Below are 114,681 nucleotides of genomic sequence, written 5' to 3'. Positions count from 1 at the left end.
CGGATGTAGATGAGTTCAGGGGCCATAGCCTTCACCTCCACGTCACTTGAGGATGACGCGCGCAGGATCAATGCGCGCGACCACAAGGTTGCGCCGGGGGATATTTCCATCGGTGTGATCATCGGTCGCACCTCCGAATTTTTCGACTTCTTCGTTTACGCCATCGCTTCGGTGATCGTGTTCCCCAGCCTGGTCTTCCCTTATGTCGATGCGCTGACCGGGACGCTCTATTCCTTCGCTATCTTTGCGGTCGCTTTCATCACACGGCCGATCGGATCGCTGATCTTCATGGCGATCGACCGTCGCTATGGTCGCGGCACGAAGCTTACCGCCGCCTTGTTCCTGCTTGGCAGCTCCACCGTGGCGATCGCCTTCCTACCAGGATATGAGACGATTGGCCATTATGCCGCGGTCGTCCTTGTCATTTTACGGGCGGCGCAGGGCCTTGCGCTTGGCGGCACATGGGATGGCCTCGCCTCGCTCCTTTCGCTCAACGCGCCGCAGCATCAGCGCGGATGGTACGCCATGGTGCCGCAGCTAGGCGCGCCCCTGGCGCTGCTGGTGGCGAGCGGCCTGTTCGCCTTCTTCCTGCTCACCCTGTCGAAAGCCGATTTCCTCAGCTGGGGCTGGCGCTACCCCTTCTTCGTCGCGTTCGCGATCAACGTGGTGGCCCTTTTTGCGCGCCTGCGCATCGTCGTGACCCATGAGTTTGAACGCTTGTTCGAGCAGCGCGATCTGGTTCCCTCGCCGGTTCTCCCGACCGTCAAGCGCGAAGGCCGCAACATTGTCATCGGCGCCTTTGCGCCGCTCGCCAGTTTCGCCCTGTTCCATATGGTGACAGTGTTTCCGCTGTCCTGGATCGCGCTCTATACCGATCAGCCGATCGAGCGCTTCCTGGTGATCGAGATGATCGGGGCTGCGGTGGGGCTGTTGGCGATCGTCGTTTCGGGTTTCGTTGCCGACCAGATCGGGCGGCGCTCGCTGCTGGGCTGGTCGGCCGGCGGGATCGCGGTCTTCGCGCTCATGGCGCCGCTTTTGCTCAACGGGGGTGATCTGGGCGAAGTCGCCTTCATGATCCTGGGTTTCATGCTGCTGGGCCTGGCATTTGGCCAGTCTTCCGGCGTGGTCGCGTCCAACTTCGCGACGGAGGCGCGCTATACCAGCTCCGCGCTGACGTCCGACCTGGCGTGGCTGGTCGGTGCGGGCTTTGCTCCACTCGTGGCCTTGCTGCTCTCGGTCAAGTTCGGCCTGGCCGCTTCTGGCGTGTACCTGCTTTCGGGCGCGATCGCGACCATGGTGGCGCTGTATATCAACAAGGAACTGGCAGGCCGCGACCGCTAAAGCGTAAAGCCAAAGCGTCAGGGGCCGTGCGCGCCGCTCGGATCAGCGGGTCCGAGCGGCGCGATCCGTTTCAGCCTTGCACTGCCTTGCGCATCCGCGCGAGCGCCTTGCGATCGAACCAGCCCGTCAAACCGGGCCGCGGCCTCCAGCGTGGCAGCCATTGGCCATAGAGGCTTGCAAGTCTGCAGGGCAGGCCGCCGGGGCCTTCACGCGCCATGATGTCAGACACGATCCGGTTCTGATAGAAGCGCACCGAATAGTTGATCAGCCGCTTATATTGCATGATCCAGGTCGATGGTCGCCAGAGGCTGACCTGTTCCGCTACAAACCCTGCCTCTTCGCAGGCAATGACCCGGTCATGCTCCCATTGGCTGTCTGCCTCAAGGTCGGTGTGCGCCCAGGCCGCGACCATTCCATCGTCGCCAATGAGGTCATCGGGCAGGCGAATATCCTTGGCCCGAATAGCCGCGACGAAGCGACCCGACAGGGCATAAAGATCCCCGAACAGGCCGCCTTCGGCGCGCAGGCCTGCGCGATACATTTCCACTTTGCGGCCGTTCATCGGCATGCCGGCGGCTGCATTGGCAGACGGATGACTTGCAAGAGCAGCGACGAGCGCGTCGATCGAACCGGGGGCGATTTCCGCGTCGCCGTCCATGAAGACGATCACTGTCTCTTTGCCGTTCAGCAGGTCGTGGACAAAATGATTCCAGGTTCGCGATTTTCCACCCTGCGCAATGTCGTGGACGATGACATTGTTTCGGCCGCCAGCGGTTGCCTTGGCGCGATCGACTGTCCCGTCCGTCGTGCCATTGATAAGGACATGAAAAATCGTGTCCGGTCGGTCCAGCGGCAGCGATGCGAGACAGGCGGTGATCCGCCGCTCCTCCTGATGCGCGAAGATGCCGACCGCGATGGTCATGACTTTAGCGGAAGTCCCAGCTCTGTTCGCCATGATGCGCAGCGTCCAGCCCCTCATTCTCGACCGGTTCGGCAACGCGCATCGGGATGATCACCGATATGGCCAGAGCGACGATTGTGCTCCCCGCCATGGCCCAGAACGCGACGACGATGATGCCGATGAGCTGGCCGACGATCGCGTCGGTAAGGCTGATGCCCGCTTCGAAACCCACGCCCCCCAGTAGCGGCAGGACGCCAAGCGGCAGCAAAAGCGCCCCGGCCAGGCCGCCAACGCCGTGGATGACGAAAATCTGCGCCGCATCGTCGATCCAGCGTTGCGTAACGGCCAAGCCCAGGCGGGATAAGAGAGCGGCGATCCCGCCGATGAGCATTGCGCCGCCGCTTCCCACCAATGCGGCCGAGGCGGCGATGGCGGCGATGCCGGCAAGCGCGCCCGCCATCGCGCCCGTGGCGCTGCTGCGCGCGCCAACCAGGCGATCAGTCGCGATCCAGAGCAGCGCGCCGCCGCAGGCGGCGAAATGATGGTTGAGGAGCGCGGTGGCCGCATCATCGGTTGCGCCCAGTGCCCAGCCGCCGACCAGTCCAGACAGACCGATCCACAGCAACCCACCGCCCGCCAGTGCCAGCACCGGGCTGTGGCCAGCGGCGGGAGGCTGCCGCCGAGCGCCGACGATCAGTGCAAGGGCCAGCGCGGACCAGCCCGCCGAAGCGTGGACGACGAGGCTGCCGGCAAAGTCCATGACGCCCAGTTGCGCGAGCCAGCCGCCCGCCCAAATCGCATGAGTGATGGGCACATAGACCATCAGCAACCATAAAGGGGCAAAGCCCATGAACCAGGCCAGACGTGTGCGTTCCGCAACGGCGCCAACCAGCAGCGATACGGCAATCAATGCGGCGGCCATCTGGAAGAGGACGAACGCCGATTCCGGGATGGTCAGCCCGTCGCGCAGCGCCGCAAGATTAGCGAGCATCAGATTGGTCGTCCCGCCGATCCATCCGCCGCCGGGTGCATAGATCAGGCTGTAGCCCGCGATCGCCCAGGCCAGCGAAACGATCGCCACTACCGCAGTTCCCTGCGCCATCACCGACAGGGCGTTGCGGACATTCACAAGCCCGGCATGACGCAGCATCACGCCAGGCAGCGCCGCGGCCAGCAGAAGGATGGAACAGGTCAGTGTCCATGCCGTGTCGCCGCTGTCTGCCGCTGCGACCTGAGCAAAGGCCGGCTGGGGCAGGGCGACTAGCAGCAGCAAGGGCAGGGCAGGCAGGAGACGCATCGCAGGTTCCGGTGAAGGAGGATTGCGTTCTCCTACCCTTGGCGGAGTAAAGACTTCAATAAGCTAACCGGGCGCGTCAGGCCCAGGGCGGAATATCATCGCGATGACAGGCGATCAGGTCGGGCAGATAAAGGCTGGACACCGGCTCCGTCGCGAAGGAGTCGAAATAATGGTCCAGCATGTCTGGAGTGGACCGGGACAGCGAAGCGGACAGCTTCAGGCGGTTTATATGTTCGACTGGAATGAAGACATATTCTTTTGGGGGGCGGTCGACGGACTGGCCGTGCAGCGCTGGGCCAAGGCTCCATTCGATAATGGCGGCGCTGATCCGTTCGGGGGTCATGTCGTGATAGAGGCTGCCAAACCGTCCCGGCCGCGATGGGCCGTAAAGCCTGCCCGTCGCGGCGGCATAGCTGCGCGCGGGCGATATGCGATCGAGTGCGCTCGCCCAGTCGGCACTGAGCACATGCGCGCTATCGATGACGAGCATCGGCCTGTCCATTTCATTGTCGCGAAGCAGGGCGCCGATCCTGTCGACTATTGTTGCATCACCCAGTTGTCCCGTTTGCGGATCGATCCACGCGCCAAATGTACGGCCGTCCTCCATCCAGACGCCCGCGACCATGCCGGTGGCCGACGCGCGCAGCCGTGCGTTGGCGACCGCCCAGGCCGACAGATCCGCCGATGACCGGGCGTTTACGAGCATGTCCAGCGGCCTTGGTTCCTGCGTGCTGCCCGCAATCCGGCTGGCCGGACTGGCGATGCGAAGCCGGCGGCGGTTGCGGGCGAAATCTTCCGTCGCGGTAATCTGGTTGTCGGCCGCCCCTGCGCGATAGGTGCCGAGCAGTGCTGGCACCATCAACGGCGGGCTCTCACACGTATACCGCAGGATCAGGTCCCAATCGACCAGCCGGCGCAGGGATTTGTCAAAGCCGCCATGCAGTGCCACCAGATGGCGGCGATGCACGAAGATATTCAGGTCGATATAATTGCGTTCTTCCAGGCGGCTGCGGTTGAAGGGGCAAAGGCGGATGGCCCGGCGTTCTTCCTGTCCGGCGCCATCCGCGCTGGTCACGGCCTGGAATATGGATTGCCCGGCATAGGCGCAGGCATGGCCGCGATGGTCAGCCAGGGCGTTGACCATGACGGCCAGATAGTCGGGGTCCCAGCGATTGTCGGAATCCAGATAGGCAATGACCTCACCCGATGCCCGGTCCAGCCCTCGGTTGCGGGCGGCGGATACGCCTTCGGTACGGGCGTTTGAAATCAGCAGGATGCGCGGATCGGGATATCGTTCGAGAGCGGCGGGAAGGTCGTCGGTGCTGCCGTCATCGATGATGATGAGTTCGAAATGCGCGTGGCTCTGGGCCAATACCGATGCGATCGCGTCGCCGATGATGGCCGCGCGGTTCAGCGCCGGCATGATGATCGAAACGAATGTGTCGGCCTGTGCCTCCTGCGCCCGCGCCACCAGCAAACGTTTTTGCAATTCCAACTGGCTGAGCAGCGTCAGCGCATGGTCTGCATGACCCGCGCCCATTCGGTCTTCACAAAAGCCCCACCGCAGATGGTCGCCAAGCGAGGAATAGGGCGAAAAACCGCGGGGATCATTGGCGACCGCCAGACTTTTCTTTGTCAGGCTGGTCGCGGTTCCCGCCAGGCGCAGTTCGATCGACAGGCTTTCGCGTAGCAGAAAGCGATTGGGAAGGTGAAGGCTGAAGCCGTGGCGACCATCCCCCAGACCCGCGCGGCGAAGGTCAGGACGGTCAATTTCGGCCATGACATCGCGCGCGACCAGTTCGTTGTCGACGAATATGTCGAGCGCAAGGGCAATGTCGGGATGAGCAAGGTCGAGCGCCCAGCCCTTGAGTTGGCCATCGCCGACGCTTTCCAGCATCGCCTTCAATCGTGGCTTCACGCCCGTCGTGGCAGGCGGCGACATATGCCAAATATCGCCCTTGAGACTTGTCGAAACGGGCACGCGCCGGCCGTTGGCGGCGTAGCGAAGATCGAAGCGCTCGGGTTCTCCATCACGGGATCGCGGAATCGCAAAGTCGAAGCCCGCCGCGCTTCCATAGCCTGCCGCGACCAGATCGGCCCTGTCCAGATGTGGCAGGATGCGCTTGAGCGGCCGACCATTTTGAAACAGCCAAAGCGCGGCAGGACGCCAGGGGGTCCCGTCTTTGCCACGCTCTACGGCCCAGCCGGTCAGGTGCGCAGCATTTTTTCGGTCGATACGACCTTCGCACGCCGCCTCGGTCGTCAGCGCGACCGCGTCGATCCGTGCCGGCACGTCGACCATTTCCGTGACCCCGGCCATGCCGTCCTCGACGCCTGCCCGAACGCAGCGATCGCAAAGCGGGAGCAGGTCGGCATGGGATTTGGCGAGGCCTTTGCGCAGTGGCGCGATATGCCGCCGCTCGACATGATCGGCGACCAGTCGGGGACTTGCGCGCGCGGCCGGTGAGGCAAGGGCCAGGGCCCGCTGAACCTGCGCACGGACATCATGATAGAGGGTTTCGATGCCGGGGAAGAGTGACGCATTGTCGGCAACGGCCGGCCGCGCCTGACTTGATGGCTCTATGACGAGGGGAATGCCCTGGCGCGTGGCGCGCAGGGTCCAGTCCATGATCGCCTGCGGCGTGACCGCTTTTTCCGGGAGGAAGCCGACGCGATCGAGCAGGGTAAGTGGTATCAGCAGCGGGGCGGGGGATGCCTGCGCCTTATAGGCTCTGCGATCAAGCAGGGGATCTTCGCCAACCAATATTGGCTCCAAATGCACATGGCCATCAGACTGGGTGCAGCAACGATAGCCGCCGGCGGCGACGTGGCCATTGTCGCCGAGTGTCAGGGGCGCCACCATCGTGTCCGGGCGGGGATGCGCCAGGAGATGGTCCAGCGCATCGCCATCCAGATGCAGCGTGGGATCGAGCAGCAACGCCTGTTCGCATCCGTCCGCGCGCATGAGTGCCAGCATCCTATTGGCCGCGGCGGCAAACCCGATAGGCGCGTCGATCGACAGCAGGGTATCGACTCGCGCATGCAGCCCAAAATCGGGACGATGCCGGGGATTGCAGTCGAACAGATAGACGTGCGGACGCCCGGCTTGCAGCTTCGCCAATGCTGTCAGCTGCGCGGCAAGATTATCTTGGCCATCATTGCTGACCAGGCCGATCGCCAGCAAAGACCTTTCCGGTTGGGGCCGTCGCAACACCGACAGGGTTCGTAGCTCGCCGTCTATCTCGACAGGCCGAGTATCGGGCGTGAGCCGCTCTGCAATGGCATTGTGAAAGTCGGCACTGACCCGGTCCCACGACATTGCCTTCGACCAGGTGCGACCGGCGCGACGTATCGCCCCTTTTTGGCGATCGTTCAGGCGCAACGCGCGATCGAGGGCGCTTTCCAGTGCGTCGGGGGCTTCAGGATCATATCGGACGCCCAGCCCGATTGTGTCGACAGCGTCCAGCGCCGGGAGACGGGGCGCAACCACAGGCTTGCCATAGAGCGCCGCGAGCATCAGCGCACCGGAGGTCAGCGTTTGCCGATAGGGCAGGGCGATGACATCGGCGGCGCCGAAGAGCAGCGGCAATTTGGCGTCGGGCGCAAAGCCGTCCATCACATGGATTTGGGGATGCGCTTCTTCCAGAAGGCGGGCGTGGGCGGGGGTAAAGTCGCCCATGACCTTGCCCGCGATCAGCAGGTGGACATGGTCGCGGTCTGGTCGGGCGGCAAGCCCGTGAAAGGCCCGGACCAGCCCGTCAACGCCCTTGTAGGAACGGATCTGACCGAAGCAAAGGATCAGCGTTTCGACCTTTTCCAGTCCCAATAGCTGACGGCTTTGATGAGTATCGAAGGCGCGGCCATAACAGCCTTCATAGCTGCCGTGGGGCGCAATGATGCATTTGCTTTCCTCGACCGCATAGTGGCGGCGCAATTCGGCAATGGCGGCGTCACTATGCACATGAATGACGTTCGCGGCGGCCGCCAGACGCGCGTGGAAATGCAGCGCCAGATCCTCGAAAATGGGTTCGTGCGGCAGGCTGTTGTGCACCGTCCATAGGAACGCGCCGCCACGCGCCTGAAAGAGGCGGATGGCGTGCAGGAACTCACTCGCGCGGATTTGATAGTCGAACCGATCGGTGCAGTCGGCGAAAAGCGGGTCGGGCCAGTGCAGGTGAAACAATACGGGCTGGCTGCCAGAGGAGCGCTCGATCAAGTCGATGGCGTGCTGGATCGGACCATATTCAACGCGCAGGTCAGCTCCGAAGGAGTGGTACAACCCATCCTGGTAAGGATTGGTGGCGCGGTAGTCGGGATAGGCGACCAGCGTCGTCCCTGCGATCAGCCGTTTGGACGACGTGCCAGCGCGACGCACGTGGGCGGTGGGGTCGGCTTCGGCCGTCGTCTGATCGTCAAACTGGTCCGCAGCGGGATGGTACATGAGGATTCGCCTTTGCAGCCCGCAGGCGCAGGTCAGGGGATGCCCGCGCCACCACGGCGGCGCGGGCACTCGGGGTCAGGCGACGCGGCGCGCCTGTTTGGCTTGGGCGGCGATAAGCGATGCCCGGTCGGCGAGGCGCTTCTGCATCGCGCTTATGGTCCTGGCGTCGCGCACCGCATGGAATCCCGGGCGGCTGCCATCCCGCCGGGGCTGTGGCTGCGCGGTCATACGGGTGACGGACGCATTGTGGAAAAAGTCCCGATTGCCGCCATCGGTATAGCTTTCCGAATAGATGCCATGCGCGCGGATCACATCGAACTGGTCCAATTCAATGTGATGATAGGATATGCGCTTGAGGCTCTTGTCCGGGCGGATGGTGGCGCCATTGACCAGATCCTTTGCCCGAACCAGCAGACCATCGACATAAAGATGATGCCATGGCGAAACACGGATATCCCTGCTGGGCACGGCGTCGCTGATGGCATTGGCTTCGATCAGGATGGGCCACATATCGTCAAGATGCGCCTGCGGGATGCGATCGACCCAATCATGGCGGTGGCCTACCCAGCGCACTGTGCGCAGGCCGCCGCGGCAAAGGACGCGATCGCCGGCCTTGATGTCCTCCACCGCGATCTCCCCCTGATCGGTGTCAATCTTCGTTCCGCGCAGGAAGCAGACCGGAGCCACGAACTGGCCGGTGCTGTCCACGAAGCTCGCCGGATCGGCGAGGATTGCCGCCGCCAGTTCAGGATCGACGCCGGTCATATTGAAGGTGACAGTCTGTTCGCCGATCAATGCGCCGTTCGTCAGCACGAGCGTCGCGCTGCCCGAAACGGAATCATAGTCGAAACTGTCAAATTCATACCCATCGACGCCAACACTGTCCCCCCAGTCGAAGCCGTTCACGTCGAAGGAAGAGACGCTGTCGATCAGCCCCTTGTCATAGGTGAAGGACCCGGCGCCATTGCCGGAGAAATTAATGGTCTGAGCGCCAAGGTTGAGCCCCAGAACCGACGGCCCCTGGACCGATATGTTTGATGTGTCGCCGACATTATAAGTGACGCCAGACAGGGTATTGGCGCCCAGCGCGCCATAATCGATCGTGAGATTGCCGTCATTCACCGCCGAAAAGGTCGGCGAAGAGGCCGCCTGGACCCCCGCCAGCCCGGAAACGGTCGCACTGACCCCGTCCACGGTCAGAGTATGCGTGCCAAGCGCCACAATATTGACAGTATTGGTGTCGTCCGCATTGTCACTGTTGATCGTCTGATCGCTGTTCAGAGGGTCGAGATTAAGGATCGCCATCATATATCTCCCACTGGGGCCGGTGTGCCTGTCGATGTTTTCGACGACGCATCTGGTCCGTGAAGAGTATTAGGAAATTGCAGTCCGGGAATATTGATGATGGTCCGAAATGGACTTTCCGCGCGGCCGTCCAGCGACCTCCAAGGCGCTCCGCGCGGCCGACGGAGTTCAGTTGAAATGGGGCCCGTGTTTGCTTTATGTCGGTGTCGTCATGACGGGAACGGAACTGATAGCGCATAGGACGCCCCTGTCCGACTTGATCGCGGCAAGCCCGATCGCGGCGTTGATTTGCGATCCGTCCACCGCCGATACGCCCGTGATCGAGTGCAATTCCGCCTTTCTGGCGTTGACGGGCTATAGGCGTGAAGAGGTGATAGGCCGCAATTGCCGCTTCATGCGTGGCGCGGGCACCGAACCGGAACTTACGGGTCAAATTCGCGCGGCGATCAGCGACCGGCGACCGATCCTGGTCGAGATTTTGAATTACAAGAAAGGCGGCGCGCCTTTTCGCAATGCGGTTCTGATTGCCCCCATTTTCGATGATTCCGGGACGCTCAAATATTTCCTGGGCTCTCTGATGGAAGTGACTGATCCGGCGCTGGGGCCGACCCGTCAGATGATGGCGCGCGACCGCGTCGCGGCGTTGACGCGGCGCCAGCACCAAGTGCTTGTGCAGATGGCGGCCGGTCAATTGAACAAGCAGATCGCCTTTACGCTGGGCCTGTCGGAACGGAAGGTGAAGATGCACAAGGCGGCTTTGCAGAAGGGGCTGGGTGTTTCGACATCCGCCGACGCCATCCGGATCGCGGTGGAAGCGGGCTATTGACGTTCGGGTCTGCGACCTTTGCATGGCATATTGCAAAGCGATTGCGCCTTACCGGCCGCTTTTCGTCCGGCGATGCCCGGCCTCCATCACGGTTTCCATCGCCACGAAGGTGGATGTGCTGGCGACATGGGGCAGGGCGCTGATCTTTTCGCCCAGCACGATGCGATAGCGGCGGATATCGGCCGTCCGCACCTTGAGCAGATAATCGAAATTGCTGGCCAGCATGTGGCATTCCTCCACCTCCGCGATACGGCGGACAGCGGCGTTGAATTCGCAAAGGGCCGCTTCGCGCGTATCCGATAATTTGACTTCGGTGAAGGCGATGTGGTCGAGGCCAAGCTTTGCGGGGTCGATGATCGCGCGAAAGCCGCGTATGACGCCGGCTTGCTGGAGCCGCTTCAGCCTGACCTGACACGGTGTTTTCGACAGACCAACCGCATCGGCCAGGTCCGTAACCGTCATGCGGCCGTCTTCCACCAGCGCGGCGATGATTCGACGATCAAATTCATCCAGATCGACTGTTTGGGGCAGGTTGGCCATCCATATTGCCTAGAACGGCCAATTGAATAAGTCCATTCCCCTAAAAGTCGGCATTTCATAAGTCGGAATGATGTTCATTCCAGGAATATGATGGTGTCATGACCGATAAGCCCTTCGCCCAGTTCGCCCCCGCCATCCGCCAGCCTACGCCGTTGCGACAGGCGATCACCGCTGCCTATCGGCGCGACGAGGCGGAGGCGCTGGAGCCATTGATCGCGGCCGCGACGGTGCCCGATGCCATGCGCGATGCGATTGCCGATACGACCTGCAAGCTCGTCACCGCATTGCGCGCCAATCGCAAGGGGAGCGGTGTCGAGGGCCTGGTGCAGGAATATGCGCTGTCCAGCCAAGAGGGCGTGGCGCTGATGTGCCTTGCCGAGGCATTGCTGCGTATTCCCGATACGGCGACGCGCGACGCGTTGATCCGCGACAAGATCGCAGACGGTGATTGGGGCGCGCATCTGGGTGGTGAAAAATCGCTGTTCGTCAATGCCGCGACATGGGGGCTGGTGGTCACTGGCAAGTTGGTCGGCAGTGTTGACGATCGGGGACTGGGCGCAGCGCTGACGCGGCTGGTCGCGCGTGCGGGCGAACCCGTGATCCGGCGCGGGGTTGATCTGGCCATGCGGATGATGGGCGAACAATTCGTAACGGGCGAGACGATCCAGCAGGCGCTGAAGCGCGCGAAGGAGATGGAGGCCAAGGGCTTCGCCTACAGCTATGATATGCTGGGCGAAGCCGCGACCACGGCCGCCGACGCCAGGCGCTATTTTGCCGATTATGAACGGGCGATCCACGCCATTGGCAAGGCTTCGGCCGGACGCGGCATTTATTCCGGGCCGGGCATTTCGATCAAATTGTCGGCGCTGCATCCGCGCTATGTCCGTGCCCAGGCGGACCGGGTGATGGGCGAATTGCTGCCGGCGGTGAAGCAATTGGCGCTGCTGTCCAAGCGGTATGACATCGGTTTCAATATCGATGCGGAAGAAGCCGACCGGCTGGAATTGTCGCTCGACCTGCTCGAAAGCCTGGCGGGCGATCCCGATCTTGCCGGCTGGAATGGCCTTGGCTTTGTGGTGCAGGGCTATGGCAAGCGCTGCCCCTTCGTGATCGACTGGATCATCGACCTGGCGCGGCGTAGCGACCGGCGCATCATGGTGCGGTTGGTCAAGGGCGCCTATTGGGATGCGGAAATCAAGCGGGCGCAGGTTGACGGCCTGCCCGACTTCCCCGTCTATACGCGCAAGGTTCATACCGACGTCGCCTATATCGCCTGTGCCCGCAAGCTGGTGGCGGCGCGCGACGTGGTGTTTCCGCAATTTGCGACGCATAATGCCCAGACGCTAAGCAGCATCTATCATCTGGCCGGACCGGACTTTTCGGTTGGCGATTATGAGTTTCAATGCCTGCACGGCATGGGAGAGCCGCTTTATGAGCAGGTGGTCGGGGCAGAGAAGCTGAACCGCCCCTGCCGCATTTACGCCCCGGTCGGCACGCATGAGACATTGCTGGCCTATCTGGTGCGGCGCTTGCTGGAAAATGGCGCAAACAGCAGTTTCGTCAACCGCATCGCCGATCCGGCCGTGTCAATCGACGATCTGATTGCCGACCCGGCGGAGGTGGTGAAGGCGATGCCCCATCCGGGCGCGCGGCACGACCAGATCGCGCTGCCGGCGGATCTGTATCCAGACCGGCGCAATTCCGACGGACTGGACCTGAGCGACGAGGCCGAATTGGCGCGGCTTGGCGATGCGTTGCGGGAAAGCGCGCAAATCGCATGGACGGCAGCGCCAGAAAAGGCATCGGGGCCAGCGCGGACCGTATTCAATCCGGCCGATCATCGGGACGTGGTCGGCCGGGTCACGGATGCGACTGAAGCAGATGCGCGTGCCGCGGTGATCCGCGCTGCGGAGTCGCGCTGGCCCAATAGCGCGGTGTCTGATCGCGCCGCCATGCTGGAAGCGGCGGCCGACGCGATGCAGGCGCGCATGCCGATCCTGCTCGGCCTCATCGTGCGGGAAGCGGGCAAGTCGCTGCCCAATGCCATTGCCGAAGTGCGGGAGGCGATCGATTTTCTGCGCTATTACGCTCGGCAGGCGCACGCGACCTTTGGCACACAGCAGCAGTCGCTGGGACCGGTCGTGTGCATCAGCCCGTGGAATTTCCCGTTGGCAATATTCACGGGTCAGGTTGCCGCCGCACTGATGGCGGGCAATCCGGTGCTGGCCAAGCCTGCCGAGGAAACGCCCCTGATTGCGGCGGAGTCGGTGCGATTGCTGCATGACGCGGGCGTGCCTGCCGATGCGCTGCAACTGCTGCCCGGCGACGGCCGGATCGGCGCGGCGCTGGTCGCGGCCCCGGAAACCGCGGCGGTGATGTTCACCGGGTCGACCGAGGTCGCCCGCCTGATCCAGCGCCAGCTTGCGCCGCGTCTGTCGCGCGCCGGTCGGCCGATCCCCTTGATCGCTGAAACGGGCGGCCAGAATGCCATGATCGTCGACAGTTCGGCGCTGGCCGAACAGGTGGTGGCGGACGTCATAGCCTCTGCCTTCGACAGTGCAGGGCAACGGTGTTCGGCGCTGCGCATCTTGTGCTTGCAGGAGGATGTCGCGGACCGGACGCTGACCATGTTGAAGGGCGCGCTGGCCGAATTGCGCATCGGGCGCACCGATGCGCTGAACGTGGATATCGGGCCGGTCATCACAGCGGAGGCGCGCGACGGCATTATCGCTCATATCGACGCGATGCGCGCGAAGGGGCGGGAGGTCGAACAAAGCGTCCTGCCGCCTGAAACCGCGCATGGCACGTTCGTCGCGCCAACGATCATCGAGATCGACGGCATCGCCGATCTGGAGCGCGAAGTCTTCGGTCCGGTTCTGCACGTGCTGCGCTTCAAGCGGGCAGGGCTGGATGCGCTGGTCGATCAGATCAATGCGACCGGCTATGGCCTGACCTTCGGTCTGCACACACGGCTGGACGAAACGATCGCCCGCGTCACAAGCCGGGCAAAGGTCGGCAATATCTATGTGAACCGCAACGTCATCGGCGCCATCGTCGGGGTTCAGCCCTTTGGCGGGCGGGGCTTGTCGGGCACCGGGCCAAAGGCCGGTGGCCCGCTCTATCTGGGCCGGCTGACCACCACGCCGCCTGTCTTTGCCGAGCGGGTAACGCGTCTACGATCGCCGCTGCATGGCTTTGCCGACTGGCTGGACCGACAGGGTGAGGGGGAAGCAGCGGCTCAGGCGCGGCGGACTGGCGATGCTTCGGCCCTGGGCGTCGAATTGTCGCTGCCAGGCCCAGTGGGTGAGCGCAATCTTTACGCGCTGCATCCGCGCGGCCGCGTGTTGATGCGCCCGGCTACGCGGCAGGGTCTGTTCCGGCAGATGGCGGCGATTTTGGCGACCGGCAATCACGGCGTGGTACAGGGGATGACGTTGCCCGCCGACCTCCCGCAGGACGTGGCCGCATGCTTTTCGACGAACGAAAGCGGTCCCTTCGCGGCGGCGCTGGTCGAAGGCGACAGCGCCAAGATTGCGGCTACCGCGCAATGCGTCGCCGACATGCCCGGACCCATTGTCCCGGTCCATGTCGATGAACATGGTCAAGGCTATTGCCTGGACTGGCTGCTGGAAGAAGTGTCGACGTCGATCAACACCACCGCGGCGGGGGGGAATGCCAGCCTGATGATGATCGGATGACCGGGAAAATTTGATCGGGATCAGGAATAATCATCCAGGCCAGATGCCGGATTAACCAAAAAATAAAGGGAAATTGCGAAAAGGCGACCCAAATCGGAGACCCGCCATTTTGCGCGTTTTGAAATCTTTGTTGGAACGACGCGTCGGAAAGCGGTCGCAGGATGCTGACGTCCATGCCAGCTTGATTGAATCGCTGTACGCGTCGCCCGCTTCCCTGACCATCGGTGCGATAACGGGCGTCGCTGTCGGTTTGGTGGTCGCCAGTATGACGGATCGTGGGGCCATTCACACGGTCGTGGCCATGCTTTGCCTGGTCGCCACCCTGCGGGTCGTGTCCGCCATATTCTTTCATAGGCAGTTGGTGCGGGGCACGGCCGTCGCTTCGCGCGGCTGGGAACTGGCTTATGAACTTGGGGCCTGGGTCTACGCAGGCCTGCTGGGGCTCATGGCGTTCGTGTCGCTCATCAATTCGGGGAACAGCATCATCCATATGCTGACCGTATCGATGGCCACGGGCTATGCAGGCGGCATTTCGGGCCGGAACGCGGGGCGGGTGCAAATCGCCATCGGGCAGGTCTGCCTCGCTTTGCTGCCGACCGCGACGGGGCTGTGGCTGGAAGGATCGACAGGCTATCGCGTCCTGTCCGTCGCGATGGTGATGATGGTGCTGGGCCTGGCCGAAATCAGCGCCACGACGCACAGGATCGTGGTTCAGGCGCTGATCGGGAAGCGCGACAAGTCGCTGCTAGCCGAAAAATTCGAACGGCTGGCGCGTTTCGACAGCCTGACCGGCCTTGAAAACCGCATGGCGATGCAGATGCGTTTGCGGGACATTTTCCAGACGAATGAAAAGCGCAACGACGCGGTCGCGATCCTGTGGATGGATCTGGACAGGTTCAAGGAGATCAATGACTCGCTGGGTCATATGGTCGGCGATCAACTGCTGCGCGCGGTGGCCGAACGCCTGACCGAAGTGGTCCAGGGGCGTGGCAAGATCGCGCGGTTCGGCGGGGACGAGTTCGTCCTGATCTGCTCCGACACAGATCGGGTGACTGCCGCCGGCATCGCCCAGGAAATCGTGTCTTATTTCGCCCATGGTTTCGAAATCGGTGAAAACCACCTCCAGGTGACGGCTTCGGTCGGCTATGCCGTTGGGCCACAGGACGGCCGCGACATGGACGAGCTGATGCAACATGCCGACCTGGCGCTGTATGAGGCGAAGGGGCAGGGAAGGAACCGGTCGGCCAGTTTCAACTGGTCGCTCAAGGAGCGCTTCAACCGGTTGCACGAGATTGAAACCGGCCTGCGCCGGGCGCTTTCGGGCGGAGAGCTCAACCTTATGTTCCAACCGATCGTCGACCTGAATAGCGGACATATAGAGGCTTGCGAAGCCCTGCTTCGCTGGGAACATCCGGTGCTGGGGCCGATCCCGCCTTCCGAATTCATACCGATCGCCGAGAATATGGGCCTGATCGAAGCGATGACTGGCTGGGTGCTGCGCCGGGCATGCGAAGTGGCTGCCCAATGGCCCGAGCATGTGCGGGTGGCGATCAACATATCGCCGGCATCGCTCAAATCGCCCGAACTGCCCGGCAATGTCATCGCCGCGTTGCTGGAGACCGGCGTTTCGGCCCGCCGGCTGGAACTGGAAGTGACCGAGTCCATTTTCCTGGACGACAGCGGGCAGACCAATGCGATCCTGCGTGAATTGCAACGGATCGGGCTGCGGCTGGCACTGGATGATTTCGGCACCGGCTATTCGTCGCTGGCGTATCTGCGATCTTACCGGTTCGATACGCTCAAGGTCGACCAGAGCTTCATGGCCGGCGTCAGCGCCAATGCAGAAGATCGCGCCATCGTCAAGGCGATCGGCAGTCTGGCGCGGGACCTGTCCATGGATACAGTGGCGGAAGGCATCGAGACGGTCGACCAGTTAGGCCACGCCCGCGAAGCGGGCTTCACCAACGTCCAGGGGTATCTGTTCAGCCGGCCGGTTCCGGCCGACCAGATTGCGGATATGATTGCCGCAGGCCCGCTGCAAGGGACGGGACGGCCCGACCCCGCGATCAAGTCACGTCGTCGCAGGGCCTGACGGGTCAAATCAGCGCAGCTTCGTTTGCGCGGCCGCCAGGCGTCGCATCATGCGCAAATCGCGATCCGACAGGGACAGAGCGGTTTCGGTCCACATTTCCACGATGTCGGTCAATTCGGTCAGCGTCAGAGGATGGACGCGCCGCGCGGCCTTGTTGATGCCGACATAACCGGGATGATGCGCCCGATGATCGCGGATCCACTGGATTGTTGCTGCTTCACCTTCTCCGGTTTCCACAACCTGATTGACGATGCCCATGTCGAACATTTCATCAGCGGTGTAGATGCGACCTTCCGACAGCATCTGACGCGCCAGAACAGGGCCGACCCGGCGCTGCAAAATGGACCAGGCGCCCATGCCGGGGAAGAGGCCGAACAATACCTCCGGCAGGCCGAAGCGTGCCTGCCGCTCGGCGATGATGACGTCGAAACACAGCAGCGCCTCAAGCCCGCCGCCCAGTGCGTCGCCCTGGGCCAAGCCGATATTGATGATGTTCATATCGTTGCAATGCCAGATACGATCGACGATCTCACAACAGGCGACGCCATATTTCAGCAGCGTTTCGCGATCGCGCCGCTGGATGCATTCGGCAAACATTTCCAGATCGCCGCCCAGATTGAACACGCCGGGAAAGCGTGACCCCAGCACCATGAATTTGAGCGGGCCATTGTCGCCGAAGACGCGACGGCTTTCCCTTTGCCAGGCCATGGTGTCACGCATCAGGCCGAGATTCGAATTGGGCCTTTCGAGCGGCGTCATGAAGGCCCACAAGGTGGCCAGGTCTTCATCCCAGCGAACGTCGATCTGCCCCAGGTCGAATAAGGTCGATTGGCTGAATGCCTGCGAAAGTCCCCATTCCGTACCGGCATTTGCCGCATCGGTGAGGCTGTGGTCCTCCATCGGATCGTCGTTCACGGCTTCTGTCTCGTTGTGTGTCACAACAAAGCGTCCCGAATCAATCATTTGCGGCCCCACTTTTATGATGATGATAGGATCAGGTTCGCCGCAATGATGCCGTCAGCAGCATCATGATTGATAGAGGTTTAACCATTTTTGTTGGCAGGTGTTGCCTCCTTGCCGCCCAAAATCCTCGTGTCCTAAAAGACATGTTGCAAAAATGTCGCGTCAGTCGGTGGCTCTCCCCTTCGCCGTCTGCAAGGAGGGCTTTGTTAATCTTTGACATTTACCATTTGCGCATGGCGAGACAGTCCGACCCTTCCCAATGTGTGACATTGGCTCTCCAAGATTCGCAGGGCCGTTCCTGGCCCTTGCGATTATCGCGCGACTGTCTGCGCTTCGTCGGTGCCTATCGGCGGGTCGAAGGGTTCAACATCGACGCGATGCTGCTCTTTGACGGGGTCCGCAAGGCCGGGTGATCCGCGCTATCCTTGTGCGCCGATCCATTCGATCCTAGAGCGCGCGCATGACGAAGCCCCGATTTTCCTTTTCCATTTCCGCCACTGATGCCAAGGCCCGCACCGGTACGATCCAGATGCGGCGCGGCGACATTCGCACGCCCGCCTTCATGCCGGTCGGCACTGCCGCCACGGTGAAGGCGATGCGACCGGCCGAGGTCCGCGCGGCCGGCGCCGACATCCTATTGGGAAACACCTATCATCTCATGCTGCGGCCGGGCGCTGAACGCATGGCGCGACTGGGCGGCCTGCATGGTTTCATGGGGTGGGACCGGCCGATCCTGACGGACAGCGGCGGCTATCAGGTAATGAGCCTGTCGGCGCTTACCAAGATGAGCGAGGACGGTGTCGCTTTTTCCAGCCATATCGACGGGTCGAAGCACATGTTGACGCCCGAACGCTCGATGGACATTCAGCGCCTGCTCGACAGCGACATCGTTATGGCCTTTGACGAATGCACGAAAAATGGATGCACCCATGACGAGGCGGCGCAGTCGATGGAGCGTTCGATGCGCTGGGCCAAGCGGTCGCGCGATCAATTTGATGCTGGCGGCGACCATGCGGAGCGCGCGGCGCTGTTCGGCATCCAGCAAGGGTCGCTGAATGAGGCGCTGAGACGGGTTTCGGCCGACAAGCTGGTCGACATCGGCTTCGATGGTTACGCTGTCGGCGGTCTGGCGGTCGGGGAGGGGCAGGAAGCGATGTTTGCCACCCTGGATTTCGCGCCGGATATGCTTCCTGTCGATAAACCGCGCTATCTCATGGGGGTCGGCAAGCCGGACGACATTGTCGGGGCGGTCGAGCGGGGCATCGATATGTTCGATTGCGTCCTGCCCACGCGATCGGGACGCAATGGGCAGGCTTTCACCTGGGGCGGGCCGCTCAATATCCGAAACGCGAAATTCAACGAGGATATGGGGCCGCTCGATCCGCGCTGCGGCTGCCCCGTCTGTGCGACCTGGAGCCGCGCCTATCTGCATCATCTGGTCAAGACCGGCGAAATGCTGGGCGCCATGCTGATGACGCAGCACAATATCCATTTTTATCAGGAATTGATGCAAGGGATCCGCGAAGCCATCGCGGCTGGCCGTTTCGCGGCCTTTGCTGCCCAGTTCAGGCGCGATTATCAGCGGGTGTAACTGTCAGGGAACGATGGTGATCGCGATGGTGAACCGGCCGGCGTCCCCGTCATGATCAAGCGGCTGGCGAAGTTGGCGTGACAGGCCGGTCAGGACCCGGCCATAGCGTTCGTTCATATAGGCCTTCATGTCCGGCGTATCGTGAAGACCCGAGGACAGGACGGTCACCAGCGCCCGATCATCGCCTTGGGCCTTGACCGATATGCGCATCCGGCCCGCCGGATCGAGCCGCATCGCCAATTCTACCAGTTCGGTCACCAGAAAGGCGATCGGCACGGCGACATCCTGGCTGATATGCAGATCGTCGCTGTCAATCTGAATGCCGAAGCGGCGTGCTGCAACGGGTGCCGTGCTTCTCAGACTGGCTGACAATTCGCTGATCAGCGCGCGCACGCCGACGCCGCGATTTTCCTCCAGTTCCGCAAAATGATTGCGATGCACGACAGACAGCGCGTCGACGCGCCGCTGGATCGAGGCATAGGCCTCCACGGCTTCTGGCTCATGGGCGGAGCGGGCATGCAGGTTGATGAGGCTGGCGATGATCTGTAGGTTGTTCTTGACGCGATGATGGACTTCGCGGGTCAGTTTGCGCTGTGTGTCCAGTCCTTCGGCCAGTTCGGCCTCATGCGTGGCGACATCTTCGCTGATTTCGCGGAAGGTTTCGCCCAGTGCAATGATTTCCCGCGCCGGCGTGCGCACCCTTTGCATCGGCTCCAACACTTCGCCGGGATGGTAGGCGGCTACGGCGCGACGCAAGAGCACGAGGGGCCGGATGAGCAGGCGGTTGACCACGAACCACCCGATCGCGGCAGCGGCGAACCACATGACCAGCGGGAGGAAGAGAGACAGGGTGCGCGCCAATGTTTCTGGCGGATCGCGCACCGTCATCGTCAGCACGATATTGGGCGGTTCCAGCGGGGCTGAAAGGCTGGTGATGCCATCCCCTGCGGCAAGGGGCGGCTGCGATTGTGTGAGGTCAAGCCGGCGATGCCCTTCGTAGAGCGTCAGCCGCCGATTCTGAAGCGCGGTCGCCGGGTCAGCCGCCCGTTCAAGATGCGCCCTGGAATAATAGATGAACCCGACGAGCGCCCCGTTGTTGCTGCGGACGCGCACCAGGAGATAGGGGGCTTTATCGAGCAATTGCGCCGCGGGACCAGTGAAGCGTTCGGCCGGGTCGAGGATTGGCACTTGCGCGGGGTCCGACGCGCACAGGCGTCGGCCAGCGCGATCATAGACGGCATATCGTCCGCCTTCCCGGTCATTGGACGCCAAAAACAGTTGCAGGCGCGCGCAGATGCCGGTGTCGGATGGGGTCGTTGACAGATTGTTGACGGTCAGTTGCAGCGCCGTGCGGTCGGATTCCAGATCGGCTGTGAGTTTCCGCGCACTCTGGCTCACGGCCACGCGGAGCAATGCCTCTTTTTCCAGATCGGCGGTTTGAATGGCCTGGAGCGACGCGACAAGGGCGATCAGGCCGAGCGGCAGGAGCGCCAGGGTCAAGATCAGGAACATCTTGACGCCGGTCGAGCCGAAAAATGATGCGGTCAGCGATTGGGCTGCCGGAGGATGGCTGCCCCCGCTCATGACGAACTCAGTCCAGCTTGCTTAGAAGATCCAGCATTTCCGCGGGAATGTCCTCGTCAACGGCCCGCTGATAGACGGTGCGAAGCGCCTGCGAGACCTGGCCTTCCTCCTTGCGGCTGCTGCCGCCGCGCTTTTGCGCAAGAGAGGATTCCTGGTCACGTCCCGTTTTCGTCGGCTGCTTTTCCGTTGTCGAAGAAACCAAAATCTGCCCCTCTGAAGCAATCTGTGTCACGCCAGCCTGCCCGTATTTGCGGGAATTGCGCGGATCGTCAATTCATCGTTCCGCGTCGTCCGGTTGAAAATCACGATATCGTCAAAAAATCCATATGGCAGCGAAACAAATTGCAAACTCGATGGTTCCGGCCTTCGAGGCGTTTTTTTGACGCTGCCGGTTCGGGCGGGACGAAGTGGGGCGGGCTTGCCAATGCGGCATGGACATTCCATTCTTCTTGTTCCCGCCATGATGGGCCGGGATACACGATGCCTTTGATCGGGCAGGGAGAAGACTATACATGTCGCTTGGACAGAAACTGCACCCTCATCTTCCGTTTCTGCGGCGCTACGCCCGCGCTTTGACGGGCAGCCAGACGCATGGCGACGCCTATGTGCGCGCTACCCTCGAAGCGATCGTCGCCGCTCCTGAAGAATTCCCCGCCGACGTGGATCCCCGACTTGGGCTTTACCGCACCTTTCATGCCATCTGGTCGTCCTCCCATCTGGAAGACGAACCGACCGGCGGCGGCGATGATCGTGAGGCGATCGCGCAGGCGCGTCTGGCACGGCTGACCCCCTTGCCGCGGCAGGCGCTGCTGCTGACGGCGCTTGAAGGGTTTACCGTCGATGATGTCGCCTATCTGATCGCGATGGACCCCGCCGACGTCGAGGCGCTGGTGGAAGAGGCGCTGGCGGAGATTGAGGCCCAAACGCGCGCGAAGGTGCTGATCATCGAGGATGAGCCGATCATCGCCATGGATATCGAGACGATCGTGCGTGACCTTGGTCATGATGTCACGGCCATAGCGGTAACGCGCGAGGATGCCGTGCGCGAAGCCATGGCGGAACGGCCGGGCCTGGTGCTTGCCGACATTCAATTGGCAGACGATTCGAGCGGCATCGACGCTGTGAAGGATATTCTGTCGGAAATCTCGGTCCCGGTCATCTTCATCACCGCATTCCCCGAGCGGCTGCTGACTGGTGAACGGCCCGAGCCGACTTTCCTTATCACCAAGCCTTTCCAGCGCTCTACGGTCAAAGCTGCGATTTCGCAGGCGCTGTTCTTCGATCAGGCCACAGCCCCGGCCTGATGGGGTAGGCCGCTTATCTGTTTGCCCTTCAACGGAACTCCCCGCCGTACCTCGCGTTAGTGAAGCGTAACGATCGGGAGAGAGACATGGTGGATCAGGAAAAGCATGTCGCCACAGACGAAGCGCGCGGGGGTTCTACCGAGCATACCGTGCGTTACGTGCTGGGTGCATCGCTCGCCCTCGCCGTGATCGTCATGATCATTCTGCTGTTGCTGTGATTATCAGCAATCAGGATTTGTCTTAAGGGACATAAGAGTTAGGATATGGGCGCAGTATGGCTTTGACGATGTCGGCTCAGACGACAGGAGTGGCGGCCAGCAAGGGGGTCGTTCTCGTGAATGAAGAAATCGTTGCGTCGGAAGAGCGCGCTCCATTGTCGGATAGTGATTTCAAGCGCGAGCTGGCGGCCGTTATTCCGCATCTGCGCGCCTTTGGCAGGTCTCTTTCGGGCAATCGCGACGTTGCCGATGACCTTGTCCAGGAAACCCTACTCAAGGCATGGGCGGCCCGCGCCCGGTTCCAGGCAGGGACGAACATGCGCGCCTGGACCTTCATCATTCTGCGGAACCATTATCTTTCGCAAATGCGCCGGTCCCGCTTTCGCGGGGATTGGGACGATCTGACGGCCGACCGGATTTTGGCGGCGCCCGCAGGGCAGGATAAGCATGTCGAACTGAGCGATATGCAGCGCGCTCTGTTGCAATTGCCCCAGCCGCAGCGCGAAGCGCTGATCTTGGTGGGTGCGGGCGGCTTTGCCTATGAAGAGGCGGCCGAGATTTGCGGCGTTGCAGTCGGAACGATCAAGAGCCGTGTCGCGCGCGGGCGCGCCGCTCTGGAACAGATATTGGAAAATGGCGATCTGCCTTCCCGGCGCAGTCAGGAAACGACCGAAACGGCTGTGCTCGATGAGATCATGGACGACGTCGATCGGCTGAGCCGCGGTGGCGAACTCCGCAATTCTGGCAGTTGATCGGGAACACGGCTCGAATATTTTACCCCGTCGTCCCGGTCTCTTGAGGAGGAGAGCTGTGATGGACGATCCGGAACCGCCCAAACCCCCACGACAACCGCACCCCAATAGTGGCGTGGTGTTGGGTCTGGTTGCCCTGGCCCTGGTGCTGGCTGTAGGCTTTTTTTATCTGACCAACGATGATCGGCGGGATCGCCGCGCGGACGCTGTTACACAGGCAGCGGCCTCGGCGGACGAAGCGGTACAGGCGATGGGCGATGCCGCGCAAAATGCCGCCGATGACCTGAACCGTACGCGCTGAAAGAACAAAACTGCGCTAAAAGCGATCCGATTCAGTCTTTTTTCGTGATTTTGGTCCAAGCCTCTTCCAAGCGTCGGATTTTCTTACAGAGGGTGTAAGGAGCATCCGACGGGCCAAGCCGCTAGTGGCGATGGCTGGGTGAGGCACAACGATGATCAGGCTGTTCAAACATTATGTACCGCATGCGGTACTTCTGCTGGGGCTGCTGGATTTCCTGCTGCTGATCGCTGCGGCCGAAGCTGGCTGGGTATTGCGTGCGCATCAGATTGGCATGGATGTAGAGCCTATGGCCTCGCGCCTGGCACCACTCCTGAGCTTCGCCTTTTCCATTCAGACCGCGATGATCGCTGTAGGGGTCTATGGCCCTGAATCGCTCCAGTCGATCCGATTTGCATTGGCCCGGCTGCTCGTGGCTGTATCGCTGGGCGTCATTTTCCTGTCCGTTCTCTATTTTCTGCTGCCATCCATCACCCTGTGGCGGTCCAATTCGCTTTACGCGATGGGGCTGGCGGTTGCGGTGCTGCTGCTGATCCGTCTGCTGCTGGGGTCGATGCTGGGCGGTGAAGCATTCAAGCGACGGCTGGTGGTGCTGGGGGCAGGCAATCGCGCCAATCGCATCCGTGAGCTGGAACGCCGCCGCGGATCGGGATTTTTGGTGGTCGGCTATATCGCCATGAATGATGGCGAGCAGGTAATTGCCGAAGCCATTAACCGCGACGCCGTCTATAATCTGGCCGATTTCGTCGTGCGCCTGAATGCCAGCGAGGTCGTGCTTGCCCTGGAAGAACGGCGGAACGCCATTCCGATGACGGACCTGCTGCGCATCAAGACGACGGGCGTCCATGTCAACGACCTGTCGAGCTTCCTGGAGCGGGAAACCGGCCGCGTCGACCTTGCCAGCGTCAATCCCAGTTGGCTGATCTTTTCGGATGGATTTTCGGCCGGGCGCCGACTGTCCAGCATCGCCAAGCGCATTTTCGACATCGTGGCCAGCTTGATCCTGTTGATCCTGACCGGACCGATCATCCTGCTGGGCGCGCTGTTGGTGAAGCTGGATAGCAAGGGGCCGGCCTTTTATCGTCAGCAACGCGTCGGCCTCTATGGCCAGGAATTCTGGATCGTGAAGCTGCGCACCATGCGGCAGGACGCCGAAGTGGCGGGGCAGGCGGTCTGGGCGGAAAAGGACGATCCTCGCATTACCCGCCTTGGTTACTGGCTGCGAAAATTGCGCATCGATGAACTGCCGCAGACCTGGACTGTGCTGAAGGGAGAGATGAGCTTCGTTGGTCCGCGCCCGGAACGCCGCCAGTTCGTCGAGGATCTGGAGCAGCATCTGCGCTATTATGCCGAACGGCATATGGTGAAGCCGGGCATTACTGGCTGGGCGCAGATCAACTATCCTTATGGCGCATCGATCGAAGACTCCCGGCACAAGCTGGAATATGATCTTTATTATGCCAAGAATTACACGCCCTTCCTGGACCTTTTGATCCTGTTACAGACGGTGCGCGTCGTGCTTTGGCCCGACGGCGCGCGCTGACGTTCGGTCATGTCGGTCCTGCTGCAAATCATCGGGGACTGGGGCCATGCCTTGGCGGCCATGTTGTTTGCCGCGCTCGGCATCTTCCTCCTCAGGCGCCGCGATAGTGCGGCGGAAATCAGAAGCCTGGCCGCCGCCCTGCTGCTGACGTCGGGCTGGGCGCTCTATATTTCGTTCGGTAGCGTTGCAAAGCCCCTCTCTGGCCTGGGCGAGAATATCCGCAACGCCGGCTGGTTGCTCGTAATGTTCGTCCTCTTGCGGCGGGCCTGGGCGGGCCGGCAGGGCCCAAAGGGCGGTGTCGTTGCCGTCTATGTCGCAGTTGCCGGCTTGATCCTGCTCCAGACCTTTACCGATTTGTCCTGGCGTCAATTTGCGCTTTCCGGCGACGTTCAGGACGCGTTGATCGCCACCACCCTGGTGCTGCGCATGATGACGGCGATCGGCAGTCTGCTGTTGCTGCACCAGTTATACAGCGTTTGCCCGGTCGAGGATCGCGGAGGCATGGGCCTGTTGCTCGGCGCTTTGGCGGCGATGTGGGGCTATGATTTCGCCCTGTACCTGATTGGCTATGTCGCGCCGCAGCGCGCGGACGCGCTGTTTGCACTACGCGGATTGCTCATGGCGGTGGTGGCGTCCGTCATCGCGATCGGCCTGCGCAAGGATCTGAGCGGACGGGTGCAGGTGTCGCGCACCCTGACGATGCAGTCCGTGTCGGTTTTCGCCATCGGTCTCTATGTCGTGCTGATCATGGCCGTCGCCGTTCTAATCGAGATGATCGCCGGCCCCTATGCGCGCCTTGTCGAAATCGGCGCGGTATTCTTCGCGGCGGTTTCGGCGCTAGTGCTTTTACCCTCGCCGCGGCTCCAGGCCTTTTGGCACATTCAGGTCGCCAAGCATTTTTTCCAGCATCGCTATGATTATCGCATGGAATGGATGCGCTTTGGCGAGACTATCGGCCGACCGGGCGAAGCCTCCGCGCCGCTTGGCCAGCGCGTCGCTAAAGCGGTTGCCGACATCACCCAGTCGCCTGCTGCGATTTTGCTGCTGCGCGATGAAGGAGGCGGTCTGAACTTCGAAACGCAGTGGAACTGGCCGGATGATGGCGCGGATATCGCCGCCATTCCCACGGACATGGTTCTGCGGCTGGAGCAGGGGCACATCATCGATCTTGGCAGCGTGGACAAGCGGGCGGCGCCCTCACAATGGTTGGCGCAGGATCGCCATGTCTGGGCCGTGGCGCCTCTTATTCATTATGGCCGCCTGATCGGGGCCATTGCGCTGGCCCGTCCTCCGGTTGACAGGAGGGTCGATTGGGAAGATTTCGACATGCTGCGCGCGGCCGGCAGGCAAGCCGCCAGCCATATCAGCGAAGCGCAGGGACAGCAGGCGCTGGCCGACGCCCAGCGCTTCGATGAATTCAACCGCCGCTTCGCCTTCATCCTGCATGACGTCAAAAATCTGGTCAGCCAGTTGTCGCTGTTGACGCATAATGCGGAGCGCCATGCAGATAATCCTGATTTTCGGGCCGACATGATTTTGACCCTGAAGGAATCGGTGGGTCGGATGAACGACATGCTGGCTCGGCTATCGCAGCATAATAAGGCGGCAGCTCAGGAACCGCGGGCCATCGGGTTGCAACCCCTGCTTGCCCGTGTGGCCCAGACGCGCGCGCGCCAGCATGCGGTCCGGGTCGAGGGGGATGCTCCTGCCGTCATGGCCGACCCTGCGCGTGTCGAACAGATCATCATGCATCTGGTCCAGAACGCCATCGACGCCAGCCCGCCGGATCGGCCGGTTGTCATCCGCCTCGGGCGCGAGGACGGGATGGCGATGGTGGAAGTCATCGACCAGGGACGCGGGATGAGCCCCGAATTCGTCCGGCGCGACTTGTTCAAGCCCTTTGCGTCCAACAAGGCCGGCGGGTTCGGTCTGGGCGCGTTTGAGGCGCGTGCATTGGCGCAATCCATGGGTGGGCGGGTGATGGTGGAGAGCAAGCCGGGCCTTGGCAGCCGGTTCACCCTCTTCCTGCCGCTGGCGTCGGCAAGCGTCTTGCCGGCGCAGGGCGAGCAGGCGGCCTGATGAGCGACACCCGGCCCAAATTGCTGATCGTGGAGGATGATCCCGGCCTGCAACGGCAGCTGCGTTGGGCCTATGACGCCTATCGCGTGTTCATTGCCGGCGATCGGGAAGAAGCGATCGACATGCTGCGCGCCGAAGCGCCCGATGTCGTGACGCTGGACCTGGGATTGCCGCCTGACCCTGACGGCACCAGCGAAGGATTTGCGACGCTGGCCGACATGCTGCGCATCAAGCCGGATACCAAGATCATCGTCGCATCCGGCCATGGCGAACGGGAAAGCGCGCTGGAAGCGATCGCGGGCAGTGCCTATGATTTCTATCAGAAGCCGGTCGACATCCATGAACTGGGGCTGATCGTGCGCCGGGCCTTTCACGTCCAGGCGCTGGAACGCGACAATGCGCGTTTGGTGGAGGCAGCGCCCCGGGACAAGCAGGTGCTGGGCCGGGTCATCACGGCGGCACCGGAAATGACCAAGGTCGCGCGGACGATAGAGCGGGTCGCCCCGACCGATGTCTTTGTCCTCCTGGCTGGGGGGAGTGGAACCGGCAAGGGGATGCTGGCGGAGGCGCTGCATGATGCCAGCCAGCGACGGGACGGCCCGTTCGTCACCGTCAATTGCGCGGCGCTGTCCTCCGCGATGCTGGAGGCGGAATTGTTTGGTCGTGATCCGGGGGACGCGTCTGATGCGGGCGGCAGGATCAATGCGGCGCGAGGCGGCACGTTGTTCCTCGACGAGGTCGCCGACATGGACCTTTCGCTCCAGGCGCAATTGCTGCTGTTCCTGAAGCAGAGGGGCAACGCCGATGGAAAAGCCGTGAATGGAGCCGATACACGGATCCTGTGCGCCAGCCATCGCGACCTTGGCGCCATGACGGCCGCCGGGACGTTCCGGGAAGACCTCTACTATCGTCTCGCAGAGGTCGTGGTGCGCATACCTGCGCTCAAGGACCGGCCGGGCGATCCCGCTCTTTTGGCGCGCCATTTTCTCAATCGCTTGGCCGACGACCTCAATCCGCAGGTCAAGGGGCTGGCGCCCGATGCGCTGGCTGCGCTGGACGCTTGGTCCTGGCCGGGCAATGTGCGCGAACTGGAAAACAGAGTGAAGCGCGCGATGATCTTGGCCGAAGGCAAATTGATCACGGCTGCTGATCTCGATCTGGACCCGGAGGCCGGAGGGGGCGCGGATATCATCAATCTGAAGCTGGCGCGCGAAATGGCGGACCGGCGCGCGATCCGCCATGCGATGGCGCGCACGGACGGCAATATATCGGGTGCGGCGCGAATGTTGGGGATCAGCCGGCCGACACTTTATGACTTGCTCAAACATTATCACATGCAGGGCTGACCGATGCGCCGTTCTCGTCTTTTCCTGATCGTCGGGCTGATCGCCGCCGCCATGGCCCTGGCTGGACTGTGGCAATGGCGCGCGCATGAAAAGGACGGCAGCGCCGCCCTGGCGCGCGGCCTGTCTGCGCTCGATCGGGATGATGTGCGCACAGCGCGGGTCGAACTGATGAACGCCATCAAGGGAAATCCGCGCTCCGCCATTGCTCGCGCGGCGCAAGCGTGGGCGCTGGCCGAACTGGGCGACGGGGCCGGCGCGCAGGCGGAGGTCGAGCGCGCCCGGTCGCTTGGTCAGGCGCCGGCCGCCACGCGCGCCGTGATGGCGCAGGCGCTGTTTCTCCAGGGCGATTTTGCAGGCGCTCTTGTCGAAGCGCGCGCGGCCGATCTGCCCGAAGACCAGGCCCTTGCCGCCGCGCATGTCGTCGCCCGCGCCACGCTGGCGCTGGGAGATGTGCGCGCAGCCGGGAGGGCCCTGGAGCAAGCGCTGGCGATGGACGCTCGCGATTCCGAAACCTGGGTGGAGGTGGGGCGCCTGCGCATGGCGACCGGCGATCAGGCCGGGGCTATTGCCGCGGCCGACAAGGCGGTGGCCCTGAATGCCAAAAGCGCGCCTGCGCTGGGCCTGCGTGCTGAACTTACCCGGACGCAATATGGCTTGGTCGCCGCGCTTCCCTGGTTTGATCGCGCGATGTCGGTCGACCCCGATTCCGTACCGGTGCTTGAGCAATATGCCGCCACGCTCGCCGATGCGGGCCAGGCGTCGCGCATGCTGGCGATGACGCGCCGCCTCCTGGCGCTCGATCCGGGCAATGCCCGCGCCTGGATGATGCAGGCGGTCATGGCCGCGCGCGCCGGTCAGGACGACCTGGCGCGCAAATTGCTGGAACGCACGGGCGGGCGGCTGGACGGGGAAGCCGCGACCCAGTTGTTGCGCGGGGTCTTGCATCTTCAGGACGGCAATCCTTTGCTGGCGGTGCAGACATTGGCGCCTCTGGTCGACGCCCAACCCTGGAACCGGCCCGCGCGCACATTGCTGGCGCGGGCCTATGCGGACAATGGCGACCAGATGTCGGCCGCCGCGACGCTGGCGCCGATGGTCGAGCAGCAAGATGCCGACCCCTATGTCCTGACCCTTGCCGCCCGTGTTCAGGAAGCGCTCGGCGACCGCGCGATGGCCGACGATATGCTGGCGCGGGCGGCCTGGCCTGTGCGGCCTGCGGCTTCGGTCTTCGCGACGGCTTTGTCGAACGGCGCTCCGCCTGCCGACCCCGGCACCGCGCGCGACAATATCCCTTATATACGCGCGCTCCTGACCATGGGACGCAAGGAGGAAGCGCTGGACCGGGCGCGATTGTTGAACCGGGCCAACCCCGGCGCGCCGGCGGCCTGGCTGATTTTGGGCGACCTGTTGCAGGCGAACGGACAGGGACAAGCGGCGGTGCGCGCTTATGAGGCCGGGGCCAATATCCGCTTCGATCGCGATGCGGCCCTTCGTCTGGTCAGTGCCCTGCAAGCGACCGGCAATGGACCGCGCGCGGAACAGGTGGCCCAGCTTTTCCTGCGCCAGCACCCGATGGATCGCGATATGCTTCGAGTGGCGGCTGGCTATGCCGTTGGACGGCAGGACTGGCGCGGCGCGGAGCGGCTGCTTCAGGCGCTACGCGCGCAGATTGGCGACAATGACGCGCTGCTGATGACGGATCTGGCGCGCGTCTCGTTGGAACAGCGAAAGGAAAGCGCCGCCTTGGCTTATGCCCGACATGGCTATGCGCTGATGCCGGGAAATCCAGCGACGGCGGACATGCTGGGCTGGGTGTTGCTGCGCACCGATGCCAAGGGGCCAGCGGCCGTCGATCTGCTGGAAAAGGCGGTGGCGCTCGCGCCCTCTGTACCGGCGCTGCAAATGCATCTGGGGCAGGCCTATGCAGCGGCGGGGCGCAAGGGGGACGCGAGACTGGCGCTCAACCGCGCTGCATCCGTCCGTGATTTCGGCAATCGGCAGGAGGCGCTGGAGGCGCTCAAAGCCCTGTAATATCGATCAGACCTGCGCCAGATCCATATCTTCGATGCGAAGGCCCAGGCGGCGCATCTGGGCAGCGACCGGCGGCCATATCGTCTCCAGAAACCGTTCCCGCTCCGCTTCGCGCAGGCGGCGCGTGGCCCCGGCGGCGACGAACATGCCGACACCACGCTTCACCACGACCAGCCCATCATCCTGAAAACTTTGATAGGCCTTGGCGACAGTGAGCGGATTTGCACCCTGCGCCGCGGCAAAGGCACGAACCGATGGCAGCAAATCTCCGTCGGAAAATTCTCCATCCAATATGGACGCAGCGATGATCTCGCGAAGGCGGAGATAGACGGGCTTTGAGTCTTCGGCCATACTGCTTCACTGCCATAATACAGCTAATGGGGTCAAGTCAGAGACGATTTCCGGATCGTAAAGATTTGTAATTATCGGTCCCAGACCGATACGATAGCGTTATATTCTGGCCGAGGTCGCTCCTCCAGCGGTTTGGCGGGCGTGCCTATGAACACGAATCCGGCGATTGCTTCACCATCGCGTCCAAACGCATTGCGCACATCGTCGTTGAAACTGGGCCAACCGGTCAGCCATCCGCCCGCATAGCCCAGCGCATGGGTGGCATGGAGCAGGTTCATGATCGCCGCCCCCGCCGACAATTGCTGCTCCCAGACGGGAATCTTGCTGCCCGGCACAGGTGAGGACAGGGCGACCACCAGCGTGGGCGCCTGATGCGCAAACTGGTGCATGGACTCGATTTCGATACGGCCAGCGTCAGGCTTTTCGGCGCGATAGGCGCGTTCCAGAAGGTCCGCCAGCGCGCCGCGCTTGTCCTGCGGCACGATGACGAAACGCCAGGGGGCAAGCTTGCCATGATCGGGCGTGCGCAGCGCCACCTCCAATATCTGCCGCAGTTCCGCGTCATTTGGCCCCGGCGCAGCCAAGTCGCGCGGTTTGCCAGACCGGCGGGTCTGGAGCAGGGAAAGTGGCGTGGAACGGTCGTTGAACATCGGGCCATCCTTCATGCGGTTGTAATATTGTTCTTCACTCACGCAATTCTGCTGCTAGTCTCGCGCGAGCGAAGCGGGGAGGCGGACCTCCCCTAGAAGATCGGGGAGCACCGCGCCATGGCCATTTCACCCGCCGACCCCAACCGGGCGGCACAGGCGGCCGAACATATCAACGACGCCGACGCATCTTGGTTCGGCCATCCACGTCAGCTTGCCAGATTGTTCACCACCGAAATGTGGGAGCGATTCGGTTTCTACGGCATGCGGGCCTTGCTGGTCCTCTACCTGACCGACCATTTCCTCTTTTCCGATACCAGCGCCAGCGGGACGTATGGCGCCTATATGTCGCTGGTCTATCTCACCCCGTTCATCGGCGGCTTCATAGCGGACCGGTATCTGGGGTCGAAACGGTCGGTGAAGTTCGGCGCGATCATCATGGCGATCGGCTATTTCACACTGTGTTTCGGCGGGGAGGCAGCCAAGCCCTATGCCCTCGTTGATGGCCAACGCTATGAAGTGCAGGTTGCCAAGCAAGGCGATGTGCGCCAGCAATATCTGATCGAGGGTGACAGGCGCCTTGCCATTCGCGGGCATGAGGATGGCTCGGTCGATCTGCTGAACGACGCGGGCGCTGTCGAGCGCAAGGTCGAAAAGGGCGCCTTCGTCGCCGGCGGCGAACGCAGCCCCTTCTTCACCATGCTGATGCTGATCGCCCTGTCGGCCATCGTCGTCGGCAATGGCTTCTTCAAGCCCAATATCTCCACCATCGTGGGTGAGCTTTATGCAGTCGGCGACCGTCGCCGCGACGCAGGGTTCACCATCTTCTATATGGGCATTAATCTGGGGAGCCTCTTTTCTCAGATACTCTGCCCCTGGCTGGCGACGTCGGTCGGCTGGTGGGCGGGCTTCCTGCTGGCGGCCATCGGCATGCTCTGTTCCTGGGCGCTCATCCAGTTCGATGGCGGAAAACTCGGCGGCTATGGCGAACGCCCGGAAGGGGCGAACCCTCGCAAGGATCTGCTGATCTACGCCCTGTCGATCGCAGCGGTGCCCGTAATGTGGTTCCTGTTCGTCAATGTGATGGACGCCGCACAGGCGCAGGCGGGCACGGGCATCATCGGTTATCTGATGGCGCTGCCGCTCCTTGGGAAATTGCTGTTCGTGACTTTCCTCGTTGCCGTACCCGCCATCCTCATCTGGTCCTGGCGCGCGGGCAGCAAGGCCGAATTTCAGATGATGCTGGCGGCGATGGTCATGATCGTCTTCAACGTCGTGTTCTGGACCTTGTTCGAACAGGCGGGTTCCTCCCTGACGCTGTTTGCCGATCGAAACACCGACCTTTCGGTCTTCGGTCTGTTCACCCTGTCGGCGGGCCAGACCCAGTTTTTCAACGCCTTCTTCATCGTGACGCTGGCGCCCCTTTTCAGCATTGGCTGGAACGCATTGGGCCGCCGGGGGCTGGAGCCGTCCATCCCGGTCAAGTTCGCTATCGCGCTTGTCGGCGTGGGCCTGGGCTTTCTGGTGCTGGTCTGGGGCAGCGCCTTTGCCGGCGCGGATTTCAAGGTGTCGATCTGGTGGCTGGCTCTGCTCTACCTCATCCATTCGATGGCGGAACTGTGCATTTCGCCGGTCGGCCTGTCGATGATCACCAAATTGTCGATCGTGCGCATCGTCGGCCTGATGATGGGCGTATGGTTCATGTCGATTTCGGTCGCTCAATATGTCGGCGGCATGATCGCGCAGGTCGCCAGCGTCGAAACGGTGGGTGGCCAGGTCACCAACCTTGCCGTCAGCCTGCAAACCTATGTGGATGTCTTCCGCGCGATCGGCCTTGCGTCGATCGGCTTGGGCGTCCTTCTTTTTGTCCTCGCTTTTCCGATCAAGAGGTGGATGCATGGCGTTCAGTAACAGGGGTGTTTCACTGACGGTCGCGGCTGTCCTGCTGGCCAGCAGCGCAACCCCGCTGGCCGCGCGCAAGGACAAGGATGAACGGCCCGCCTCGCAGGGGGCGTCGGCGGAACCTGAAAATCCTTATCCTTCGACCTATCGTCCTTATGGTGGTCGGCCGACGGTGCTGCGCGGCGCGACCGTCTTTGACGGGGAGGGCGGACGCATCGATAATGGCGTGGTCTTCCTGTCCGACGGTAAGGTTACGGCCATCGGCGGACCGGACACGCCGATCCCCGCGGACGTGGTGGTGATCGACGCGCAGGGCAAATATGTGACCCCGGGCGTCATCGATATTCACAGCCATCTGGGCGATTATCCCTCTCCCGGAGTCGAGGCATTGTCCGACGGCAATGAGGCGACGTCGCCCGTCACCCCGCATGTCTGGGCCGAACATAGCGTCTGGCCGCAAGACCCCGGCTTTTCCCGCGCGCTTGCCAATGGCGGCGTGACGACGCTTCAGATTCTGCCCGGTTCGGCCAACCTGTTTGGCGGCCGCAGCGTGACGCTCAAGAATGTGCCCGCGCGCACCATGCAGGGAATGAAGTTTCCAGGTGCGCCGCAGGGCCTGAAAATGGCGTGCGGCGAAAATCCCAAGCGGGTCTATGGCAGTAAGGGCCGCGAACCCAGCACCCGCATGGGCAATATGGCGGTCAACCGCCAGACCTGGATCAAGGCGCGCGAGTATCAGCAGAAGCGCGCCGCCGGCAAGGATCAGACCCGTGACTTGGGCATGGAAACTCTGGCCGATGTGCTGGAGGGCAAGATCATGGTCCATAACCACTGCTACCGCGCCGACGAGATGGCCAATGTCATCGATATGAGCAAGGAATTCGGCTACAAGGTGTCGACATTTCACCATGCCGTCGAAAGCTACAAGATCGCGGACCTGCTCCGCGACAATGGCATCTGCTCGGCCCTGTGGGGCGACTGGTATGGCTTCAAGATGGAGGCCTATGACGGGATCAAGGAGAATATCCCGCTGGTCCACAAGGCCGGCGCCTGCGCCATCGTTCATAGCGACGACCAGGACGGTATCCAGCGTCTCAATCAGGAAGCGGCCAAGGCGCTGGGCGCGGGGCGGCGCATGGGCATCGACATCAGCGACGAGGTCGCCTGGACCTGGCTTGCTATCAATCCAGCGCGGGCGATGGGCATTGCCGATCGCACCGGCAGCCTCAAGGTCGGCAAGATGGCGGATGTCGTGCTGTGGAACGGCAACCCGTTCAGCACCTATACCCGGCCGGAAAAGGTGTGGATCGACGGCGCTTTGCTCTATGACGCCTTTGACCCCAAGCGCCGACCGGTCAGTGATTTTGAACTGGGCCAGATCGGCGCGGGAGACGTGAAATGACGAAGAGCTTTTCCCTTCGCGCCAACGCGGGACGCCTGGGCGCGGCGCTGATCGCGATGGTCGCGGCTGTCCCCGCGCTTGCCCAGCCGATCGCCATCACCGGCGCGACGCTGGCGATCGGCGACGGGTCCGAACCTGTCCAGAACGGCACGGTCGTCATCGACGCGGGCAAGATCGTCGCCGCCGGCGCTGGCATTGCGGTGCCCCCCGGCGCGAAAATCGTCGATGCGTCGGGCAAATGGGTGACACCGGGCCTGGTATCGGGCTTTTCACGGGTCGGCCTGGCCGAAGTGCCAGCCGTGCGCGAAACCAACGATATCAGCGCCAATTCGCCCTTTTCCGCCGCGATCGATGTCGCTCCCGCGATCAATCCGCTCGCCAACCCGATCGCGATCAGCCGCAATGGCGGCGTGACCCGCGCGGTCGTCGTCCCGGCGGCCTCCAGCGGCATATTTGCCGGGCAGGGCGCGGTCATCGATCTGGGCGCGGACATGAGTCCGGTCACCAAGGGCCGCGCCTTCGAATATGTCGAAATGGGCGAAGCCGGCGCGGCCGAGGCGGGCGGCAGCCGCGCGGCGATGATCCTGACGTTCAAGATGATGCTGCGGCAGGCGCAGGACTATGCCAAGGCGCCGGCGGCCTATGATGGCAATTCCAGGGATTCGCTGCTGAACCGCGTCGATGCCGAGGCGCTGGTGCCGGTCGTCACCGGGGCGATGCCGCTGATGGTCCATGCCGAAAGCGCGCGCGATATCCTGGCTGTATTGGCGTTGCGGCAGGATTTTCCCGCGCTGCGCCTGATCCTGGCCGGGGCGACCGAAGGCTGGATGGTGGCGCCGCAAATCGCAGCCGCCAAGGTGCCCGTCATCACCGCAGGGCTTGAAGACTTGCCGTCCGCCTTCGAAAAGCTCGCCGCGACGCAGAGCAATGTTGGTCGGATGGTGCAGGCGGGCGTTTCGGTATCGATGGGTATGCTGACCGGGGACGATGCGTTGCAACTGCGGGTCGCCAACCAGCAGGCGGGTAATATGGTCGCGCTGACCAAGGTGCCGGGCGCGACCGGGCTGACCTGGGGGCAGGCGCTGCGCACGATCACGCTGGCCCCGGCCGAGGCAATGGGGCTGGGCGATCGGCTGGGTTCGCTTCAGCCGGGCAAGGCGGGCGACGTGGTGATCTGGGACGGCGATCCGCTCGAAATGACGTCCGCGCCTGTGGCCGTCTGGATCGACGGCGTTGCGCAGCCGATGACGGATCGCCAGACCCGCTTGCGCGATCGTTATGCAACGCCGGACGAAGGCAGCCTGCCCAAAGCCTATGAATGGTGATGGCCGGGGGGCGGGGCTTTGGCCCCGCTCCCAGCTTTGGGGCTAGGGCTATGGCCTCATTCGTCGATAGCGCCCCAGATGTCGCTGGCCTTTACATAGCCGCGCCGACCCTTGACGTCGAAGGCGCACCAGCCGCCTGAACAATCGGATATGCGACCCACAACGCCGCGTTCGGCGCGAAACAGCGTCGCTGATCCGTCGCTCGGCGATCCATGCAGCGGCGCGATGGCCGACCGGACGATGGCGGTGGGCGTGTCGCTCAGCAGGCGGACGTGCATCCACCCCTGCGCGCCGTCCGGGTCCTGCACCTTGCGCCACAGGCCAAGGACCTGCACCACCTTCACCGGCAGGTCGCGGCGGCGATAGACCCAGTTGGACGGGTAATCCAGGCTGGGGCCGACCCGCATGCGCGCCTCATCATGCGACAGCGATGCCCAATAAGGTGTCTTCTTGCCGGGCGCAGCGTTGGCAGAACTTGCCGCAAGGACCAGAAGAACTGCGCCGCCGACGGCCATGGCCGTGTAAAGTTTCGAAATCCTGTCACCCATGGCCGACCCATAGCCCGTCGATCGTCGCCGCGACAGTCTTTCCTCGCCAGACCTGGCTTATCCGCTTGACCCGCACCTTGTCGCGCAATAGCGCCACCTTCATGGTTGAACCGCGCAAGACTCCGCCGCGTCCCGCCAAGCCGCGCGTGATCGTTACGCGTCGCCTGCCGCCCGATGTGGAAGCGCGCATGGCGCAATTGTTCGACGCCAGCTTCAATATCGCCGACGCGCCGATGGATCGGACGGCGATGGCCCGTGCCATGGCCGATTGCGACGTACTGGTGCCGACCATCACCGATCAGATCGACGCAGACTTGATCGGCGGAGCGCCCGACACGCTGCGCATGATCGCCAGCTTTGGCAGCGGTGTCGACCATATCGACCTCGTCGCCGCCCGGGAAAAGGGCATCATCGTCACCAACACGCCCGGCGTGCTGACCGAAGATACCGCCGATATGACGATGGCGCTGATCCTGTCGGTGCCGCGCCGCCTGGCCGAGGGCGAGAAGCTTGTGCGCAGCGGCGCGTGGCAGGGGTGGAGCCCGTCAGGCATGCTGGGCCACCGGATCGGCGGCAAGACGCTGGGCATCATCGGCATGGGCCGCATTGGCCGCGCCGTGGCGCGGCGGGCGCGCGCCTTTGGCCTGTCCATCGCCTATCATAACCGCCATCGCTTGCCCTTCGAGGTCGAGCAGGAGCTTGAGGCGCGATGGCAGGGTGATCTGGACGCACTGCTGACGCAAAGTGATATCCTGTCGATCCACTGCCCGCTCAATTCCGACAGCCGCGAGTTGGTGGACGCGCGGCGGATCGGGCTGCTGCGGTCCCACGCCTATGTCATCAACACGTCCCGCGCGGAAATCATGGACGAGGGCGCGCTGATCGACGCGCTGGAAGAAAGCCGCATCGCCGGCGCGGGGCTGGACGTCTATGCCCATGAACCTGCGGTCGACCCGCGCCTGCTGGCCCTTTCCAATGTCGTTCTGCTGCCGCACATGGGGTCAGCCACGATCGAGGGGCGCCATGCCACGGGTGCGCGGGTCATCGCCAATATCCGCACCTGGGTCGACGGGCACAGGCCACCGAACCAGGTGCTGGAAGGCTGGGTCTGACCGTCAGGCGACGACCTGCTGCTTCAACTGATCGACCATCGTCAGCCCGTGGCGCACGGAATCATGCGCGCGGCGAACGACGGCCAGCGTTTCCGCGTCGATGGCATCGTCTTTCAATACACGCGCGAATTCTTCGCTGAGATAATCCTCGCCGCGGTCGATCGCCTGGATGATCGCCTTGTCGCCGCCACCCAAGGCGACATGGATATCCTCGATCCACCGGTGGACCGTGCCTGCGGCGGACCCGAATTCATTGGGCTTGCCGTCAAGCTGGCGGCTGCGTTCCTGCAGCAGTCCAACCGCTGCCTGCCGTTCGGCGGCCAGATCGCGAAACAGGGTTTCAAATGGCGCGGATTTCGCCTTTTCCGCGCTATGCTCATATCCCTTCACGCTGTCGATCAGCGTGGTGATGAGGTCATCCAGCTTGCTGATGGTATGATTGTGCATAACCGTCTCCTTCCTATGGGCGTCGGGCAATCTGCCTTCCAAACGGTTCCAAGCTGCCGCCGGTTCAACCAACCTTATGATATTCAACCTTAATATGGCATTAGGCATGTCGAACTATCCGCTACGCAGGTGGAACAAGCCGGCCGGTCGGGGGTTGGAGAAATATCTTTCTATCGATTTGAGGATCTTACTCATGATCAAGCTCGCGATCATTTCGCTGGTCATCGCAGCCGTGCTGGCGTTGCTCGGCTTTGGCGGCGCAGCCGGCACTTTCGTCGGCATTGCCAAAATCCTGTTCTTCATCGCACTGGCGGTGTTTGTCGTCTTCCTGGTCCTCGGCATTCTGGCCGGGAAGGGCGTCAAGGACGCCATCGACTAAGCATCATGATGGCGGTCGGCGCCACTATCGACGAAACCGGGAGGCTGGTGCGCGACGCGGCCGGCTTCCTGCTTCGCCGGGACGATGGCGGGAGCTACCGGCTGGTACTCTTGCGGGTTCCGGTCGACTTAGTTGAAAAGCAGGTTCGTGTGCGCGGCATTCATATCGGCGAGGACGTTGTCGAGGCAGAAGGCGTAGCCCCTGCATAATCGCCTGGCGCAAGGTCATGCTGGCCTAAGCCATCGGACATAATCGGTCTTGCCAAATGCGCATGTCGGCGGGCACCATCGCTACCATGCGCAAAATCCTCTATACCGCCATTGCTCCCTTCTGCCTTGCCGCCATTCCCATCGCCGTCCAGGCGCAGGACTTTGCGGCCCCCCCCACCCGGACATCGACGGCGCAGGCCCAGCTTGCCCGCATTCTCGACGATCACTGGAAATGGTATCTGTCGATCCATCCCGTCGAAGCGACCGCGCGGGGCGTGCGTAGCTATGACGATCGCATCTACGACATGTCGCTGGCGGCGCGCGATGCGCAGATAAAGGCCGAACGGCAATTCGTCAGCCGATTGGAGGCGGTGCCCGAAGCGGAATTAAGCGCGGCGGACCGCGTCAACCGCAATGTCCTGCTCTGGATGCTGCGCGACGACATCGCCAGCGATGGCCATCAGGCAGAACGGCTGATGCTGTTCACCACCTATTATGGCTGGCATCAGGGATTTTCCGGCATGGCTGATGGCCTGCCTTTCTATAATCGCGCGGATTATGACAGCTATCTTAAGCGGCTGGCACTTTACCCGAAGCAAAATGCAGACGCGCTCGACATCACGCGGCAGGCCATCGCCGGTGGCTATGTTCAACCCTGTTCCGTCCTTCAAAATTATGCCGGCACGATCAGCGGCATCGTGGAGGGAAAGCCGCAGGACACGCGCTTTTACGAACCCTTCAAGCGCCCCAGGCCGCGCGACGTCAGCGATGCCGACTGGGCCGCGATGCAGGCCCGCGCGGTGACGCTCATCCGCGACGTGCTGACGCCGGAATATCGCAATTGGCATGACCTGTTCGTTGCGGACTATCTGCCCCATTGCCGCAAGAGCGACAGCGCCTCGTCGCTGCCGGGCGGCGCGGCCTGGTATGCCAGCCGCGTGAAGGCGCATACCACGACTGACCTGACGCCCGATCAAATCCACCAGATCGGTCTGGACGAAGTCGCCCGGATCGGCCGGCGCATGGACGATATCGCCGCCCAGACGGGCTATCCCAATCGCGCGGCATACATCGCTCATTTGCGCACCGATCCGTCCTATTATGCCAAGACGCCGGAAGAATTGCTGCGCGTCGCGGCGCGGCAGGCCAAGACGATCGATGGACTGCTGCCGCGCTATTTCGGTACGCTGCCGCGCCTGCCCTATGGCCTCAAGCCTATTCCGGCCGCCGAAGCGGAAGGGACCACCACGGCCTATTATGGACCGGGCGCACCGGAATCGGGCATTTCGGGCACCTATTGGGTCAACACGTCCAAGCTGGATCAGCGTCCTTTCTGGGAGGTGCCGGCGCTGACCGCGCATGAGGCGGTGCCGGGCCATCATAATCAGATCGCGCTGCAACAGGAATTGCCGTTGCCGCCTTTCCGCAAATATCTTGCCGGCTTCACCGCCTATGTCGAAGGCTGGGCGCTCTACACCGAATATCTGGGTGAAGAGATGGGCCTGTATGACACGCCTGAAAAGATGATGGGTCGCCTGTCCTATGAGATGTGGCGCGCCTGCCGCCTCGTGGTCGATACCGGCATCCACGCCAAGGGATGGGACAAGGCGCGCGCCGTAGCGTTCATGAAGACGAACAGCGCTCTGTCGGACGCCAATATCGATGCCGAAGTGAACCGCTATATCAGCTGGCCGGGTCAGGCGCTTGGGTACAAGCTGGGCGAGATCAAGATACGCGAGTTGCGCGTCAGGGCGGAAAAAGCCCTGGGGAAAAATTTCGACCTGCGCCGTTTTCACGACGCGGTGCTGGCGCAGGGCGCGGTGCCCCTGACCGTGCTGGAAAGCCAGATTGACGCCTGGATCGCGGCCGAAAGGGCGCTAGAGGCCTGATCAGGCGGTCGGCAGCCGTTCCAATGGCCGGAAGGCGGTGCCGGCGCCGGACCAGCCGCGATAGGCGGCGTCGATCGGCAGGGCGGCTTCGCAGCAGGCGCATTGCGCCATGACCCGGCCCACCAGCCATTGGCTTTCCCCACAGGAAGGGCAGGGCATCGCCCGACCGGGGCGATAGGCGCGCACATGGCCTGCGGCGTCGTTCGCGCAGCCGGGCAAGGGTATCGGCATGAATGGGGGTCCCCTGTTGATCCAAATCCAAACGCCGCTCAGGGACCTTGTTTCCTCTTGCGAATCGTTAGCAGGGGAAATCGCGAACAGGCGGGATATTCGGCGATTTTGTCCATTTGACACTGCCGCCCCATTCTGTATGGCGCTGCACCATCGGGACATACCTGCTTCGACCACCGGTTGGGGCGCATCCCTGACCTTCGCCGTCCAGTCCGTTCGCTGTCCGGCGAGGTTCTGGTGGAATCGCGTCATCCTCTGGCGGAGCGCCACGCGAGGAGACGCACATCTTATGACCGCCATCGGACAGGACACGCTGGGCACCCGCGACATGATGAATGTCGGCGGCAAGGACATTGCCTATTATTCCTTCAAGAAGGCCGCTGCAAAGCTTGGAGACGTTTCGCGCCTGCCTTTCTCGATGAAGGTGCTGCTCGAAAATCTCCTGCGCTTCGAAGACGGCGTCACCGTCACCACCGACGACATTCAGGCGATCGTTGACTGGCAGAAGGATCGCGGCCAGGCGCAGCGCGAAATCCAGTATCGCCCGGCGCGCGTGCTGATGCAGGATTTCACCGGCGTCCCCTGCGTCGTCGACCTTGCCGCGATGCGCGACGCGATGACGGCGCTGGGCGCCGACGCCGCCAAGATCAATCCGCAGGTTCCCGTCCACCTCGTCATCGACCACTCGGTCATGGTTGACGAATTCGGCACGCCCCAGGCGTTCGAGCAGAATGTGGAAATCGAATATCAACGCAACATGGAGCGCTACGACTTCCTGAAATGGGGCAGCAAGAGCCTCGCCAATTTCTACGCCGTGCCCCCCGGCACCGGCATCTGCCACCAGGTGAACCTGGAAAATATCGCGCAGGCCGTCTGGTCGAGCGAAGGGCCTGACGGCGTCACTGTCGCCTATCCCGACACGTGCGTCGGCACAGACAGCCACACCACCATGGTGAACGGCCTTGGCGTGCTGGGCTGGGGCGTGGGCGGCATCGAGGCGGAAGCCGCGATGCTGGGTCAGCCCGTCTCGATGCTGATCCCTGAAGTCGTCGGTTTCAAATTTACTGGCACATTGAACGAGGGCGTCACCGCGACCGACCTCGTCCTTACCTGCACCCAGATGCTGCGCGCGCGCGGCGTCGTTGGCCGCTTCGTCGAATATTTCGGTCCGGGCCTCGCCACGCTGTCGCTCGCCGACCGCGCGACGCTCGCCAATATGGCGCCCGAATATGGCGCGACCTGCGGCTTCTTCGGCATCGACGACAAGACGCTGGACTATATGCGCCTGACCGGCCGCACCGAAGAGAATATCGCGCTGGTCGAAGCCTATGCCAAGGAGCAGGGCTTCTGGATCGACCCGGCGGTCGAGCCGGTGTTCACCGATACGCTGGAGCTTGACCTGTCGACGGTCGTCCCCAGCCTTGCCGGTCCCAAGCGTCCGCAGGACCGCGTGTCGCTGCCCGACGTCGACGACGTGTTCAACGCCGACATGGAAAAGACCTATAAGAAGGCGCAGCAGCGCGTGCCGGTCGAGGGCAAGGATTTCGACATTGGTGATGGCGACGTCACCATCGCCGCGATCACCAGCTGCACCAACACGTCGAACCCCGGCGTTCTGGTCGCGGCCGGTCTGGTCGCCAAGAAGGCGAACGAGCTGGGCCTCAAGCCCAAGCCTTGGGTCAAGACCTCGCTCGCGCCCGGCAGCCAGGTGGTGACGGACTATCTGGAAAAGGCCGGCCTTCAGTCGCATCTCGATGCCATCGGCTTTAACCTGGTGGGCTATGGCTGCACCACCTGCATCGGCAATTCCGGCCCGCTGGCCGAACCGATCAGCAAGGCGATCAACGACAATGGCCTGGTTGCCGCCGCCGTCATTTCGGGCAACCGCAACTTCGAAGGCCGCGTGTCGCCCGACGTGCGCGCCAACTTCCTCGCCAGCCCGCCGCTGGTCGTCGCCTATGCGCTCAAGGGCACCGTGGTAGAAGATTTCATCACGACCCCGATCGGCACCAGCAAGGATGGCGAAGCGGTGTATCTGAAGGACATCTGGCCCAGCAATGACGAGGTTTCGACCGTCATGGCCGGCTGCATGGACCGCCAGATGTTCCAGGCCCGCTACGCCAATGTCTACAAGGGCGACGCCCATTGGCAGGCGATCGAAGTGACCGGTTCGGACACCTATCAGTGGCGCGCCGGTTCGACCTATGTCGCCAACCCGCCCTATTTCGAGGGCATGTCGATGACCCCCGATGCCGTGACCGACATTCAGGGTGCCAAGCCGCTCGCCATCTTCGGCGACTCCATCACCACCGACCATATTTCGCCGGCCGGTTCGATTAAGGTCGACAGCCCGGCGGGCAAGTGGCTGATGGAGCATCAAGTCAGCAAGGCCGACTTCAACAGCTATGGCGCGCGCCGTGGCCATCATGAAGTCATGATGCGCGGCACGTTCGCCAATATCCGCATCAAGAACCAGATGCTGGACGGCGTCGAGGGCGGCATGACCAGCTATAATGGCGAAGTCATGCCCATCTACGATGCGGCGATGAAGCACAAGGCGGACGGCACGCCGCTGGTGGTCATCGGCGGCAAGGAATATGGCACCGGATCGTCGCGCGACTGGGCGGCCAAGGGTACCAACCTGCTGGGCGTGCGCGCGGTGATCGTGGAGAGCTTCGAGCGCATCCACCGCTCCAATCTGGTCGGCATGGGCGTGCTCCCGTTGCAGTTCAAGGATGGTGAAAGCCGCGAGACGCTGGGCCTCAAGGGCGATGACAGCTTCACCATCGAAGGTGTCGCCGACCTCAAGCCCCGCCAGGATGTTGAGGTGAAGGTCACGCGCGCCGATGGGTCGACCTTCAGCTTCACCGCGCTGTGCCGCATCGATACCGTCAACGAACTGGAATATTTCCTGAACGGCGGCATCCTCCAATATGTGCTGCGCAAACTCGCCGCCTGATCGCGCGATGCAGTAATGAAGAAGGGCTTCTCCCCAAGCGGGAGGAGCCCTTTTTCTTTGTCCGGTTCGTCGCATCAGTCTTGATTCCGGCAATCCTTGTGCAAGGATCTCTCCGTCCTGACGAAGAAAGGCATGATATGCGCGCCCTTGTTCTTCCGCTCATCGCAGCATCATTGGTCGGGACGCCGGCCGTGGCGCAGGATCGCAGCGCCGCCTATCGCGGGCGGCCCGATCAGGCCGATCGTCCGCGCAACACCGCGCCCGTGGACAGCGCCGAAGCGAAGCGCTGGATGCAGCGTTTCGCCCAATGCGTGGTCGCCGGCAATCCGACCGGAGCCAGACAGTTGCTCGCGACATCGCCCGGTTCGACGGATGAGCGGGACATGCTGATCCGCATCGCCCAGCAACGCGCCAACTGCCTGCACCACGGCAAGTTGCGGATGAAGGGCAATTGGATGCGCGGGGCGATCGCCGAACAACTTTATCTGCGCGCCTATCCAAAGCCGGTAGAGGCTGCGCCGATGCCGGACGCGCCGCTGACCGCGCGGGCGGATGCGCAGCAATCCCCTTATCATGCCTATGCCGACTGCATCGTCGCGCGCAACGCACCGGCTGCGGACGCGATGCTGCGCGCCGAACCTGGCAGCGCCGCGGAAAAATCCGCCTTGCAGCAAACAATGCCAACGCTCTCCTCCTGCCTTGCCGGCGGGAAGGACGGCAAGCTGGCGATCGATCGCACGATGCTGCGCGGCTATCTGGCTGAATCGCTTTACGTAAAGCGCTTGCCGGCTGGCTGAGCGCTCAGGGACGATAGCGTGTGGTGGAAAAGGGACGCGCGCTGGGTTTCGTCGCCCAGGACGTGTTCGGCCTCGCCTGCATCGTGAAGCGCAATTCGCCGCCCGCACGGATCTGCGCATCGGTGATGACGCTGCGCTCCAACGGGCTGCCGTTCAGCGTCACGCGGCCGACATAGCGATTTGCGTCCGACAGTCCGTCCGCAACGACCGTGAAACGCTGTCCACCGGGCAGCGTCATTTCCGCTCGATCGACGAAGGGGCGGCCGATCACATATTCGTTGCTGCCTGGCGCCACCGGATAGAAGCCGAGCGCCGTGAACACCAGCCAGGCGGACATCTGACCCAGATCGTCATTGCCCGCCAGCCCGTCGGGTGTGGGCTTATACTGGCTCTCGACAATCTGCTTCAGCCGCTCCTGCGTGCGCCATGGCTGTCCTGCGTAGTTATACAGATAGGCCACATGGTGGCTGGGCTCATTGCCGTGGATATATTGACCGATCAGGCCGGCGATATCCTCGGCATGGCTATAGTCGATCTGGCTGTTGTCATAATCGAACATGGCGTCGAGCTTGGCGACGGCCTTGGCGTCCCCGCCCAGCAGCCGGAACAGCCCGCCCTGATCGTGCGGCATGAACCAGCTATATTGCCAGGCATTCCCTTCCGTATAGTCTGACCCATAGTTGATCGCGGTCGGGTCGAACGGCACGCGAAATGTGCCGTCGGCCTTGCGCGCGCGCAGGAATCCGGTCTTCGCATCGAAACTGTTGCGCCAATTCTGCGCGCGTTTTTCGAACCTGGCGGCGATCGCGGTCTCACCCAGCGTGCGGGCAAGTCGCGCAATGGCCCAGTCGTCAAAGGCATATTCGACAGTCTTGGATGCCGCTTCGGGTTCGCGGTCTATCGGCACATAGCCCAGCGACATATAGTCGCCCAGGCCGCCATAGGGCGCATAGTCGGCGCTGGCGACCATCGCCTTGAGCGCGGCTGCGCAATCTATGCCCACGATGCCCTTCAGGCACGCGTCCGCGATCACCGGGACGGCATGATAGCCGATCATGGTCCAGGTTTCCTTGCCCGCAAATTGCCAGACGGGCAGGATGCCGAACGGGCTAGCCTTCTGGCCGACGACCAGCGAGTTCACGAAGTCCGCATTCTTCGCGTCCGGCTGGATCAGCGTCAGCAACGGATGTTCGGCGCGAAACGTGTCCCACAGGGAAAAGGTGGAATGCATGGTGAATCCAGCGCTGTCATGCACCTGGTCATCGGGGCCGCGCCAGCGCCCGTCTGCATCGCCCCAAACGCTCGGCGCCATCAGGCTGTGATAGACGGCGGTATAGATGTTGGTGCGCATGGGCTGCGGCGCGTCGATCTTGACCCTGTCCAGCGCCGCGTTCCAGGCCGCGCGCGTGCGCGTGCGGACCGCGTCGAAATCACCCGGCTCGCTGGCGAGGTTCGCAATCGCGCCAGCCTCGTCCACGCCTGACAGCGCAACCTTCACCTCCAGCGCTTTGGTAAGCAGTCCGAAGTCAAATTGCGCCACCAGAGCACGGCCGGACAGCGCATCGAGCGTTTCGGGGCCGCGCCCCGGCCCCTTGAACCCCTTGTAGAGAATATTCTCCTCCGTGCTGACCAGCTTGTGGCCCGTCATCGGCGCGGAAAAGCGCATGGCGAAGAAAATCCGGCGCGGCGTAGCCCATCCCCGCACTTCGCGCGATCCGGTGATCGTGCCATCCGGCCGAATCCGCACTGACGACCACAGGATTTTTCCGGGATAATCATAGATGATGCTGCGCAGATCGAGCATGAGGTGCGCCGCCTTGCCGGCCGGGAAGGCATAGCGATGCACGCCCACACGCGTGCCGGCCGTCATTTCCGCTCGCACGGCCGGATCGGTCAGGGTGACGGCATAATAGCCCGGGGATGCGACTTCGTCCGCCTTGTGTGACCGGAATCCCGGCGTCGTCGCGTCGCCCGATCGCAACGGCACTGTGTCCCCGGTGACCGGCATGACCAGGAAATCACCCAGGTCGCTATGGCCTGCGCCCGAAAAATGGGTGTGGGAAAAGCCCAGGATGACTGGATCCTCGTGCCGATAGCCCGACGCCCAGTCATAGGTTTCGCGCGCAGGCCCTACATGCGTATCGGGCGAAAGCTGCACCATGCCGAACGGCGCCACCGCGCCGGGAAAGGTGTGGCCTTCGCCGTTCGTGCCGATGAAGGGATCGACGGCATCGACGGGATCGGACGCGGGCCGCTGGGCGAAAAGGGCGGTGCTGGCAAGCAGGCCGGCGGCAACGGCCAGGCGGGTGAGGCGGATCAACATGGGCGTGGTTAAATCATGCCTGTTCCGGCCCGCCAAGTGCTTAGCGCTTGATCTCGCGGGGCGACAGGGGTTTACTCCTACAAATGAAGAGGATGCATCTGGAAACGAGCCGCCGTACGGTGCTGGCGGGCAGCATGGTGGGACTGACGGCTGCGGCGGTCGCGCAAACGTCGCAGCGCAAGGCCGGCGATGGCGCACCCATGCTCGCGCCGCGCCCGCCCATGGGCTGGAACAGCTGGAACAGCTTCGCCACCACCATTACTGAAGCACAGGCGCGCGAAACCGCGCAGATCATGGCCGACAAGTTGCTGCCGTTCGGCTATGATATCTTCACCGTCGACATCCAGTGGTATGAACCCGAGGCGTCGAGCTACGCCTATAACGCAAAGCCCAGGCCCGCGATGGACGCGCATGGCCGGATGATCCCCGCGCCCAATCGCTTCCCCTCCAGCGTAGGGGGCAAGGGCTTCGCGCCGCTGGCGCAGGCGGTGCACGCGCTGGGCCTCAAATTCGGCATCCATGTCATGCGCGGCATCCCGCGCGCGGCTGTGGAGGCAAATCTGCCGATCCTTGGCACTGGCTATCGTGCCGCCGACATCGCCGACCGGACCAGCATCTGCTCGTGGAACCCGGACATGTATGGCGTGGACATGGCCCGGCCCGGCGCGCAGGCCTATTATGACAGCATCTTCCGCCTCTATGCCGACTGGGGCGTCGATTTCGTCAAGATGGACGATATGAGCCGTCCCTACGACGCCCATGCGGCGGAGGTCGAGGCGGCGCACAAGGCGATTCAGGCGACCGGCCGCCCCATCATCCTTAGTCTCTCTCCCGGGGAAACGCCGGTGATCCGCGGCGATCATGTTCGAAAATATGCGCAGATGTGGCGCATCTCGGACGACTTCTGGGATGAATGGCCAATGCTGGAGGCGCAGTTTACGCGCCTGGAAAACTGGACGCCCTGGCGTGGGCCGGGCAGCTGGCCCGACGCCGACATGCTGCCGCTCGGCCGGCTGGCGTTGGGCGAGCGCGATACCCGCTTCACGCCTGACGAGCAGCGCACGCTGATGACGCTCTGGGCGATCGCCCGTTCGCCGCTGATCATGGGCGGTGACCTGCGCCACCTCGACGCCGCGACGCTGGCGCTGCTCACCAATCGGGAGGTGATTGCGGTCAACCAGGCAAGCCGCGACAACTGCCCGCATTTCGTCGAGGATGGCACGCGCATCTGGTCCGCCAATGCGGAGGGCAGCGCGGACCGTTATCTCGCGCTGTTCAACACCAGCGACAAGGCGCGCGAGGTCGGCATCGACCTCAGCACCCTTGGCCTCAGCCGCCCCGTCGCCATACGCGACCTTTGGGAAGGCAAGGGGCTTGGCACACAGGCGCAGCGTATCGTCGCCCATCTGCCGCCGCATGGCGCTGCGCTTTATCGGCTAGGTTGAACCGGCACGGGCCGGGTTATTTCCTGACCCCCGCGCTCTTGTCGCGGATCGCCTTGAACTCGGAGCCGGGCTTCCATTCCGGCCAGCGGTCCGACGTGGCAAGGTCGCGCCCGATGTCGAGCATCAGATCGATGTCCTGCGCCGCGCCGTCCAGATTCCAGCTGTCGTCCACCGCGTCACACGCCTGATGATAACAATTGCCCGTATAGGCATCGACCCACGCCTGCCCGGCGGCGCGGCCCCCATGAACCAGGTCGGATGCCCCGGCAATGCCCATCATCAGCAGCACCGGCACGCCGCGTTTCGCCATGGAGAAATGGTCGGCGCGATAGAAAAGCCCGCGTTCGGGCAGGCTTTCCTGCGTCACGACGCGCCCTTGCCGGGCGGCGAAACGAGCAAGATCGTCCTCCAGCATATTCTGTCCCTTGCCGACCAGAATGACATCCTTCGCCTTGCCGGCGGTCTGGAGGATATCGATGGTCAGGTTCGCGACGGTCTTGTCGAGCGGATAGACCGGGTTCAGCGCATAATGTTCGGACCCCAGCAGGCCGCGTTCCTCGGCCGTCCAGGCGGCAAACAGGATGGAGCGGTCAGGCGCTGGCCCGGCTTTGAACGCGCGGGCAATCTCGAACATGCCGGCGATGCCCAATGCGTCATCATTCGCCCCGGCGCGATAGATACGCCCCTGCGCATCGGGTTCGCCCTTGCCATAGGCGTCCCAATGCGCGCCATACATGATCGTTTCGTCGGGGCGTTTGGCCCCCGGGATGCGGGCGAGCACATTGGCGCTCTGCACCACATCCTGTGTAACCGGGAAGCTCGCGGTAAAGGTCGCGCCTTTCAACTCGACCGGCTTGAACGCCGCTGACCGCGCCTTTTTACGCAGGGCCGCCAGATCTTGACCCGCACCGGCAAACAAGGATTTGGCCGCCTCGCCCGCAATCCAGCCCTGAAGCTGAAGGCTTGTCAGCCTGTCGGCAGGGCGGACAAGGTCGTAATTCTCACCGCCCGGGCTTTTTACCACATTCCAGCCATAGCCAGCGCCGGGCGTATCATGCACGATAAGCGCGCCGATCGCGCCGCGCCGCGCGGCTTCCTCGAACTTGTAGGTCCAGCGGCCATAATAGGTCATGGTCTTGCCGCCGAACTTGCCGACGGCGTCCTCGCCCTTCACCGCTTCGAAATCGGGATCGTTGACCAGGAAGACGGCGACCTTGCCTTTCAGATCCACACCCTTGAAGTCGTCCCAGCCCCGTTCGGGCGCGGAAACGCCATAGCCCACGAAGACCATCGGCACCTTGTCGATGCTGACATTGTCCTTGGGTTGCAGGGTCGACACATAGACATTTTCGCCAAAGGTCCACGGCGTTGTCGCGCTCCCCTGGGTCACGGCAAGTTGCGTGGGCGTGCCCAATTGAGTGTGCAGCAACGGCACTGTCTGCACCCACTGGCCGTCGGGGCCACCCGGTTCCAGCCCCAGCGCCTCGAACCGGCCGACGAGATAGCCGATCGTCCGCTCCTCTCCGATGGTGCCGGGCGCGCGCCCCTGAAACAGGTCGGACGCCAATGTGCGCACGGAGGATTCCAGTCGATCAGGGGCGATCGCCTGGGCTTGAGCGGCGGCGGGGAGGAGAGGGGCGGCGGACAGGCCCAGGGCCAGGAGCATCGTGCGAACAGTCATGCACATAGCCTTACGCCCCTAAGGACGGAGGGGAAAGGCCCTAGAATTCGGTCTCCAACTCGATCATTTCGTCGGGCTCCTGACGGGCGCCGTCGATCCATTCGCGCATCAGCGGCCACTCGTTTATGGTTTCGCAATAGGCGGCCGACATCGGGCTCACCGCCACGGCGTAGGTCAGGAATCTCTGCACCACGGGCGCGAACATCGCGTCGGCCACGGTGGGTGAGGCGCCGAACAACCAGGGGCCGCCATAATCGCCCAGACATTCCGCCCATATCGTCTCGACCCGCTCGATGTCGGGGCGGGCGCCGGGGAAGATCGGGAAGCGATCGTGCCGGACCTTCAGGTTCATCGGCAGCGCGGACCGCAGGTTGATGAAGCCCGAATGGATTTCGCCCGATACCGACCGACACCGGGCGCGGGCGACGCGATCGGTGGGATACATGCCCGCATCAGGATACAGTTCGTGCAGATATTCCGCGATAGCCAGCGTGTCCCAGACGCTTGCGCCCTCATGGGTCAGGCGCGGCACCAGCACGGAGGGAGAAAGCAGCAGCAACTCCGCGCGGTTGTCAGGGTCGTCAAGGGCGACCATCTGTTCCTGTACCGTCAGCCCCGCGAGTCGACAGAGCAACCAGCCCCGTAGCGACCAGGATGAATAGGTGCGGCTGGAAAGAGTGATTTGCGCGTCGGCCATGGCTTTACCCCTCGCTATCCTGCGCAGGTTCCCATTTATGATGGTGCAGTGCAACAGAAAATGCCTGTATAGCGTTTCATCAAGGAACCGATTCGGTTCATAGGGTCAATATAAGGCAAGTTTGCGATCATGCGGATGCTCTACAGCGGCTATCAGGCCTGGAACGACATGCTGGCGCCCGCGCGCCTGGGCGCCGAATGGGCGCTCGGCCTGCGCAAGACGATGGGCCCGATGGCAGAATGGGCGATGCCGCGCCGAATGTTCGCATTGATGGACGTGTTTCAGGGCGCGAAGCTGACCCACAAGCGGCCGGCCTACGATATCAACCTGGTGCAGAGCGGTAATGCGCAGGTGGCCGTGCGTGAAGAAGTCGCGCTCGACATGCCCTTTGGCAACCTGCTTCATTTCGTGAAGGACGACGTCGCCGTCGATCAGCCGCGTGTGCTCGTGGTCGCGCCGATGTCCGGCCATTTCTCGACTTTGCTGCGCAACACGGTCGAAACGTTGCTGCGCGATCATGATGTCTACATCACCGACTGGAAAAACGCGCGGGACGTTCCTCTGTCCGCCGGTCGCTTCGGCTTCGACGACTATGTCGACTATGTGATCCGTTTCCTGCAGGAATTGGGGGAGGGCGCGCACCTCGTATCCGTATGCCAGCCATGCGTGCCGGCCATGGCGGCCGTCGCCTTGATGTCGGAGGATCAGGACAAGGCGACTCCGCGATCCATGACCCTGATGGGCGGGCCGATCGATCCCAACGCCGCGCCCACTGCGGTCAATGATCTCGCCAATGAAAAACCGATCAAATGGTTCGAGGAAAATCTGATTTCCGTCGTTCCGTTCCGCTATGCGGGGCGCGGGCGGGAGGTCTATCCCGGCTTCTTGCAACTGTCCGCGTTCGTGTCCATGAACATGGCCCGGCACGGAGCGCAGCATCGCGAACTCTATCAGTTGCTGGCCGACGGCAAGACGGAACAAGCGGACAAGATCAAGACATTCTACGAGGAATATTTCGCCGTCCACGACATGACCAAGGAATTTTACCTCGAGACCGTCGACATGGTGTTCCAACGAACCCTGCTCGCCAAGGGGGAACTCACGGTGCGCGGCCGCAAGATCGATCTCGGTGCGATCCGCAAGACCGCGTTGCTGACGGTCGAGGGCGAGCGTGACGATGTCTGCGCCGTGGGTCAGACGTCCGCCGCCCACGCGCTGTGCACGGGTCTGCGCCCCCATCTCAAGCGTCATCATCTTCAACCGGGCGTTGGCCATTATGGCGTGTTTTCCGGCAGCAAATGGGAAAAGCAGGTCTACCCGCAGGTGCGGAACATGATCCTGGCGATGAATTGACGACAGGCGATCCCGGCCCGTTCAAGGCGGGGCGGCACCTGACTTGTGCCTGTTCGCTAGTGCTGCGCCATGCCGGTTGATGTCGATGCCATCTACATCGTCTGCGCGCTGGTCGCCGTTATCATATCCGGGCTGGCCAAGGGAGGCTTTGCGGGCGTGGGCGCGCTTGCCATGCCCATCCTGGCGCTGGCCATTGATCCGGTCCGGGGCGCTGCGATCCTGTTGCCGATCCTGATCTTGCAGGATGCGGTCAGCGTCTGGGCCTATCGGCGCAGCTGGGACGGACGGATCCTTGCGGTCATGCTGCCGGGCGCGGCGGTCGGGGTTATGCTTGGCTGGCTCTTTGCAGCAAAGGTGTCGGAAGTCGCGGTCCTGGGGGTATTGGGTGGCATTTCGGTGCTGTTCGGCTTGCAACGTCTGTGGGTCGAGCGGGGCGGTGCGGTCACGCTGCCGTCCAATTCGCCAGCCTGGGTCGGTTTTCTGTTCGGGATCGCCAGCGGTTTCACCAGCCAGATCGCGCATGCCGGCTCACCGCCTTTTCAGATGTGGGTATTGCCCAAGAAGCTTTCGCGCGACATGCTGGTGGGCACGACCGCCTTCGCTTTTGCTGCGATGAACTGGATGAAGGTTCCGGCCTATGCCGCCCTGGGGCAGTTCACCCACGACAATCTGGCCGCCACCGCGATGCTGGCGCCGGTCGCGATCCTGTCAACATTCGCGGGCGTCGCGCTGGTGCGGCGGGTTGACCCCGCGCGCTTCTACACGCTCATCTATGTGCTGATGATCCTGCTCGGCCTCAAATTGATGGCCGATGCCCTGATGGCGTGACGCCATGAAAAAGGCCGGCGCTGTGGCCGGCCTTTTTCCTATTCCTTCTCGCGCTTCTTGCGATGGGTGTCGAGGTCGAGGACGGTGGTGTCCAGTCCTTCGGGCAACAGGCCCAGCCGCCGCGCCACTTCCTGATAGGCTTCGACTTCGCCGCCCAGATCGCGGCGGAACCGGTCCTTGTCCAGCTTCTCGTTGGTGGCCATGTCCCATAGCCGGCATCCGTCCGGGCTGATTTCGTCGGCCAGGATGATGCGGCTGTAATCGCCGTCATAAAGCCGCCCGAACTCCAGCTTGAAGTCGATGAGGCGTATGCCGATGCCGGCGAACAGGCCGCACAGGAAATCATTCACGCGGATCGCCATGTCGGCAATATCGTGCATTTCCTCCTGCGTCGCCCAGCCGAAGCAGGCAATATGCTCTTCGGACACCAGCGGGTCGCCGAGCGCGTCATCCTTGTAGCAATATTCGATCAGCGTGCGCGGCAACTGCGTGCCTTCCTCGATCCCCAGTTTCTTGGAGAGCGATCCGGCAGCCACATTGCGCACGATCACCTCGATCGGCACGATTTCGACCTGCCGGATCAGCTGCTCGCGCATGTTAAGCCGACGAATAAAATGGGTGGGCACGCCGATCTGGCCGAGCAGCGTGAAGATATGCTCGGAAATGCGATTATTGAGCACGCCCTTGCCGGAGATCGTGCCTTTTTTCTGCGCGTTGAAGGCGGTGGCGTCATCCTTGAAATATTGGATGATCGTGCCCGGTTCGGGGCCTTCATAGAGGATCTTTGCCTTGCCTTCGTAAATCTGGCGGCGACGGGCCATGCGCGTTCCTGACCTTTTTTCTCAAAAACAATGCGCCCCGGCAATCGCGAATCGGAAAGGATCAGCGGGTGCCGGGGCTGTTCGGGCAGGCCTTTAGAACAAACTCACCGCCGGTGCAATTGGCGGGGCAGGGCGCTCCCCTGTTGCTAGAGAACATCGGCAAACATGAACCACAGCAGCGCGACCCAGGCGATCAGTCCCACCGTGGCGATAATGACGCCCGACCGGGCCTGAATAGCAGATAAAAATCCGCCTATGTCCTCATCGTCGTCCTGCTGCATCCGCGAGGCCTAGCGAGCGCGCTGTTCGGGCTCAACCCTCCGCGGGCGCTGCGGCTGACTTTTTGCGGATCGGCTCGGCCGCTGTCAGCCGGTCGGTGAAGGTCTGACGCCACCAGCTGATATCCTGCTTTTCCACGCTGTCCATCATTGCGCGCCAGCGCCGCTTGCGTTCGTCGAGCGGCATCGCCAGCGCGCGGTTGATCGCATCGGACATTTCTTCGCTGCTATAGGGATTGATGAGCAGCGCGTCGCGCAACTGGATCGCAGCGCCGGCAAAGCGCGACAGCACCAGAACGCCGGGGTCCTCCGGGTCCTGCGCCGCGACATATTCCTTGGCCACCAGGTTCATGCCATCGCGCAAAGGCGTCACCAGTCCGATCCGCGCCGCGCGATAGATGCCGGCCAGCTTGTCGCGGGGATAGCCCTGGTTGACGTAACGGATCGGCGTCCAGTCGACATCGCTATATTCGCCGTTGATCCGGCCAGCGAGCGAATCCAGCGTCGCGCGAATGTCGCGATAGCTTTCCACCTCTCCACGCGAAGGCGGCGCGATCTGCGTCAGCACGACCTGGCGATGATGTTCGGGATGATCTTTCAGGAACCGGGCATAGCCGTTGAACCGCTCCTCCAGCCCTTTGCTGTAATCCAGTCGATCGACACCTACGATCAACGACCGGTCCTGCAAGGATGCGCGAACCTGCCCGTACATGTCCTTCGCCGCGTCGCTGATGGCGGCGTCGGCGAATTCCTGCGCATTGATGCCGATGGGGCAGGCGATCGCCTGGATCGTGCGGTCGCCCACGGTGACGAAGTCGCCGTCAACCTTGCCGCCCATTTCCTTCTCTACATAATGACGGAAGGATTCGAGCCATTCCTCGGTATGAAATCCCACCACATCATAGGCGAAGAGCGAACTGACCAGCTTTGTATGGTGCGGCAGCGACACCAACAGGCGCGTGGGTGGCCAGGGGATGTGCAGGAAGAAGCCCATCCGGTTCTTGAGGCCCCGGTCGCGAAGCATCTGGCCGAGCGGGATCATGTGATAGTCATGAACCCAGATGATGTCGTCCGGCTCGATCAGCGGGCTGGTCGTTTCGGCAAAGCGCTTGTTGACGCGGTTATAGCCGCCTTCGAAATCGCGCGCATATTCGGCTAGGTCGATGCGGAAGTGAAATAGCGGCCACAGCGTCTTATTGGCATAGCCATTATAATATTCGTCGACATCCTGTTCTTCCAGGTCGATCGTCGCGGTCTTGACGCCGTCATATTCGGCAAAGCCGATATGGCCGGTGAAATTGTTGGTCACCTCGCCCGACCAGCCAACCCATATGCCCCGGCTTTCCCGCAAAGCCTGCGACAGCGCGACCGCCAACCCACCCTGATTGCCGCTCTTGCTGGGGCGACTGACCCTGTTGGAGATGATAATCAGGCGGCTCATCGCATCGCGCTCCACGGTTTGCTCAGCAAGACGGCGCAGTTGATGATGCCGACCAACGAGTAGGTTTGGGGATAATTACCCCACAATTCCCCGGTCACGGGGTCGATATCCTCCGACAACAGGCCCGCGGCCGTGCGCCGGGACAGCATGACCTCGAACAATTCGCGCGCTTCTTCGGTGCGGCCGGTGCGGTGCAGCGCCTCGATCAGCCAGAAGGTGCAGACGTTGAACGCCGTTACCGGCTCACCGAAATCATCGGGCGCGCTGTATCGCAGCATGTCGTTGCCGCGCCGCAAGTCCGCTTCCAGTGCTGCCAATGTCCCGGTGAACTTGGGGTCATCGGCGCTCAGGAAACGCAGGTCGAGCAACTGGAGCAAGGAAGCGTCGCGCGAATCATCCTCGAAATTGGCCGAAATCGCATTGCTGTCGTTGCGCCAGGCCGCATCCAATATGCGCGCCCGCATCGTTTCCGCGCGATTTTCCCAATAAGCCGCGCGCATGTCCAGCCCTAAAGCCTTGGCCGCATGGGCCAGACGATCGCACGCCGCCCAGCACATGACTGCGCTATAGCTGTGGACATGGGCGCGGGTGCGCAATTCCCACAGGCCAGCGTCGGGCTTGTCATAGACTTGCCAGGCGCGCTCGCCCACCGCCTCCAGCGCCTCGAAATCGGCATGGCCCGCCATGCGCAGCAGACGCTGGTCGATGAAACCCTGAACCGACGACAGCACGATCTGGCCATAGGCGTCATGCTGAATCTGTTCGTAGGCCGCATTGCCAACGCGCACCGGTCCCATGCCGCGATAGCCCGGCAGCGCTTGCGCCTCCCATTCCGTCAGCGTGGCATTGCCGCGGACATCATAGAGCGGCTGGATATGCCCGCCCTTGGCGCCATCGACGATATTGCGCAGATAGACGAGATAGGTTTCCAGCACGTCCAGCGCACCCAGCCGGTTGAGTGCCTCCACCGTGTAATATGCGTCACGAATCCAGCAATAGCGATAGTCCCAGTTACGCCCGCTGTCGGCATGTTCGGGAATGGACGTCGTCAGCGCCGCGACGATCGCGCCGGTTTCCTCATGCTGGCACAGCTTCAACGTGATGGCGGATCGAATGACCGCTTCCTGCCACTCGGCGGGAATGGCAAGACCCCGGACCCAGACCTGCCATTCCAGGATCGTATCGTCCAGCATCCGTTCGATCGCGGGGCGAAGCGCGTCGGAAAAGCCTTCGTCCGGCCCCATGAAGAAATGCATGTCGGCTTCCAGCCGAAACCAGCTTTCCTGGCTGATGAGGCCGATGGGCGCGTTGGTCGATACGCGCATCGCCATATAGGACAGCACCATGCGGATATGGTTGGATCCGTAGCTGATCGGCACCGTTTCCGCGTTCCAGCTCGTCGTCGGGCGCAGTCGCACGCGAATGCGCGGGCTTCCCGCGACCGGCCGGACGATCCGTACGAAGGCGACCGGGCGGTACATGCGCCCCTTGTGCCGATGGCGCGGGCAGAAGTCATAGGTTTCGATCGCGTTGCCCTGCGCATCGCGCTGGCGCGTCACGAGTATCGGGGTGTTGCGAATATACTGTTGTTCGACCGCGACGACATTTTCCAGTTCGATCGCCCAGAATCCGCGTGCGTCCGGATCATCCCAGGACTGGTCGTCGAGCAGGGCGGAAAAGACCGGGTCGCCATCCACGCGGGGCACGCAGCCCCAAACCATGCGCCCGGCGCGGTCGATCAGAGCCGACGCCTGGCAATTGCCGATGGGCCAAAGGTCCAGCGTCTGTTCGCTGGCATGCGTTTCGCCGTTGCTGTTGCTGATGTTTCTGCCCCCTTTTTGACTGCAACCAAGCCAATAGGCCGCCGTTCAGCCGAGCCGGGCAGCCCCTTCAGCCAGATAATGCCTGACGGCGGCAACCTGTTCCAACCCAAAGGCGGCAAAAGTCGATCGCGGCGCGCCGACCAGTATCCCCGCGCCGCCCTGCTCGGCGGCGGCGGCAAAGCCTTCCTCATCGGTCACATCGTCGCCGATGAAGACGGGAACGCCGCCCGCCATCGGGGCCTGCGCCATCAGGCGGCGCACCGCGCTGCCTTTGTCGGCGCCGCCCGGGCGCAGTTCGAACAGCATCTTGCCCGGTTGCACCGCCAGGTCGTGATCGTTGGCGAGCGCCATGGCGAGCGCGCGGGCCTCGTCGCCCCATTGCGGCGCGCCGCGAAAATGCAGCCCGACGCTGATCGTCTTGCGTTCGACCAGCAGGCCCGGCTTGTCCGCAATGAAATCGTTGAACGCATCCTCCACCGCGTCGATCGCCGGCAGGCGCGCAGGCGCGTCCACGTCCGCGCCCGGCGTAGCGAACTCCAATCCGTGCGTGCCGGCAATCAGGAAGTCGGTAAAGCCAAAGTCCCGCAGCGTCGCGACCGACCGGCCACTGACGATCGCCAAGCGCCCGTCCAGCGCGTCGCGCAGCCGCAACAGCGTCCCGATCAGTTCTTCGTCCACCTCGACGCCGCAGGGCGTATCGGCGATCGGCGCTAGCGTTCCGTCAAAGTCCAGAAACAGCGCCGCGCCCTCCAGTAAGCTGACGGATGGGGCCCGGAGCGGGGTGACGGCTGGGGAAGGGGGAGAATCAGACACCGGCGCAAAGTGGCGCTTTCCTCCCAAACCGCAACCCCTCTTTCGGTAAGTTTCACCCTTTTGATCGCGCCCGATACAATCGGGCGATTGACCAACATTACGGGTCGAAGCATTTGCCTGGCCCTTATCACCGGGGAAAAAGCGGAGCGTTTTGCATTGTCCTCCCAAACAGCCTAGTCGCAGCCGATTGCCCATCAGCCTATTTTCCCTATCCAACCGAGCATCTATGACGAACCGCCCGAATTTGTATCTTCATGTGGGTCCGGGAAAAACCGGGACGAGTGCCATTCAGCGGTGGCTGGGCAGTCAGGCTGACACGCTCAAGGCCTCCAGCTACCTATATCCAGTCCCCAAAGATTTATTGCTGTTTGAAGGGAATGCGTCGGTACTGGGAAATATTCTGCTACGCGACGCGGGGGATGAAGATGCCACGCGCGCCGAAATCAAGGTGATTATCGACCGACTGTCCCACCAGGTGGCCTCCGAAAGTTACGCACATCTGATATTGTCTTCCGAATATTTAGCTGGCGCGCAGATAAAAAATCTTCATCTCTTCAAGAATATCGCGTCGTCCTATTTTTCGATCAAAATTATCCTCGTGGCGCGGCATCCATATCCATGGCTCTGGTCCGTATGGGGTCAATTTGTTAAGCGCAACGGAGAGCGAAGAAGCTTTTCAGAATTTGCTGAACGGGCCGCGACCAGCTACGGTGTTCACAAGAAGTTCTTCGATATTTTCAGTGACGTAATCTTACTTTCATATTCCTCAAAGAATATCATAAGGGATTTCGCGCGAGCAATTGGGGTGGATCCGGATCAATTTGGAGTAGACGCAGCCCAGTCTGCAATCGTCAACCGATCTCTGACTGACCAGGAACTGCGTGCACTTCTCTGCGTGAACAGAATTTGCAAGAGTGCGACGGTCAGTACACGCATCTCAGACTATATGATTCAAAAGCGTCCCCATCTTACATCACACATGGAACTCGATCCTGCCGTGATGGCACGGATCGAAGCGCTATGCGGCGATGCCATGGGCTTTCTTGAAGCCCGACGTCCGGGGTGCACGAAATGGGCTCCCCCCCCAGGCGTAATCTTGGCTGATGCCGCCCCGGGCGGACCGCTCGTCATTCCGCAGGACGTGATGAGCTTCTCGTTAAAAGTCGTCAGGGATGAAGCAGCCAAAAATGCGAAGGCGGACGTAAGGGCGGAGATATCGGCGGCTTCGGCAGCGACTTTGCCACGACGCAAATGGCCCAATATCATCCGCTTGCCGTATAAATGGGGCAAGGGCTTGTGGAAGACTTGGCGCGCCGGCTGACCGGGCTAGTAGACAGGGCTGGCGCCCTTCTTGGCCAAAGCGCTGCGCGCTGCTATCCCGGACCGAATGACAGACTTCCGCGACCCGTTCGACGCCATCAAGGACCATCCCTTCGACGAAGCGCTGTCCCAGCGCTATCTCGTCTACGCGCTCTCGACCATTACCGCGCGCTCGCTGCCGGACCTGCGCGATGGCTTGAAGCCCGTGCATCGCCGCCTGCTCTGGGCGATGCGGCTGTTGCGGATGGAGCCGGGCGGGGCCAGCGCGGACGTGCTCACCGCCAATCCTGCCCGCAACACCACCGCCTACAAGAAATGCGCCCGCGTCGTGGGCGATGTGATCGGTAAATATCACCCGCATGGCGACGCGTCCGTCTATGACGCCATGGTGCGGCTGGCGCAGGATTTTTCCTTGCGCACGCCGCTGGTCGACGGGCAGGGGAATTTCGGCAATATCGACGGCGATAACGCTGCGGCCATGCGTTATACCGAAGCGCGCCTGACCCAGGCGGCGGCCGATCTGATGGCGGGCCTGGACGAAGGCACCGTCGATTTTCGCCCCACCTATAATGGCGAGGATGAGGAGCCGGAGGTGTTTCCCGGCCTCTTCCCCAATCTGCTCGCCAATGGCGCCAGCGGCATCGCGGTCGGGATGGCGACCAGCATCCCGCCGCACAATGTCGCTGAGTTGATCGACGCCGCCAACCTGCTGATCGACGATCCCGACGCCGATCATGGCGCGCTGATGCAGATCGTGCGCGGGCCTGACTTTCCCACCGGTGGCGTGCTGGTCGACAGTCCATCGATCATCGCCGAAGCCTATGCCACCGGGCGCGGCGCCTTCCGCACCCGCGCGCGCTGGCACAAGGAGGATCATGGGCGCGGCACCTGGATCGCGGTCGTCACCGAAATTCCCTACCAGGTGCAGAAGTCGAAACTGATCGAGCAGATCGCGGCGCTGATCAACGACAAGAAGCTTCCGATCCTGGCCGATGTGCGCGACGAATCCGACGCGGACATCCGCATCGTCATCGAACCGCGCGCCCGCACCGTCGACGATCAGGTGCTGATGGACAGCCTGTTCCGCCTGACTGACCTCGAAAATCGCTTTCCCCTCAATCTCAATGTGCTCGACTCCACGCACACGCCGCGCGTGCTGGGATTGAAGCCTCTTCTGGTCGAATGGCTGCGGCACCAGATTGACGTGCTGGTCCGGCGCGCGCGTCACCGGCTCGACAAGATCGCGGCGCGGGTCGAACTACTCGACGGCTATATCATCGCCTATCTGAACCTCGACCGGGTGATCGAGATCATCCGCACGGAGGACGAGCCAAAGGAGGTGATGATGGCCGAATTTGGCCTTACCGATCGCCAGGCCGAAGCGATCCTCAACATGCGCCTGCGCAGCTTGCGCAAGCTGGAGGAAATGGAGCTTCGCCGCGAGCATGACGAACTGCTCAAGGAACGCGACGAACTGGAAAAGTTGGTCGAAAGCCCGGCCCGGCAGCGCACCCGGCTCAAGAAGGACCTCGCCGCCCTGCGCAAGCGCTATGGTCCCGAAACCGATCTGGGGCGCCGCCGCACATTGGTCGAGGAAGCCGCGCCCGCGCGCGAAATCCCGTTGGAAGCGATGATCGAGCGCGAGCCGATCACCGTGATCCTCTCTGAACGCGGCTGGATTCGCGCCATGAGTGGCCATCGCGATCTGGCGGCGGCCGATACGCTCAAGTTCAAGGAAGGGGACGGCCCGCAATTCGCCTTCCATGCCTATACCACTGACAAGCTGCTGCTGGCGACGTCCACAGGGCGCGTCTTCACCCTGTCGTCGGATAAGCTGCCAGGTGGCCGCGGGTTCGGCGATCCGGTGCGCTCGCTCGTGGATATGGATAATGAAGGGGCGATCGTTGCCCTGATGCCCGCGCGCGCTGGCGGCGACCTGCTGCTTGCCTCGTCCGACGGGCGCGGCTTCATCGCTGCGATGGCCGACATCATGGCGGAAACGCGCAAGGGCAAGCAAGTCGTGAATGTCCGCGCCGGCGCGCGGCTCGCGGTCGTCCACCCTGTGACAGCCGACGCGGACAGCATTGCCGTCATTGGCGAGAACCGGAAATTGCTGGTCTTCGCCATCTCCGAAATGCCGCGCATGGCGCGCGGGCAGGGCGTCCAGCTGCAACGCTATCGCGATGGCGGCCTGTCTGACGCCATCGCCTTCCGCCTGGCCGACGGGCTGACCTGGGCGATGGGGGGCGACTCGGGCCGCACCCGCAATGAAACCGACATGACGCCGTGGAAGGTCGCGCGCGGCGCCGCCGGCCGAATGCCGCCCAACGGATTCCCGCGCGATAACCGGTTTTGAATTATTCGATTTCGGAATCTCGTTTTCAGAATATTTACCTAATCGCTTTAGCCCGGTCCCATGGAATCCGCGTCCGTGCGTCCTCGCCTGGCTCAGACGATCCGTAGCAAAGCGAGCTGCGGTGGCGCGGACCCCTGTGTCTGCACCATCGATGACCCTGCCCAATTCCTGATGGCGCTGCCCCAGGCTGCGGCGATCGTGGCCTATCATGACGATGGCCTCTCCGTGATCGCGGGTAACACGCGCTTCAATCGCGCGCTTGAACAGGGCCGGGTCAGTCCCGCAGATATACTGCCCAACTCCGCCTGGGCTGAACGCATTCGCGAATTCATCGCTTCCGGCAAGGATAACGCCTTTTTCGAAACGCGGCGTGAAGGAAAGCTCGGCCCGGAATATCATATGTGCACGATCGGTCGGCTGCATAGCCCGGATCCGGCGCAAAACCTGCTCCTGTTCACAGCGACCGACCACACCAATGAACGGGCAATCGAAAAGAATTTGCGGCGGGAACTGCTGGCAGACGGTCTCACCGCGCTTCCCAATCGCACGGGCTTTGGCGAAGAAATTGACGACCGGCTCAAGAATGGCGTCTGGCCCGACACGGCGCAGTTCGGCATCATTGCCATCGACCTGAGCCGGTTCAGCCGGGTCAATGAATCGCTGGGACCGATGGCCGGGGATGAATTGCTTATCACCGTGGCAAAGCGCCTGAAGTCCAGCCTGCGCCAGGGTGACGTGCTGGCGCGGATCGGTGGCAATGATTTCGCGATCTTTGCCCGTTTAAACAATGGCTTGTCAGATGTTCTTCACATTGTTCAGAGAATTCAGGATGCCATGGGATCGCCCATCCGGCTGAGCGACCTGCAAATTCGCGTCGATTGCGCCATTGGCTGCGCATTGTCTTTGAACCTGGACGATGATCCCGATGACGTCGTCCGCAAGGCGCAGGCCGCGGTCAAGATCGCCAAGCGAACCGGCAAGGTCGAAATTTATCGCAACGGCGTCCTCAAGGAAGCACAACGCCGCTTCTCGATCGAAAGCCGGCTGCGCGACGCCTTGTCACAGGGTGGATTGTCGCTGGCCTATCAGCCGCTCATTCACCTTCAAACTGGCGAGATTACCGGTTTTGAAGCGCTGGCCCGCTGGAACGACCCGGACCTTGGCAATGTGCCGCCGACCGAATTTATCGCGGTTGCAGAAGAAAGCGGCCTGATCACGTCCCTTGGACGCTGGGCCGCCTATGAAGCCGCACAGGCCCTGTCGCGGTGGGACGCGAAATATGGCCAGCCGCTGCCCGTCAGCGTCAATGTCAACGTATCGGCCATCCAGATCGCGCGCGACGACGTGGAAAGCATGTTCGAAGAAGCGCTGCGCTATGCCGGAATAGACGGCCGCCGCATGACCGCCGAACTGACCGAAAGCGCGATCGTTGCCGATCCCGATAAGGCGCGCAAATGGCTGGTTGCGCTCAAGGATCTCGATATGTCCATCGCCATGGACGATTTCGGGACGGGTTTTTCCAACCTTGCAAGCCTGCACAGCCTCCCGATTGACATTCTCAAGATCGATCGCAGCTTCGTGTCCTCCATGCTGGAGGATCACGACAAGATGGTGATCGTCCGCACCATCCTCTCGCTCGCGGAGTCGCTGAACCTCAAGGTGACGGCGGAAGGGATCGAAACCCAGGCTCTTGCGCTGCAACTCCAGAATCTGGGTTGCTGGCAGGGGCAGGGCTATTATTTCGCACGCCCGATGAACGAAGCCGACGCCTTCGACTATTGGCGCGCGCGCTGGAATTTCGAAACGATCTGATCGGCGATCTGATCGACACGGCCGTCGTCGGGAAAGTCTTCCTCCACCCATATCTGTTCGACCTGGCGCAGCGCCTTCGCCACATCCGGCCCCGGCGTCAGGCCTCGACTGATCAACGTGCCTCCGCTGATCGGCAGCTTGGGCGGCGTCCAGCCAATCACCTGGTCGAGCATGTCGATGGGCCGGGCGCTGTCCAGCAGCAGGCGGTCGATCGCGGCTTCGGTGCCGATCCGAAACGCCAGCGCCCGTGGCCGCTCGCCTACGCCGTCCTGCCCGAGTGCAAGCACCAGGCGTTTGCGCGCCTTGTTCGACAATTTCAGCCGTGCGCCGACCTGATCGGCCACAGCAGCGTCGGGCGGCAAAAGGGCCGCAAGCCGCCGCACGGGCGATGGCGGTAGCGCCGCCTGCGCCTCTCTTTCGATCAGCGCCTCCACCCGATCGACGCCGTCAATCGCCACCTCCGGCAGCACCGGGCGCAATATGCCGCCCTCGATCATCAGGCGCAGCGCCTGGCCGGGCGCTGCGACGGCCATCAGCTTGAGCAATTCGTCCGCAATCCGCTCGCGCGACAGCGCCATCAGGCTGTTTGCGGCGGCAACGCAGGCGGCATAGGCGCTATTGTCCACATCATTGTCGCCATAGCGCGCCAGGAAGCGGAAATAGCGCAGGATGCGCAAATGATCTTCGGCGATGCGCGCGTCCGCCTCGCCAATGAAACGGAGTCGCCGGGCTTTCAAATCCGCGATCCCGCCGAAATAATCGCTGATCGCGCCGGTCAGCGGGTCAGCATAGAGCGCGTTGATCGTAAAGTCCCGCCGGGCCGCGTCCTCGCGCCAGTCGTCGGTATAGGCGATGGTTGCGCGCCGGCCGTCGGTGCTGACGTCGCGGCGCAGGGTCGTGATCTCTACCGGCCCATCGGCCAGCACGGCCGTCACCGTGCCATGCTCGATCCCGGTCGGCACCGTCTTGATCCCTGCCCCCTGGAGGCGTTCCATGACCGTTACCGGTGGCAGCGACGTGGCGATGTCCAGGTCATTGACCGGCAGGCCCAGCAGTCCGTCCCGCACCGCGCCGCCGACATAGCGCGCCGTGCCTTCGGCGGCCCCAAGGGCAGATAGCAATGCGGAAAGGCCCCCGCGATGACGCCAGGGCGCATCAGGCAGCGAGACGGTCATGGCCGAGCCTGCGGGACAGATTGGCGAGAATGGCGGCGGTGATGCCCCATATGCGGCGACCTTCCCAGAATATCTCATAATAAGGGCGCATCGCACCGGCATATTCGACCTCGCGACGGATGCGGTTGGCAGGGTCGAGCGCGAAGGCGAGCGGTACCTCGAACCAGGCAGCCACTTCACTTTCCTGCGCGCGGAGCGGCAGGTCGGGCGGAATCACGCCCAGCACGGGCACGATGTCGAAACCGGTGAAGGTCTGGTAGCGATCGGATATCCCGACCACCTCGACCTGGTCTGGCGCTAGCGCGATTTCCTCCTGCGCCTCGCGCAGCGCGCCGGCGATTTCGTCGGCATCGGAAGGATCGACGCGGCCGCCGGGGAAGGCGACCTGCCCGGCATGTTTGCGCAACGCGGTCGATCGTTCGGTCAGGATCAGCCCCGGCTCGGGCCGATCGGTGATCGCAACCAGCACAGCCGCCGGTGCCAGCAGGATGTCGCCCTGGATCCGTGGATCGCGCACGTCCGACAGCGGCAGCGTGTCGCCCAGGCTATGCCCTTCTTGCAGCGCGGCGCGCAGCCGCAGCGCCAGCGTCATCGGGCGTTGTCCAGCGGGAAGAAGGTGCCATGGCTCCACACGCCGACGGGCTCCCCGCTTTCCTCCAGCGCCAGGTTCATCAGCTCATAATAGACGCTGCGGGAAATCAGCGCTTCCAACCCGCCACGCACGTGCAGATAAGGGCGCGGGCCGTCATGGGTATCGCGCAAGGCCAGCGCATTGTCCGGCCCGGCAGCTACCAGGTCCCCGGTGTTGAGCCGGAAGGCGAGCGCGCGATCCCGGCCTTCGCCTTCGCTCTTGAGCTCGACGGCAACAAAGGGCGCGTCCTCAACCTCGATGTCCAGTTTCTCGACCGGCGTCACCAGCACATGGGTGCCATCGCTCTCCCGCCGCAAGATGGTCGAAAATAGCCGCACCATCGCCTCTCGCCCGATCGGCGATCCCTGGTGATACCAGGTGCCGTCCCGGGCGATCCGCATTTCGCTGTCGCCGCAATGGTCGGGATTCCACTGCTCGACCGGCGGCAGCTTCTTTTCAGCGAGCAACCGGGCAATGTCGGGCAGCGACAAGGTGGCGAGATCGGGCAAGGGGTCCATCGGCATGGCTTCGAGATAGGAGCCCAAGCCGCCGAAGGCAAAGGGGGAATCAGGCCGAAATCGTGATCCGGGGGGTCAGCATGCCTTCGCCGCCCACCGGTCGGCCATCGAGCGACAGGGCGAGCAGACGGCGCTTCTCGAACGGACCGGGCGCATCCCATCCGCCCGTGCCATCGGCTGTAAAGCCCCAGAAACGGCCATAATATTCCGGATCGCCGATCATCATCAACGGTTCGGTGCGGAGCGCGCGTGCCTTGCCGATGACGGCATCCATCATCGCCCGGCCATGGCCGTCCTGTTGATGCGCAGGAGCCACCGCGACCGGCCCGATCATGATGAGCGGTATCTGCCGGCCATCCGCCTGCGTCAGGGCGACAGGCCAGCTTTGCAGCGTGCCGATCAACGCGTCGCCGCGACCGGCAATGGCCACCGACAGGGCCGGAATGATCGCCATGCCTTCCCGGATACGATAGGCGGTGCGGCCGTGGCGATCGGGCCCGAAAGCGGCGTCCAGCAAAGCCTCGATGGCGTCAGATGCAACAGTGTCCAAAGGGATAATGTCAGACACGCCTTGCCGATCCGCGATCAATGGCGCATGGGGCAGCGCCGGAAGCGGGGGCTTTAGCGCCCGCCTCGCAAAAGGAAAGAAAAATAGTCCCTGTCTGGGGTCAGGCTGTGGGCGATGGTTGGCAGGCTATGCATACGGGTTTTGACGATTTTCTGACGCTGGAGGTCAATAATCTCCATGTCGACGTGCTCACCGGCATTTATTCGGAGGAGACGCATCTTCCCCAGCCGCTGCGCATATCCATTCGCGCCCGCTTGCGAATCGCTGATCATTACGAGCCGGAAACGCCGCTCGGTCAGTCGAAAAACTATATGGACCTCAAACATGCGGCATCGACCGCGCTTCCCGAAGGCGTGCATTTCACATTGATAGAGGCGGTGGCCGACCATATCATCGACACCATCTTCCTTCAGGACGACAAGGTCAGCCATGTCGAAGTGAAGATCGTCAAGCTCGCGCTGAGCGAGCGCGGCGAGGAAATCGGCATTACGCTGGGCCGCGGGCGGAAATAGCGCGCGCGGAAAACAGCCCCGATTATCGCCTTTTTGGGGGCAGGGGGCCGTTCTCGCAACGCAGGGTGAAACCGTCCCGCCGCCTCGACGGCGGGACTTCGCTACCCCTTCTTGATCAACCCGATCTCGATCAACCGCTCGGTCAGATAGTCATGCGCGCTGATCGGCGGATCGCGACGCGGATTGTCGGCGCTCACGCACTGGGGCAGGGCGTCGATCATGAAATCCGGGCGCAGATGCAGGAAAAAGGGCATGGAATAGCGCGAATGCCCCCGCCTTTCGGGCGGAGGATTGACCACGCGATGGCTGGTCGAGGGCAGGACATGGTTGGTCAACCGCTGGAGCATATCGCCGACGTTGATCGCCAAAGCGCCCGGCGGCGGCACGACCGGCAACCAGTTGCCGTTGCGATCCTTGAGTTCCAGACCGCCTTCCTCGGCGCCCAGCAGCAGCGTGATGAGATTGATGTCCTCATGCGCACCCGCGCGAATGCCGGGCGCTTGCGGCGACACTGGAGGATAATGGAGCAGGCGCAGGATCGAATTGCCATTGTAGATGGGACCGTCGAACCAGCGTTCGGGCAGGCCGAGATAAAGGGCGATAGCTGACAGAAGCTCAGCGCCTACCCGGTCGAACTCGCGATACAGGTTGGCAAATACCGGCTTGAACTCCGGCATCTCGTCCGGCCAGACATTGGGCGGCATCGTTTGCGCCAGGGGGTCGCCCTCTGGCAAATCGCGACCCACATGCCAGAATTCCTTCAGGTCATTCTCGCTTGCGCCCTTGGCGATTTCTGTCCCGAATGCGGTGTATCCGCGCTGCCCGCCATTATATTTCGCGTCGTAGCGCCGCTTTGCGTCTTCAGGCAGATTGAAAAAGCGCCGTGCCATGGCCCAGCCTTCGTCGATCAGGCCGGGGTCCATGCCATGATCGCGCACCATCGCGAATCCGAACTGCTGAAAGGATTGGCCAAAGGCCTGGGCGAATTCCGCCTTGGACATCTCCGCCATGGACAGGACAGGCACCTGATCCAGCACCGTTTGCGACACCTTGCTATCTCCACATTCTTGAATGACCCTGTTCCGCCAAGGGGGCAGGGCCGTGTATGGCCGCATCCTTGATCGTCCCGGGCCGCTGTTGCAAGAAGGCAAAATGCACTATTGGCTCATGAAATCCGAACCCGATGTCTTCTCCTACGATGACCTGGTCGCGAAGGGCCAGGCGGAGTGGGACGGTGTGCGCAACCATGCCGCGCAGGGTCATATGCGCGCGATGCGCAAGGGTGATCTGGCCCTCTTCTACCACAGCAATATCGGCCTCGCGGCGGTCGGCATCATGACCATCGTGGAGGAAGCCGCGCCTGACAGCACCGATTCCTCGGGCAAATGGATCGCGGTTTGTGTCGCACCGAAGGAAAGGCTTGCCAATCCGGTCACACTCAAGGCCATGAAGACGCAGGATGCCCTGTCGGACATGGCGATCATCCGGCAGCCGCGCCTGTCCGTCAGCCCCCTGACACCGGCGCAATTCGACCATATTCTCGCTATGTCAAAGGATTGATGCCGTTCGTCTTGGCTGGTTGCGTCGACTGCAACCAGCATGCCCTTTTTTGCGATTGCCGTCCTGCTGCGCTGCAACATAGTGTGACGGCAAGCAGATAATAATATGTTCAAGAGGTGTTTGATCGGCATTCACAAGGAGAAACCCTATGCGAATGCTGTCCAAGTTGATTGTTGCCGGCGCGCTCAGCGCCATCGCCGCCACCGCTGCCCAGGCTGAAGACGCTACCAAGCAGCGCTTCACGCATGAAGGCTATACCTACGTCTATGACGTCAAGGATACCAAAACCGGCCAGAAGATTTCGGGCCGTCGCTACCCCGGTTCGGTCGCGTTCAACCTGTCGGTGAAGGATGGCAAGGTTTCGGGCGTGTCGAACGGCCAGTCGGTCAGCTTCCCCGTCGAGGAAGCCCGCGGGGCCGCATCCAACTGACGCCCGCTTTCACGGATAAAAAAGGGACGGCATCCGTACTGGATGTCGTCCCTTTTTTCGTTCGTGTTGCTTCAGCTAAGCGGGCCAAGTCCGATCAGCGGCAGCGGCGCTTGCTGTCGATTTCCTTGCCCAGTAGCGCGCCACCAGCAGCACCCAGGATCGTGCCGGTGGCGCGATCACCGCGCGTGTCGATCGCCCGGCCGACCAGCGCACCGCCGACGCCGCCGATGATCAGGCCCGTGGTCCCGTCCGACTTGCGGCAATAGGTGCGTCCGTCGCGACCGCGCCATTCCTTGTAGCGATGATGCTTGCGCGCTTGCGCGCCATCGGTGGGGACTGCCATCGAAACCGGAACCGCCAGCGACACGGCGGCGAGGGCCATAAGAGCTTTACGCATGAGTATCTCCTCCATTAGCGTGATTTGACGCTTGAACCCCCTTTTATTGATTGAGGTTGCATGAACCTGCGGCAACAGCCCAAGCCTTTGTTTCCACAGCCATAAAATTTGAGGTGAAATGATGCGCAGCGTCGATGAGCAGGATGGGAGGGTGCTGATCGCGGCCCTTGACCTGTCGCCCCATCCGGAAGGCGGATGGTATCGTGAGACTTGGCGCGCGGCGACGGCTGCTGACGGGCGGGCGGCCGGCACCGCGATCCTGTTCCTGCTGGAGGCGCATCAACACTCGCACTGGCATCGGGTCGATGCGGACGAACATTGGTTCTGGCACGCCGGCGCGCCACTCATCCTCTCCATCGCGTCTGCGGACGGCCCGGCATCCGAAGCCATCCTGGGGGCCGACATCATCGGTGGCCAGATGCCCCAGATGCTGGTCCCTGCGCATCACTGGCAATCGGCAAGGCCGCAGGGCGGATGGACGCTGGTCAGTTGCACCGTCACGCCGGGCTTCGAATTTGCCGGCTTCACCCTCGCGCCGCCCGGTTGGTCGCCTGGCAGCTAGAGCGCGTCTGTTCGTCTGACGATGCATCGGCATTTCGCCGTTGACCGCAATGCCGCCCGACATTAGGGCACTCGCCATCCAGCCGGCTTAGCACAGCGGTAGTGCAGCGGTTTTGTAAACCGAAGGTCGGGGGTTCGATCCCCTCAGCCGGCACCATTTCTCCTGAAGCCGTGTCACACCACCCCGAAGGTCCACCCTTCGGTGCGCGCGATCTCGTCCGTCAGCATGGCCGGAGCCCAGAGCGCGGGGGTCGTCGCCGTGCAGCGCATCCAGGCGGCGGTGACGATCGCGTCCGCGCCATGGTCATCCGGCATGGGCCCGTCATGCGGCCTCGACCCAAGCGCCGCCAGCGCCGAATCGAGCGCATTCGCATCGCGCATTTTCGTCCGCCCTTTGGGCCGCCCGGCCGCGCGCGCGGCGATGCTGGTATAAATTTCGACGATCAGCGAGCCGGCGGTGGGGCAGGGGTCGAATGGCCAGACCGGCACCTGCCGCCGCACATGGTGCAGCATCCGCATGCCCGCGAAACTCGCCTTCGCGACCTGTGCCGCGCCGATGGCATCATAGACGGTGGACGGCTTGCCGCCTCCGCCTGCATTATAGCGCGCCTCGCAGATGCGATGATGCATGAAGGCTGCTTTCACCCCATCCGCCTTGCCGAAATAAAAATGGCGGCGATGAGTAATCTCCAACAGGCTAGCCGCGCCCAGATCTGTGTCGTTGCAGATCGCATCGACATAGGCCCAGAACGCCGGCCCATCATCGGGCACCACGTCTCCGGGAAGATAGCCGCCTCGCTCAACGAAGGGCGGGGCGAAGCTGAAATCGAACCCGAACAGCGTGTTGCCGCGCGTCGCCTCCGCCCTCACCCAATCCGCCACCGCCTGCCGCGACCACAGGCCATCCGGCGCGGTGATCAACTGCGGAACGGCGTTGCCTGCGCCGCAAAGCGCTACCGCTATCCCCTTGTGGCGCGCGCCCTTCGCACCAGACCAGTCGATAGCGGCAAATCGCTCGAACCGGGGTGTCACCCTGTGCCGCGCTCCGCGCGCAGCCTGTCCCAATAGGCCATGCGTTCTGCCACGCGCGCCTCGAAGCCGCGATCGGTGGGGGCGTAGAAAGTCTGCGCCTCCATCTCTTCGGGCCAATAATTCGCGCCGGAAAAGCCTTCCGCCGCATCATGGTCATATTGGTAATTTTTACCATAGCCCACCTGCTTCATCAGCTTGGTGGGCGCATTGACGATATTCATTGGCGGCATCAGCGATCCGGTCTCGCGCGCCGAACGGAACGACGCCTTCATCGCCATATAGGCCGCGTTGGATTTGGGCGCGGTCGCGCAATAAAGACAGGCCTGCACGATGGCCAGTTCGCCTTCGGGACTGCCCAGAAAGTCATAGGCATCCTTGGCGGCCAGGCATTGCACCACGGCCTGCGGGTCGGCGAGGCCAATATCTTCCGTCGCGAACCGGACCAGCCGGCGCAGCACGTAAAGCGGCTCCTCGCCCGCCGTCAGCATCCGCGCCAGATAATAGAGCGCCGCCTGCGGATCGGACCCGCGCAGCGACTTATGGAGCGCGGAAATCAGATTATAATGGCCCTCCCGGTCCTTGTCATAGACCGCGACCCGGCGATGGAGCAGCGCGGACAGCCCGGCCGGATCGAGCGGCTCTGGAATGTCGATGGCGTAGAGGGTTTCGACCTGGTTCAGCAGGAAGCGCCCGTCGCCGTCCGCGCTCGCCAGCAACGCCTCACGCGCAGCCGGATCGAGCGGCAGGGGCCGTTCCATCAGCCCTTCGGCGCGGTCCAGCAATTGCTCCAGTGCAGCGGCGTCCAGCCGGCGCAGGATCAGCACCTGCGCGCGTGACAGCAGCGCCGCGTTCAGTTCGAAACTGGGATTTTCGGTCGTCGCCCCGACCAGCGTCACCGTGCCATTTTCGACGAAGGGCAGGAAACTGTCCTGCTGCGCGCGATTGAACCGGTGAATCTCGTCCACGAACAACAGCGTCTTTTCACCGTGGCGCGCATGATCCTTGGCCGCCGCGAACACCTTTTTCAGATCGGCGACGCCCGAAAACACCGCGGATATCGGTTCGAACCGCATGCCAACTGCATGGGCAAGCAAGCGCGAAATCGTCGTCTTGCCCGTACCCGGCGGGCCCCAGAAAATGATGGAGGATAATCGCCCCGCTGCGACCATCCGGCCGATCGCGCCGTCCGGCCCGGTCAGATGCTCCTGCCCGACGACATCGCCCAGCGTGCGTGGGCGCAGCCGGTCGGCGAGCGGTGCGGTATCGGGCGCGCCACCGGCGGCGGCGTCATCTGGGGAAGCGAACAGGTCGGCCATCGCCAGGGATATAGGGGCGGGCGGGCGATCAGGGAACAGGGCTGGAACGCGGAGCCAGTCCCTGCGCGCGCTGGCGAATGACGCGCAGATAGGTATCGACCAGCGCCTGATTGACCTGATCCCATCCGTTGCGCTCCGCCCGCTGCTGCGCCGCCTGGCCTGCCGCTGCGCGCGCGGCCGTGTCCACGCAATAATATTGCAAGGCGTCCGCGAATGCGCTGATGGCGCCAGGCCGGATCAACCGTCCGGTCACGCCTTCCGTCACCAGGCTCTCGCTGCCGGTCGCGCGCGCGGCAACCGTTGGCAGGCCGCATGCCATCGCTTCCAGCGTCACATTACCAAAGGTTTCGGTGACCGAAGGATTGAACAGCATGTCCATGCTGGCCACCGCGCGGCCCAGGTCCGCGCCCTTTTGAAAGCCTGTAAAGACCGCGCCGGGCAATCTGTTTTCAAACCATTCGCGCGCCGGGCCTTCGCCCACCACCAGCACTTTATGCGGCACCTGCCGCTGCGCCAGTTGATCGACCGTGTCGGAAAAGACGTCCAGCCCCTTCTCCATCACCAGCCGGCCGATGAAGCCGATCACCGGCATGTCGTCGCCGATACCCAGCGATCGCCGCCACGCCATGTCGCGCCGCGCCGGGCAGAAAATCTCGCGATCTATGCCGCGTGTCCAGATGCCCACATCATAGCTCATCCGCTGATCGCGCAGCAGTTGCGCCATGGATTCGGACGGGGCGACGATAGCGTCGCACCGCCGGTAGAAGCGCCGCAGCATCGATTCGATCAGCGGCTCCAGAAAGGCCAGACCATAATAGCGTGGATAGGTTTCGAAGCGCGTATGCACCGACGCGACCGTGGGCAGGCCGTGTGCCCGTGCCCAGCTGACCGCACGATGTCCCAACGGATCGGGGCTCGACACATGCACCAGATTGGGGCCGAACTGTTTGAGATCGCGGCGTAACGCGCCGGACAGGCGATAGGGGACCCGATATTCCTTTCGCCCCGGCACGGCGAAGGAGGGGGCGCTAACCAGGTCGCCGGCCGGCTCGAACGCGGGCGTGTCCACAGTCGGCGAATAGACGCGCACGGCGGCTCCCTGGCGCAACAAATAGGATACGAACCGGTTGAGCGCCTGGTTCGCGCCATCGCGCACATAGTTGTAATTGCCGCTGAACAGGGCGACACGAAGGCCGGTAGCATCCATCGCAGCGCCTTAGCCGAACAGAAATGAAAACCCAAGGGAACCGCGCAAGCCCTTGGGAATTTTGCTTTCGCACGTTGATGAACCGGCCGGCGCGGCATGCGCCCCATAAAGGAGAGGATGCCCCTATGACCGATAGTTTCCGCAAAGGAAAAAGGGTCAAGTGGAACTGGGGGCAGGGCGTCGGCCGGGGGCGCGTGGAAGAGCGGTTCGATCGCCATGTCGAACGCACGATCGAAGGCTCCAAAATCCGCCGTAATGGCAGCAAGGACAATCCCGCCTATCTGATCAAGGTGGACGATGGCGGGGAAGTGCTCAAGCTCGGATCGGAACTGAGCGCCAGCTAGGAGCGCTGGCCAAGTTCCTCTGACGGGGCCGGTGGCCGCAGATCGGCCATGGCATCCTGCCTGCCATCATGGCATCCCGGCGGAATGACCGTGAATTTCATGACTGTCGATGCGCTCCTCGTCGGGACGCCCGTGCCGTTTCGGGACGATGCCTATAGCGCCATCGCCAAACGGCCCGTGACCGGGCCGGTCCGCGTCGGGTGGGATGGACTGGAAGGCGATGCGGTTGCCGACCGTGTCCATCATGGTGGCTGGGACAAAGCAATCCACCTCTATGCGCAGGATCATTATGGCTGGTGGCGGGATCGTCTGCCTGGCCATAGGCTGCTTGAAAGCCCTGGTGCCTTTGGCGAGAATATTGCGACGCGGGGCCTCACCGAATCGCAAGTTTGCCTTGGCGACCGCTTCACCTTCGGCAGCGCCGTTGTAGAAATCAGCCATGGCCGCCAGCCCTGCTGGAAACTTGACCATCGTTTCGGCGCCCGCGACGTCATGGCGACGATCGTCAAGACCGGCCGGTGCGGCATTTATTTGCGCGTCATCCAGGAAGGGATGGCGGAGGCGGGGACCCGAATGACGCTGCTTGACCGGCCCTTTCCCGAATGGACCATCGATCGCGTATTCCGGCTGCTGATCGGCGGCGGGCACAAGAAGGACCCTGCCGGCGTGCGCGCCCTCGCGGACATGCCGGTCCTGGCGGAAACATGGCGGGACCGCGCGCGCAAGCTGGCGCCGGTGGCCTAGGCTTTTTTTAGCGAGTCCGATCGACCTGACGGTGGAAGCGTCCGTCCAGCGCTCATAAGGTCCTGGTCATGCAGATGAACCGCTCCGACTCGATCGTCATTCTGACTGGCGCCGGCATTTCGGCCGAAAGCGGCCTTGCGACGTTCCGAGGGCCTGACGGCCTATGGGAGGGGCATAGGGTAGAAGACGTCTGCACGCCCGAAGCGCTGGCGCGCGATCCGGCGACGGTTCACCGTTTCTATGACGAACGGCGGGCCAAATTGGCGCAGGTCGCGCCTAATGCCGCCCATCAGGCGCTGGCCCGTCTTGATCGGGAGTGGCCGGGCGGGTTGCTGATCGTCACCCAGAATGTCGACGATCTGCATGAGCGCGCCGGCGCGACGCGGCTGCTCCACATGCATGGAGAGCTGAAATCGGCCCTGTGCGCCGCCTGCGGGGCGGCTGCGCCCTGGACTGATGCTCTGCCGCCGGCTTCGACCTGCGCCAAGTGCAACGAACCACGGCTGCGTCCCGACATCGTCTTTTTCGGCGAAATGCCCTATCAGATGGACCGGATCTACGACGCGCTTGAAAACGCAGACCTGTTCGTGTCGATCGGGACATCGGGCGCGGTCTATCCTGCCGCCGGCTTCGTGCAGACCGCCCGCGCCGTTGGCGCGCGCACCATCGAACTCAATCTGAAGCCGTCGGCGGGCAGCGCCCTGTTCGATGAAACCCGACTCGGCCCCGCCACGCGGCTCGTGCCCGAACTGGTCGACATGCTGCTGCGCTAGGCGCAAGCGACGTTCGACTCCCTATCCGCGCCGCAAGCGGCGCCGGGCTCCAAATCCGCGCGCCTAGGCGAGAGGAGGGGGCTCACCATCCGCGGCATTGTCGCGATACAGCAGCATCACTGATCCATCCTCGCCATCCACCACTCGGATCGGCAGGCTCAATTGCAGGGCGGACAGAAACTCCTGGCTGTCGGTGGTGCGAAATCGTCCGCCGATCCGCAGCGCCGACACGCGGGTATCGCCGATCAGGATCGGGGCCTTGCGATAGCGGTTGAACTCATCCGCCGCCTGCTCGACGGTTTCGCCGTCCAGTTCCACCATCTGCGCGCGCCAGGCGGTGCGCTGCTCGACGATCTTTGGACCCAGTCGGGTGAGGGAAATGCTGCGCGGCTGGATCACCGCCCCGCTGCCGGCCGCCACCTGCTGCAACGGGCTGTCGCCGCAATGGACGGTCACCTTCCCATGGGTGACGGTCAGTTCCACCAGCGACGGCCGCAACCGGACGTTGAACGCGGTGCCGACCGCGCGGATCACCGCAGCGCGCGCTTCCACATCGAACGGGCGCGCGGGATCATGGCTGATCTCGAACGACACCTCGCCCTTCATCACCCGGACCTTGCGGCCATTGCTGGTGAACCGGGCCTCGACCTCGCTGTCACTGTTGAGGTGCAGGATGGACCCATCTTCCAGCGCGATGTCGCGCATCTGGCCCACGCCGGTTTCATAGCGCTCCACGCCGCTGAACGTACGCACGGTCACGATCGCGGCGACGACGAACAATAATATGGCGACACCGGCGGCGACCATGATGTTGCGCGACAGGCGGCGCTGGTCGGCTTCGCTGATGATTTGCTGCATCGGGGGCAGCGTGATGTCGGCGGCCGCGCTTTTCAGCCGTTCCGATGCGTCCCAGGCGGCTTCCGCCCGGGCAAAGGCTACGGCATGACGGGGATCGGCCTCGATCCAGGCGCAGATTTCTGCTTCATCGTCCGGGCTGGGATCGCTGTTAAGCCTGGCCAGCAGGCGCGCGGCTTCCGCCTCGATCGCGTCCCTGCCCGCGTAGCTTGAACCTGGTTCCGACGCCTGCACGTTCGAAGTCCGTTTCCTCACGTTCCGCCCAGGCCCGCATAACTATTGCGATTGCTTTGGCCAGATGTTTTTCAACTGTTGAAACGGACAGGGACATTTCCTCCGCTATTTCCAGCATCGATTTTTCGTGAATGCGTCGCAGGATGAAGACGCGGCGGCATTGCGCCGGCAGCGACTCGACGATCACCTCGACCTGGCGCAGCGCTTCACGGGCATGAAGCTGCGCCTCGATGTTATTTTCGCCGCCCAGCAGTTCCAGATCGGCGATCGTCTCGAAACTCACCACCTTGTTGCGGCGGGCGGTGTCGATGACCAGATTGCGGGCAATCGTGAACAGATAGGCCCGGCCCGTCGTCACATTTTCCCAATTTTCAGTGGCATAGGCGCGGGCCAGAACCTCGGCGACCATGTCTTCCAATTCATGGGTGGACGGCAATATTCGCCGCAGCCGACCGCGAAGCGCAACCTCCTGCGGTAATATGACCGTTTTGAACCATTCCAGTTTGGCGCGAACCCGTTGCACATGGACCCCCTGATCGTTGTCAGCCGCGCCTCTCCCGATTTCTTTTATCTGTCATAGTTCAATCATGGATGCAGGGGCCTGTCCACCCGAACGGAAGCCTATTTTTAACGATCGACCCAAAAGTTCCAAATCCGAGTAAATTTATTATCCTGCTGTGGCATATGGCGCACAGTTGATGCGCCGCGCATCAATCCGGCGGCGGTGGCAGCTCGGTCGGTGCCCGATCGGGCTGGTCATAATCGGGGGATACAGGCGTGATTTCGTCCGGCTCGGTCATCGGCGTTTCGGCAGGCCGTTCGGGCACGGGCATTTCGTCGGGTGATTGCGGTTGAATGCGGTCGGGCGGCGGAACGGCGGCGGGGTTTGGGTCGGGCTGGGTGGCCATGGGCCTCTCCTTGACGGGGGTTTGTCATGACAGTTACGCATGGCGCGTTCAGCCAGTTCCGCCGGCTGATCCACTATCCCTTGCCACTGACCGCGCTTTTCTCTATGCCGCGCCGACCGGCGACCGATGCGGGCGTGGCGAAACTGGTAGACGCGCCAGATTTAGGTTCTGGTATCGCAAGATGTGGGGGTTCGAGTCCCTTCGCCCGCACCAGTGCGCCAGGTCCAGGCCATCGCAGGCGCCACCGAAATTCAGCTGAAGAAAGCGTTTGAGAGAAGAGATGCAGACTGTCGAGACGTTGAACGAGGGCCTGAAGCGCGCCTACACCGTGACCATCACATCGAAGGATATCGACGCTCGCGTTGACAAGGAAGTAAAGGCGATCGCGCCGCAGGTGCGGATGCCCGGCTTCCGCCCCGGCAAGGTGCCGGCCAACCTTGTCAAGAAGATGCACGGTGAATCGCTTCAGCGCGATGCACTCAACAACAGCATCCAGGACAGCATCCAGAAGCTGATCGCCGACCAGAAGCTGCGTCCCGCGATGCAGCCCTCGGTCGAACTGGACGAAGGGTTCGAATTCGGCAAGGACGCTGAGGTCAAGGTCGAGCTGGAAGTGCTGCCCGAAATCACGGCGCCCAGCATCGAAGGGCTCAAGCTTGAGCGGCTGACCGTCGAAGTCGCCGACGACAAGGTCGCCGAAGCCGCCGCCCGTATCGCCGGCCAGCAGGGCGCGCTGGAAGACCATGCCGATGATCATGCCGCGGCCGAAGGCGACACGCTGGTGATCGATTTCGTCGGCAAGGTCGATGGCGAAGCGTTCGAAGGCGGCAGCGCCGAGGATATCCGCTTGAAGATCGGTTCGGGCCAGTTCATTCCGGGCTTCGAAGAGCAGCTGACCGGCGTCAAGAAGGGTGAAGAAAAGACGATCGACGTCACTTTCCCCGAAGATTATGGCGCTGAACATCTGGCCGGCAAGGCTGCGACCTTCGATGTCACGGTGAAGGCGGTGCTGAACGGCGACAAGCCCAAGGTCGACGAGGATTTCGCCAAGTCGCTGGGCTTGGAAAGCCTCGACAAGCTCAACGAACTGCTCAAGGGCCAGATCGAGCAGGAGCATAACGGCCTCACCCGCACCCACATGAAGCGCAAGCTGCTGGACCAGCTGGCCGCCAATCATGATTTCGACGTCCCGCCCAGCATGGTGGAGGCCGAATTCAACCAGATCTGGCAGCAGCTCGAGCATGAAGCGAGCCACGAGGAAGATCCCGAAGCCGCGCTCAAGGAAATGGAAGCCGAAAAGGAGGATTATCGCGCCATCGCCGTGCGTCGCGTCCGCTTGGGCCTCCTGCTCTCGGAAATTGGCCAGGCTAATGGCGTGACCGTGTCGGACCAGGAAATGAATCGCCTCATCATGCAGGCTGCGCAGCAGTACGGCCCGCAGGATCGCGAGCGCTTCGTGCAATATGTCCGTCAGGACCCGATGGCCGCCGCTCAGCTGCGCGCGCCGCTCTATGAGGACAAGGTCGTCGACTTTCTGTTCGAAAAGGCGGAAATCACTGATCGCGCCGTGACCCGTGAGGAACTGGAAGCGGCAATCGAGGCGGAAGATGGCGACATCAAGCCGCATGTCCATGGCCCCGACTGCGGCCATGACCATGATCATGACGACAAGCCCAAAGCGAAGAAGGCCGCCCCCAAGAAAAAGGCCGCCGAACCCGCCAAGGCTGATGAAGACGCTGCGCCGGCCGCCGAAGAAGCGCCTGCCAAGAAGCCGGCCGCCAAGAAAGCTGCGGCCAAGAAGGACGATGCCGTAGAGGCCGATGCCACGACCGAGGAAAAGCCCAAGAAGAAGGCTGCTCCCAAGAAGGCTGCTGCCAAGGCTGAATAAGCCTTACGGCCACACATGAACAGGCGCCCCGCTTCCTCTACGGAAGCGCGGGCGCTTTTCATTTCGGGACCGGCATGGCAGATGAAATCTTAATCATGATGCGCCATGGCTGTCGCACGCATAAGGCAGGGCATGAGAAGGCGATGAAGGAATTTCCCGCAGTGAACAGCGAAACCGGCGCGGCCACCCCGCGCATCGCCGTCCTTCTGCCCTGCTATAATGAAGCCGGCGCCATCGTGCAGACGGTGGAGGATTTCCGCCGAGCCTTGCCGCATGCCGACATTTATGTGTTCGACAATAACAGCAGCGACGGCAGCCGTGAGCTGGCGGCCGGGGCAGGGGCCATTGTGCGCCGCGTCAGCCAGCAGGGCAAGGGCCATGTCGTGCGTCGCATGTTCGCGGACGTCGACGCCGATATCTACGTCATGGCCGATGGCGATGCGACCTATGAAGCCGCCGCCGCGCCCCGCATGGTCGCGGCCATGCTGGAGGATAATCTCGACATGGTCGTGGGCAGCCGCCGGGACGAGGTGGAGGCGGCCTATCGCCGCGGCCACCGCTTCGGCAACTGGGCGCTCACCACCTTGCTTAAGCAACTTTTCGGACGCAGCTTCACCGACATTCTGTCCGGCTATCGCGTTTTTTCCCGCCGCTTTGTGAAAAGTTTTCCCGTCCTCTCCGCCGGTTTCGAGATTGAAACGGAAATGTCGGTCCATGCGCTGGAACTGGCCATGCCCGTCGCCGAAGTCGTCACCGCCTATGGCGCGCGGCCCGAAGGATCGGTCAGCAAGCTCAGCACCTATCGCGACGGCTTTCGCATCCTGCGCACGATCATCACGCTATACCGGATCGAACGGCCCGTGCTGTTTTTCGGGATCATCGCGGCGCTGCTGGCCGTTCTTGCGCTCGGTCTCGCTGCGCCGCTCATCGTCACCTATCTTGAAACCGGCCTGGTGCCGCGCTTTCCGACCGCGATCCTCGTGACGGGCCTCATGATCCTCGCCACCCTGTCCGCCATGTGCGGGCTCATTCTCGATACGGTCGTGCGCGGCCGGCGGGAAGTGCGCCGGCTTGCCTATCTCGCCTTCCGCGCGCCGTCGGATTACGCCCGTCCCTGAGCCTTCCGGCGCAGGCGGAAGGCCAGGACGATCAGCAATAGCCCGGACAATAGCGCATAGGCGCCGATCGCCCATCCCAGCGACAGGATGCTGACCACCGGATTGAGCGTGAACAGGATGATGATGCCGATCCCCAGCGCTAGCGTGAGCAGGCCGTTGACGGCCAGCAGCCATTCGCCCTCGATCTCGTCGCGCAACCGGATGGCGGCGGCGATTTCCAGCATTCCAGCCAATATTGCCCAGCCCGCCACGAAGAACAGCGTCAGCATCGCATAGCTGACCGTCGCCGCCAGCGGCATCATCACGAACAGCACGCCCAGCGCTATGCCCAGAAGACCGCGCACCAGCATCGCGATCCAGTGCGCGCCTTCGCCAGCGCGCCGAACCGCGGCGATGAACGAAAACACCCCGTCGACAAAGGCATAGACGGCAAACACCATCGTGAAGGCCACCAGCGCGGTGAAGGGATACAGCATCGCCACGATGCCCAGCAGCACGCCGATTACCCCGCGCGCCAGCAGCGCCTTCCACCGTGAGGAGTAGGGCCAACGACCGCCGGCGATGGTGGCAAAGGGCGGGGACTGATCGGACACGGGTATTTCCTTCGGTTGGATGCTGGCCGATCAATAGATTGCGGGATGGTTGGTTCCCCCTTGAACCCGTGGCTTTTTGTGCCGATGTAGGGCGTGGGCAAAAGCAACTACCCGGAAAAGAGAAAAATGACCGATATCATGTCCGACCCCATGGCCGCGCTGGTCCCCATCGTCATCGAACAGTCGAACCGCGGCGAACGCAGCTTCGACATTTTTTCGCGGCTGCTGCGGGAACGGATCATCTTCGTGACCGGCCAGGTCGAAGATCATATGGCCTCGCTGATCGTCGCCCAGCTCCTGTTCCTGGAATCGGAAAATCCGAAGAAGGATATCTGGATGTACATCAATTCGCCCGGCGGCGTGGTGACGTCCGGCATGGCGATCCATGACACGATGAAATATATCCGGCCGCAGGTCGGCACTGTCTGCATCGGTCAGGCCGCGTCCATGGGCAGCTTCCTGCTCGCCGCTGGCGAGCCGGGCAAGCGCATCGCGCTGTCCAATGCGCGCATCATGGTGCACCAGCCTTCGGGCGGCGCGCAGGGCATGGCCTCGGACATCGAGATTCAGGCCAAGGAAATCCTGCGTATCCGTCGCCGCCTCAATGACCTGTATGTCCAATATACCGGCCAGACGCTGGAGGCCGTGGAGCGGGCAATGGACCGCGACACCTTCCTTGAAGCGGACGAAGCCAAGGCGTTTGGCCTGGTCGACGAAGTGTTCGACCGCCGCCCGCAAATGGCGGACCCCAACGAGGCCTAAAGACTATCTTTACCGCAGCGCGTCACTTTCTCCCCTTGTGGAACGGACGCGCTGCGGGCTAGAATGGCCTTTGGACCAGAAAAATCTCCCGCCGGCGCGGATCTGGTGATTAACTTCCGGGGGGGATAGAGAGAATGGCGAATGACTAAGCTTACCGGTTCGGACTCGAAAAGCACGCTTTACTGCTCCTTCTGCGGCAAGTCGCAGCATGAGGTGCGCAAGCTGATCGCAGGGCCGACCGTCTTCATCTGCGACGAATGCGTGGAACTGTGCAACGACATCATCCGCGAAGAGACCAAGGGCGGTCTCGTCGGCAAGAAGGATGGCGGCGTGCCGACCCCGCAGGAAATCTGCGATGTGCTCGACGATTATGTGATCGGCCAGAGCCGCGCCAAGCGCGTCCTCTCGGTCGCGGTCCATAACCATTACAAGCGCCTCAACCACGGCTCCAAGCCGGGCGAGGTGGAACTCGCCAAGTCCAACATCCTGCTCGTCGGGCCGACCGGCTGCGGCAAGACGCTGCTGGCCCAGACGCTCGCCAAGACGTTCGACGTGCCCTTCACCATGGCGGACGCGACGACCCTGACCGAAGCGGGCTATGTCGGCGAGGATGTGGAGAATATCATTCTCAAGCTGCTTCAGGCGTCCGACTATAATGTCGAAAAGGCGCAGCGCGGCATCGTCTATATCGACGAAATCGACAAGATCAGCCGCAAGGCCGAGAATCCGTCGATCACGCGCGACGTGTCTGGCGAAGGTGTGCAGCAGGCACTGCTCAAGCTGATGGAGGGCACTACTGCCAGTGTGCCGCCCCAGGGTGGCCGCAAGCATCCGCAGCAGGAGTTTCTCCAGGTCGATACGACCAACATCCTGTTTATCTGCGGCGGCGCTTTCGCTGGCCTTGAAAAGATCATCGGCGATCGTCTGGAAGCCAAGTCGATTGGTTTCGGCGCCCATGTCGCCGCGCCCGAGGAGCGCAAGACCGGCGAATTGCTGCGTCAAAGCGAGCCTGAGGATCTGCTCAAATTCGGCCTGATCCCCGAATTTGTCGGCCGCTTGCCCGTCATCGCGACGCTGGAAGATCTGGATGTGTCCGCGCTCGTGAAGATCCTGGTCGAACCCAAGAACGCTCTGGTGAAGCAATATGCCAAGCTGTTCGACATGGAGAATGTCGAATTGAGCTTCACCGACGACGCTTTGACCGCGATTGCGAAGAAGGCGATCGAGCGCAAAACGGGCGCACGCGGTCTCCGCTCGATCCTCGAAGGGATTCTGCTCGACACGATGTTCGATCTGCCCTCGATGGAGGGCGTAGGCGAAGTGGTTGTGGACAAGGATGTCGTGGCCGGCACGAAGGAGCCGATTCGCGTCTTCAGCGAAACCAAGAAGCGCGCCGACGACGCAGCCTGATCCCTATCGGCGTCATCCGTTCCAAAATTCAGGAAAAAGCCGGCAAGCGATTGCCGGCTTTTTGCATTTTTCTTCGCCATCGCACAAATAATTTCGCTTCGTTGCAAAATTGCATCATACGCGCAGGAACCTTTGCAGTTCCTCCAATGTCACACAATTTCAACATATTAGGACAATAGGGGCGCTGCCGTCGACGCCATGGGCGCAGGCGGTGGGGGGAATGTGACAATCCCGATGATGCGCTGTAACAAAAATGCAAAGGGAGCATCACAGGGGCGACGCCAGAAGCCGCAAAGAGCGGCGTCAGCTTGAGAGAGCAAAGCAGTTTGAAGCGTGGCGGACGCCACTCTTGCAAAGGGACAAGGGTCAAATGAAACAGTTTCTCATGGGCAGCGCGGCGGTCCTCGCCGTTGCCATTCCTGGTGCTGCGCTCGCGCAGTCGACCGGTTCGCAGGATTTCGAAGACACGATCGTCGTGACTGGCGCGACCGTCGACCAGGGCGTCGGCGGCGTGAAAATCCCGGATTCGCCGAAGGCGAAGGTCGTTCTGACGCAGGAAATCATCGAACGTCAGCGTCCTGGCCAGTCGGTCAACGAAATCATCAATCTGGTGCCGGGCGTCAGCTTCACCAACAACGATCCCTGGGGTTCGTCGGGCGGCAGCTTCACCATCCGCGGCTTCAGCTCGGATCGTATCGCGCAGATCCTTGACGGTATTCCGCTCAACGACTCGGGCAACTACGCGATCTACACCAACCAGCAGGTTGACCCGGAAATCGTCGAAAGCATCAACGTCAACCTCGGCGCGACCGACGTCGACAGCCCGACCGCCGCTGCGGTTGGCGGCACCGTCAACATCAACACCATGGTGCCTAAGGATGATTTCGGCGGGATGGGTAGCGTCAGCTACGGCAACATCGTCGCCGACGGCTCGGGCGACCGTCCTTTCCATCGCGTGTTCGGCATGATCCAGACCGGCGATTTCACCGGCCATGGCACCAAGGCATGGGTGTCCGCCTCGCGCGCCTATAACAAGGCGAGCTTCGCCGATTATGGCAAGATTGAAAAGGCCCAGTATAACGGTAAGATCTGGCAGGATATCGGCGCGAATGGCGACTTCATCTCGCTCGCTGGCCACTATAACGTCAATCGCAACAACTTTGGTGGTTCGCCTGCCTCGGCCGCGGCGTTCAGCGGCGACAAGAGCGCGCGCTTCTACAATGTTTCGGGCGGCATTCCGTGCGAAATCAACACCGAAGCCAATCCGGCGATCGCGGATCAGACCAACAGCTGCGGCACGCAGTTCGAACGTCGCTACAACCCGTCGAACACCGGCAACGCGCGTCTCAGCACCCGCCTGACCCTGACCGATCGCCTGATCTTCTCGGCGGACGCGGCCTATCAATATGTAAAGGCGAACGGCGGCGGCACGACGTCCGCCTATGAAGCGCCCTTCTATTCGGGCACGGACGCACTGACCGGTTATTTCAACGGCAGCGCCTATTTCGGCCGGGATCTGAACGGTGATGGCACGCTCGGCGTTGACGCCAACGGCAATGGCCGGATCGATCCGGCGGAATCCGACCGCGTCCTCATCAACAACCCCAGCCAGACGCAGACGAAGCGCTATGTCGCGATCGCCAACCTCTCTTACGAGATTGACGAAAACAACCGCGTCCGTCTGTCGTACAGCTTCGACCGTGCCCGTCACCGCCAGACCGGCGAAGGCGCGCGCGTGCTGTTCAACGGCGAACCGACCGACGTCTTCCCGGTCAATGATCCGCTGACCGACGCGGACGGCAATGTCCTGCAAAAGCGTGACCGCAAATCCTATGCGACGCTCAACCAGGTCGCGGGCGAATATCGCGGCACCTTCTTTGACGATCTTCTGACCGTCAACCTTGGCGTCCGTGCGCCCTTCTTCAAGCGCGAACTGAACCAATATTGCTTCACCTCGGCGCCCAACGGCAACGTCAACTGCGTCGCTGGTGGCGACGTGGCGGCCTATGCCGCTGCCAACCCGACCTTCGCCGCGCCGCAGTCGCGTAACTATAAATATGACAAGCTGCTGCCGAACGTCGGCGCGATCTTCAAGATCACGCCGGAAATCAGCATCGCGGGCAGCTATGCCGCGAACATCTCGGTTCCCGGCACCGACACGCTCTACAACTCGATCTATCTGCCGGCCGAAAATGCCGCGTCGAAGCCGGTTGCGGAAACGTCGGACAGCTTCGACCTCGCCCTGCGCTACCAGAACAACATCGTGCAGGCGGCCGTCACCGGCTGGTATGCCAAGTATAAGAACCGCATCGCATCGGCCTACAGCATCGAATGCGATTGCTCGATCGACACCAATCTGGGTGGCGTAAAGAAATACGGCATCGACGCCAATGTGTCGGTCCGTCCCACCCCTGGCCTGCTGGTGTACGCATTCGGTTCGTGGATCGAATCGGAAATCGGTTCTGACGTTCAGACCGGTCCGACCGACTTCGCCGCGACCAAGGGCAATCGCGAACGTGGCGCGCCGTCCTATCTGGTCGGCGGTCGTATCCAGGGTACGCTGGGCCCGGTCGATCTTGGCGCGCAGATCAAGCGCACCGGTTCGCGCTACCTGAACGACATCAACACGTTCAAGGTTGCTGGCTACACGGTCGTCGATCTCGACCTGCGCTACAACCTAGCCAATCTGGGCCTGGAAAAGTCCTTTGTTCAGTTCAACGTGTCGAACCTGTTTGATAAATTCTACATCGGGTCGTTCAGCGGTGGCCTGACCACGGCGTCGAGCACCTTCGTCAACTATGGCGCCCCGCGCGCCATCAGCGGTTCGCTGGTCGTCGCGTTCTGATCGACCGACGCAGGTAAAAGGAAAGGGCGGGGCGCGATCCCCGCCCTTTTTCTTTGGGGGCGCGACATGGCCCATTGCGGGCTGCGCTCCTGCTTTCCTATTTCGCTGGAAATGTTGGAAATTTCGCGGTTTATCCTGCTGGATGGAACAGGCCGCCACGTCCCATGTCCCCGATCGACCGCCAGCGCACAGCGCTGCCGCGCCTTCCGCTCACCTGTCGCTTCGGTGTCGCCTTGTGGTCGCTTCGTGGTCGCTTACTGGTCGCTTCGGGCCGAAAAAGCTCGACGACACTGTGAACTTCGACAGTCCGGGTCGGCTATTTCACACAGCGGTCCAGCCCATCGCGCTGCACCACGCCGATGCGCGTCGCAATCGTATTTCCATAGCGCCGCGTAAAGCCGCTCGGCGCCACCGCGGCGCGTTTCTTGGGCAGCGGCAGGACCGCGGCGATCCGCGCCGCCTCCGCCCGGCTCAGCCGGTCCGCGCCATGGCGAAAATAGCGGATCGCGCCGGCCTGCACCCCATAGGTGCCGATGCCGGTCTCCGCGACGTTCAAATAGACTTCCATGATCCGCCGCTTGCCCCAGATCGCCTCGATCAACACCGTGAACCAGGCTTCCAGCCCCTTGCGGACGAACCCGCCCCCTTGCCACAGGAACACGTTTTTCGCCGTTTGCTGGCTGATCGTCGATCCGCCCCGGATGCGCCCGCCACTGGCATTGTGCATCGCCGCCTTGGCGATGGCGTCCACATCGAACCCGTGATGGCTACAGAATTTGCCATCCTCGGCCGCGATTGCAGCGCGCGCCATGTCGGGGTCAATATCCTTCAGGCTGGTCCAGTCCTTCGTGATGCCCTTGGGGTCGAGCAGCATCGTCATCGTGACCGGCGGCGGCACGAAGCGGTACAGCGTCACCAGCAGCAGCGACAGCAGAACGAAACCCGCGATGACACGCAGCGGGATCGTGATCCAGCGGGATCGGCGGCGGTTGGGAAAGGCGGATTTGGCGGTCATGGACCTATCGATAGCGCCCCCCTCGCGTGCTTCAAGTGCAAGCGACCCGGCCATGCTTGATCGACCCTGCGGCCGCGCCTACACCCGATCCATGACCTATGCTCCCTATCCCGCGCTGCGCCTGCGCCGCACTCGCGCATCGGCGTGGAGCCGCGCCATGCATGCGGAAAACCGCCTGTCTCCCAGCGACTTCATCTGGCCCTTGTTCGTCACTGAAGGAGAGGGGGCGGAACAGCCGATCGGCGCGCTGCCCGGCGTGTCCCGCTGGTCCGTCGATGGCATCGTGGCCCGCGCGCGCGAAGCCCACGATGCCGGCATCCCGTGCCTAGCGCTGTTCCCCAATACCCAGGCGGACAGGCGCAGCGACGACGGCGCCGAAGCGCTCAATCCCGACAATCTGATGTGCCGCGCGATTCGCGCCATCAAGGATGCCGTTCCCGATATCGGCGTTCTGACCGACGTCGCGCTCGATCCCTATACCGTCCATGGGCAGGACGGCCTGCTCGACCCCACCGGCTATGTCGTCAATGACGCGACGGTGGACGTGCTGATCGGCCAGTCGCTGAACCAGGCGGCAGCGGGCGCGGACATCATCGCGCCCAGCGACATGATGGACGGCCGTGTCGGTGCGATCCGCGAGGCACTGGAGGAAACCGGCCACGCCAATGTCCAGATCATGGCCTATGCCGCCAAATATGCGAGCGCCTTTTACGGTCCTTTCCGCGACGCGGTAGGGTCGCGCGGCCTGCTCAAAGGCGACAAGAAAAACTATCAGATGGACCCCGCCAATGGCGAAGAAGCGCTGCGCGAAGTGGCGCTCGACCTGGCTGAAGGCGCGGACAGCGTCATGGTGAAGCCGGGCCTGCCCTATCTCGACATCGTCGCGCGCGTGCGCGACCGGTTCGCCGTCCCGGTCTTCGCCTATCAGGTGTCGGGCGAATATGCGATGATCGAACATGCCGCCGCGGCAGGCGCGGGGAACCGCGACGCGCTGATCCTCGAAACGCTGATGGCGTTCAAGCGGGCGGGCTGTTCGGGCGTGCTGACCTACCACGCGCTCCACGCCGCGCGGTTGCTGCATGGCTGAATTTTGTCTGGAAACGGACAGGCTATGGTTGCGCGCATGGCGGTCGGGTGACGCTGAACCTTTCAGGCGATCGCTGGATACGGATGAGGTCACGCGCTGGCTCGGCGGCCGGCAGCCGGCTGAATATTATGACCGTCTTTGCGCGGCTATGCAGCAGAGCCAGGCTGAGCACGGCCACTGTTTCTGGATCATGGAAGACAAGGCCGAAGGGGCGATCATCGGATTTTGCGGGCCGCGGCGCGGGCGGCATGTCGGAACGCCCATCCATGGCGCTCTGGAACTGGGGTGGCGGCTGGCCTCGTCGCATTGGGGCAAGGGCTATGCCAAGGAAGCCGCAGCCGCAACTGTGCAATGGTGCCGCAAGCATCGTCCGCTCGACGGCCGGCTGATCGCCTATACGGTTCCCGGCAACAGCGCGTCCCGGGGTCTGATGACGGCGCTAGGAATGCAGCGGCAACCGAATATGGACTTCGATCATCCCGATCTGCCATCCGGGCATCCCCTGCGCCGGCATATTACTTACACATTGGAGCATCCGGCATGACGGCCCATCCTGAAACGAGCATCATTCCTTTCAACGGCAGGACGCCTGTCATTCATCCAAGCGCCTTCATCGCGCCCGGCTGCCGGATCATCGGAGACGTAGAAATCGGCGAGGATGCCAGCATCTGGTATAATTGCGTCCTGCGCGCCGACGTGAACCGCATCCGGATCGGCGCACGGACCAACATCCAGGATGGAACGGTCGTTCACTGCGACAGTCCCGGTGACCGCGCTGACGGCCGACCGCTTGATGGATGGCCCACGATTATCGGTGACGATGTGCTGATCGGCCATATGGCGATGGTGCATGGTTGCGTGCTGGAGGACCGCGCCTTTGTCGGGCTGGGCGCGATCGTCATGAGCGGCTGCACAGTGGAAAGCGACGCCATGCTGGCGGCGGGCGCCATGCTGACATCGGGCAAGACGGTGGCACACCGGCAATTATGGGCGGGTCGTCCGGCCAAATATATGCGTGATCTCAGTGATGAAGCACTGATCGACATGCGCGAAGGCGTCGATCATTATGTCCATAATGGCAAAGCCCACAAAGGCTCTGTCAAGGCGAACTATGGGTGACGGGTCAGGGCTGAGGGAGACGGGCCTTCAGCGCGTCGATCCGGTCATTCTGCTGATCGACCAACGCCAGCGCAGCGCTGCGGGCAGCGTCAATATCTTGCACGCCGCCTGCGGCTTGTCCGTCGGCCACATCATTGCTGCGCTGGACATAGAGCGTGTCGAGGCTTGCAAGCGCGGATACGCTGTCGTTTCGGGCGGATTCCAATGCGCTGATTGCGACCTGGGCGCTGACCCAGGCATCGCTCGACACGCCGGCAGTACGTGCGGCGCCGACCAGTCGGTCAGCCGTGGCATAGGCCGCATCGAACGCGGATGCTCCTTTGTCGGCTTGTTCGGCGTAGCGGGCGATTTGCGCGGATAAAGCCGCGTCGGCGGGCTGCGGCGCCGGGGGCGGCGCAAGGTCGGCCACCGGCGCGCTTTCGATCGGCCTTTTGGCAAGCGAGGGATAATTTTGCGGCGCGCTGGCGCAACCCGACAGCATCAGGGCAAGGGCGGCGAGCAGGCGTCGGGGTGTCATCCCTCGCATTTAAGACGGGCCGCGCGCCGTGGCAACCGCCTCAGCGCGGCAACGCCGCTGCCTCTCTCGCCAGCGCCTCAATCTTTTGCGGATCGACCGGTCCCTTGGGCACGACCCAGCTGCCGCCGACGCATGTGATGAAGGGCTGTGCCAGCCATTCCGGCGCGCTTTGCGCCGTGATGCCGCCGGTCGGGCAAAAACGGGCGGCGTGGAGCGGTGCGGCCAGGGCCTTGAGCGCAGGCAGTCCGCCCGACGTTTCGGCCGGAAAGAATTTGAAGCGGGACAGGCCCATGTCCATGCCGCGCATGACGTCCCCCGCCGTGGCGGTTCCCGGCAGGAACGGCACGTCCGCGGCGATGGCCGCTTTGCCCAGCGGTTCGGTCAGGCCGGGGCTGACGATGAAGCGCGCGCCCGCTTCCATCGCAGCGTCGAGTTGCGCTGCGTTGAGCACGGTGCCAGCGCCCACGACCGCGCCTTCGACCTGTGACATTTCGCGGATCACGTCTAGCGCTGCGGGTGTGCGCAGAGTGACTTCCAGGGCTGGAAGGCCGCCCTTCACCAGCGCCTGCGCGATCGGCAACGCATCCTCTACGCGCTCGACCACCAGCACAGGAATGACCGGGGCAAGCTCCATCACCTGTTCGACCGTCAGCTTGCTCATTCTCATTTCTCCCTGAAGGCCGCGGCAGCGCCGAACAGCCCGATTTCGTCATGAATGGCGCAGCGGATCGGCACGGTCGCCATCAGGCTCTCGAACCGGCCCTTGGCCTTGAACCGCGTATGGAAACCGCTCTGCGGCAGAAAATCGCGCATCCGTTGGGTGAGGCCGCCAGCCAGCACGACGCTGTGCGGCCCATGCGCCAAGGCCAGATCGCCCGCGACTGATCCATAGCAAAGGCAGAAACGCTCCAGCGCCCGCCGGGCAAAGTCGTCCGTCCCGTCGAGCGCTGCCTGCCACAATTCGGGATCTTCCATCAGCACCACGCGCTCATGTCCGATTGTCGCCATTGCCTTGTAGATATTGTTGAGGCCTGGCCCCGATACCATCCGCTCAGTCGACACGCGCAGGAATTTGTCCCGCAGGTAGGACAGGATGCGCTCTTCCATATGATCCAGCGGCGCGAAGTCGAGGTGCCCGCCCTCGGTCGCAACGACATGCGGATGCCCGTTGTCGAACGCGATCATGGCCACGCCCAGACCTGTGCCCGGCCCCATGACGGTCACGCCGCCATCAAAGGGGAAAGGTTTGTCCTCTCCGAACAGCAGCGGAAGATTTTCCTGGGGCAGCCGCGACACCGCAAAGGCCACCGCCTCGAAATCATTGACCAGCCGAACCGTGCGCACACCGATGTCAGCAGCCAGCGTATCGGCCCGGATCATCCAGTTGCTGTTGGTCAGCTTGATGACGTCCCGCCCGATTGCGGTCGCAAAAGCGATGGAGGCCGCGTCGGGCAGCTCCCCAGCGCCATCCTTTTTCTCATCAGCGGCGAAGGCCGCCCAGCAAGCGGTGAGGCTGGGATAATCCTCCACCTTATATTTGCGTACGGTGCCGAGCGTTGGCACACCCTTTTCATCAAGAGCGGCGCGGGCGAAGCGGGCATTGGTGCCGCCGATATCGGCGGCGATGATGTCGGTCATGTCACTCTCCCTCCGTTCGCCCGGGTCCCGTCGAAAGGCCGCACTTCTCTTCAAAGGGAGAAGGGCGTCGACAGGTTCGGCGCGAACGGGATCAAATCAAACTTCGCTGTCCATCGCCGCCAGGATTGGCGACGCGCCCTGTTCGGCAAGGTCGCTATGATGACGGAACAGCGCGAACAGTTCGCGACCCGTATCATAGGGCGGGGGCGGGGCTTCGGGATGGTCCCTGCGGTCCCATTCGGCCTGGTCAACCAACGCCTCGACCGAGCCGCTTTGCGCGCAGACCCGGACCATATCTCCATCGCGGAGCTTGCCGATGGGCCCACCGCCAAGCGCCTCTGGCGACAGGTGAATGGCGGCGGGCACCTTGCCGGACGCACCGGACATGCGGCCGTCGGTTAATAGCGCGACCTTGAAGCCGCGATCCTGCAATACGCCGAGCGCCGGGGTCAGTTTGTGCAATTCGGGCATGCCATTGGCACGCGGCCCCTGGAAGCGGACGACGACCACGACGTCGCGCTCAAGCTCGCCTGCCTTGAACGCGCGCAGCACGTCATCCTGATCATGGAAAATGGCGGCCGGAGCCTCGATCGTCCAGCGTTCGCGATCGACCGCGCTCGTCTTCATGACGCACCGGCCAAGATTGCCCTGCAAAAGCCTCATGCCGCCATCGGCCTGGAACGGATTGGACACCGGTCGCAGCATGGCCTCATCGCGGGACGAAGGTACGTCCTTCCACGTCAGCGCTTCATTCTCCAGCGCTGGTTCCTTGCCATAGTCGGTCATATCCTGGCGCGCGACGGTCATGATATCCCGATGAAGCAACCCGGCATCCAGCAATTCCCGGATGACAAAGCTGATGCCACCGGCTGCATGAAAATGGTTCACGTCGCCCGATCCGTTGGGATAGACGCGGGCCAGCAGCGGCACTGCATTGGAAATGTCGGCAAAGTCGGTCCAGTCGATGTGAATGCCAGCCGATCGGGCAATCGCGGGCAGATGAATCGCATGGTTCGTCGATCCGCCTGTGGCCATCAGGCCAATGATCGCGTTGACGATCGCCTTTTCATCAATGCAGTGCCCAAGCGGGCGGTAATCATCACCATCCCACCCAATCTGCGCGATCCGGTGCGTTGCCGCGCGGGTGAGTTCGGCGCGCAACTTAGTGCCCGGATTGACGAAGGACGCTGCGGGCATGTGCAGGCCCATCATCTCCATCATCATCTGATTGCTGTTGGCGGTGCCGTAGAAGGTACAGGTGCCTGCGCCGTGGTAAGAGGCGCTTTCCGACTCGAGCAGTTCGTCGCGCCCAACTTTCCCTTCCGCATAAAGCTGGCGGATCCGGACCTTTTCCTTGTTGGCGAGGCCCGATGGCATCGGCCCGGCTGGGATCAGGATGGTCGGCAGATGACCGAAGCGCAAGGCGCCGATCAACAAGCCCGGCACGATCTTGTCGCAGATGCCAAGCAGCAGCGCGCCCTCGAACATTGCATGGGACAGGGCAACAGCGGTGCCGAGCGCGATCGTGTCACGGCTGAACAGGGAAAGGTCCATGCCTGCCTGGCCTTGGGTCACGCCATCGCACATGGCGGGCACGCCACCGGCCACCTGCGCCGTCGCTCCTACCTCGCGGGCGGCGATCTTGATCTGCTCGGGGTAGCGGCCATAGGGCTGATGCGCCGACAACATGTCATTATAGGCGGTGACGATGCCGATATTCATGGCGCTGCCGGTGCGGATCACGGGCTTGTCCTCGCCACTGGCGGCAAAACCATGGGCCAGATTGCCGCAGGACAGCTGGTCGCGATTGGTGCCGGCGTCGCGGCCCCGTTCGATGAGGTCGAGATATTTGCGACGGCTTTGTGCGCTGCGTTTGACGATGCGCTCCGTCACCTTGGCGATTGTGGGGTGAAGATCAGTCATGCCAGCTTGCTCCGTCGCGTTCGATCAGGGCAATGGCCGAGGACGGACCCCAGTTCCCCGAACTATAGGGGGCGACCTTCATATTCGCCTCTTTCCAGCCATCGATGATGCTGTCGATCCAGGTCCATTGCGCTTCCACCTCGTCGCGGCGGACGAACAGCGTCTGGTCGCCTGCCAGCAGGTCCAGGATCAGCCGTTCATAGGCGATGCGACGTCGCTGCCCGGCGAAGGCCGCGGTGAGGGACACGTCGAGCGTCACTTCCTCCAGATGGACCTGCCGCTCCAGCCCCGGCCTTTTGCTCATGATCAGCAGGCGGATATATTCTTCGGGCTGCAACCGGATGATCAGCGTGTTGGGCTCAAGGCCCGTGCCGTGCCCGGCGCGCCAGAAGATGGAATGACGCACTGGCTTGAACTGGATCAAAATTTCCGACTGGCGCGCGGGCATCCGCTTTCCCGTGCGCAGGTAGAAGGGCACGCCCTGCCAGCGCCAATTGTCGATGTAGGCCTTGAGCGCGACGAAGGTTTCCGTGTCGGACGGCTGACCCAGTTCGTCGGCATAGCCAGTGACAATTTCCCCCTGCACGGCACCCGGCGTATATTGGCCGCGCACGCTATGGGTCTTGACCGTTTCCGCCGTCATCGGACGCAGCGACCGCAGCGCCTTTACCTTTTCATCGCGCACTGCCGTCGGATCCATGCGCGCCGGCGGCTCCATCGTGATGATCGACAGGATCTGGAGGATATGGTTCTGCACCATGTCGCGCAGTGCGCCGACCCCGTCATAATAGGAGACGCGACCCTCCAGGCCGACGGTTTCCCCAACGGTGATCTGAACATGATCTATCGCCCCGGTATTCCAGAGCGGCTCGAACATGACATTCCCAAAGCGCAGCGCCAGCAAGTTCTGCACCGTTTCCTTGCCCAGATAATGATCGACGCGAAAAATCTGCTCCTCGGCGAACAGGGCGCCGATGCCGTCATTCACCTGTTTGGAGGATGCCAGATCCTTGCCGATGGGCTTTTCCATGGCGATTCGCGTATTGGCGGCGATCAGGCCGGCGTCGGCCAGGCCTTGCGCCGTGGGCGCAAAAAGCGCTGGGGGCGTCGAAAGATAGATTGACAGGCCGCGCTCCAGCCTGCCGTCGATCCTCTGCGCCAGCGCCGCGAATTGCTCAGGCTTCGCCGCATCCACCGGCTGGTAGCAGATCATTTCACGTAAACGGGCGGCGACATCGTCGTCATAACGATCATTGGGCAGGAACTGCCGCAATGCCGCGCAGACATCCTTTTGAAATGCGTCATCCGACATTTCCGATCGGCCCGAGGCCACGATCATGAAATCATCGGGCAACAGCCCATCGGCCAGAAGATTGTAGAGCGATGGAAAAATCATGCGCCGGGCGAGGTCGCCGGTGGCACCGAATAGCAGGAACGTGGCAGACGGTTCGGTCAAAGGATGATCCTTCTCCGGTTGGTGTTTGTCATGTCTGCACGATGGCGCCTTTATACCGGGCGCGGATCGTTACGCAAGCAGGGTATCGCCCGAAGGCGTCCGTCGCAACATTACGCCTGGCGGCGGGCTTTGGTTGCCCCGGAACTTAGCCGGTCGCGCTGCGCTTGGAGCCAGAAGACAGGAGAATGAGATGCTTAAAGCCCAGCCCCTCAACTGCACGCTCAAGCGGGATGATTCGACGCCAAGCTCCACGGATGCCATGATTGCCGTCCTGGCGCGCGAATTCAGCGCTCTGGGCGTCGAGGTCGCGGATACGATCCGCCTGGCAGCGCACAATGTTCCGCCCGGCGTGACATCGGATGAAGGCAATGGCGATGAATGGCCGGCGATCCGGGAAAGAATGTTGGCAGCCGACATCCTTATTTTCGGCACGCCCATCTGGATGGGCCAGGCGAGCAGTGTCGCCAAGCGGGCGATGGAAAGAATGGACGCGTTTCTGTCGGAAACCGATGATCAGGGGCGGATGCCCAGCTATTCCAAGGTCGCTGTCGCAGCGATTGTGGGGAATGAAGATGGTGCCCATTTCGCCTCGGCGCAGATTTTTCAGGCACTCAATGACGTGGGCTGGACGATTCCAGCCGTGGGCGCCTGTTATTGGGTGGGAGAAGCCATGGGATCGAAAGATTTCCAGGATCTCGACAAGACCCCCGAGCCTGTCGCCAAAACCGCGCAGATGGTGGCCGGCAATGCAGCCCACCTCGCGCAGCTATTCGCTGCAAACCCTTTCCCCGGCCACGGTGTGGCCTGAGCATCATGTCTCGTTGCCGGCCGTTGCCGACCCATGGGACAAGGCATATCGACTTCTTTTGTTCACATCGCCCTTCGCCAAGTCCTTTTTCGGCTGGACGCAGAGAGCAGATTTTGCCATCTGGCGGACCGGCGTCGCTGGGAACCTTCTGAAGTACCCCACGGCGCTGAGCACATAGCAGCAGGTGTGACGACCGCTGTGCAGTGACGATGCGGGTGTGGTGAAACTGGTAGACGCGCCGGACTCAAAATCCGGTTCCGAAAGGAGTGTCGGTTCGATTCCGACCACCCGCACCATTGGCCCGATGTCGGCCGGCTCCCCTGTTGATGACAAAGGCTGTTCAGCTGGAAACCCGCATTGCGCGGCGCTATAGTCTAGGGCATAATCGCCTTGGTCGCACTCATGCGGGATGCGTTGTCGCTAACGGATTCTGTGCGGGCGGAACTGTGTGCGGCTTTGGGGTGCCAGACATTTTGTTTAGAGAGTTTCGGCCTTGGGGAAGGCCGGCCTTCCATGCCGGTTGGGCGCAGCGGGTTGCCGCGACGCTCGCCCTTCTGATCGCGCCTGCCGTCAGTGCGACCGGGATTGCCGACAAAAGCCTGCTTCTGCCGCCCAATCCTGAGCCTTTTTCGCAGCCTGTGCAATCAGACCCCCTGCTGCAAATGTCGCGGCAGGTCGGCTCAATAGCGTTGTTCCGCAGCGAGGTCGAAGCTGCCGTTCAGACCAATATACTGACCCAGGAAGCCCGTGCCGGAGAGCGGGAGGCTGAAGCCGCGCGCATGCAATCGCGCGCCGCGCTATTCCCTTCGCTGGACCTGACGGTCGATGCCAATCGCTCGTTTGCACGGAACTTCTCGAACGATCCCGGTAACATCATCGAGCGATCAAGGCCCGAGGGGCGTACCGACGCGACCGCGTCTGTGCGTCAGCGATTACTGGATTTCGGCGCGACGTCGAGCCGGATCAATGCCGGTAATGCGCGGGTCAGCGCAGCGCGCGCCGCTACCTTCGCATCAGGGGCTGATGTAGCGCTGCGGCTCGTCACGGCTTGGTACAGCATTCTCGCTCAGCGCCTCATGGAGCAAGCTGCCATCGACTATGGCATGCGTCAGGCAGATCTTCGGTCCGCGGTTGAACGCCGAATCACGCAAGGGTTTTCAGCAACCGGTGACCTTCCGCGCATTGACAGCGCCATCGCCAATGTCCGCACGAGGTTGGCGATGTTTCGCCGCGACCGGGCCAGCGCCGAGGCGCAATATCGCGCTCTTTCCGGCCACGATGCGCCAGCGAATGTCTATCGCGTGCCATTGTCTTTGGCCGACCGGCTCGGTCAGGATGTCGTGGAGGCCATGGCTCTGCGCGCGCCGGTCGTGCAGAAGGCTGAAGCTGAAGCGCGGGCGGCGCGGCAGGATGCGCGCGCCGCGCGGTCGGAACGGCTGCCCTCCATTGCCGCCGGGGTCGATGCAGGCCGCTACGGCGTTTTCGAAAATTCCGGCGACTATGACGTGCGAGGCCGCGTGATCATGCGGGCTCAGATCGGTGCGGGCTTCAATGCGCGCGCTGATCAGGCCACAGCTCGGGCGGACGCGGCCGATGCCTACGCGCTGCGTGTCCGGCAAGAGGCGCTGCGTGACGCGCAAATGGCATGGAGCGATGTGAAGGGGCTGGAGGCTCAGCTTGCGGCAGCCGAGGCCGCTTATCTGGCCAGTCGGAATAACCGCGACGTCTATGCGGCGCGTTTCGAAACGTCCGGCGGCACCCTATTCGACCTCGTCACGTCCGAAGATAATTATTTCTATTCGATCGCCACCTATGTCCAGACGCTGGCGGAACGGGATCTGTCCCGGTTCGTGCTCCTCGCCAAGGCGGGTGCCTTGCTGGACGAACTGCATATTCAGGTGGACCCGGCCACCGAGCGCACCGACGGAAGGCAGATGCCATGAGGGAAGATCGCTTGCTCGTGGACCACAAGCCGCGTTTCGCACCCTGGCTGGTGGAGCCGATGCTGCGCAATCGCGCAACCTATATGAAGGTCGCGGTCGCAGCCGCGCTTATCAATATTTTCGCGCTTGTCTCCTCGCTTTTCACGATGACGGTGTATGACCGCATCGTGCCGAACGAAGGGTCGTCTTCGCTGATCGGGCTGAGCATCGGGCTCATCTTCGTCATCATTTTTGACTTCGTCTTGCGGTTGCTGCGCGTCTATTTCGTCGATATCGCCGGCGCCAATATCGACCATGATGTGGGCGAAACGCTGTTCGCGCATCTGCTGGCGCTGCGTCTGGACCAGAAGCGTGGGTCCACCGGCACGCTGACAGGACTGATGCGCGAGCTGGAAACGCTCCGCGACTTCTTCGCGTCGGTGACGTTGACGGCGATCATCGACGTGCCGTTCATCATTGTGACACTGGCGGTGATCGCGATGCTGGGGGGCATCCTGGTTGTGCTGCCGCTGGCGATGATCCCCGTGGTCATCGGCGCCGGACTGCTGGCCACGCCGTCGCTTGATCGCTTGTCCTCGCGCAGCCTGGGGGATGGCCTTGTCAAGCAGTCCGTGCTGGTGGAAGCGATCGGCAGCCTTGAAACCGTCAAGGCGATCGGCGCTGGCCCCATGCTCAGCCGTCGCTGGCAGGCTGCCCTCGTCAGCCACTCGGAAAGTTCGCTGGGCCAGCGCCTTGCCGCCGCCGTTCCCATGACAGTCGCGAACAGCGCCTCGACCATCGCCTATTGCGGCATCATCATCGTAGGCGTGGGCCTGTTGCGCAGCAACACGATCACGACAGGTGCGCTGCTGGCTTGTTCCATCCTGTGCGGGCGGGCCCTGGCGCCTTTAGCGCAGATCGCCACCCTGCTCTCGCGCCTATCCGCGACGCGTGTGGCCTACCGGCAAATCAGCGCGCTGATGGATACGCCGACGGAAGGGCCAACGGGCGATGCGCTGCACCCAGCCCGGCTGGAGGGGGCCATTGAGCTGCGCAATGTCGGGTTTCGCTATCCAGGCGCGCCTGAACGCGCGCTCGATGGCGTCAACCTGGCCATCAAACCCGGCGAGCGCGTCGGCTTTCTGGGCCGCGTCGGTTCCGGCAAGTCAACGCTCGCGCGGTTGATGCTCGGGCTGTATGAGCCGGAAGAGGGCGTGGTGATGATCGACGGGATCGACGTGCGCCAATATGCGCCGGCGCAGCTTCGCGCATTGATAGGATCGGCGATGCAGGACAATGTCCTGATTGCCGGATCCGTCCGGCAGAATATCTGCCTCGATAGGGCCGTCGTCGATCAGGACGAAATGATTCGCGCCGCAGAAATCAGCGGGACGCACCGCTTCATGGGGCAGATCGCCAATGGCTATGACCTGCGCCTGGCGGACAGAGGCGATGGCCTTTCAGGTGGGCAGCGTCAGTCGATCGCCATAGCGCGCGCGCTTGCGGGCAGCCCGCCGGTGCTGATCTTCGATGAACCCAGCAGCGCGATGGATGCACAGACGGAATCGGATTTGATCGCCCGGCTCAAACCGGAAATCGCCGGCAAGACCATGATCCTGATCACCCATCGCACCTCGCTCCTCGCTTTGGTGGACCGCATAGTCATATTGGATGGTGGCAAGGTGGTGGCGGACGGCCCCCGCGATGCAGTGCTGCAGCGCCTGGCGCGGGGGAAAGCAGCATGACCGCGCAGATTGGCTTCCGCCATCCCATGACCATAAAGCCAAAGGTTCCGGCGAACATCATTCTGTGGATCATCCTGGCGTTCGTGCTCGTCGCCATAGGCTGGGCCGCCTTGACCGAAATCGATCGCACGGTTCGCGGCAACGGCCGTGTCATTCCCAGCTCGCAATTGCAGGTTGTGTCGAACCTGGAAGGCGGCGTTGTCGAGCAGATCATGGTCAAGGTGGGGCAGGATGTGAGACAAGGAACGCCGCTCGTCCGTCTCAGCCCGGTCCAGCCTGGCGCAGAATTGGAAGGCAATCTTGCCAGCAGCGATGCTCTCAATTTCAAGATCGTCCGGCTGACAGCGGAGATAACAGGGCAGACACCGAAATTTCCCCAGTCCCGCAACGCGATGATGGCAGCCCAGATCGCGGTCGAGCAGGGGCTTTATCGGTCGCGAATGGCCGAACTGGCCAGCATATCGAATGTCGCGTCGGCCAGGGTCGATCAGGCCCGGCGCGCGATCGCGGAGGCGAGCGCGGCCGAGCAAGCGCGGATTGCGGCGCGCGATGCGGCCCAAGTCGATCTCGCCCTGCTTCGCCCTTTGGTACAGGAGGGAATTGAACCACGCCGGTCCCTTCTGCAGGCCGAAAGCGCCTATGCCGTGTCGGCGAGTGAGGCAGCGGGCGCTGCGGCGGCTCTTGGCCGGGCGCGATCGGTATTGGCGGAAGCGCTGGCGAGCGCCCAACAGCAGAAGCGGGACTGGCTCGCCCGCGCGGCGGACGAACTGACGGCTGCACGCGCTGACCTTTCCGTGCGTCAGGCCACGATGCCGGCCTATGAATATAAGTTGCAGCGGACGGTCGTGCGCGCACCGCTCGATGGCCGGATCAACCGGGTTTTCGTCACCACGGTGGGCGGCAGCGTCCGCCCCGGTGATCCCTTGTTGGAAATGGTCGCGGTCAACGACACTTTGCTGATCGAAGCCGCCGTGGCGGCAAAGGATATTGCGTCGGTCAAGCTGGGTCAGCAGGCCAAGGTTCAGATTTCCGCCTACGACAGCGCCGTCTACGGATCGATGAAGGGCAAGGTGGTCGCTGTGTCGCCCGACGCGGTGCTCAACGAACGAACCGGGGAAAGCCATTATCTGGTCAGGGTTCGCACCACAGCCAACGCCATCACGGATGACGCCGGGCGCCGGCTGCCGATCGGCCCCGGCATGGGTGCCGAAGTCAATCTTCTGGGCGACAAGCGAACCGTGCTGGCCTATATTTTGACACCGCTGACGCGCTTGAGCGAAACGGCATTCCGCGAATAAAGACTGCGGTCTGCTTGGGCCGATATGCGCGCATCTGCGCTGATATGATCAAGTGGAGAGGGACGCGCCATGTTTGTCCATAGTGCCAATCCGGTCTTGATGATCCTTGTCGCGGTGAGCGGTTGTGCGGGCAATGCCGCCAGTTCCGCCTCAACCGATGATGCCGTCCCTGCCACCATGCCGCATGCACCCCCGGGAACAGGCGGCGTGATGCCGCCGCCGGGCGATGCCGAAAAGGCGATCCGCGATCAATATGTAGAAGCAGTGAAGCAAAACACAGTTACCGCCTACCAGCTGTTCATCTCCCGCTATCCTGATCATCCGCTGGCTAGCGACGCTGAAAAGAGGCTCGACCCAGTGCTGGGTTCACCGCGCCGATAGACGGAAAAGCCCTAGGAAAAATCTTGCTCATGGCAACTATGGCCATCGCCCTGACAATCAAAGGCTAACCAATTGAAATATTGTGAAACATTAACTGACAATCAAGTAGAAAATAAGTCAAAACATTTCAATATCTTGGTTTTTACTACATGCTATCACAATGAAAAATCATCAAAAACTAATGTTTGGCAATAAACTCAAATAAAGACTATATCGACTTGGTAAGGGGTCGCCAACGGGCACAGTGAACGTGTCATCCAACTCATCTTGCAGGAGGATGTATGCTCAAGTTCTCGGGGGCCGGGCCGGCCAAGGTCATATTTAACGAAGACGACAATAGCGCGTCTGTTTCGCCTACTTCCTATTCCATCAGCAGCACCGCCGACCTTTGGTCGATGATGGGCAACGAAACCGTCCGCAACGATATTCTGCTGCTGTATCCCCAGGATGTCATGGAAGATCCTGGCGATCCTGTCGGACAGCCAGGCAGTCTGGACGATCCGCAATTCAATGGGAATGGCAATACAACGCTGGCGCAGGCGGCGACCGGCAATCAGTTGATTGACGGTATTTTGAGCGGGATCAAATGGGACACCGCGCAAACCGTCTATTATAGCGACACGGATTCTGCGGCGGATTATCAGTCCGGCTATTTTTCGGATTCGGATGGCGACGGCGTCAGCGCGCAGAATGAGGGCTTCTCTCAGTTCACTGCTATGCAGATGGTAGCCTTTCACACGGCTCTCAATTCAGTCGCCTATACCCAAACAAGCGCGGCTACCGCTTTCGGCGTAGAATCCTTCACGGGATTGAGCCTGTCCTACGATGGAGCAGGCTCGTCGATCGCGACGATCCGCGGCGCAAATTCCAGCGATCCGGGCACGGCCTATGCCTATTATCCCAGCAGCAGCATCTATGGCGGGGATACATTCTTCGGCAATGGCTATGATGGGACGATCTATTCCTACAAGACGCCCGTCGCCGGCAACTATGCCTGGCACACCATGTTTCATGAACTGGGCCACTCGCTGGGCTTGGCGCATGGTCAGACGGGCGGCGCCTATGGCCCATTGCCAACCGCCTGGGATTCGATCGAATTCACGGTCATGACCTATCGCAGCTACGTCGGCGCGCCTTTGAGCGGCTACTCCTACGAGCAGTGGGGGGCGCCCCAAACCTATATGATGCTCGACATTGCAGCCTTGCAGGCGATGTATGGTGCTGACTTCACGGTGAACTCGGGCAACACCACCTATTCGTGGAATCCGACGACCGGTGAAACCTATATCAACGGGCAAGTGGCGATCGATCCGGGTGGCAACCGCATCTTCGCGACCATTTGGGACGGCGGCGGCGTCGACACCTATGACCTGTCCAATTACACCAGCAACCTGACGATGGACCTCAACCCGGGTGGTTATTCCGTCTTCAGTCAGGCGCAGCTCGCCTATCTGGGCAATAATGGCAGCAGCGTCTATGCACGCGGCAATATCTTCAATGCGATGCTTTACCAGGGCAATACCGCATCGATGATCGAAAATGCCAATGGCGGGTCGGGCAATGACGTCATCAGCGGCAACAGCATCGACAATGTGCTCCGCGGCAATGGGGGGGATGACAGCCTCTATGGCAATGACGGCAACGACACGCTCTATGGCAATGCTGGAAACGACTATCTGGCCGGAGGCGAGGGCGACGATACGCTCTATGGTGGTGACGGTGACGATATCCTGGACGGCGCGGGCGGCACCGATGTCATCTATGGCGGCAATGGTAACGACATCATCTATGGCGGTTTCGTAACCGATAGCGTCTATGGCGAAGCGGGGAACGACTGGTTCATACAGCGCCAGATCGGCGGCGTAGCGGAATTTGGCGACAATGTGAATGGCGGTACCGGGGTCGATACGCTCGATCTCAGCCAGATCGATCTTTACGGGGCGATCGTCGATCTGGCCGGCGGAACCTGGCAGTATAACCCGCTCTATGGTGGCCCGTGGACGATTACGGGGGTCGAAAATGTCTACGGCACCCAATTGGCCGATACAATCACGGGAAATGCGGCCGGCAATACTTTATACGGTCAATCTGGAGATGACAGTATTGATGGGATGAACGGAAACGACTCCATCTTCGGAGGTGCCGGTTCCGATATGCTCTATGGCGGCGCTGGCAATGACATCCTTGACGGCGGTGCTGGAGACGACCTTCTCATCGGCGGTGATGGTGATGATGTCTTCGACGGTGGCAGTGGCCGTGACCTGATGTATGGCGAAGCTGGCGATGATCTGTTCCGAATTTTTGACGGATGGAACGGCAGCTATGGAGAGATAATCGTAGGGGGCGCGGGGTCCGACACTTTTGATATCTCCGGTACCAGCGTAGCGACCTCCACGATCGATCTGGCCGACGGAACCTTCAATTATACGCCCGGTGGCGCAGGAGCGATAAGCCTGTCCAGTATCGAGAATGTTATTGGCAACACCGGTTCAGACGCGATTAGCGGGTCTGGAGAGGTCAATTCGCTATGGGGGCGCAGCGGCAACGATACACTCCTTGGCCAAGGAGGAAATGATTTTCTGTATGGCGAAGATGGTAACGATCTGCTCGATGGTGGAACTGGCGTCGATTATATGGCCGGTGGCACGGGCAATGATACCTATTATGTGGATAGCGCCAGCGATGCAGTCATCGAGTTCTCAAATTCCGGGACCGATATTGTTTATGCATCGGTGACCTATTCTATTGCCGGAACAAATGTTGAAAATATTACAGCTGTTGGATCAGCTTCCTTAATAACCGGAAATGGACTAAATAATATCATCACCGGAAGTGCTATTGGCAATAAACTCGTCGGCGGCGGGGGGGATGATACTCTGCTGGGCGAAGGTGGCGATGATATATTGGATGGCGGCGTGGGCAACGACATCCTGGATGGCGGTAATGGAATTGACGCTGCGGATTATCGTTCCTCAAGTGCCGCAGTTACGGTGAATTTGAGCGTGGGAGTGGCTCAGAATACTGGGGGTGCTGGTACAGATACCTTGAGCAATATCGAGAACATATTTGGATCATCCTATAATGATAATTTGACTGGTAATTCGCTCAGCAACTTCATTCTGGCCGGAAATGGGAATGACACGCTCAATGGTGGTGCCGGTGATGACGACCTGAATGGCGGCAACAATAACGATTACCTCAACGGCGGATCGGGCAGTGACAGTCTGACCGGCGGTGGCGGTAATGATGTTTTTGCGTTCCTAAACGGCTTTGGTCCGACCAACATCGATACGATTACGGACTACAGCGTTGCAAACGACACCATCAATATCTTGTCGGCAGCGGTCGGCGGGTTGCCAACAGGTACGCTAGCGGCGAACGCGTTCCACATCGGCGCTGCTGCGGCTGATGCCAATGACCGGATAATCTACAACAGTGCAACCGGCGACCTCTTTTATGATGCTGATGGCAGCGGAGCTGGAGCAGCGGTGCTGTTCGCGCATATGTCCGCGGGTCTTGCTATGACAAACACGGAATTTGTCATCGTCTGAGCCGAGACAATTTACAGCAACAAAACAGCGCCCGGGCGACTGGGCGCTGTTTTCATGCCTGGCGCAATGCGACTTCGTTCATGAAACGCGCGTCGTCGCCGGCGGCGAGCCAGGGCGCTTCCGCGCCAATCGCGCCCAACATGTCGGCCAGCGCGTCCATCTCGCTCTTGGCGTAATTGCCCAGCACATAGCCATGCACCTTGTCCTTGTGTCCGGGATGGCCGATGCCGATCCGCACGCGGCGGAAATCATTGCCGATATGTGCGTCGGTTGAGCGCAGGCCATTATGCCCGGCATTGCCACCGCCGCGCTTCACCTTCACCTTCATCGGCACCAGATCCAGTTCATCGTGAAAGACGGTCACATCCTGGGGCGTCAACTTGTAGAAGCGCATCGCTTCGCCAATCGACCGCCCGCTTTCGTTCATGAAAGTCGCGGGCTTCAGCAGCAGGATCTTGTCATTGCCGATCCGGCCTTCTTGCACCCAGCCTTGAAACTGCTTTTTCGGCGCGGAAAAGCGACGCATGTCGGCGATCAGGTCGATGGCCATGAAGCCGACATTATGCCGGTGCATCGCATATTGCGTGCCCGGATTGCCGAGGCCGGCCCATATCTGCATATCCCGCGCTCCCATAAAAAATCCCGCCCGCCGGGTAGGCGGGCGGGATGATCTTTTCCAGCCGAAAGGCCGGCAAAAGCCTTATTCGGCCTCTGCTTCGCCTTCGTCTTCCTTGGTCGTGTCGCCTTCCGAGCTCTTGAGCGCGGACGGCGCGACGATGGTGGCGATGGTGAAATCGCGATCGTCGATCGCGGTCTTCGCGCCCTTGGGCAGCGTCACTGCGCTGATATGGATCGAATCGCCCACTTCAAAGCCCTTGAGATCGACGACGACGTCTTCGGGGATGTTGGCGGCATCGACGATCAGTTCGACGTCATGACGAACGACATTGAGCACGCCGCCCTTCTTGAGGCCCGGCGCCGCGTCTTCATTTTCGAAGCGCACCGGCACATTGACGTTGACGGTGGCATGTTCCGAAACGCGCAGGAAGTCGGCGTGCAGCGGACGGTCGGTCACGGGATGGAAAGCGACATCCTTGGGCAGGGTGCGCACGGCCTTGCCGTTCACCTCGACCATGACGACCGAATTGAAGAAGTGCCCGGTGCCGAGCAGCTTGCTCAGCAGCTTTTCCTCGACATGGATGGACTGGGGTTCTTCATTGTTACCATAGATGACGGCGGGTACGCGGCCCTCACGGCGGAGAGCGCGGGAGGCTCCCTTGCCTGCCCGATCGCGTGCCTCGGCCGACAGCGTAAGCTGCTCGCTCATTGCGTGTCTCCAAAAGCTTGATTGCACAAATTCCCGCCACGCCTCCAGGGATGACCATCGCGGGAAGGCGCGCCATTAGCAGAAAATGGGCAAAAGGCAAGCATAGGACGTCGCCGAGATGGCAAAGCAGGCCGACAGCGAAAGTGACAGCAGCGGGCAGTTGTGATTCCGCTTCTACTGAACCCGCGTCACCGTGAACCCTCGGTCCTTCAGCAGCTCGATCAGATTGTCCTTGCCGGTCAGGTGGCCCGCGCCCACCGCTATCAAGGGGCGACCGGTCATCGGCTCTATGGCTTCGGCCCAGTCCCGGTTGCGCGCGGTCAATATCGCTTCCTCGACAACCGGGTCGGGCTGTTCGCCGATCTGGTCCTCTTTCGCGATCGCTTCCATATCGCCCTTCAGCCAGGCGGTCAGGATGCGATCGTAGAGCGCCTTCATGCCCTTGGCCTCGTGCACGGTCTGCACCAGCAATTTCGATTGTGCCTCCGGGAGCAGCGTGTCGAACGCGCGGAACTGGCGTTCGACGGTTTCCAGTCCGCTGATTGGCTTCCCGGCCGTTTTGAAGGCGGCGATCAGCGCGGGTTCGACGCCATTATCCTGACTGACGTGGAGCGCCTGCTGGCTGGCGGCGGACAGCAGCATGGCAGCGGCCCAGCTTTCATATCCCGACAGGAGTTGGGAGGATGTGCCGCCATCGCTGATCGCCTTGAGCAGCGCCGACCTTTCCTTCGCAGGAACGCGCTGCTCCAACGGCGGGAGGTTCGGGCTGCGGCCCATATCTTCGAAAATGCCGAGCGTCTTTTGCTCATCTTGGAGGTCGGCTGCTTCCAGCACCAGCCGGTCCGCCTTCGCCATGGCTTCGCGGATCGGCGGCGTGTCCCAGGCAACGCCCTTTGGCAAGACGTGGATGGTGCCAAACAGCCAGCCTTTGAGCGCGCCGCGCTCCACCTGCCACAACGCCGGTCCGCCCTGCTCTTGCGTGGGGGAAGGCGGCGCCTTGTCACAAGCGACGGCCAGCGTCAGCGAACAGAGCGCGAGGAACCGGAGAATAAGGCTGGTCATGCTGTCAATCCTTCACCCGGCTGACCTTGATGTCGAGCGCGCCCAGTTGCTCCTGTACGCTGCCCTTGCCGGCCAGGTGGCCCGCGCCTACCGCGACGAAGACGGTGCCGGGGCGGTCCAGACGGGTCTTGATCCATTGGGCCCAGGTCGCGTTGCGATTGGTAAGCAGCACGCGGGCCAATTCCGGCGTGGCCTCCAGCGACTCATTCATCTCCCGCGCCAGTTGTTCAGGCTCTCCAGCCTTCCAGTGCCGCAGCAGAGAGTCGAAACTCTTGTCTAGATCGGGCAGGCCATCGACCGTGGCGTTGAGAAAGCTGATCTGCTGATCCATGGGCAGCCCGGCAAAGAAGCCGATCTGCTGCTCGATGGTTTCGAGGGCGTCGACGCTCTTCCCTGCGTCGGTGGCGGCCGCGCGCAGGATCTTTTCCGCGCCAAGATCGGTGCGAAACCCTGCGCGGGCGAGGGGAGCGACCGACAGCGCCATGCCGGGCATCCAGGGGTTGAACAATTCAAAGCTCTGCCAAGGCAGGCCATTGGCCTCCATCGCGGCCTGATAGGCGGTGCGGGCGGGCGGCGACAGGCGATCGGACAGCTTCACCCCGTCCTTGGCCAGCGCCATGCCGGCCATGGTCGTGCCCAGAGCACGGGGATCGTCCGGTTCGATAATCTCCAGCACCAGCTCGTCCGATGCGTCGAAGGCGCGCCTCACCTTGCCATCGAACCAGACGACGTCCGGCTTCATGACATGGACGGTGCCGAACAAATAAATGGTGGTGTCCGCATCGCTGACGCGCCAGAGGGCAGGGGTGGCGACAGTATCGGAACGGGCCTGCGCGTTTCCGCCGACCAGCAGCATCGCGGCGGCTGCGACGCGCAGCAAGGTGGAAAAAATCGTCATGTTCCATCCATGCGCAGCGCAGGCGCGCAGGGCAAGGCCCTTAACCCTGTTTGCGGCCGCTTCCCCTTGACCCTTTTCCTGCCATGCGCCAAGGCGCGAGGCCAAGTTTCGAGCGAAAAGGACCATCGGTGGCGACGAGTAAGGCGCTTTCCTTCCAGGACCTGATCCTGACCCTCCACGCCTATTGGGGGAAGCAGGGCTGCGTCATCCTGCAACCTTATGACATGGAAGTGGGCGCGGGCACATTCCACCCGGCCACCACGCTGCGCAGCCTGGGACCGGACGCTTGGAACGCAGCCTATGTGCAGCCCAGCCGCCGACCGACCGATGGTCGCTACGGCGAAAATCCCAACCGGCTCCAGCATTATTACCAATATCAGGTGATCATGAAGCCCAGCCCCGCAAATTTGCAGGAGCTGTATCTGGGGTCGCTGGTGGAAATCGGCATTGACCCGCTGGTTCACGACATCCGCTTTGTCGAGGATGACTGGGAAAGTCCGACGCTGGGCGCCTGGGGCCTGGGCTGGGAGGTCTGGTGCGACGGCATGGAGGTGACGCAGTTCACCTATTTCCAGCAGATGGGCGGCTTTGACTGCAAGCCGGTCGCGGGCGAACTGACCTACGGTCTTGAGCGGCTTGCCATGTATATTCAGGGGGTGGACAGCGTTTACGACCTGAAATTCAACGATGCCGGCGTCACCTATGGCGACGTGTTCCTGGAAAATGAGCGGCAGATGTCGAAATGGAATTTCGAGGTCGCCGACACGGACAAGCTGCTGCGCTGGTTCAAGGATTGCCGCGCCGAATATGACCAGTGCATCGACAGGGGCGTGCCGCTCGCAGCCTTTGAACAGGCGATCAAGGCCAGCCACACCTTCAACCTGTTGCAGGCGCGCGGCGTGATCTCGGTTCAGGAACGCGCCAGCTATATGGGGCAGGTGCGCGACATGGCCCGCGGCAGCTGCGAAGCCTGGATGAAGCATAATGGGTGGGCGGCGTGATGGTGTTCAGCCCTGAACCCCGCCCGTTCGGTTCGAGCAGCATCGAGCTTGTCGAGATGCGTCGTCGAGAACGCTTTTCGACCCTTGGGTTGTCGATTGTGCTTGAACCGGCTCGAACCGAACGGACCGATGTGATGGAAATGTCCAATGACTGACTTCCTCCTCGAACTGCGCTGCGAGGAAATTCCCGCGCGCATGCAAGTGAAGGCATCGGACGATCTGGCGCGGTTGTTTGCGGACGAACTGGCCAAGGCCGGGCTGAAGCCGTCCGCGATCGACAGTTTCGTGACTCCTCGCCGCCTCGCCCTGATCGCGCGCGACCTGCCGCTGGAAACGGCGGCTGTCAGCGAAGAGTTTAAAGGCCCGCGCACCAGCGCGCCGGCGCAGGCGCTCGACGGTTTCCTGCGCAAGACCGGCCTGACCCAGGACCAGCTGGAAGAGCGTGACGGCGTGTGGTTCGCTGTCGTGAACAAGCCCGGCCGCGCCGCCGCCGACGTGCTGGCGCAAGCGGTCCCGGCGGTGATCCGCGCCTTCCCCTGGCCCAAGTCGATGCGCTGGGGCGCTGCGAGCCAAACGACCGAAAGCCTGCGCTGGGTGCGGCCATTGAAGGGCATTGTCACGATATTGGGCGAGCAGCTGGTCGATATCGAGATGGAAGGGCTGCGATCGGGCTATGCGACGCTCGGCCACCGTTTCCATCATCCCGGCGAAATCACCATCGGCGGCGCGCATGATTATTTGGAGAAGCTGCGCGCCTGTCACGTGATCGCCAGCCACCAGGAACGACAGGCGATCATCGCGGCGAAAGCCGACGAGGCCGCCGCCGCGCACGGCTATAGCGTGATAGAGGACAAGGGGCTGGTCGCGGAGAATGCGGGCCTCACCGAATGGCCGGTGCCGTTGCTCGGCGATTTCGACCCGGCCTTCCTGGAGGTGCCGCCCGAAGTCATCCAGCTGACCCTGCGCATCAATCAGAAATATTTTGTCCTGCGGGATACGGACGGGAATCTGGCCCCGGCCTTCATCTGCACCGCCAATATCGAGGCGAAGGACGGCGGCGCGGCGATCATCGCGGGCAACCGCAAGGTGCTGGCCGCGCGACTCTCCGACGCCCGCTTCTTCTGGGAGCAGGACCGCAAGACCAGCCTCGCGGATCATGCGAAGAAGCTGGAGCGCATCACCTTCCACGAGAAACTCGGCACCGTCGCCGACAAGGTCGAGCGCGTCGCGAAACTCGCCCGTTGGTTGGTGGAGGAGGGGATCGTCGGCGCTAGTGCTCCGGCGAAAGCCGGAGCCCAGGGTGACGAAGCGCAACCTAACTCTGGGCTCCTGCCTTTGCAGGAGCACTGCGGGGCGGAACTCGCCACTCTAGCCGAACAGGCGGCGCGCCTGTGCAAGGCCGACCTTGTCACCGAAATGGTCGGCGAGTTTCCCGAACTGCAGGGCGTCATGGGCGGCTACTATGCCCGCGCCGAGGACTTGCCGGACGCCGTCGCCGACGCCATCCGCGACCATTACAAGCCGGTCGGGCAGGGCGACGATGTGCCGACTGCGCCGGTTACGGTGGCAGTGAGTTTGGCGGATAAGCTGGATACGATTACATCGTTTTTCGGAATTGATGAGAAACCGACCGGTTCAAAAGATCCCTTTGCTCTCCGACGGGCGGCATTGGGTATTATTCAGTTGGTCATAAAAAATGATCTGCGTCTTCGTCTGCTTGATCTCATCATTTATGTAAGTCGCGGCAATGAGGGAGATTTCACTCAGCGTTTTGTGTTCGAGGATAATTTTCGTGACTGGTTGAAAGCAGGCGGCGAAGGTGACTTGGCTGCCGTGAATGGCATTCTCCTTCGAGGCAATGGCCTTGCGCTCCTCGACTTCTTCGCCGACCGCCTGAAGGTCCAGCAGAAGGAAGCGGGGGTCCGCCACGACCTGATCGACGCGGTGTTCGCGCTCGGCGGGGAGGACGATCTCGTCCGTTTGCTCGCTCGCGTGAAGGCGCTCCAGTCCTTCGTTGCGACCGACGATGGCGCGAATTTGCTTGCGGGCTACAAGCGCGCGGCGAACATCCTCAAGAAGGATGCGCCCGACCTTTCCTCCGCCCGTCACCCCGGCCTTGAGCCGGGGTCCCGCTTCTTTGACGACGCGGAAGGTAGCGGGACCCCGGATCAGGTCCGGGGTGACGATGCGGCGGATGCGCTTTCCTACACCCACGAGCCCGCTGAAGCCGATCTCATTACCGCGCTCGATGCCGCCGAACCTCGCGCCGCCCAGGCCGTAGCAGAGGAGCGGTTCGAGGATGCAATGACGGCGCTCGCGACGCTGCGCGCGCCAATCGACGCCTTTTTCGACAGCGTGACCGTCAACGATCCCGATCCGGACAAGCGCGCGAGTCGCCTTGCCCTGCTGGCAAGGGTTCGTGACGCAGTGCACAATGTCGCCGACTTTTCGAAGATTGCGGGTTGAAGCAAGAAGCTTGCAAAGGTGACAAGAATTTTGATGAGGCGGGTGGGATATTCCTATCCTGCCACGCATTGAGCCGCTAATTGCGGTAATATTATTGCAACGCACAAAACTCGGCAATCAGTGCAGGGAGAGCCGGAACATGGTGAAGACACAAGAGGCCCAGATGAACAGCATGACCCGCTATGTCTATCGGTTCGGCGGCGGAGTGAATGACGGGGGCGAGGGCGACAAGAATCTGTTGGGCGGCAAGGGCGCCAATCTGGACGGCATGGCCGCGATCGGCCTGCCGGTGCCGCCGGGCTTCACCATCACGACCGAAATGTGCACGCGCTATTATCAGGATGGCGGCGTCTATCCAGACAGCCTGCGCGATGAAGTGGCGAACGGCATCGCCCATATCGAAAGCGTGACCGGCAAGACGTTCGGCGACAAGGCCGACCCACTGCTGGTATCGGTCCGTTCGGGCGCGCGCATTTCGATGCCCGGCATGATGGATACGGTGCTGAACCTTGGCCTCAACGATGAAACCGTGCTCGGCCTCGCCGCTGCGTCGGGCGATGAGCGTTTCGCCTGGGACAGCTATCGCCGCTTCATTCAGATGTATTCGGACGTGGTGCTGGAACTCGACCATGGCGCGTTCGAGGAAGCGCTGGAAATCGCCAAGGAAGATCAGGGCTATACGCTCGACACCGAAATGAGCGCCGACGACTGGAAGGCGCTCGTCACCGAATATAAGGCGCTTGTTGCAAAGCTGTGGAACAAGCCCTTCCCGCAGGATGTGCATGATCAGCTCTGGGGTGCGATCAGCGCTGTGTTCGGGTCCTGGCAGGCGGATCGCGCCAAGGTCTATCGCCGCCTGAACTCGATCCCGGGTGACTGGGGCACGGCGGTCAATGTGCAAGCGATGGTATTCGGCAATATGGGCGACACGTCGGCCACCGGCGTCGCCTTCACCCGCGATCCCGCGACGGGCGAGAACGCCTATTATGGCGAATATCTGATCAACGCGCAGGGCGAGGATGTGGTCGCGGGTATCCGTACGCCGCAATATCTCACCAAGGCCGCGCGCGAGCGGGCAGGGGCAAAGCCGCTGTCGATGGAAGAGGCGATGCCCGAAACCTACGCCGAACTGGCGCGGGTGTTCGAAATCCTCGAAACCCATTATCGCGACATGCAGGACATTGAGTTCACGGTGCAGCAGGGCAAGCTGTGGATGCTCCAGACGCGGTCAGGCAAGCGCACCGCCAAGGCCGCGCTCAAAATCGCCGTCGATATGGCGACCGAAGGCTTGATTTCGCAGGAGGAGGCCGTCGCCCGGGTCGATCCCGCGGCGCTCGACCAGTTGCTGCATCCCACGCTCGATCCCGACGCCCCGCGCGACGTGCTGACCAAGGGATTGCCCGCCTCACCGGGCGCGGCGAGCGGCTTGATCGTGTTTGATGCCGACACTGCCGAGCGGCGCAACGAATTGGGTGACGCGGTTATCCTGGTCCGCGTGGAAACCAGCCCGGAGGATATCCACGGCATGCACGCGGCCAAGGGCATCCTGACCGCGCGCGGCGGCATGACCAGCCATGCCGCGGTCGTGGCGCGTGGGATGGGGCGCCCCTGCGTATCGGGTGCGGGTGGCTTGTCGATCGACAATGCCAAAAAGATCCTCCGCATCGGTTCGCGCGAGTTGAAGGAAGGCGATGTCCTGACGATAGACGGCGCGACCGGCGAGGTCATGGCGGGCGAAGTGCCGACCGTGCAGCCGGAACTGGCCGGCGATTTCGGCACGCTGATGGAGTGGGCCGACAAGGTTCGTCGCCTCAAGGTGCGCGCCAACGCGGAAACTCCGCTCGATTGCCAGACTGCACGCGATTTCGGTGCGGAGGGCGTCGGCCTGTGCCGGACGGAACATATGTTTTTCGATGCAGCGCGCATCACTGCCGTGCGCGAGATGATCCTGGCCGACAGCGAGAAGGGTCGCCGTGCCGCGCTTGACAAGCTGCTGCCCGAACAACGCGACGATTTCGCCCAGATTTTCATGGTGATGGCGGGCCTGCCCGTCACTATCCGCTTGCTCGATCCGCCGCTGCACGAATTCCTGCCCCATGGAGAGGCGGAATTCGAGGAGGTGGCCAAGGCCGCCGGCGTCGGTGTCGAGGCGTTGAAGCGCCGCGCGAGCGAACTGCATGAATTCAACCCTATGCTCGGCCATCGTGGCTGCCGCCTGGGGGTGACCTATCCTGAAATTTACGAGATGCAGGCCCGCGCCATTTTCGAGGCCGCGTTGCTGGTGAAGCAGCGCAGCGGCGAAGCACCGATCCCCGAAATCATGATCCCGCTCGTCGCCACCCGCAAGGAACTGGAACTGATGAAGGCAATCGTCGATCAGGTCGCAAAGGATGTCTTCGCCGAACAGGACGCATCGGTCGAATATCTGGTCGGCACCATGATCGAGCTGCCGCGCGCTGCGCTCAAGGCCGGGGAAATCGCCGAAGTTGGCGAATTCTTCTCCTTCGGCACCAATGACCTTACGCAAACCACCATCGGCATCAGCCGCGACGACGCCGGCCGCTTCCTGACGCAATATGTGGACAAGGGCATTTTTGCCCGTGATCCTTTCGTCAGCATAGACGTAGAGGGCGTAGGCGAGTTGATCGAGCTGGCGGCCGAGCGCGGCCGCGCGACCCGCACGGGCATCAAGCTTGGCATTTGCGGCGAACATGGGGGCGATCCCGCGTCGATCGCTTTCTGTGAGAAAACCGGGCTCGATTATGTTTCGGCCTCGCCCTACCGCGTGCCGATCGCCCGACTAGCGGCCGCCCAGGCGGCATTGGCGAGCAAATGACAAAAAAGGGCGGGAGTGAATGCTCCCGCCCTTTCTCGTGATCACATGGGTTTGAGGCGGCTTACGCTGATCCGGTAAGGCGACCCAGCAGGCCCGGCTTGTCGCCGCGTTCAAGCGACCGTGCCTGACCGCGCCAGTCTTCGTGCTCGATGGTGCCGGGCTTCAATCCCAGACGTGCTTCCAGCGTGGCTTCCTGTTCCGCGTTCAATCCGGCGATCTGGCCGTAGCGGTGATAGCCGGCTTCGTTCAACGCAACTTCCTGCGCCTGCGCCAGACCCGTGATCCGGCTGAGGTCATCCCGACCATGGACCGCGCCGCCAACAGCAGTAGCCGTGCCCGGGCCGATCGGCCCGCTATGCTGTTCCAGCTCGGCGATGCGCGCATTGGCTGCCTCTATGCGGGCATCGCGCTCCCGGATCGCGCCGTCCCGCTCCTTCAAAACGGTGCGATGCGCGATCTGCTCGTCGCGCCAGAGTCGCTTATATTTGCCGCGCCCGCTCATCATCAGCCCGAGTAACCAGCCAACGATCAGGGCGATCAACAACAGCGCCAGGTCATTCATGGTGAAGCTCATGATGGCCTCCTTTCCTGCGGCTTGAACGGCGGACGGACGCAAAGGTTGCCCCATGCCCGCGCAGGCGGATCGAGCGGAAGGAAAAGTGTAAAAAAGGCTTGCCCAATCGGCCGGGCGCTTCTATCTGCGCCTCTCCAACGCACCCGTAGCTCAGCTGGATAGAGCATCAGACTACGAATCTGAGGGTCGGACGTTCGAATCGTTCCGGGTGCGCCATTTGGAAACAGGCAGTGCGGCTTTCAGCCGGCTGCCGGAAATCGGCACCCGTAGCTCAGCTGGATAGAGCATCAGACTACGAATCTGAGGGTCGGACGTTCGAATCGTTCCGGGTGCGCCA

At 62.4% G+C, this 114,681-nt stretch carries 98 protein-coding genes and 5 tRNA genes; 58 read left to right on the top strand and 45 right to left on the bottom strand.

Annotation, left to right across the window (positions count from 1 at the left end):
- Positions 1-9 precede the first annotated feature (9 nt).
- On the top strand, positions 10-1,341 hold the full coding sequence (locus tag LL253_RS09900) for an MFS transporter (protein WP_009822016.1): 1,332 nt from the start codon (positions 10-12) through the stop codon (positions 1,339-1,341).
- Positions 1,342-1,411: 70 nt separating this feature from the next.
- On the opposite strand, the gene LL253_RS09895 is transcribed toward LL253_RS09900, so the two are convergent.
- The 4 genes from LL253_RS09895 to LL253_RS09880 all read right to left on the bottom strand — a co-directional run bounded on the left by LL253_RS09895 (position 1,412) and on the right by LL253_RS09880 (position 9,288).
- Positions 1,412-2,263, bottom strand: coding sequence for a glycosyltransferase family 2 protein (locus LL253_RS09895; RefSeq protein ID WP_228227077.1), 852 nt, complete (start codon positions 2,261-2,263; stop codon positions 1,412-1,414).
- A gap of 4 nt (positions 2,264-2,267) precedes the next feature.
- Entirely contained in the window at positions 2,268-3,539 is a 1,272-nt protein-coding gene (locus LL253_RS09890) for an ammonium transporter (RefSeq protein WP_228227076.1), read from the bottom strand.
- A gap of 76 nt (positions 3,540-3,615) precedes the next feature.
- Entirely contained in the window at positions 3,616-7,980 is a 4,365-nt protein-coding gene (locus LL253_RS09885) for a glycosyltransferase (RefSeq protein ID WP_228227075.1), read from the bottom strand.
- A 75-nt stretch (positions 7,981-8,055) separates the two neighbouring features.
- The gene (locus LL253_RS09880; RefSeq protein ID WP_228227074.1) at positions 8,056-9,288 is read right to left on the bottom strand and encodes a Hint domain-containing protein; all 1,233 of its coding nucleotides are present in this window, start codon (positions 9,286-9,288) and stop codon (positions 8,056-8,058) included.
- Between the two features lie 208 nt (positions 9,289-9,496).
- Between LL253_RS09880 and LL253_RS09875 the strand changes: the two genes are divergently transcribed.
- A complete protein-coding gene (locus LL253_RS09875; RefSeq protein WP_228227073.1) occupies positions 9,497-10,111 on the top strand; it encodes a PAS domain-containing protein in 615 nt (204 codons plus the stop codon).
- Between the two features lie 48 nt (positions 10,112-10,159).
- Here LL253_RS09875 and LL253_RS09870 read toward each other — a convergent pair whose 3' ends face one another.
- Positions 10,160-10,651 carry an Lrp/AsnC family transcriptional regulator gene (locus LL253_RS09870; RefSeq protein ID WP_228227072.1) on the bottom strand — a complete coding sequence of 164 codons (492 nt, stop codon included), beginning with the start codon at positions 10,649-10,651 and terminating at the stop codon, positions 10,160-10,162.
- 98 nt (positions 10,652-10,749) lie between these two features.
- Between LL253_RS09870 and putA the strand changes: the two genes are divergently transcribed.
- Both putA and LL253_RS09860 read left to right on the top strand, forming a co-directional pair.
- Complete coding sequence (gene putA, locus LL253_RS09865; protein WP_228227071.1) at positions 10,750-14,349, top strand: trifunctional transcriptional regulator/proline dehydrogenase/L-glutamate gamma-semialdehyde dehydrogenase; 3,600 nt, start codon at positions 10,750-10,752, stop codon at positions 14,347-14,349.
- A 301-nt stretch (positions 14,350-14,650) separates the two neighbouring features.
- Complete coding sequence (locus LL253_RS09860; protein ID WP_228227144.1) at positions 14,651-16,441, top strand: putative bifunctional diguanylate cyclase/phosphodiesterase; 1,791 nt, start codon at positions 14,651-14,653, stop codon at positions 16,439-16,441.
- A 9-nt stretch (positions 16,442-16,450) separates the two neighbouring features.
- Here the strand turns inward: LL253_RS09860 and LL253_RS09855 are convergent, their stop codons facing one another.
- Complete coding sequence (locus tag LL253_RS09855) at positions 16,451-17,404, bottom strand: crotonase/enoyl-CoA hydratase family protein (RefSeq protein ID WP_228222159.1); 954 nt, start codon at positions 17,402-17,404, stop codon at positions 16,451-16,453.
- A gap of 460 nt (positions 17,405-17,864) precedes the next feature.
- On the opposite strand from LL253_RS09855, the gene tgt reads away from it, so the two are divergent.
- Positions 17,865-18,995: a tRNA guanosine(34) transglycosylase Tgt gene (tgt, locus tag LL253_RS09850; RefSeq protein WP_228227070.1), complete on the top strand. Its 1,131-nt coding sequence runs from the start codon at positions 17,865-17,867 to the stop codon at positions 18,993-18,995.
- A gap of 3 nt (positions 18,996-18,998) precedes the next feature.
- Here tgt and LL253_RS09845 read toward each other — a convergent pair whose 3' ends face one another.
- Together LL253_RS09845 and LL253_RS09840 are read right to left on the bottom strand one after the other, a co-directional pair.
- Positions 18,999-20,579, bottom strand: a complete 1,581-nt coding sequence (locus tag LL253_RS09845) for a sensor histidine kinase (protein WP_009822003.1) — start codon at positions 20,577-20,579, stop codon at positions 18,999-19,001.
- 7 nt (positions 20,580-20,586) lie between these two features.
- Positions 20,587-20,811, bottom strand: a complete 225-nt coding sequence (locus LL253_RS09840; RefSeq protein ID WP_228227069.1) for a NepR family anti-sigma factor — start codon at positions 20,809-20,811, stop codon at positions 20,587-20,589.
- Positions 20,812-21,091: 280 nt separating this feature from the next.
- Here LL253_RS09840 and LL253_RS09835 point away from each other — a divergent pair, with 280 nt between their 5' ends.
- From LL253_RS09835 to LL253_RS09805, 8 genes are all read left to right on the top strand, one after another.
- Positions 21,092-21,883 carry a response regulator gene (locus LL253_RS09835; RefSeq protein ID WP_009822000.1) on the top strand — a complete coding sequence of 264 codons (792 nt, stop codon included), beginning with the start codon at positions 21,092-21,094 and terminating at the stop codon, positions 21,881-21,883.
- 86 nt (positions 21,884-21,969) lie between these two features.
- Positions 21,970-22,101 (top strand): hypothetical protein, encoded by a 132-nt coding sequence (locus LL253_RS19780; RefSeq protein ID WP_009821999.1) that lies wholly within the window; start codon positions 21,970-21,972, stop codon positions 22,099-22,101.
- A 56-nt stretch (positions 22,102-22,157) separates the two neighbouring features.
- A complete protein-coding gene (locus LL253_RS09830) occupies positions 22,158-22,853 on the top strand; it encodes a sigma-70 family RNA polymerase sigma factor (RefSeq protein ID WP_009821998.1) in 696 nt (231 codons plus the stop codon).
- 61 nt (positions 22,854-22,914) lie between these two features.
- The gene (locus tag LL253_RS09825; protein WP_009821997.1) at positions 22,915-23,154 is read left to right on the top strand and encodes a hypothetical protein; all 240 of its coding nucleotides are present in this window, start codon (positions 22,915-22,917) and stop codon (positions 23,152-23,154) included.
- A gap of 151 nt (positions 23,155-23,305) precedes the next feature.
- On the top strand, positions 23,306-24,694 hold the full coding sequence (locus LL253_RS09820; RefSeq protein WP_009821996.1) for a TIGR03013 family XrtA/PEP-CTERM system glycosyltransferase: 1,389 nt from the start codon (positions 23,306-23,308) through the stop codon (positions 24,692-24,694).
- 9 nt (positions 24,695-24,703) lie between these two features.
- A complete protein-coding gene (gene prsK / locus LL253_RS09815) occupies positions 24,704-26,773 on the top strand; it encodes an XrtA/PEP-CTERM system histidine kinase PrsK (RefSeq protein WP_228227068.1) in 2,070 nt (689 codons plus the stop codon).
- A complete protein-coding gene (gene prsR, locus LL253_RS09810; RefSeq protein WP_228227067.1) occupies positions 26,773-28,119 on the top strand; it encodes a PEP-CTERM-box response regulator transcription factor in 1,347 nt (448 codons plus the stop codon). Before prsK ends, prsR begins: the two co-directional genes overlap by 1 nt.
- Positions 28,120-28,122: 3 nt before the next feature.
- Complete coding sequence (locus LL253_RS09805; RefSeq protein WP_228227066.1) at positions 28,123-30,150, top strand: tetratricopeptide repeat protein; 2,028 nt, start codon at positions 28,123-28,125, stop codon at positions 30,148-30,150.
- Between the two features lie 6 nt (positions 30,151-30,156).
- Here the strand turns inward: LL253_RS09805 and LL253_RS09800 are convergent, their stop codons facing one another.
- Together LL253_RS09800 and LL253_RS09795 are read right to left on the bottom strand one after the other, a co-directional pair.
- Entirely contained in the window at positions 30,157-30,501 is a 345-nt protein-coding gene (locus LL253_RS09800; protein WP_009821992.1) for a GntR family transcriptional regulator, read from the bottom strand.
- A 71-nt stretch (positions 30,502-30,572) separates the two neighbouring features.
- Entirely contained in the window at positions 30,573-31,151 is a 579-nt protein-coding gene (locus tag LL253_RS09795; RefSeq protein ID WP_228227143.1) for a nitroreductase family protein, read from the bottom strand.
- Positions 31,152-31,268: 117 nt separating this feature from the next.
- On the opposite strand from LL253_RS09795, the gene LL253_RS09790 reads away from it, so the two are divergent.
- The 3 genes from LL253_RS09790 to LL253_RS09780 are packed head-to-tail and all read left to right on the top strand — an operon-like array spanning position 31,269 to position 35,777.
- Positions 31,269-33,059, top strand: coding sequence for a peptide MFS transporter (locus LL253_RS09790; protein WP_228227065.1), 1,791 nt, complete (start codon positions 31,269-31,271; stop codon positions 33,057-33,059).
- Positions 33,046-34,452, top strand: coding sequence for an amidohydrolase (locus LL253_RS09785; protein ID WP_228222170.1), 1,407 nt, complete (start codon positions 33,046-33,048; stop codon positions 34,450-34,452). The genes LL253_RS09790 and LL253_RS09785 overlap by 14 nt, the downstream gene beginning before the upstream one ends.
- Positions 34,449-35,777 (top strand): amidohydrolase family protein, encoded by a 1,329-nt coding sequence (locus tag LL253_RS09780; RefSeq protein WP_228227064.1) that lies wholly within the window; start codon positions 34,449-34,451, stop codon positions 35,775-35,777. Before LL253_RS09785 ends, LL253_RS09780 begins: the two co-directional genes overlap by 4 nt.
- Before the next feature lie 56 nt (positions 35,778-35,833).
- Here LL253_RS09780 and LL253_RS09775 read toward each other — a convergent pair whose 3' ends face one another.
- Positions 35,834-36,292: an SH3 domain-containing protein gene (locus LL253_RS09775; RefSeq protein WP_228227142.1), complete on the bottom strand. Its 459-nt coding sequence runs from the start codon at positions 36,290-36,292 to the stop codon at positions 35,834-35,836.
- 134 nt (positions 36,293-36,426) lie between these two features.
- Between LL253_RS09775 and LL253_RS09770 the strand changes: the two genes are divergently transcribed.
- Positions 36,427-37,437 carry a 2-hydroxyacid dehydrogenase gene (locus LL253_RS09770; protein ID WP_037542316.1) on the top strand — a complete coding sequence of 337 codons (1,011 nt, stop codon included), beginning with the start codon at positions 36,427-36,429 and terminating at the stop codon, positions 37,435-37,437.
- A gap of 3 nt (positions 37,438-37,440) precedes the next feature.
- Here LL253_RS09770 and LL253_RS09765 read toward each other — a convergent pair whose 3' ends face one another.
- Entirely contained in the window at positions 37,441-37,884 is a 444-nt protein-coding gene (locus LL253_RS09765; protein ID WP_228227063.1) for a PA2169 family four-helix-bundle protein, read from the bottom strand.
- Between the two features lie 193 nt (positions 37,885-38,077).
- On the opposite strand from LL253_RS09765, the gene LL253_RS09760 reads away from it, so the two are divergent.
- From LL253_RS09760 to LL253_RS09750, 3 genes are all read left to right on the top strand, one after another.
- Complete coding sequence (locus LL253_RS09760; protein ID WP_009821964.1) at positions 38,078-38,263, top strand: DUF1328 domain-containing protein; 186 nt, start codon at positions 38,078-38,080, stop codon at positions 38,261-38,263.
- 5 nt (positions 38,264-38,268) lie between these two features.
- Complete coding sequence (locus LL253_RS09755) at positions 38,269-38,472, top strand: DUF5818 domain-containing protein (protein ID WP_228222174.1); 204 nt, start codon at positions 38,269-38,271, stop codon at positions 38,470-38,472.
- A gap of 86 nt (positions 38,473-38,558) precedes the next feature.
- Positions 38,559-40,361: a DUF885 domain-containing protein gene (locus LL253_RS09750; protein WP_407696093.1), complete on the top strand. Its 1,803-nt coding sequence runs from the start codon at positions 38,559-38,561 to the stop codon at positions 40,359-40,361.
- Here LL253_RS09750 and LL253_RS09745 read toward each other — a convergent pair whose 3' ends face one another.
- On the bottom strand, positions 40,362-40,592 hold the full coding sequence (locus tag LL253_RS09745) for a hypothetical protein (protein WP_228227061.1): 231 nt from the start codon (positions 40,590-40,592) through the stop codon (positions 40,362-40,364).
- Positions 40,593-40,881: 289 nt separating this feature from the next.
- Here LL253_RS09745 and acnA point away from each other — a divergent pair, with 289 nt between their 5' ends.
- Entirely contained in the window at positions 40,882-43,551 is a 2,670-nt protein-coding gene (acnA, locus tag LL253_RS09740) for an aconitate hydratase AcnA (protein WP_228227060.1), read from the top strand.
- A gap of 137 nt (positions 43,552-43,688) precedes the next feature.
- Positions 43,689-44,348 (top strand): hypothetical protein, encoded by a 660-nt coding sequence (locus tag LL253_RS09735; protein WP_156784154.1) that lies wholly within the window; start codon positions 43,689-43,691, stop codon positions 44,346-44,348.
- Between the two features lie 4 nt (positions 44,349-44,352).
- Here LL253_RS09735 and LL253_RS09730 read toward each other — a convergent pair whose 3' ends face one another.
- Complete coding sequence (locus tag LL253_RS09730; protein ID WP_228227059.1) at positions 44,353-46,671, bottom strand: GH92 family glycosyl hydrolase; 2,319 nt, start codon at positions 46,669-46,671, stop codon at positions 44,353-44,355.
- Between the two features lie 92 nt (positions 46,672-46,763).
- Here LL253_RS09730 and LL253_RS09725 point away from each other — a divergent pair, with 92 nt between their 5' ends.
- Entirely contained in the window at positions 46,764-48,116 is a 1,353-nt protein-coding gene (locus LL253_RS09725) for a glycoside hydrolase family 27 protein (RefSeq protein ID WP_228227141.1), read from the top strand.
- Positions 48,117-48,132: 16 nt separating this feature from the next.
- Here LL253_RS09725 and LL253_RS09720 read toward each other — a convergent pair whose 3' ends face one another.
- Together LL253_RS09720 and LL253_RS09715 are read right to left on the bottom strand one after the other, a co-directional pair.
- Positions 48,133-49,803, bottom strand: coding sequence for a M28 family metallopeptidase (locus LL253_RS09720; RefSeq protein ID WP_228227058.1), 1,671 nt, complete (start codon positions 49,801-49,803; stop codon positions 48,133-48,135).
- 34 nt (positions 49,804-49,837) lie between these two features.
- A complete protein-coding gene (locus LL253_RS09715) occupies positions 49,838-50,494 on the bottom strand; it encodes a glutathione S-transferase (RefSeq protein WP_228227057.1) in 657 nt (218 codons plus the stop codon).
- Positions 50,495-50,623: 129 nt separating this feature from the next.
- Here LL253_RS09715 and LL253_RS09710 point away from each other — a divergent pair, with 129 nt between their 5' ends.
- Together LL253_RS09710 and LL253_RS09705 are read left to right on the top strand one after the other, a co-directional pair.
- Entirely contained in the window at positions 50,624-51,847 is a 1,224-nt protein-coding gene (locus tag LL253_RS09710) for a polyhydroxyalkanoate depolymerase (protein ID WP_228222181.1), read from the top strand.
- Positions 51,848-51,916: 69 nt separating this feature from the next.
- The gene (locus tag LL253_RS09705; protein WP_228227056.1) at positions 51,917-52,675 is read left to right on the top strand and encodes a sulfite exporter TauE/SafE family protein; all 759 of its coding nucleotides are present in this window, start codon (positions 51,917-51,919) and stop codon (positions 52,673-52,675) included.
- Between the two features lie 38 nt (positions 52,676-52,713).
- On the opposite strand, the gene purC is transcribed toward LL253_RS09705, so the two are convergent.
- The 5 genes from purC to otsB form a co-directional block, all read right to left on the bottom strand.
- Positions 52,714-53,496 (bottom strand): phosphoribosylaminoimidazolesuccinocarboxamide synthase, encoded by a 783-nt coding sequence (gene purC, locus LL253_RS09700; RefSeq protein ID WP_009821977.1) that lies wholly within the window; start codon positions 53,494-53,496, stop codon positions 52,714-52,716.
- 146 nt (positions 53,497-53,642) lie between these two features.
- Positions 53,643-53,777, bottom strand: coding sequence for a hypothetical protein (locus LL253_RS19775; protein WP_009821978.1), 135 nt, complete (start codon positions 53,775-53,777; stop codon positions 53,643-53,645).
- A gap of 31 nt (positions 53,778-53,808) precedes the next feature.
- Entirely contained in the window at positions 53,809-55,215 is a 1,407-nt protein-coding gene (gene otsA, locus LL253_RS09695) for an alpha,alpha-trehalose-phosphate synthase (UDP-forming) (RefSeq protein ID WP_009821979.1), read from the bottom strand.
- Positions 55,212-56,996 carry a glycoside hydrolase family 15 protein gene (locus tag LL253_RS09690; protein WP_266100950.1) on the bottom strand — a complete coding sequence of 595 codons (1,785 nt, stop codon included), beginning with the start codon at positions 56,994-56,996 and terminating at the stop codon, positions 55,212-55,214. Before LL253_RS09690 ends, otsA begins: the two co-directional genes overlap by 4 nt.
- 87 nt (positions 56,997-57,083) lie before the next feature.
- Complete coding sequence (gene otsB / locus LL253_RS09685; protein ID WP_228227055.1) at positions 57,084-57,851, bottom strand: trehalose-phosphatase; 768 nt, start codon at positions 57,849-57,851, stop codon at positions 57,084-57,086.
- Positions 57,852-58,077: 226 nt separating this feature from the next.
- On the opposite strand from otsB, the gene LL253_RS09680 reads away from it, so the two are divergent.
- The 3 genes from LL253_RS09680 (at position 58,078) to LL253_RS09670 (ending at position 63,339) form a co-directional block, all read left to right on the top strand.
- Positions 58,078-59,172, top strand: coding sequence for a hypothetical protein (locus LL253_RS09680; protein WP_228227054.1), 1,095 nt, complete (start codon positions 58,078-58,080; stop codon positions 59,170-59,172).
- Between the two features lie 66 nt (positions 59,173-59,238).
- On the top strand, positions 59,239-61,527 hold the full coding sequence (gene parC / locus LL253_RS09675; protein ID WP_228222184.1) for a DNA topoisomerase IV subunit A: 2,289 nt from the start codon (positions 59,239-59,241) through the stop codon (positions 61,525-61,527).
- Between the two features lie 60 nt (positions 61,528-61,587).
- The gene (locus tag LL253_RS09670) at positions 61,588-63,339 is read left to right on the top strand and encodes a putative bifunctional diguanylate cyclase/phosphodiesterase (protein ID WP_407696091.1); all 1,752 of its coding nucleotides are present in this window, start codon (positions 61,588-61,590) and stop codon (positions 63,337-63,339) included.
- On the opposite strand, the gene LL253_RS09665 is transcribed toward LL253_RS09670, so the two are convergent.
- From LL253_RS09665 to LL253_RS09650, 4 genes are read right to left on the bottom strand one after another with little or no spacing between them, the layout of a single operon-like run.
- Positions 63,303-64,514, bottom strand: a complete 1,212-nt coding sequence (locus tag LL253_RS09665) for a CCA tRNA nucleotidyltransferase (RefSeq protein WP_228227053.1) — start codon at positions 64,512-64,514, stop codon at positions 63,303-63,305. The two genes, LL253_RS09670 and LL253_RS09665, sit on opposite strands and share 37 nt — an antisense overlap.
- The gene (locus LL253_RS09660) at positions 64,495-65,106 is read right to left on the bottom strand and encodes a CoA pyrophosphatase (protein WP_228227052.1); all 612 of its coding nucleotides are present in this window, start codon (positions 65,104-65,106) and stop codon (positions 64,495-64,497) included. Before LL253_RS09660 ends, LL253_RS09665 begins: the two co-directional genes overlap by 20 nt.
- Positions 65,103-65,669 carry a DUF1285 domain-containing protein gene (locus tag LL253_RS09655; protein ID WP_228227051.1) on the bottom strand — a complete coding sequence of 189 codons (567 nt, stop codon included), beginning with the start codon at positions 65,667-65,669 and terminating at the stop codon, positions 65,103-65,105. Before LL253_RS09655 ends, LL253_RS09660 begins: the two co-directional genes overlap by 4 nt.
- Before the next feature lie 43 nt (positions 65,670-65,712).
- Positions 65,713-66,231 (bottom strand): GNAT family N-acetyltransferase, encoded by a 519-nt coding sequence (locus LL253_RS09650; protein ID WP_228227050.1) that lies wholly within the window; start codon positions 66,229-66,231, stop codon positions 65,713-65,715.
- Between the two features lie 128 nt (positions 66,232-66,359).
- Between LL253_RS09650 and LL253_RS09645 the strand changes: the two genes are divergently transcribed.
- Positions 66,360-66,743 (top strand): dihydroneopterin aldolase, encoded by a 384-nt coding sequence (locus LL253_RS09645; RefSeq protein ID WP_228227049.1) that lies wholly within the window; start codon positions 66,360-66,362, stop codon positions 66,741-66,743.
- A gap of 101 nt (positions 66,744-66,844) precedes the next feature.
- On the opposite strand, the gene LL253_RS09640 is transcribed toward LL253_RS09645, so the two are convergent.
- Positions 66,845-67,792, bottom strand: coding sequence for an isopenicillin N synthase family dioxygenase (locus LL253_RS09640; RefSeq protein WP_228227048.1), 948 nt, complete (start codon positions 67,790-67,792; stop codon positions 66,845-66,847).
- Positions 67,793-67,895: 103 nt separating this feature from the next.
- Between LL253_RS09640 and LL253_RS09635 the strand changes: the two genes are divergently transcribed.
- Both LL253_RS09635 and LL253_RS09630 read left to right on the top strand, forming a co-directional pair.
- Positions 67,896-68,303, top strand: a complete 408-nt coding sequence (locus LL253_RS09635) for an EVE domain-containing protein (RefSeq protein WP_228227047.1) — start codon at positions 67,896-67,898, stop codon at positions 68,301-68,303.
- A gap of 154 nt (positions 68,304-68,457) precedes the next feature.
- Positions 68,458-68,733, top strand: coding sequence for a hypothetical protein (locus tag LL253_RS09630; RefSeq protein ID WP_009821956.1), 276 nt, complete (start codon positions 68,458-68,460; stop codon positions 68,731-68,733).
- A gap of 94 nt (positions 68,734-68,827) precedes the next feature.
- On the opposite strand, the gene LL253_RS09625 is transcribed toward LL253_RS09630, so the two are convergent.
- Positions 68,828-69,130 carry a glycine zipper 2TM domain-containing protein gene (locus LL253_RS09625; RefSeq protein ID WP_031297471.1) on the bottom strand — a complete coding sequence of 101 codons (303 nt, stop codon included), beginning with the start codon at positions 69,128-69,130 and terminating at the stop codon, positions 68,828-68,830.
- Positions 69,131-69,251: 121 nt separating this feature from the next.
- On the opposite strand from LL253_RS09625, the gene LL253_RS09620 reads away from it, so the two are divergent.
- A complete protein-coding gene (locus LL253_RS09620) occupies positions 69,252-69,692 on the top strand; it encodes a cupin domain-containing protein (RefSeq protein WP_407696090.1) in 441 nt (146 codons plus the stop codon).
- A gap of 81 nt (positions 69,693-69,773) precedes the next feature.
- Positions 69,774-69,848: transfer RNA gene (locus LL253_RS09615), tRNA-Thr, on the top strand.
- A 17-nt stretch (positions 69,849-69,865) separates the two neighbouring features.
- Here the strand turns inward: LL253_RS09615 and LL253_RS09610 are convergent.
- The 3 genes from LL253_RS09610 to LL253_RS09600 are packed head-to-tail and all read right to left on the bottom strand — an operon-like array spanning position 69,866 to position 73,246.
- On the bottom strand, positions 69,866-70,723 hold the full coding sequence (locus tag LL253_RS09610) for a hypothetical protein (protein WP_228227045.1): 858 nt from the start codon (positions 70,721-70,723) through the stop codon (positions 69,866-69,868).
- Positions 70,720-72,039, bottom strand: a complete 1,320-nt coding sequence (locus LL253_RS09605; RefSeq protein ID WP_009821952.1) for a replication-associated recombination protein A — start codon at positions 72,037-72,039, stop codon at positions 70,720-70,722. Before LL253_RS09605 ends, LL253_RS09610 begins: the two co-directional genes overlap by 4 nt.
- A 28-nt stretch (positions 72,040-72,067) precedes the next feature.
- On the bottom strand, positions 72,068-73,246 hold the full coding sequence (locus LL253_RS09600; RefSeq protein ID WP_009821951.1) for a glycosyltransferase family 4 protein: 1,179 nt from the start codon (positions 73,244-73,246) through the stop codon (positions 72,068-72,070).
- A 125-nt stretch (positions 73,247-73,371) separates the two neighbouring features.
- On the opposite strand from LL253_RS09600, the gene LL253_RS09595 reads away from it, so the two are divergent.
- The 3 genes from LL253_RS09595 to LL253_RS09585 all read left to right on the top strand — a co-directional run bounded on the left by LL253_RS09595 (position 73,372) and on the right by LL253_RS09585 (position 75,107).
- Positions 73,372-73,590 carry a hypervirulence associated TUDOR domain-containing protein gene (locus LL253_RS09595; RefSeq protein ID WP_037542312.1) on the top strand — a complete coding sequence of 73 codons (219 nt, stop codon included), beginning with the start codon at positions 73,372-73,374 and terminating at the stop codon, positions 73,588-73,590.
- Positions 73,591-73,674: 84 nt separating this feature from the next.
- Positions 73,675-74,334, top strand: a complete 660-nt coding sequence (locus tag LL253_RS09590; RefSeq protein WP_228227044.1) for an MOSC domain-containing protein — start codon at positions 73,675-73,677, stop codon at positions 74,332-74,334.
- A 68-nt stretch (positions 74,335-74,402) separates the two neighbouring features.
- The gene (locus LL253_RS09585; protein WP_407696089.1) at positions 74,403-75,107 is read left to right on the top strand and encodes an NAD-dependent deacylase; all 705 of its coding nucleotides are present in this window, start codon (positions 74,403-74,405) and stop codon (positions 75,105-75,107) included.
- Positions 75,108-75,170: 63 nt separating this feature from the next.
- On the opposite strand, the gene LL253_RS09580 is transcribed toward LL253_RS09585, so the two are convergent.
- From LL253_RS09580 to LL253_RS09570, 3 genes are all read right to left on the bottom strand, one after another.
- Positions 75,171-76,196 carry a FecR family protein gene (locus LL253_RS09580; protein WP_228227043.1) on the bottom strand — a complete coding sequence of 342 codons (1,026 nt, stop codon included), beginning with the start codon at positions 76,194-76,196 and terminating at the stop codon, positions 75,171-75,173.
- Positions 76,114-76,719, bottom strand: coding sequence for a sigma-70 family RNA polymerase sigma factor (locus tag LL253_RS09575; protein ID WP_228227042.1), 606 nt, complete (start codon positions 76,717-76,719; stop codon positions 76,114-76,116). The genes LL253_RS09580 and LL253_RS09575 overlap by 83 nt, the downstream gene beginning before the upstream one ends.
- Before the next feature lie 187 nt (positions 76,720-76,906).
- Positions 76,907-77,104, bottom strand: a complete 198-nt coding sequence (locus LL253_RS09570) for a hypothetical protein (RefSeq protein ID WP_009821945.1) — start codon at positions 77,102-77,104, stop codon at positions 76,907-76,909.
- A gap of 128 nt (positions 77,105-77,232) precedes the next feature.
- Between LL253_RS09570 and LL253_RS09565 the strand changes: the two genes are divergently transcribed.
- From LL253_RS09565 to LL253_RS09555, 3 genes are all read left to right on the top strand, one after another.
- A tRNA-Leu gene (locus LL253_RS09565) sits at positions 77,233-77,317 on the top strand.
- A gap of 67 nt (positions 77,318-77,384) precedes the next feature.
- Positions 77,385-78,992, top strand: coding sequence for a trigger factor (gene tig, locus LL253_RS09560; RefSeq protein ID WP_228227041.1), 1,608 nt, complete (start codon positions 77,385-77,387; stop codon positions 78,990-78,992).
- Positions 78,993-79,135: 143 nt separating this feature from the next.
- On the top strand, positions 79,136-80,110 hold the full coding sequence (locus LL253_RS09555; protein WP_228227137.1) for a glycosyltransferase family 2 protein: 975 nt from the start codon (positions 79,136-79,138) through the stop codon (positions 80,108-80,110).
- Here LL253_RS09555 and LL253_RS09550 read toward each other — a convergent pair.
- Positions 80,095-80,703, bottom strand: coding sequence for an HdeD family acid-resistance protein (locus LL253_RS09550; protein ID WP_228227040.1), 609 nt, complete (start codon positions 80,701-80,703; stop codon positions 80,095-80,097). The two genes, LL253_RS09555 and LL253_RS09550, sit on opposite strands and share 16 nt — an antisense overlap.
- Before the next feature lie 126 nt (positions 80,704-80,829).
- On the opposite strand from LL253_RS09550, the gene clpP reads away from it, so the two are divergent.
- The 3 genes from clpP (at position 80,830) to LL253_RS09535 (ending at position 85,720) form a co-directional block, all read left to right on the top strand.
- On the top strand, positions 80,830-81,465 hold the full coding sequence (gene clpP, locus LL253_RS09545) for an ATP-dependent Clp endopeptidase proteolytic subunit ClpP (RefSeq protein WP_009821941.1): 636 nt from the start codon (positions 80,830-80,832) through the stop codon (positions 81,463-81,465).
- A gap of 141 nt (positions 81,466-81,606) precedes the next feature.
- Entirely contained in the window at positions 81,607-82,875 is a 1,269-nt protein-coding gene (gene clpX, locus LL253_RS09540; protein ID WP_062731282.1) for an ATP-dependent Clp protease ATP-binding subunit ClpX, read from the top strand.
- A gap of 370 nt (positions 82,876-83,245) precedes the next feature.
- A complete protein-coding gene (locus LL253_RS09535) occupies positions 83,246-85,720 on the top strand; it encodes a TonB-dependent receptor (RefSeq protein ID WP_009821938.1) in 2,475 nt (824 codons plus the stop codon).
- 316 nt (positions 85,721-86,036) lie between these two features.
- Here LL253_RS09535 and mtgA read toward each other — a convergent pair whose 3' ends face one another.
- Positions 86,037-86,735: a monofunctional biosynthetic peptidoglycan transglycosylase gene (gene mtgA, locus LL253_RS09530; RefSeq protein ID WP_228222200.1), complete on the bottom strand. Its 699-nt coding sequence runs from the start codon at positions 86,733-86,735 to the stop codon at positions 86,037-86,039.
- A gap of 91 nt (positions 86,736-86,826) precedes the next feature.
- On the opposite strand from mtgA, the gene hemB reads away from it, so the two are divergent.
- From hemB to LL253_RS09515, 3 genes are read left to right on the top strand one after another with little or no spacing between them, the layout of a single operon-like run.
- On the top strand, positions 86,827-87,822 hold the full coding sequence (gene hemB, locus LL253_RS09525) for a porphobilinogen synthase (RefSeq protein WP_228227039.1): 996 nt from the start codon (positions 86,827-86,829) through the stop codon (positions 87,820-87,822).
- Complete coding sequence (locus LL253_RS09520; RefSeq protein WP_009821935.1) at positions 87,815-88,366, top strand: GNAT family N-acetyltransferase; 552 nt, start codon at positions 87,815-87,817, stop codon at positions 88,364-88,366. The genes hemB and LL253_RS09520 overlap by 8 nt, the downstream gene beginning before the upstream one ends.
- The gene (locus LL253_RS09515; protein ID WP_228227038.1) at positions 88,363-88,941 is read left to right on the top strand and encodes a gamma carbonic anhydrase family protein; all 579 of its coding nucleotides are present in this window, start codon (positions 88,363-88,365) and stop codon (positions 88,939-88,941) included. The genes LL253_RS09520 and LL253_RS09515 overlap by 4 nt, the downstream gene beginning before the upstream one ends.
- Positions 88,942-88,945: 4 nt before the next feature.
- Here LL253_RS09515 and LL253_RS09510 read toward each other — a convergent pair whose 3' ends face one another.
- From LL253_RS09510 to zwf, 5 genes are all read right to left on the bottom strand, one after another.
- A complete protein-coding gene (locus LL253_RS09510; protein WP_228227037.1) occupies positions 88,946-89,458 on the bottom strand; it encodes a hypothetical protein in 513 nt (170 codons plus the stop codon).
- A 40-nt stretch (positions 89,459-89,498) separates the two neighbouring features.
- Positions 89,499-90,119: a bifunctional 4-hydroxy-2-oxoglutarate aldolase/2-dehydro-3-deoxy-phosphogluconate aldolase gene (eda, locus tag LL253_RS09505; protein WP_228227036.1), complete on the bottom strand. Its 621-nt coding sequence runs from the start codon at positions 90,117-90,119 to the stop codon at positions 89,499-89,501.
- 2 nt (positions 90,120-90,121) lie between these two features.
- Entirely contained in the window at positions 90,122-91,096 is a 975-nt protein-coding gene (gene glk, locus LL253_RS09500; protein ID WP_228227035.1) for a glucokinase, read from the bottom strand.
- 96 nt (positions 91,097-91,192) lie between these two features.
- Complete coding sequence (edd, locus tag LL253_RS09495) at positions 91,193-93,019, bottom strand: phosphogluconate dehydratase (RefSeq protein ID WP_009821930.1); 1,827 nt, start codon at positions 93,017-93,019, stop codon at positions 91,193-91,195.
- Positions 93,012-94,475 (bottom strand): glucose-6-phosphate dehydrogenase, encoded by a 1,464-nt coding sequence (gene zwf, locus LL253_RS09490; RefSeq protein WP_009821929.1) that lies wholly within the window; start codon positions 94,473-94,475, stop codon positions 93,012-93,014. The genes edd and zwf overlap by 8 nt, the downstream gene beginning before the upstream one ends.
- 190 nt (positions 94,476-94,665) lie before the next feature.
- Here zwf and LL253_RS09485 point away from each other — a divergent pair, with 190 nt between their 5' ends.
- From LL253_RS09485 to LL253_RS09455, 7 genes are all read left to right on the top strand, one after another.
- Positions 94,666-95,283, top strand: coding sequence for a flavodoxin family protein (locus LL253_RS09485; RefSeq protein WP_228227034.1), 618 nt, complete (start codon positions 94,666-94,668; stop codon positions 95,281-95,283).
- Between the two features lie 211 nt (positions 95,284-95,494).
- Positions 95,495-95,579: transfer RNA gene (locus LL253_RS09480), tRNA-Leu, on the top strand.
- Between the two features lie 366 nt (positions 95,580-95,945).
- Positions 95,946-97,226: a TolC family protein gene (locus tag LL253_RS09475; RefSeq protein ID WP_228227033.1), complete on the top strand. Its 1,281-nt coding sequence runs from the start codon at positions 95,946-95,948 to the stop codon at positions 97,224-97,226.
- Positions 97,223-98,950 carry an ATP-binding cassette domain-containing protein gene (locus LL253_RS09470; protein ID WP_009821926.1) on the top strand — a complete coding sequence of 576 codons (1,728 nt, stop codon included), beginning with the start codon at positions 97,223-97,225 and terminating at the stop codon, positions 98,948-98,950. Before LL253_RS09475 ends, LL253_RS09470 begins: the two co-directional genes overlap by 4 nt.
- A 26-nt stretch (positions 98,951-98,976) precedes the next feature.
- Positions 98,977-100,248 carry an HlyD family type I secretion periplasmic adaptor subunit gene (locus LL253_RS09465; RefSeq protein ID WP_228227032.1) on the top strand — a complete coding sequence of 424 codons (1,272 nt, stop codon included), beginning with the start codon at positions 98,977-98,979 and terminating at the stop codon, positions 100,246-100,248.
- A 99-nt stretch (positions 100,249-100,347) separates the two neighbouring features.
- Entirely contained in the window at positions 100,348-100,629 is a 282-nt protein-coding gene (locus LL253_RS09460) for a hypothetical protein (RefSeq protein ID WP_228227031.1), read from the top strand.
- 281 nt (positions 100,630-100,910) lie between these two features.
- Positions 100,911-104,180, top strand: a complete 3,270-nt coding sequence (locus LL253_RS09455; RefSeq protein WP_228227030.1) for a M10 family metallopeptidase — start codon at positions 100,911-100,913, stop codon at positions 104,178-104,180.
- A 52-nt stretch (positions 104,181-104,232) separates the two neighbouring features.
- Here LL253_RS09455 and pth read toward each other — a convergent pair whose 3' ends face one another.
- From pth to LL253_RS09435, 4 genes are all read right to left on the bottom strand, one after another.
- A complete protein-coding gene (gene pth / locus LL253_RS09450; protein ID WP_228227029.1) occupies positions 104,233-104,799 on the bottom strand; it encodes an aminoacyl-tRNA hydrolase in 567 nt (188 codons plus the stop codon).
- Positions 104,800-104,880: 81 nt separating this feature from the next.
- Positions 104,881-105,507, bottom strand: coding sequence for a 50S ribosomal protein L25/general stress protein Ctc (locus tag LL253_RS09445; protein WP_009821921.1), 627 nt, complete (start codon positions 105,505-105,507; stop codon positions 104,881-104,883).
- A gap of 174 nt (positions 105,508-105,681) precedes the next feature.
- Complete coding sequence (locus LL253_RS09440; protein ID WP_228227028.1) at positions 105,682-106,569, bottom strand: TraB/GumN family protein; 888 nt, start codon at positions 106,567-106,569, stop codon at positions 105,682-105,684.
- Positions 106,570-106,573: 4 nt separating this feature from the next.
- The gene (locus tag LL253_RS09435) at positions 106,574-107,467 is read right to left on the bottom strand and encodes a TraB/GumN family protein (protein ID WP_228227027.1); all 894 of its coding nucleotides are present in this window, start codon (positions 107,465-107,467) and stop codon (positions 106,574-106,576) included.
- Positions 107,468-107,595: 128 nt separating this feature from the next.
- On the opposite strand from LL253_RS09435, the gene LL253_RS09430 reads away from it, so the two are divergent.
- The 4 genes from LL253_RS09430 (at position 107,596) to ppdK (ending at position 113,770) form a co-directional block, all read left to right on the top strand.
- A complete protein-coding gene (locus LL253_RS09430) occupies positions 107,596-108,468 on the top strand; it encodes a glycine--tRNA ligase subunit alpha (protein ID WP_228227026.1) in 873 nt (290 codons plus the stop codon).
- On the top strand, positions 108,465-108,623 hold the full coding sequence (locus LL253_RS09425; protein ID WP_228227025.1) for a hypothetical protein: 159 nt from the start codon (positions 108,465-108,467) through the stop codon (positions 108,621-108,623). The genes LL253_RS09430 and LL253_RS09425 overlap by 4 nt, the downstream gene beginning before the upstream one ends.
- A complete protein-coding gene (gene glyS, locus LL253_RS09420) occupies positions 108,616-110,934 on the top strand; it encodes a glycine--tRNA ligase subunit beta (protein WP_228227024.1) in 2,319 nt (772 codons plus the stop codon). The genes LL253_RS09425 and glyS overlap by 8 nt, the downstream gene beginning before the upstream one ends.
- A gap of 139 nt (positions 110,935-111,073) precedes the next feature.
- The gene (gene ppdK, locus LL253_RS09415) at positions 111,074-113,770 is read left to right on the top strand and encodes a pyruvate, phosphate dikinase (protein WP_228227023.1); all 2,697 of its coding nucleotides are present in this window, start codon (positions 111,074-111,076) and stop codon (positions 113,768-113,770) included.
- Between the two features lie 61 nt (positions 113,771-113,831).
- Here ppdK and LL253_RS09410 read toward each other — a convergent pair whose 3' ends face one another.
- Positions 113,832-114,344, bottom strand: coding sequence for a hypothetical protein (locus LL253_RS09410; RefSeq protein WP_228227022.1), 513 nt, complete (start codon positions 114,342-114,344; stop codon positions 113,832-113,834).
- A 139-nt stretch (positions 114,345-114,483) separates the two neighbouring features.
- Here LL253_RS09410 and LL253_RS09405 point away from each other — a divergent pair.
- Positions 114,484-114,560, top strand: a tRNA-Arg gene (locus LL253_RS09405).
- 44 nt (positions 114,561-114,604) lie between these two features.
- Positions 114,605-114,681: transfer RNA gene (locus tag LL253_RS09400), tRNA-Arg, on the top strand.

Origin of the sequence: Sphingobium soli, assembly GCF_020782245.1 — a bacterium.
GTDB lineage: Bacteria > Pseudomonadota > Alphaproteobacteria > Sphingomonadales > Sphingomonadaceae > Sphingobium > Sphingobium soli.
The sequence above is the reverse complement of the archived record's forward strand: the minus strand, read 5'-3'. Positions and strand labels throughout refer to the sequence as shown.

What these genes read in the sequence shown, in the direction of transcription:
- pth (WP_228227029.1), bottom strand. Translation starts at nt 104,799, where the DNA reads ATGCAGATATGGGCCGGCCTCGGCAATCCGGGCACGCAATATGCGATG.
- LL253_RS09460 (WP_228227031.1), top strand. Translation starts at nt 100,348, where the DNA reads ATGATCCTTGTCGCGGTGAGCGGTTGTGCGGGCAATGCCGCCAGTTCC.
- LL253_RS09775 (WP_228227142.1), bottom strand. Translation starts at nt 36,292, where the DNA reads ATGGCCGTCGGCGGCGCAGTTCTTCTGGTCCTTGCGGCAAGTTCTGCC.
- parC (WP_228222184.1), top strand. Translation starts at nt 59,239, where the DNA reads ATGACAGACTTCCGCGACCCGTTCGACGCCATCAAGGACCATCCCTTC.
- glyS (WP_228227024.1), top strand. Translation starts at nt 108,616, where the DNA reads ATGACTGACTTCCTCCTCGAACTGCGCTGCGAGGAAATTCCCGCGCGC.
- LL253_RS09590 (WP_228227044.1), top strand. Translation starts at nt 73,675, where the DNA reads ATGACCGTGAATTTCATGACTGTCGATGCGCTCCTCGTCGGGACGCCC.
- LL253_RS09630 (WP_009821956.1), top strand. Translation starts at nt 68,458, where the DNA reads ATGCTGTCCAAGTTGATTGTTGCCGGCGCGCTCAGCGCCATCGCCGCC.
- LL253_RS09825 (WP_009821997.1), top strand. Translation starts at nt 22,915, where the DNA reads ATGGACGATCCGGAACCGCCCAAACCCCCACGACAACCGCACCCCAAT.
- LL253_RS09745 (WP_228227061.1), bottom strand. Translation starts at nt 40,592, where the DNA reads ATGCCGATACCCTTGCCCGGCTGCGCGAACGACGCCGCAGGCCATGTG.
- LL253_RS09655 (WP_228227051.1), bottom strand. Translation starts at nt 65,669, where the DNA reads ATGCCGATGGACCCCTTGCCCGATCTCGCCACCTTGTCGCTGCCCGAC.
- LL253_RS09715 (WP_228227057.1), bottom strand. Translation starts at nt 50,494, where the DNA reads ATGGCCGACGCGCAAATCACTCTTTCCAGCCGCACCTATTCATCCTGG.
- LL253_RS09780 (WP_228227064.1), top strand. Translation starts at nt 34,449, where the DNA reads ATGACGAAGAGCTTTTCCCTTCGCGCCAACGCGGGACGCCTGGGCGCG.
- LL253_RS09410 (WP_228227022.1), bottom strand. Translation starts at nt 114,344, where the DNA reads ATGAGCTTCACCATGAATGACCTGGCGCTGTTGTTGATCGCCCTGATC.
- LL253_RS09470 (WP_009821926.1), top strand. Translation starts at nt 97,223, where the DNA reads ATGAGGGAAGATCGCTTGCTCGTGGACCACAAGCCGCGTTTCGCACCC.
- glk (WP_228227035.1), bottom strand. Translation starts at nt 91,096, where the DNA reads ATGACCGACATCATCGCCGCCGATATCGGCGGCACCAATGCCCGCTTC.
- LL253_RS09515 (WP_228227038.1), top strand. Translation starts at nt 88,363, where the DNA reads ATGACGGCCCATCCTGAAACGAGCATCATTCCTTTCAACGGCAGGACG.
- LL253_RS09880 (WP_228227074.1), bottom strand. Translation starts at nt 9,288, where the DNA reads ATGATGGCGATCCTTAATCTCGACCCTCTGAACAGCGATCAGACGATC.
- LL253_RS09845 (WP_009822003.1), bottom strand. Translation starts at nt 20,579, where the DNA reads ATGAGCGGGGGCAGCCATCCTCCGGCAGCCCAATCGCTGACCGCATCA.
- LL253_RS09455 (WP_228227030.1), top strand. Translation starts at nt 100,911, where the DNA reads ATGCTCAAGTTCTCGGGGGCCGGGCCGGCCAAGGTCATATTTAACGAA.
- LL253_RS09440 (WP_228227028.1), bottom strand. Translation starts at nt 106,569, where the DNA reads ATGACCAGCCTTATTCTCCGGTTCCTCGCGCTCTGTTCGCTGACGCTG.
- LL253_RS19780 (WP_009821999.1), top strand. Translation starts at nt 21,970, where the DNA reads ATGGTGGATCAGGAAAAGCATGTCGCCACAGACGAAGCGCGCGGGGGT.
- LL253_RS09895 (WP_228227077.1), bottom strand. Translation starts at nt 2,263, where the DNA reads ATGACCATCGCGGTCGGCATCTTCGCGCATCAGGAGGAGCGGCGGATC.
- LL253_RS09805 (WP_228227066.1), top strand. Translation starts at nt 28,123, where the DNA reads ATGCGCCGTTCTCGTCTTTTCCTGATCGTCGGGCTGATCGCCGCCGCC.
- tgt (WP_228227070.1), top strand. Translation starts at nt 17,865, where the DNA reads ATGACGAAGCCCCGATTTTCCTTTTCCATTTCCGCCACTGATGCCAAG.
- LL253_RS09570 (WP_009821945.1), bottom strand. Translation starts at nt 77,104, where the DNA reads ATGGCCACCCAGCCCGACCCAAACCCCGCCGCCGTTCCGCCGCCCGAC.
- otsA (WP_009821979.1), bottom strand. Translation starts at nt 55,215, where the DNA reads ATGAGCCGCCTGATTATCATCTCCAACAGGGTCAGTCGCCCCAGCAAG.
- LL253_RS09710 (WP_228222181.1), top strand. Translation starts at nt 50,624, where the DNA reads ATGCGGATGCTCTACAGCGGCTATCAGGCCTGGAACGACATGCTGGCG.
- LL253_RS09875 (WP_228227073.1), top strand. Translation starts at nt 9,497, where the DNA reads ATGACGGGAACGGAACTGATAGCGCATAGGACGCCCCTGTCCGACTTG.
- LL253_RS09485 (WP_228227034.1), top strand. Translation starts at nt 94,666, where the DNA reads ATGCTTAAAGCCCAGCCCCTCAACTGCACGCTCAAGCGGGATGATTCG.
- LL253_RS09760 (WP_009821964.1), top strand. Translation starts at nt 38,078, where the DNA reads ATGATCAAGCTCGCGATCATTTCGCTGGTCATCGCAGCCGTGCTGGCG.
- LL253_RS09795 (WP_228227143.1), bottom strand. Translation starts at nt 31,151, where the DNA reads ATGTTCAACGACCGTTCCACGCCACTTTCCCTGCTCCAGACCCGCCGG.
- tig (WP_228227041.1), top strand. Translation starts at nt 77,385, where the DNA reads ATGCAGACTGTCGAGACGTTGAACGAGGGCCTGAAGCGCGCCTACACC.
- prsR (WP_228227067.1), top strand. Translation starts at nt 26,773, where the DNA reads ATGAGCGACACCCGGCCCAAATTGCTGATCGTGGAGGATGATCCCGGC.
- LL253_RS09510 (WP_228227037.1), bottom strand. Translation starts at nt 89,458, where the DNA reads ATGACACCCCGACGCCTGCTCGCCGCCCTTGCCCTGATGCTGTCGGGT.
- LL253_RS09720 (WP_228227058.1), bottom strand. Translation starts at nt 49,803, where the DNA reads ATGTGCATGACTGTTCGCACGATGCTCCTGGCCCTGGGCCTGTCCGCC.
- LL253_RS09465 (WP_228227032.1), top strand. Translation starts at nt 98,977, where the DNA reads ATGACCATAAAGCCAAAGGTTCCGGCGAACATCATTCTGTGGATCATC.
- LL253_RS09445 (WP_009821921.1), bottom strand. Translation starts at nt 105,507, where the DNA reads ATGAGCGAGCAGCTTACGCTGTCGGCCGAGGCACGCGATCGGGCAGGC.
- LL253_RS09885 (WP_228227075.1), bottom strand. Translation starts at nt 7,980, where the DNA reads ATGTACCATCCCGCTGCGGACCAGTTTGACGATCAGACGACGGCCGAA.
- LL253_RS09790 (WP_228227065.1), top strand. Translation starts at nt 31,269, where the DNA reads ATGGCCATTTCACCCGCCGACCCCAACCGGGCGGCACAGGCGGCCGAA.
- prsK (WP_228227068.1), top strand. Translation starts at nt 24,704, where the DNA reads ATGTCGGTCCTGCTGCAAATCATCGGGGACTGGGGCCATGCCTTGGCG.
- mtgA (WP_228222200.1), bottom strand. Translation starts at nt 86,735, where the DNA reads ATGACCGCCAAATCCGCCTTTCCCAACCGCCGCCGATCCCGCTGGATC.
- edd (WP_009821930.1), bottom strand. Translation starts at nt 93,019, where the DNA reads ATGACTGATCTTCACCCCACAATCGCCAAGGTGACGGAGCGCATCGTC.
- LL253_RS09870 (WP_228227072.1), bottom strand. Translation starts at nt 10,651, where the DNA reads ATGGCCAACCTGCCCCAAACAGTCGATCTGGATGAATTTGATCGTCGA.
- LL253_RS09535 (WP_009821938.1), top strand. Translation starts at nt 83,246, where the DNA reads ATGAAACAGTTTCTCATGGGCAGCGCGGCGGTCCTCGCCGTTGCCATT.
- LL253_RS09520 (WP_009821935.1), top strand. Translation starts at nt 87,815, where the DNA reads ATGGCTGAATTTTGTCTGGAAACGGACAGGCTATGGTTGCGCGCATGG.
- LL253_RS09730 (WP_228227059.1), bottom strand. Translation starts at nt 46,671, where the DNA reads ATGTTGATCCGCCTCACCCGCCTGGCCGTTGCCGCCGGCCTGCTTGCC.
- LL253_RS09860 (WP_228227144.1), top strand. Translation starts at nt 14,651, where the DNA reads ATGCTTTGCCTGGTCGCCACCCTGCGGGTCGTGTCCGCCATATTCTTT.
- LL253_RS09645 (WP_228227049.1), top strand. Translation starts at nt 66,360, where the DNA reads ATGCATACGGGTTTTGACGATTTTCTGACGCTGGAGGTCAATAATCTC.
- LL253_RS09855 (WP_228222159.1), bottom strand. Translation starts at nt 17,404, where the DNA reads ATGATTGATTCGGGACGCTTTGTTGTGACACACAACGAGACAGAAGCC.
- LL253_RS09835 (WP_009822000.1), top strand. Translation starts at nt 21,092, where the DNA reads ATGTCGCTTGGACAGAAACTGCACCCTCATCTTCCGTTTCTGCGGCGC.
- LL253_RS09620 (WP_407696090.1), top strand. Translation starts at nt 69,252, where the DNA reads ATGCGCAGCGTCGATGAGCAGGATGGGAGGGTGCTGATCGCGGCCCTT.
- hemB (WP_228227039.1), top strand. Translation starts at nt 86,827, where the DNA reads ATGACCTATGCTCCCTATCCCGCGCTGCGCCTGCGCCGCACTCGCGCA.
- acnA (WP_228227060.1), top strand. Translation starts at nt 40,882, where the DNA reads ATGACCGCCATCGGACAGGACACGCTGGGCACCCGCGACATGATGAAT.
- LL253_RS09755 (WP_228222174.1), top strand. Translation starts at nt 38,269, where the DNA reads ATGATGGCGGTCGGCGCCACTATCGACGAAACCGGGAGGCTGGTGCGC.
- LL253_RS09770 (WP_037542316.1), top strand. Translation starts at nt 36,427, where the DNA reads ATGGTTGAACCGCGCAAGACTCCGCCGCGTCCCGCCAAGCCGCGCGTG.
- LL253_RS19775 (WP_009821978.1), bottom strand. Translation starts at nt 53,777, where the DNA reads ATGCAGCAGGACGACGATGAGGACATAGGCGGATTTTTATCTGCTATT.
- LL253_RS09585 (WP_407696089.1), top strand. Translation starts at nt 74,403, where the DNA reads ATGCAGATGAACCGCTCCGACTCGATCGTCATTCTGACTGGCGCCGGC.
- LL253_RS09890 (WP_228227076.1), bottom strand. Translation starts at nt 3,539, where the DNA reads ATGCGTCTCCTGCCTGCCCTGCCCTTGCTGCTGCTAGTCGCCCTGCCC.
- LL253_RS09820 (WP_009821996.1), top strand. Translation starts at nt 23,306, where the DNA reads ATGATCAGGCTGTTCAAACATTATGTACCGCATGCGGTACTTCTGCTG.
- LL253_RS09765 (WP_228227063.1), bottom strand. Translation starts at nt 37,884, where the DNA reads ATGCACAATCATACCATCAGCAAGCTGGATGACCTCATCACCACGCTG.
- purC (WP_009821977.1), bottom strand. Translation starts at nt 53,496, where the DNA reads ATGGCCCGTCGCCGCCAGATTTACGAAGGCAAGGCAAAGATCCTCTAT.
- LL253_RS09735 (WP_156784154.1), top strand. Translation starts at nt 43,689, where the DNA reads ATGCGCGCCCTTGTTCTTCCGCTCATCGCAGCATCATTGGTCGGGACG.
- LL253_RS09830 (WP_009821998.1), top strand. Translation starts at nt 22,158, where the DNA reads ATGGCTTTGACGATGTCGGCTCAGACGACAGGAGTGGCGGCCAGCAAG.
- eda (WP_228227036.1), bottom strand. Translation starts at nt 90,119, where the DNA reads ATGAGCAAGCTGACGGTCGAACAGGTGATGGAGCTTGCCCCGGTCATT.
- LL253_RS09670 (WP_407696091.1), top strand. Translation starts at nt 61,588, where the DNA reads ATGGAATCCGCGTCCGTGCGTCCTCGCCTGGCTCAGACGATCCGTAGC.
- LL253_RS09725 (WP_228227141.1), top strand. Translation starts at nt 46,764, where the DNA reads ATGCATCTGGAAACGAGCCGCCGTACGGTGCTGGCGGGCAGCATGGTG.
- putA (WP_228227071.1), top strand. Translation starts at nt 10,750, where the DNA reads ATGACCGATAAGCCCTTCGCCCAGTTCGCCCCCGCCATCCGCCAGCCT.
- LL253_RS09555 (WP_228227137.1), top strand. Translation starts at nt 79,136, where the DNA reads ATGAAGGAATTTCCCGCAGTGAACAGCGAAACCGGCGCGGCCACCCCG.
- ppdK (WP_228227023.1), top strand. Translation starts at nt 111,074, where the DNA reads ATGGTGAAGACACAAGAGGCCCAGATGAACAGCATGACCCGCTATGTC.
- LL253_RS09750 (WP_407696093.1), top strand. Translation starts at nt 38,559, where the DNA reads ATGCGCAAAATCCTCTATACCGCCATTGCTCCCTTCTGCCTTGCCGCC.
- LL253_RS09625 (WP_031297471.1), bottom strand. Translation starts at nt 69,130, where the DNA reads ATGCGTAAAGCTCTTATGGCCCTCGCCGCCGTGTCGCTGGCGGTTCCG.
- clpP (WP_009821941.1), top strand. Translation starts at nt 80,830, where the DNA reads ATGACCGATATCATGTCCGACCCCATGGCCGCGCTGGTCCCCATCGTC.
- LL253_RS09475 (WP_228227033.1), top strand. Translation starts at nt 95,946, where the DNA reads ATGTCGCGGCAGGTCGGCTCAATAGCGTTGTTCCGCAGCGAGGTCGAA.
- LL253_RS09605 (WP_009821952.1), bottom strand. Translation starts at nt 72,039, where the DNA reads ATGGCCGACCTGTTCGCTTCCCCAGATGACGCCGCCGCCGGTGGCGCG.
- LL253_RS09680 (WP_228227054.1), top strand. Translation starts at nt 58,078, where the DNA reads ATGACGAACCGCCCGAATTTGTATCTTCATGTGGGTCCGGGAAAAACC.
- LL253_RS09435 (WP_228227027.1), bottom strand. Translation starts at nt 107,467, where the DNA reads ATGACGATTTTTTCCACCTTGCTGCGCGTCGCAGCCGCCGCGATGCTG.
- LL253_RS09900 (WP_009822016.1), top strand. Translation starts at nt 10, where the DNA reads ATGAGTTCAGGGGCCATAGCCTTCACCTCCACGTCACTTGAGGATGAC.
- LL253_RS09800 (WP_009821992.1), bottom strand. Translation starts at nt 30,501, where the DNA reads ATGGCCGAAGACTCAAAGCCCGTCTATCTCCGCCTTCGCGAGATCATC.
- LL253_RS09660 (WP_228227052.1), bottom strand. Translation starts at nt 65,106, where the DNA reads ATGACGCTGGCGCTGCGGCTGCGCGCCGCGCTGCAAGAAGGGCATAGC.
- clpX (WP_062731282.1), top strand. Translation starts at nt 81,607, where the DNA reads ATGACTAAGCTTACCGGTTCGGACTCGAAAAGCACGCTTTACTGCTCC.
- LL253_RS09600 (WP_009821951.1), bottom strand. Translation starts at nt 73,246, where the DNA reads ATGGATGCTACCGGCCTTCGTGTCGCCCTGTTCAGCGGCAATTACAAC.
- LL253_RS09785 (WP_228222170.1), top strand. Translation starts at nt 33,046, where the DNA reads ATGGCGTTCAGTAACAGGGGTGTTTCACTGACGGTCGCGGCTGTCCTG.
- LL253_RS09595 (WP_037542312.1), top strand. Translation starts at nt 73,372, where the DNA reads ATGACCGATAGTTTCCGCAAAGGAAAAAGGGTCAAGTGGAACTGGGGG.
- LL253_RS09635 (WP_228227047.1), top strand. Translation starts at nt 67,896, where the DNA reads ATGCACTATTGGCTCATGAAATCCGAACCCGATGTCTTCTCCTACGAT.
- LL253_RS09665 (WP_228227053.1), bottom strand. Translation starts at nt 64,514, where the DNA reads ATGACCGTCTCGCTGCCTGATGCGCCCTGGCGTCATCGCGGGGGCCTT.
- LL253_RS09705 (WP_228227056.1), top strand. Translation starts at nt 51,917, where the DNA reads ATGCCGGTTGATGTCGATGCCATCTACATCGTCTGCGCGCTGGTCGCC.